98 protein-coding genes, 4 tRNA genes and 2 pseudogenes (1 of these 104 only partly in view) are annotated in these 94,611 nt (G+C 72.1%); 44 read left to right on the top strand and 60 right to left on the bottom strand.

Annotated features, from left to right (window positions below; translation table 11 throughout):
• The 3 genes and pseudogenes from Q7L65_RS23815 to Q7L65_RS23825 all read left to right on the top strand — a co-directional run.
• Positions 1 to 75: the 3' portion of a helix-turn-helix domain-containing protein gene (locus Q7L65_RS23815; RefSeq protein ID WP_304725172.1), read on the top strand. It extends 276 nt beyond the left edge of the window; 75 of the gene's 351 nt are visible here — the last part of the coding sequence; the start codon falls outside the window, past its left edge; its stop codon occupies positions 73 to 75.
• Positions 72 to 686, top strand: coding sequence for an ImmA/IrrE family metallo-endopeptidase (locus Q7L65_RS23820; protein ID WP_304725174.1), 615 nt, complete (start codon positions 72 to 74; stop codon positions 684 to 686). The genes Q7L65_RS23815 and Q7L65_RS23820 overlap by 4 nt, the downstream gene beginning before the upstream one ends.
• A pseudogene (locus Q7L65_RS23825) lies at positions 683 to 1,702 on the top strand (recombinase family protein); the annotation flags it as partial. The gene Q7L65_RS23820 and the pseudogene Q7L65_RS23825, both read left to right, overlap by 4 nt.
• Before the next feature lie 630 nt (positions 1,703 to 2,332).
• Here the strand turns inward: Q7L65_RS23825 and Q7L65_RS23830 are convergent.
• The 4 genes from Q7L65_RS23830 to Q7L65_RS23845 all read right to left on the bottom strand — a co-directional run bounded on the left by Q7L65_RS23830 (position 2,333) and on the right by Q7L65_RS23845 (position 3,811).
• Positions 2,333 to 2,749 (bottom strand): putative toxin-antitoxin system toxin component, PIN family, encoded by a 417-nt coding sequence (locus Q7L65_RS23830; RefSeq protein WP_304725364.1) that lies wholly within the window; start codon positions 2,747 to 2,749, stop codon positions 2,333 to 2,335.
• A 428-nt stretch (positions 2,750 to 3,177) separates the two neighbouring features.
• Positions 3,178 to 3,251 (bottom strand) — tRNA-Pro (locus tag Q7L65_RS23835).
• Positions 3,252 to 3,343: 92 nt separating this feature from the next.
• Positions 3,344 to 3,643 (bottom strand): putative quinol monooxygenase, encoded by a 300-nt coding sequence (locus Q7L65_RS23840; protein ID WP_304725175.1) that lies wholly within the window; start codon positions 3,641 to 3,643, stop codon positions 3,344 to 3,346.
• A 97-nt stretch (positions 3,644 to 3,740) separates the two neighbouring features.
• Positions 3,741 to 3,811: transfer RNA gene (locus Q7L65_RS23845), tRNA-Gly, on the bottom strand.
• 102 nt (positions 3,812 to 3,913) lie between these two features.
• Here Q7L65_RS23845 and Q7L65_RS23850 point away from each other — a divergent pair.
• Positions 3,914 to 4,546 (top strand): hypothetical protein, encoded by a 633-nt coding sequence (locus Q7L65_RS23850; protein WP_304725177.1) that lies wholly within the window; start codon positions 3,914 to 3,916, stop codon positions 4,544 to 4,546.
• A 67-nt stretch (positions 4,547 to 4,613) separates the two neighbouring features.
• Here the strand turns inward: Q7L65_RS23850 and Q7L65_RS23855 are convergent, their stop codons facing one another.
• The 3 genes from Q7L65_RS23855 to Q7L65_RS23865 all read right to left on the bottom strand — a co-directional run bounded on the left by Q7L65_RS23855 (position 4,614) and on the right by Q7L65_RS23865 (position 6,436).
• Positions 4,614 to 5,456 (bottom strand): SDR family NAD(P)-dependent oxidoreductase, encoded by an 843-nt coding sequence (locus Q7L65_RS23855; protein WP_304725179.1) that lies wholly within the window; start codon positions 5,454 to 5,456, stop codon positions 4,614 to 4,616.
• A gap of 123 nt (positions 5,457 to 5,579) precedes the next feature.
• A complete protein-coding gene (locus Q7L65_RS23860; protein WP_304725181.1) occupies positions 5,580 to 5,921 on the bottom strand; it encodes an MmcQ/YjbR family DNA-binding protein in 342 nt (113 codons plus the stop codon).
• Positions 5,921 to 6,436: a pyridoxamine 5'-phosphate oxidase family protein gene (locus Q7L65_RS23865; protein ID WP_304725183.1), complete on the bottom strand. Its 516-nt coding sequence runs from the start codon at positions 6,434 to 6,436 to the stop codon at positions 5,921 to 5,923. The genes Q7L65_RS23860 and Q7L65_RS23865 overlap by 1 nt, the downstream gene beginning before the upstream one ends.
• 489 nt (positions 6,437 to 6,925) lie before the next feature.
• On the opposite strand from Q7L65_RS23865, the gene Q7L65_RS23870 reads away from it, so the two are divergent.
• The gene (locus Q7L65_RS23870) at positions 6,926 to 7,396 is read left to right on the top strand and encodes a GNAT family N-acetyltransferase (protein WP_304725186.1); all 471 of its coding nucleotides are present in this window, start codon (positions 6,926 to 6,928) and stop codon (positions 7,394 to 7,396) included.
• A 3-nt stretch (positions 7,397 to 7,399) separates the two neighbouring features.
• Here the strand turns inward: Q7L65_RS23870 and Q7L65_RS23875 are convergent, their stop codons facing one another.
• Genes Q7L65_RS23875 through Q7L65_RS23885 form a run of 3 tightly spaced genes read right to left on the bottom strand, consistent with a single transcriptional unit; the run spans position 7,400 to position 10,799 of the window.
• The gene (locus Q7L65_RS23875) at positions 7,400 to 8,380 is read right to left on the bottom strand and encodes an aldo/keto reductase (protein ID WP_304725189.1); all 981 of its coding nucleotides are present in this window, start codon (positions 8,378 to 8,380) and stop codon (positions 7,400 to 7,402) included.
• A gap of 21 nt (positions 8,381 to 8,401) precedes the next feature.
• Entirely contained in the window at positions 8,402 to 9,070 is a 669-nt protein-coding gene (locus tag Q7L65_RS23880) for an MBL fold metallo-hydrolase (protein ID WP_304725192.1), read from the bottom strand.
• A complete protein-coding gene (locus Q7L65_RS23885; RefSeq protein WP_304725193.1) occupies positions 9,060 to 10,799 on the bottom strand; it encodes an MFS transporter in 1,740 nt (579 codons plus the stop codon). Before Q7L65_RS23885 ends, Q7L65_RS23880 begins: the two co-directional genes overlap by 11 nt.
• A 91-nt stretch (positions 10,800 to 10,890) precedes the next feature.
• On the opposite strand from Q7L65_RS23885, the gene Q7L65_RS23890 reads away from it, so the two are divergent.
• Positions 10,891 to 11,316 carry a MarR family winged helix-turn-helix transcriptional regulator gene (locus Q7L65_RS23890; RefSeq protein ID WP_304725195.1) on the top strand — a complete coding sequence of 142 codons (426 nt, stop codon included), beginning with the start codon at positions 10,891 to 10,893 and terminating at the stop codon, positions 11,314 to 11,316.
• Between the two features lie 60 nt (positions 11,317 to 11,376).
• Here Q7L65_RS23890 and Q7L65_RS23895 read toward each other — a convergent pair whose 3' ends face one another.
• A complete protein-coding gene (locus Q7L65_RS23895) occupies positions 11,377 to 12,465 on the bottom strand; it encodes a metallophosphoesterase (RefSeq protein ID WP_304725197.1) in 1,089 nt (362 codons plus the stop codon).
• A 185-nt stretch (positions 12,466 to 12,650) separates the two neighbouring features.
• Between Q7L65_RS23895 and Q7L65_RS23900 the strand changes: the two genes are divergently transcribed.
• Positions 12,651 to 12,893: a helix-turn-helix domain-containing protein gene (locus Q7L65_RS23900; protein WP_304725199.1), complete on the top strand. Its 243-nt coding sequence runs from the start codon at positions 12,651 to 12,653 to the stop codon at positions 12,891 to 12,893.
• Positions 12,894 to 12,930: 37 nt separating this feature from the next.
• A complete protein-coding gene (locus tag Q7L65_RS23905) occupies positions 12,931 to 13,158 on the top strand; it encodes a hypothetical protein (RefSeq protein WP_304725200.1) in 228 nt (75 codons plus the stop codon).
• Positions 13,159 to 13,234: 76 nt separating this feature from the next.
• Here the strand turns inward: Q7L65_RS23905 and Q7L65_RS23910 are convergent, their stop codons facing one another.
• The gene (locus Q7L65_RS23910; protein WP_304725202.1) at positions 13,235 to 14,089 is read right to left on the bottom strand and encodes a hypothetical protein; all 855 of its coding nucleotides are present in this window, start codon (positions 14,087 to 14,089) and stop codon (positions 13,235 to 13,237) included.
• Between the two features lie 74 nt (positions 14,090 to 14,163).
• A complete protein-coding gene (locus Q7L65_RS23915; RefSeq protein WP_304725203.1) occupies positions 14,164 to 14,538 on the bottom strand; it encodes an NYN domain-containing protein in 375 nt (124 codons plus the stop codon).
• A 269-nt stretch (positions 14,539 to 14,807) separates the two neighbouring features.
• On the opposite strand from Q7L65_RS23915, the gene Q7L65_RS23920 reads away from it, so the two are divergent.
• The 3 genes from Q7L65_RS23920 (at position 14,808) to Q7L65_RS23930 (ending at position 17,974) form a co-directional block, all read left to right on the top strand.
• Positions 14,808 to 15,722: a glycosyl hydrolase gene (locus tag Q7L65_RS23920; protein ID WP_304725206.1), complete on the top strand. Its 915-nt coding sequence runs from the start codon at positions 14,808 to 14,810 to the stop codon at positions 15,720 to 15,722.
• A 10-nt stretch (positions 15,723 to 15,732) separates the two neighbouring features.
• Complete coding sequence (locus Q7L65_RS23925; RefSeq protein ID WP_304725207.1) at positions 15,733 to 16,851, top strand: YwqG family protein; 1,119 nt, start codon at positions 15,733 to 15,735, stop codon at positions 16,849 to 16,851.
• A gap of 127 nt (positions 16,852 to 16,978) precedes the next feature.
• Positions 16,979 to 17,974 carry a cupin domain-containing protein gene (locus tag Q7L65_RS23930; protein ID WP_304725209.1) on the top strand — a complete coding sequence of 332 codons (996 nt, stop codon included), beginning with the start codon at positions 16,979 to 16,981 and terminating at the stop codon, positions 17,972 to 17,974.
• A gap of 58 nt (positions 17,975 to 18,032) precedes the next feature.
• On the opposite strand, the gene Q7L65_RS23935 is transcribed toward Q7L65_RS23930, so the two are convergent.
• Positions 18,033 to 18,734 (bottom strand): sulfotransferase family protein, encoded by a 702-nt coding sequence (locus tag Q7L65_RS23935; RefSeq protein ID WP_304725211.1) that lies wholly within the window; start codon positions 18,732 to 18,734, stop codon positions 18,033 to 18,035.
• A gap of 125 nt (positions 18,735 to 18,859) precedes the next feature.
• Between Q7L65_RS23935 and Q7L65_RS23940 the strand changes: the two genes are divergently transcribed.
• The 4 genes from Q7L65_RS23940 to Q7L65_RS23955 all read left to right on the top strand — a co-directional run bounded on the left by Q7L65_RS23940 (position 18,860) and on the right by Q7L65_RS23955 (position 22,166).
• Positions 18,860 to 19,441, top strand: a complete 582-nt coding sequence (locus Q7L65_RS23940) for a hypothetical protein (protein WP_304725214.1) — start codon at positions 18,860 to 18,862, stop codon at positions 19,439 to 19,441.
• A 92-nt stretch (positions 19,442 to 19,533) separates the two neighbouring features.
• Positions 19,534 to 20,874: a S1C family serine protease gene (locus tag Q7L65_RS23945; RefSeq protein WP_304725218.1), complete on the top strand. Its 1,341-nt coding sequence runs from the start codon at positions 19,534 to 19,536 to the stop codon at positions 20,872 to 20,874.
• A gap of 208 nt (positions 20,875 to 21,082) precedes the next feature.
• Positions 21,083 to 21,397 (top strand): co-chaperone GroES, encoded by a 315-nt coding sequence (locus tag Q7L65_RS23950; protein ID WP_304725221.1) that lies wholly within the window; start codon positions 21,083 to 21,085, stop codon positions 21,395 to 21,397.
• 7 nt (positions 21,398 to 21,404) lie between these two features.
• Positions 21,405 to 22,166, top strand: coding sequence for a sulfite exporter TauE/SafE family protein (locus Q7L65_RS23955; RefSeq protein ID WP_304725223.1), 762 nt, complete (start codon positions 21,405 to 21,407; stop codon positions 22,164 to 22,166).
• A 36-nt stretch (positions 22,167 to 22,202) separates the two neighbouring features.
• On the opposite strand, the gene Q7L65_RS23960 is transcribed toward Q7L65_RS23955, so the two are convergent.
• From Q7L65_RS23960 to Q7L65_RS23985, 6 genes are all read right to left on the bottom strand, one after another.
• Entirely contained in the window at positions 22,203 to 22,490 is a 288-nt protein-coding gene (locus tag Q7L65_RS23960) for a HesB/YadR/YfhF-family protein (RefSeq protein WP_304725224.1), read from the bottom strand.
• A gap of 82 nt (positions 22,491 to 22,572) precedes the next feature.
• The gene (ptsP, locus tag Q7L65_RS23965; RefSeq protein WP_304725226.1) at positions 22,573 to 25,245 is read right to left on the bottom strand and encodes a phosphoenolpyruvate--protein phosphotransferase; all 2,673 of its coding nucleotides are present in this window, start codon (positions 25,243 to 25,245) and stop codon (positions 22,573 to 22,575) included.
• Between the two features lie 21 nt (positions 25,246 to 25,266).
• Positions 25,267 to 26,769, bottom strand: a complete 1,503-nt coding sequence (gene glpK / locus Q7L65_RS23970) for a glycerol kinase GlpK (RefSeq protein WP_304725229.1) — start codon at positions 26,767 to 26,769, stop codon at positions 25,267 to 25,269.
• Positions 26,770 to 26,781: 12 nt separating this feature from the next.
• A complete protein-coding gene (dhaL, locus tag Q7L65_RS23975; protein WP_304725231.1) occupies positions 26,782 to 27,417 on the bottom strand; it encodes a dihydroxyacetone kinase subunit DhaL in 636 nt (211 codons plus the stop codon).
• Entirely contained in the window at positions 27,418 to 28,419 is a 1,002-nt protein-coding gene (gene dhaK, locus Q7L65_RS23980) for a dihydroxyacetone kinase subunit DhaK (protein ID WP_304725232.1), read from the bottom strand. It lies immediately after the preceding gene.
• Complete coding sequence (locus Q7L65_RS23985; protein WP_304725234.1) at positions 28,416 to 29,450, bottom strand: MIP/aquaporin family protein; 1,035 nt, start codon at positions 29,448 to 29,450, stop codon at positions 28,416 to 28,418. Before Q7L65_RS23985 ends, dhaK begins: the two co-directional genes overlap by 4 nt.
• A gap of 80 nt (positions 29,451 to 29,530) precedes the next feature.
• On the opposite strand from Q7L65_RS23985, the gene glpD reads away from it, so the two are divergent.
• A complete protein-coding gene (glpD, locus tag Q7L65_RS23990; protein WP_304725236.1) occupies positions 29,531 to 31,156 on the top strand; it encodes a glycerol-3-phosphate dehydrogenase in 1,626 nt (541 codons plus the stop codon).
• 25 nt (positions 31,157 to 31,181) lie between these two features.
• On the opposite strand, the gene Q7L65_RS23995 is transcribed toward glpD, so the two are convergent.
• Positions 31,182 to 31,373, bottom strand: coding sequence for a hypothetical protein (locus Q7L65_RS23995; protein ID WP_304725238.1), 192 nt, complete (start codon positions 31,371 to 31,373; stop codon positions 31,182 to 31,184).
• 67 nt (positions 31,374 to 31,440) lie between these two features.
• Entirely contained in the window at positions 31,441 to 32,007 is a 567-nt protein-coding gene (locus tag Q7L65_RS24000; RefSeq protein ID WP_304725240.1) for a DoxX family protein, read from the bottom strand.
• Positions 32,008 to 32,098: 91 nt separating this feature from the next.
• Between Q7L65_RS24000 and Q7L65_RS24005 the strand changes: the two genes are divergently transcribed.
• From Q7L65_RS24005 to Q7L65_RS24020, 4 genes are all read left to right on the top strand, one after another.
• A complete protein-coding gene (locus Q7L65_RS24005; RefSeq protein ID WP_304725242.1) occupies positions 32,099 to 33,043 on the top strand; it encodes a TIGR03560 family F420-dependent LLM class oxidoreductase in 945 nt (314 codons plus the stop codon).
• Positions 33,044 to 33,105: 62 nt separating this feature from the next.
• Positions 33,106 to 33,672, top strand: coding sequence for a hypothetical protein (locus Q7L65_RS24010; protein WP_304725244.1), 567 nt, complete (start codon positions 33,106 to 33,108; stop codon positions 33,670 to 33,672).
• 65 nt (positions 33,673 to 33,737) lie between these two features.
• Positions 33,738 to 34,757, top strand: coding sequence for a hypothetical protein (locus Q7L65_RS24015; RefSeq protein ID WP_304725245.1), 1,020 nt, complete (start codon positions 33,738 to 33,740; stop codon positions 34,755 to 34,757).
• A gap of 13 nt (positions 34,758 to 34,770) precedes the next feature.
• Positions 34,771 to 36,435 (top strand): ATP-dependent DNA helicase RecQ, encoded by a 1,665-nt coding sequence (locus Q7L65_RS24020; protein WP_304725246.1) that lies wholly within the window; start codon positions 34,771 to 34,773, stop codon positions 36,433 to 36,435.
• Between the two features lie 51 nt (positions 36,436 to 36,486).
• Here the strand turns inward: Q7L65_RS24020 and Q7L65_RS24025 are convergent, their stop codons facing one another.
• The gene (locus Q7L65_RS24025) at positions 36,487 to 37,437 is read right to left on the bottom strand and encodes an SDR family NAD(P)-dependent oxidoreductase (RefSeq protein ID WP_304725248.1); all 951 of its coding nucleotides are present in this window, start codon (positions 37,435 to 37,437) and stop codon (positions 36,487 to 36,489) included.
• Positions 37,438 to 37,608: 171 nt separating this feature from the next.
• Here Q7L65_RS24025 and Q7L65_RS24030 point away from each other — a divergent pair, with 171 nt between their 5' ends.
• Positions 37,609 to 38,484, top strand: a complete 876-nt coding sequence (locus tag Q7L65_RS24030) for a helix-turn-helix domain-containing protein (protein ID WP_304725250.1) — start codon at positions 37,609 to 37,611, stop codon at positions 38,482 to 38,484.
• A 59-nt stretch (positions 38,485 to 38,543) separates the two neighbouring features.
• Here Q7L65_RS24030 and Q7L65_RS24035 read toward each other — a convergent pair whose 3' ends face one another.
• The 3 genes from Q7L65_RS24035 to Q7L65_RS24045 form a co-directional block, all read right to left on the bottom strand.
• Positions 38,544 to 39,188: a response regulator transcription factor gene (locus Q7L65_RS24035; RefSeq protein ID WP_304725251.1), complete on the bottom strand. Its 645-nt coding sequence runs from the start codon at positions 39,186 to 39,188 to the stop codon at positions 38,544 to 38,546.
• 19 nt (positions 39,189 to 39,207) lie between these two features.
• Complete coding sequence (locus tag Q7L65_RS24040; protein WP_304725252.1) at positions 39,208 to 40,479, bottom strand: sensor histidine kinase; 1,272 nt, start codon at positions 40,477 to 40,479, stop codon at positions 39,208 to 39,210.
• 199 nt (positions 40,480 to 40,678) lie between these two features.
• Positions 40,679 to 40,762, bottom strand: a tRNA-Leu gene (locus tag Q7L65_RS24045).
• Between the two features lie 110 nt (positions 40,763 to 40,872).
• On the opposite strand from Q7L65_RS24045, the gene Q7L65_RS24050 reads away from it, so the two are divergent.
• A tRNA-Glu gene (locus Q7L65_RS24050) sits at positions 40,873 to 40,945 on the top strand.
• A gap of 184 nt (positions 40,946 to 41,129) precedes the next feature.
• The gene (locus tag Q7L65_RS24055) at positions 41,130 to 41,465 is read left to right on the top strand and encodes a helix-turn-helix domain-containing protein (protein WP_304725254.1); all 336 of its coding nucleotides are present in this window, start codon (positions 41,130 to 41,132) and stop codon (positions 41,463 to 41,465) included.
• Positions 41,466 to 41,764: 299 nt separating this feature from the next.
• Here Q7L65_RS24055 and Q7L65_RS24060 read toward each other — a convergent pair whose 3' ends face one another.
• Positions 41,765 to 41,944, bottom strand: a complete 180-nt coding sequence (locus Q7L65_RS24060) for a hypothetical protein (RefSeq protein WP_304725255.1) — start codon at positions 41,942 to 41,944, stop codon at positions 41,765 to 41,767.
• Between the two features lie 108 nt (positions 41,945 to 42,052).
• On the opposite strand from Q7L65_RS24060, the gene Q7L65_RS24065 reads away from it, so the two are divergent.
• From Q7L65_RS24065 to Q7L65_RS24105, 9 genes are all read left to right on the top strand, one after another.
• Complete coding sequence (locus Q7L65_RS24065; protein ID WP_304725258.1) at positions 42,053 to 42,418, top strand: hypothetical protein; 366 nt, start codon at positions 42,053 to 42,055, stop codon at positions 42,416 to 42,418.
• Positions 42,415 to 42,612 carry a hypothetical protein gene (locus tag Q7L65_RS24070; protein WP_304725260.1) on the top strand — a complete coding sequence of 66 codons (198 nt, stop codon included), beginning with the start codon at positions 42,415 to 42,417 and terminating at the stop codon, positions 42,610 to 42,612. Before Q7L65_RS24065 ends, Q7L65_RS24070 begins: the two co-directional genes overlap by 4 nt.
• The gene (locus tag Q7L65_RS24075) at positions 42,609 to 43,202 is read left to right on the top strand and encodes a hypothetical protein (RefSeq protein ID WP_304725262.1); all 594 of its coding nucleotides are present in this window, start codon (positions 42,609 to 42,611) and stop codon (positions 43,200 to 43,202) included. The genes Q7L65_RS24070 and Q7L65_RS24075 overlap by 4 nt, the downstream gene beginning before the upstream one ends.
• 9 nt (positions 43,203 to 43,211) lie before the next feature.
• Positions 43,212 to 43,505: a hypothetical protein gene (locus tag Q7L65_RS24080; protein ID WP_304725264.1), complete on the top strand. Its 294-nt coding sequence runs from the start codon at positions 43,212 to 43,214 to the stop codon at positions 43,503 to 43,505.
• 43 nt (positions 43,506 to 43,548) lie between these two features.
• On the top strand, positions 43,549 to 43,929 hold the full coding sequence (locus tag Q7L65_RS24085) for a hypothetical protein (RefSeq protein ID WP_304725266.1): 381 nt from the start codon (positions 43,549 to 43,551) through the stop codon (positions 43,927 to 43,929).
• Positions 43,930 to 44,221: 292 nt separating this feature from the next.
• On the top strand, positions 44,222 to 44,524 hold the full coding sequence (locus Q7L65_RS24090) for a hypothetical protein (protein WP_304725268.1): 303 nt from the start codon (positions 44,222 to 44,224) through the stop codon (positions 44,522 to 44,524).
• Complete coding sequence (locus Q7L65_RS24095; protein ID WP_304725270.1) at positions 44,521 to 44,919, top strand: hypothetical protein; 399 nt, start codon at positions 44,521 to 44,523, stop codon at positions 44,917 to 44,919. Before Q7L65_RS24090 ends, Q7L65_RS24095 begins: the two co-directional genes overlap by 4 nt.
• Before the next feature lie 13 nt (positions 44,920 to 44,932).
• The gene (locus tag Q7L65_RS24100; RefSeq protein WP_304725272.1) at positions 44,933 to 45,244 is read left to right on the top strand and encodes a hypothetical protein; all 312 of its coding nucleotides are present in this window, start codon (positions 44,933 to 44,935) and stop codon (positions 45,242 to 45,244) included.
• Positions 45,245 to 45,385: 141 nt separating this feature from the next.
• A complete protein-coding gene (locus Q7L65_RS24105; RefSeq protein WP_304725274.1) occupies positions 45,386 to 45,766 on the top strand; it encodes a hypothetical protein in 381 nt (126 codons plus the stop codon).
• 138 nt (positions 45,767 to 45,904) lie between these two features.
• On the opposite strand, the gene Q7L65_RS24110 is transcribed toward Q7L65_RS24105, so the two are convergent.
• Together Q7L65_RS24110 and Q7L65_RS24115 are read right to left on the bottom strand one after the other, a co-directional pair.
• Positions 45,905 to 46,342 carry a hypothetical protein gene (locus Q7L65_RS24110; RefSeq protein WP_304725276.1) on the bottom strand — a complete coding sequence of 146 codons (438 nt, stop codon included), beginning with the start codon at positions 46,340 to 46,342 and terminating at the stop codon, positions 45,905 to 45,907.
• Between the two features lie 160 nt (positions 46,343 to 46,502).
• On the bottom strand, positions 46,503 to 47,108 hold the full coding sequence (locus tag Q7L65_RS24115; protein WP_304725278.1) for a hypothetical protein: 606 nt from the start codon (positions 47,106 to 47,108) through the stop codon (positions 46,503 to 46,505).
• A gap of 107 nt (positions 47,109 to 47,215) precedes the next feature.
• On the opposite strand from Q7L65_RS24115, the gene Q7L65_RS24120 reads away from it, so the two are divergent.
• Positions 47,216 to 47,458: a hypothetical protein gene (locus Q7L65_RS24120; protein WP_304725280.1), complete on the top strand. Its 243-nt coding sequence runs from the start codon at positions 47,216 to 47,218 to the stop codon at positions 47,456 to 47,458.
• 8 nt (positions 47,459 to 47,466) lie between these two features.
• On the opposite strand, the gene Q7L65_RS24125 is transcribed toward Q7L65_RS24120, so the two are convergent.
• Together Q7L65_RS24125 and Q7L65_RS24130 are read right to left on the bottom strand one after the other, a co-directional pair.
• On the bottom strand, positions 47,467 to 47,916 hold the full coding sequence (locus tag Q7L65_RS24125; RefSeq protein ID WP_304725282.1) for a hypothetical protein: 450 nt from the start codon (positions 47,914 to 47,916) through the stop codon (positions 47,467 to 47,469).
• Positions 47,913 to 48,440 (bottom strand): hypothetical protein, encoded by a 528-nt coding sequence (locus Q7L65_RS24130; RefSeq protein WP_304725285.1) that lies wholly within the window; start codon positions 48,438 to 48,440, stop codon positions 47,913 to 47,915. The genes Q7L65_RS24125 and Q7L65_RS24130 overlap by 4 nt, the downstream gene beginning before the upstream one ends.
• A gap of 1,003 nt (positions 48,441 to 49,443) precedes the next feature.
• Here Q7L65_RS24130 and Q7L65_RS24135 point away from each other — a divergent pair.
• From Q7L65_RS24135 to Q7L65_RS24150, 4 genes are all read left to right on the top strand, one after another.
• On the top strand, positions 49,444 to 49,686 hold the full coding sequence (locus Q7L65_RS24135; protein ID WP_304725287.1) for a hypothetical protein: 243 nt from the start codon (positions 49,444 to 49,446) through the stop codon (positions 49,684 to 49,686).
• 187 nt (positions 49,687 to 49,873) lie between these two features.
• Complete coding sequence (locus Q7L65_RS24140; protein WP_304725288.1) at positions 49,874 to 50,911, top strand: site-specific integrase; 1,038 nt, start codon at positions 49,874 to 49,876, stop codon at positions 50,909 to 50,911.
• Between the two features lie 227 nt (positions 50,912 to 51,138).
• Positions 51,139 to 51,486, top strand: coding sequence for a nucleotidyltransferase domain-containing protein (locus tag Q7L65_RS24145; RefSeq protein WP_304725290.1), 348 nt, complete (start codon positions 51,139 to 51,141; stop codon positions 51,484 to 51,486).
• Positions 51,473 to 51,865 (top strand): HEPN domain-containing protein, encoded by a 393-nt coding sequence (locus Q7L65_RS24150; protein WP_304725291.1) that lies wholly within the window; start codon positions 51,473 to 51,475, stop codon positions 51,863 to 51,865. The genes Q7L65_RS24145 and Q7L65_RS24150 overlap by 14 nt, the downstream gene beginning before the upstream one ends.
• Before the next feature lie 651 nt (positions 51,866 to 52,516).
• Here the strand turns inward: Q7L65_RS24150 and Q7L65_RS24155 are convergent.
• Positions 52,517 to 52,813 carry a hypothetical protein gene (locus tag Q7L65_RS24155; RefSeq protein WP_304725293.1) on the bottom strand — a complete coding sequence of 99 codons (297 nt, stop codon included), beginning with the start codon at positions 52,811 to 52,813 and terminating at the stop codon, positions 52,517 to 52,519.
• Positions 52,810 to 54,435, bottom strand: a complete 1,626-nt coding sequence (locus Q7L65_RS24160) for a PKD domain-containing protein (protein ID WP_304725296.1) — start codon at positions 54,433 to 54,435, stop codon at positions 52,810 to 52,812. The genes Q7L65_RS24155 and Q7L65_RS24160 overlap by 4 nt, the downstream gene beginning before the upstream one ends.
• 138 nt (positions 54,436 to 54,573) lie before the next feature.
• Between Q7L65_RS24160 and Q7L65_RS24165 the strand changes: the two genes are divergently transcribed.
• Positions 54,574 to 55,281, top strand: coding sequence for a LuxR C-terminal-related transcriptional regulator (locus Q7L65_RS24165; protein WP_304725298.1), 708 nt, complete (start codon positions 54,574 to 54,576; stop codon positions 55,279 to 55,281).
• 93 nt (positions 55,282 to 55,374) lie between these two features.
• Here the strand turns inward: Q7L65_RS24165 and Q7L65_RS24170 are convergent, their stop codons facing one another.
• From Q7L65_RS24170 to Q7L65_RS24235, 14 genes are all read right to left on the bottom strand, one after another.
• Positions 55,375 to 57,105: a GMC family oxidoreductase gene (locus Q7L65_RS24170; RefSeq protein ID WP_304725300.1), complete on the bottom strand. Its 1,731-nt coding sequence runs from the start codon at positions 57,103 to 57,105 to the stop codon at positions 55,375 to 55,377.
• The gene (locus Q7L65_RS24175; protein WP_304725303.1) at positions 57,102 to 57,704 is read right to left on the bottom strand and encodes a gluconate 2-dehydrogenase subunit 3 family protein; all 603 of its coding nucleotides are present in this window, start codon (positions 57,702 to 57,704) and stop codon (positions 57,102 to 57,104) included. The genes Q7L65_RS24170 and Q7L65_RS24175 overlap by 4 nt, the downstream gene beginning before the upstream one ends.
• On the bottom strand, positions 57,704 to 59,287 hold the full coding sequence (locus Q7L65_RS24180; RefSeq protein WP_304725304.1) for a GMC family oxidoreductase: 1,584 nt from the start codon (positions 59,285 to 59,287) through the stop codon (positions 57,704 to 57,706). The genes Q7L65_RS24175 and Q7L65_RS24180 overlap by 1 nt, the downstream gene beginning before the upstream one ends.
• Positions 59,288 to 59,328: 41 nt before the next feature.
• Positions 59,329 to 60,426: an alanine racemase gene (locus Q7L65_RS24185; protein ID WP_304725307.1), complete on the bottom strand. Its 1,098-nt coding sequence runs from the start codon at positions 60,424 to 60,426 to the stop codon at positions 59,329 to 59,331.
• Positions 60,427 to 60,430: 4 nt separating this feature from the next.
• A complete protein-coding gene (locus tag Q7L65_RS24190; RefSeq protein WP_304725309.1) occupies positions 60,431 to 61,639 on the bottom strand; it encodes a Xaa-Pro peptidase family protein in 1,209 nt (402 codons plus the stop codon).
• Positions 61,640 to 62,365 (bottom strand): FadR/GntR family transcriptional regulator, encoded by a 726-nt coding sequence (locus Q7L65_RS24195; RefSeq protein WP_304725311.1) that lies wholly within the window; start codon positions 62,363 to 62,365, stop codon positions 61,640 to 61,642. It abuts the gene before it with no gap.
• A 48-nt stretch (positions 62,366 to 62,413) separates the two neighbouring features.
• The gene (locus Q7L65_RS24200) at positions 62,414 to 63,280 is read right to left on the bottom strand and encodes an NAD(P)-dependent oxidoreductase (RefSeq protein ID WP_304725313.1); all 867 of its coding nucleotides are present in this window, start codon (positions 63,278 to 63,280) and stop codon (positions 62,414 to 62,416) included.
• 42 nt (positions 63,281 to 63,322) lie between these two features.
• The gene (locus Q7L65_RS24205) at positions 63,323 to 64,402 is read right to left on the bottom strand and encodes an alanine racemase (RefSeq protein ID WP_304725315.1); all 1,080 of its coding nucleotides are present in this window, start codon (positions 64,400 to 64,402) and stop codon (positions 63,323 to 63,325) included.
• A complete protein-coding gene (locus tag Q7L65_RS24210; protein ID WP_304725318.1) occupies positions 64,399 to 65,985 on the bottom strand; it encodes an amidohydrolase family protein in 1,587 nt (528 codons plus the stop codon). Before Q7L65_RS24210 ends, Q7L65_RS24205 begins: the two co-directional genes overlap by 4 nt.
• Positions 65,975 to 67,960: an FAD-dependent oxidoreductase gene (locus Q7L65_RS24215; protein ID WP_304725320.1), complete on the bottom strand. Its 1,986-nt coding sequence runs from the start codon at positions 67,958 to 67,960 to the stop codon at positions 65,975 to 65,977. The genes Q7L65_RS24210 and Q7L65_RS24215 overlap by 11 nt, the downstream gene beginning before the upstream one ends.
• Before the next feature lie 28 nt (positions 67,961 to 67,988).
• On the bottom strand, positions 67,989 to 69,563 hold the full coding sequence (locus Q7L65_RS24220; RefSeq protein ID WP_304725322.1) for a sugar ABC transporter ATP-binding protein: 1,575 nt from the start codon (positions 69,561 to 69,563) through the stop codon (positions 67,989 to 67,991).
• Entirely contained in the window at positions 69,560 to 70,582 is a 1,023-nt protein-coding gene (locus tag Q7L65_RS24225; protein ID WP_304725324.1) for an ABC transporter permease, read from the bottom strand. The genes Q7L65_RS24220 and Q7L65_RS24225 overlap by 4 nt, the downstream gene beginning before the upstream one ends.
• Positions 70,583 to 70,602: 20 nt before the next feature.
• Positions 70,603 to 71,700: a substrate-binding domain-containing protein gene (locus Q7L65_RS24230; protein WP_304725326.1), complete on the bottom strand. Its 1,098-nt coding sequence runs from the start codon at positions 71,698 to 71,700 to the stop codon at positions 70,603 to 70,605.
• 337 nt (positions 71,701 to 72,037) lie between these two features.
• Positions 72,038 to 72,913 (bottom strand): phosphoenolpyruvate hydrolase family protein, encoded by an 876-nt coding sequence (locus Q7L65_RS24235; protein WP_304725327.1) that lies wholly within the window; start codon positions 72,911 to 72,913, stop codon positions 72,038 to 72,040.
• A 210-nt stretch (positions 72,914 to 73,123) separates the two neighbouring features.
• Here Q7L65_RS24235 and Q7L65_RS24240 point away from each other — a divergent pair, with 210 nt between their 5' ends.
• Together Q7L65_RS24240 and Q7L65_RS24245 are read left to right on the top strand one after the other, a co-directional pair.
• Positions 73,124 to 74,326, top strand: a complete 1,203-nt coding sequence (locus tag Q7L65_RS24240) for a Tm-1-like ATP-binding domain-containing protein (RefSeq protein ID WP_304725328.1) — start codon at positions 73,124 to 73,126, stop codon at positions 74,324 to 74,326.
• Positions 74,323 to 74,724: a RidA family protein gene (locus tag Q7L65_RS24245; protein ID WP_304725331.1), complete on the top strand. Its 402-nt coding sequence runs from the start codon at positions 74,323 to 74,325 to the stop codon at positions 74,722 to 74,724. Before Q7L65_RS24240 ends, Q7L65_RS24245 begins: the two co-directional genes overlap by 4 nt.
• Positions 74,725 to 74,808: 84 nt before the next feature.
• Here the strand turns inward: Q7L65_RS24245 and Q7L65_RS24250 are convergent, their stop codons facing one another.
• The 4 genes from Q7L65_RS24250 to Q7L65_RS24265 all read right to left on the bottom strand — a co-directional run bounded on the left by Q7L65_RS24250 (position 74,809) and on the right by Q7L65_RS24265 (position 81,288).
• Positions 74,809 to 77,379, bottom strand: a complete 2,571-nt coding sequence (locus tag Q7L65_RS24250) for a cation-translocating P-type ATPase (RefSeq protein WP_304725335.1) — start codon at positions 77,377 to 77,379, stop codon at positions 74,809 to 74,811.
• Positions 77,380 to 77,596: 217 nt separating this feature from the next.
• Entirely contained in the window at positions 77,597 to 78,643 is a 1,047-nt protein-coding gene (locus tag Q7L65_RS24255) for a twin-arginine translocation signal domain-containing protein (RefSeq protein WP_304725337.1), read from the bottom strand.
• A gap of 8 nt (positions 78,644 to 78,651) precedes the next feature.
• Positions 78,652 to 80,190: an aldehyde dehydrogenase family protein gene (locus Q7L65_RS24260; RefSeq protein WP_304725338.1), complete on the bottom strand. Its 1,539-nt coding sequence runs from the start codon at positions 80,188 to 80,190 to the stop codon at positions 78,652 to 78,654.
• Between the two features lie 33 nt (positions 80,191 to 80,223).
• Positions 80,224 to 81,288, bottom strand: a complete 1,065-nt coding sequence (locus Q7L65_RS24265) for a zinc-dependent alcohol dehydrogenase (RefSeq protein WP_304725339.1) — start codon at positions 81,286 to 81,288, stop codon at positions 80,224 to 80,226.
• Positions 81,289 to 81,481: 193 nt separating this feature from the next.
• On the opposite strand from Q7L65_RS24265, the gene Q7L65_RS24270 reads away from it, so the two are divergent.
• Positions 81,482 to 82,645: a cation:proton antiporter gene (locus tag Q7L65_RS24270; protein ID WP_304725341.1), complete on the top strand. Its 1,164-nt coding sequence runs from the start codon at positions 81,482 to 81,484 to the stop codon at positions 82,643 to 82,645.
• On the opposite strand, the pseudogene Q7L65_RS27730 reads toward Q7L65_RS24270, so the two are convergent.
• A pseudogene (locus Q7L65_RS27730) lies at positions 82,594 to 82,707 on the bottom strand (glyceraldehyde 3-phosphate dehydrogenase NAD-binding domain-containing protein); the annotation flags it as partial. The gene Q7L65_RS24270 and the pseudogene Q7L65_RS27730 sit on opposite strands and share 52 nt — an antisense overlap.
• Entirely contained in the window at positions 82,704 to 83,633 is a 930-nt protein-coding gene (locus Q7L65_RS24280) for a universal stress protein (protein WP_304725342.1), read from the bottom strand. The pseudogene Q7L65_RS27730 and the gene Q7L65_RS24280, both read right to left, overlap by 4 nt.
• Before the next feature lie 197 nt (positions 83,634 to 83,830).
• Here Q7L65_RS24280 and Q7L65_RS24285 point away from each other — a divergent pair, with 197 nt between their 5' ends.
• The gene (locus Q7L65_RS24285; protein ID WP_304725344.1) at positions 83,831 to 84,394 is read left to right on the top strand and encodes a flavodoxin domain-containing protein; all 564 of its coding nucleotides are present in this window, start codon (positions 83,831 to 83,833) and stop codon (positions 84,392 to 84,394) included.
• Between the two features lie 76 nt (positions 84,395 to 84,470).
• Positions 84,471 to 87,233, top strand: coding sequence for a GNAT family N-acetyltransferase (locus tag Q7L65_RS24290; RefSeq protein WP_304725345.1), 2,763 nt, complete (start codon positions 84,471 to 84,473; stop codon positions 87,231 to 87,233).
• A 63-nt stretch (positions 87,234 to 87,296) separates the two neighbouring features.
• On the opposite strand, the gene Q7L65_RS24295 is transcribed toward Q7L65_RS24290, so the two are convergent.
• Positions 87,297 to 87,959 (bottom strand): response regulator transcription factor, encoded by a 663-nt coding sequence (locus tag Q7L65_RS24295; protein ID WP_304725346.1) that lies wholly within the window; start codon positions 87,957 to 87,959, stop codon positions 87,297 to 87,299.
• Positions 87,960 to 88,118: 159 nt separating this feature from the next.
• On the opposite strand from Q7L65_RS24295, the gene Q7L65_RS24300 reads away from it, so the two are divergent.
• Positions 88,119 to 89,297 carry an FAD-dependent oxidoreductase gene (locus tag Q7L65_RS24300; RefSeq protein ID WP_304725348.1) on the top strand — a complete coding sequence of 393 codons (1,179 nt, stop codon included), beginning with the start codon at positions 88,119 to 88,121 and terminating at the stop codon, positions 89,295 to 89,297.
• Here Q7L65_RS24300 and Q7L65_RS24305 read toward each other — a convergent pair.
• From Q7L65_RS24305 to Q7L65_RS24330, 6 genes are all read right to left on the bottom strand, one after another.
• Positions 89,237 to 90,232 (bottom strand): 1-phosphofructokinase family hexose kinase, encoded by a 996-nt coding sequence (locus tag Q7L65_RS24305; protein ID WP_304725350.1) that lies wholly within the window; start codon positions 90,230 to 90,232, stop codon positions 89,237 to 89,239. The two genes, Q7L65_RS24300 and Q7L65_RS24305, sit on opposite strands and share 61 nt — an antisense overlap.
• Before the next feature lie 16 nt (positions 90,233 to 90,248).
• Positions 90,249 to 90,428, bottom strand: a complete 180-nt coding sequence (locus tag Q7L65_RS24310; RefSeq protein ID WP_304725352.1) for a hypothetical protein — start codon at positions 90,426 to 90,428, stop codon at positions 90,249 to 90,251.
• Entirely contained in the window at positions 90,428 to 92,377 is a 1,950-nt protein-coding gene (gene ftsH / locus Q7L65_RS24315; protein ID WP_304725354.1) for an ATP-dependent zinc metalloprotease FtsH, read from the bottom strand. Before ftsH ends, Q7L65_RS24310 begins: the two co-directional genes overlap by 1 nt.
• On the bottom strand, positions 92,374 to 93,300 hold the full coding sequence (locus tag Q7L65_RS24320; protein ID WP_304725356.1) for a universal stress protein: 927 nt from the start codon (positions 93,298 to 93,300) through the stop codon (positions 92,374 to 92,376). The genes ftsH and Q7L65_RS24320 overlap by 4 nt, the downstream gene beginning before the upstream one ends.
• A 35-nt stretch (positions 93,301 to 93,335) precedes the next feature.
• Positions 93,336 to 93,470: a hypothetical protein gene (locus Q7L65_RS24325; RefSeq protein ID WP_304725358.1), complete on the bottom strand. Its 135-nt coding sequence runs from the start codon at positions 93,468 to 93,470 to the stop codon at positions 93,336 to 93,338.
• Positions 93,471 to 93,553: 83 nt separating this feature from the next.
• Positions 93,554 to 94,611, bottom strand: a 1,058-nt coding sequence (locus Q7L65_RS24330; protein ID WP_304725361.1) for a GAF domain-containing sensor histidine kinase, incomplete at its 5' end; no start/stop codon positions are given.

Genomic DNA, 94,611 nt, shown 5'->3' on the forward strand with positions numbered 1-94,611 from the left:
TACGACCTGACACCGGGGCAGATCGAACGGGTCGAGGCCTACGTCCGGCGCTTGCAACGAAAGGACGCGGCATGAGCCGGTTAGACGCACCGCTGGCGCTCGTACCGGACAGCGATGTCATTGCAGAGCTGCGCGCCCTGCTGCCAGATCGGCCGATCACCTGGGCAGAAGCGCACTCCGTCGCCGAACGGCAGGCGGCCCGGCTGCTCAAGCTGCTGCACGTCGGCGAACCGGCCGTGCCGCAGTTCGTCATCTCATCCCTGCCCGGCATCGTGGTCGACCGCCGGCGCGACTGGCCGACCTCCGGGATGTCGGTGCGAGCTGCCTCCCACTGGCGGATCGTGCTCAAGTCCAACGAATCCCGGCAGCGGCAGCGCTTCTCGCTCGCGCACGAGTTCACGCACGTCTTGGACGACCCGGCGATAGAGCGGCTGCATGCGAACGTCGCACCGGCCCGGCGACACGACCGCGCCGAGCGTATCTGCAACTACTTCGCCGCCTGCCTGCTGATGCCCCGCGCCTGGGTCAAACACGACTGGGGCACCGGCATCCAGAGCACCCGTGCTCTCGCCTGGCGCTACTACGTCTCGGAGCAAGCGATGACGACGCGGCTCTCCGAACTGGGTCTGTCCGGCAGCCGCACCCCAATCCTGATGCCCAGTCGCGGCCGAGGAGACCGCTCATGAAACGGGCGGTCTTGTACCTCCGCGTGTCGTCGCGCAGCCAGCTGACCGACTACGGCGACGACGGTCTGTCGATCGACGGCCAACGCGAACAGTGCGGTCGCAAGGCGGCCGAGTTGGACGCTGATGTCGTCGGCGAATACATCGAGCGTGCCGAGTCGGCCAAGACCAACGACCGTCCGGCGCTCGGAGAGATGCTGACCCGCATCCGGCAGGAACGCGATGTCGACTACGTGATTCTGTGGAAAGTCGATCGCTTCGCCCGCAATCGCCGCGACGACGCGAACATGCTGTTCGAGATCGAGACGAGCGGTGCCCGGTTGATCAGCGCCACTGAGAACATCGACCAGACGCCCGCCGGCCGCCTTATGCACGGCATGCTGGCCAGCTTCGCCGAGTACTACAGCCGCAACCTCGCGGCGGAGGTGGTCAAGGGCGCAACGCAGAAAGCCAAGCGCGGCGGCACTCCGACGATCGCACCCCTTGGCTACCTGAACGTGATCGAGCGCGTCGACGGCCGCGACATCCGCACCGTCGACGTTGACCCGGAACGGGCCGCCCTCATCCGTTGGGCGTTCGAGACGTATGCCACCGGCTACTACTCGCTGTCCGACCTCATGCAGTTGCTCGAAGCCAGAGGCCTGCGGACACGCGGCAACCGCCGCTACGGCCCGCGTCCGCTGCGCCAAGCTGCTGTCCATCGCTTCCTGACCAACCCGTACTACATGGGCATGGTGACCTACCGGGGCAAGCAGTATCCCGGCCGGCACGAGCCACTGGTCAACCGGACGTTGTTCGACAAGGTGCAAGACGTACTCCACGCCCACAACCGCAGCGGCGAACGTGATCGCGTCCACAGCCACTACCTGAAAGGCAGCCTCTACTGCGGCGAGTGCGGCTGCCGTCTCACGTATTCCCAGAACACCGGCAACGGCGGAACGTACGAGTACTTCCTCTGCTGCGAACGGCAACACAGACGCTGCAGCCAGCGTTTCAAGCGGGCCGATCACGTCGCCGACCTGATCGAGCAGCTCTACGCGAGAACGTACGTCGATGAAAGGGGCCAGGCGCGCGTTCGAGAGGCCGTCCGCACCGAGACGGGACATCTCGCCGCCGCCAGCGAGCGTGAACGGCGCCGCTGTAACAGCGTCCTTGCAGAACTGAGGACCCAAGAGAAGAAGCTGCTGGACGCCCACTACACCGACCGCATCTCTGGCGAGCTTTTCAAGGAGGAGTCGGCTCGCATCGCACGAGAACGGGAGCAGACCGAAGCGATCGCAGCGCGACTGGAAATCGAGTTTGGCGAGGTCGAGCGCACCCTTGACCTTGCACTGATGCTGGTGGGCGATGTCTCTCGGGCTTACCGGCTTGCCCCGCCACATGTCAGGCGGCTGTTGAACCAGGCGATCTTCTCCCGCATCGAGCTGCGAGACCACCAAGACGCCGTTGGACGGATGAAAGAGCCGTTCTCGACCATCCACGACATCGCCACCGCCCGGTCAGAGAGCGGACACGCCGACGAGCCCAAGAACGACGTAGGCCCCGATCCGTGGGGATCGGGGCCTACTGCCCTTGGTTTGATTAGGGCTCAAGTGGTCGGGGAGACAGGATTTGAACCTGCGACCGCCCGGCCCCCCAGCCGGGTGCGCCTAGATCCCCAGCAACTCGCATGCGGCCCGAGCGTTGATCGCCGGCGGCCGCAGCCCGGCATGATCGAGCAGGTCCCGGTCACTCGTGACGATCGCGTCCACGCCCGTCGCGATGGCGAGCGCGACGAGGAAGTCGTCGGTCGGATCGCGCAGCACGCTCGTCGGCGAGACCGGATCCGGCGCGACGACCGCGAGCAATCCGAGCGCATCGAGCAGCTCCACCGCTTCCGACTCCCTCACCCGCGCGCTGAAGTACGGCTTGGAGAGGCCGCGCCGCAACTCCTCGAAGATCAACGGGCAGGCGGCGATCTCGAACGCACCCGCACGCGCTGCCGCAAGCAGCCGTCCGGGCGGGCTCGTCGGTGCGCCGACGAACGCCGAGAGCAGGACGCTGGTGTCGAGGACCAGCCGTCTCAACGGCGCTCCGCGCGCATCTCGCGCACGGCGCGAAGAGCGAGGTCGTCAGCCTCGTCCTCGCTGAGGGCATTGCGACGCTGCACTTCGCCGAGCGTTTCGAAGCCGAGCTCGATCCGCGCCAGCTCTTCGAGCAGCGTGCGGTCGTCCTTGCCGGGCCGACGCGCCCGCAGCTTCGCGAGCAGCTCACTGTCGAAGTCGATCCTCGTCGTCGTGGCCATGAGGGACAGGGTAGTCCAAGCCACGATGCAGCTCCAGCCGCTCGTTCTCCCGGCTCACGCGGCGATGGCGTCCGCGCGGAACGCGGCGAGGACCGATCTGACAGCGCAGTCAGCCTGACGGTTCGTCGCCACAGCTCACGATCGAGACGGGCGCCTGGCGATCTCGCCGATCGCGACGAGAGCCCCGCTTTCGCGGGCCTCTCGTGTGAGTCGGGGAGACAGGATTTGAACCTGCGACCGCCCGGCCCCCAGCCGGGTGCGCTACCAGACTGCGCCACTCCCCGTGGCACTGCGTGTTGGGGGCGCGCTTGCGCGCGTTGGTCGCATGATACCCCTGCGAGCCTCGGGCCGGCGGCTCCCGGCGCGGCGGGGTGGGTCAGGGGAGCTTGCTGGCCAGCACGTCGAGCTTCTCGATCCCCGGCGCCTCGGCGAAGAGGTCGCTCGCGCGCTCGCCCAGCGCGGCGGCGACACGGCCGCTGAGATGCTCGTCGCGGCCGGTGTCGTCGGCGAAGACGTCGAAGATCCCGAACGTCGTCGGGCCGAGCTTGATCGCGAACCAGGCGGTCGTCTTCGGCTCGGCGTCGACGATGTCCTGCGCGTCGGTGAGGAAGGCGGCCACGTCGTCCTCGCGACCGGGCTTCGCCTCCAGTCGCACCCACAGGCCTACGGTCACCATCGGAACTCCTTTCGACGCAAGGCAGTCCGAGAAGCTTGCCCGCACGCGGCCCGGCGCAAGCGGGTCGGCGCGAACGTCGCGTCGGCGGCGACCGGAGAGCGGGCGACGGGAATCGAACCCGCCCTAAGAGCTTGGAAGGCTCCTGTGCAACCACAACACTTCGCCCGCGCAGACGTGCCGGACGATGATACCGGCGCGGACCGCATCGCCGCGGCCCTCCGTGCGTTGGAACGCGAAGACGCCACACCACCAACGGAGGTCGCACACCGTATGCACCGTCTCAAGAGCCTCAAGCGCCTGCCCTCGCCCGCCATGATCGTGTCGCTCGTCGCACTCTTCGCCGCGCTCGGCGGCACCTCGTACGCGGCGTTGAGCGCCAACTCGGTCAACTCGCGCACGATCCAGAACGGCACGATCAGAAACGAGGACTTCAAGGACGGCACGCTGCGCGGGGCCGAGTTCAAGAGAGACTCGCTCGGCGGCGGCGCGATCAAGGAAGAGGCGCTCGACGCCACCAAGATCGCCAACGTCAGAACGGCGACGAGAGCGACGACGGCCGACAGCGCGGCCGCTGCCGACAGAGCGACCGTCGCCGCCGGTCTCACACGCCAGCTCGCCGTCGCGGCCGACGGCACCAGAAGCCTCGACCGCGGCGGCGTCGTCTCGGTCACGAAGACCGCGCCCGGCTCCTACCAGGTGATCTTCGACGCCGACGTGAGAGCGTGCATCCCGACCGCGACGCTGCAGATCACGCCGGCTCCCGCCGACAGACCCGCCACACCGGTCACCGGTGAGATCGCCGTCGCGCCGCTCGCCGGCAACGTCAACGGCGTCCAGGTCGCGACGGCCGACAGCGCCGGTCTCAGCGCCGACCGCGCGTTCAACCTGACGGTCTCCTGCTGAGCGAGCGCTGAACAGACCGGCACCGCGCGCGGCCGGCCCGGTGCCGCGCGCGGCGGCCCGCCGCGCCCTATCTCGTCGCCGCCGCTCTGCGCTCCTCGGTCGGCACCTCGCCGCCGTCGTCGGTCAGCGTCGGCGGCGGCCAGGGGCCGAACCAGTTGTCGCGCGCACCATCCAACGTGACGACGGATCCGCTCAACGCGCGGCCCAGCTCCGAGGCCAGCAATCCCACCAGCCAGGCGTGCTCGCGCGGCTGCCCGAGCCGTTGCAACGGGACCGTCCGTGCGACGCCCGCCCGCACCGGGTCCGGGTACTTGTCGAGCGCATCCGTCTGGAAGTGACCGGCGGCGACGGCGATCACGGCGATCCCGTCGGGCGCCCACCGCGCCGCCCACGCGCGCGTCAGCGACTCGACGGCGGCCCGCGCGGCGCTGGAGTGGGTCATCCCGGCGAGGCCGTGATGCGGCGACAGCGTCACGTTGACGATCGTCCCGCGCCCCGCCGGCCGCATCGCCCGCTCGACGGCCAGCTCGCTCATCCGCGTCGTGCCGCCGACGTTGAGCCGCATCACCGCCTGCCAGCCTCTCAGCGCGATCGCCTCCGCTGGGACGAAGTACTGCCCGCCGGCGTTGTTGACGAGCACGTCGAGGCGGTCGTGGCGCTGCAGCACCGTGTCGACGATCCGTCGCGCGTCGTCGTCGCTGCGGATGTCGCCGGCGACGGTCGAGGCGGCCGAACCGAGTCTCGCGGCGGTCGCGTCGAGCACCTCGGCGCGGCGGCCCGCGAGCACGACACGCGCACCGCAGGCGATCAGCTCCTGCGCGGCCGCCCGCCCGAGACCGGTCCCGCCGCCGGTGATCAGCGCGACCTGACCGTCGAGCAGCCCGGGGGCGAAGATCTCCGACGCGCTCACGCGGCGGATCCTATGCGGCGCCGGGGCGGCGCCGCGCAGGTGCGTCGTCCCGAGGAGCGCACGATCGGAGCCCGCGGGGACGTCAACCTTGCGTTCCTCCACGGCTTGCGGGCGGACTGGCGCTCAGCGCGCCGCGTCGTACTCCGCGACGAGTCTCGACGGCGCGCGCCAGCGCCACGCGTCGATCACCAGCTCACGCAGCTCGACCGGGTCGGCGTGCTCGAGCTGCACGACCGTCCAGCCCTGCCGTCCCCACGCTCCGGCCGCCGGCGCGAACGTCTGCGGCGCGGTCGCGACGACTGCGGCCTGGTCGCCCTGCTCCAGCCGCAGCCCCATCTGACCGGGCTTCGGCAGCGTCGCGAAGATTCTGTCGCGGACGCGGAAGTCGGCGTGGCCCATGTGCGACTTCTCCGTCGCCTCCGGCAGTTCGAGCGCGAGGGCGCGTGCGTCGTCTTCGGTCACCATCAGGCGTCGCCAAACCGATATCTGGTCTGCCCGTGCGGCTCTTTGGCGAAGGCGAAGACCTTCGCGGGCTCGACGCGGAAGACGGCGGCGACGTCGCCTTGGCCGGTGAAGCCTCCTTCGGTGACGTCGAAGTGCCAGGCGCTTCCGTACTTGACCTCGTAGGTGTCGGCGAGGCGCTGGAGCGCGGCGGGGTCGGTGATGCGGGTCGCGGTGCCCTCGACGACGACGTCGAGGCCTCTGTCCCACGCGTTGTTGCCGGTCGTCAGCGCGACGTGGGCGTTGTGGTCGAGGTTGCGCGCCTTCTGCTCGCGAAGGCCGGTGCAGAAGTGGACCGCGCCGTCGGAGACGACGCCGACCAGCGGCGTCACGTGGGGGCGGCCGTCGGCGCGGACGCTCGTCAGCCAGTACAGCTGCGCGCGCTCCAGCGTCCGCGCGGTCTCGTCCCACGGCGTCGGGGTCGCCGACGGGTCGCTGAAGCGGCTGTCGATCTCGCCTGCCGGTGCGTGCTGCGTCATCGCGAGGCTCCTCCGTTGGAAGTCGTCACGATCTCTTGACCGCGCCGGCGCCGTGGACTCATCGGTCCGTGGCGCCGAGGCGTCAGCGCGTGAACCGCCGTAGCCGAGGTCGCCGGCGGGCGGGGTTGGCGGGGTTGGCCGCTTGCGCGATCGGTGCGGCGTCCGCCTCGATCGAACGGCAGTTGGCATGTGAACGTCATCGTATCTGCCGTCTGTCACGCGTCGTGGCGATTCATCGGCGCGCGCGTTGCGTGAGCCTCGGCACACAGCACGTCCGAAATCTGGCGCGAAACCTTCGCCATTCGGAGGGTCACCTGCGCCGCCGCGTGGCCCATCATGGACATCGTTCTAAATCTCTCCTCCTTAGAACGTTGAGCCGGTCGTGGGTGTCTCTCTCCGGGGGACACACCTGCGGCCGGCTCTCCTTTTTGACCGGCTGCCTCGTCACCGCGATACTCGGACCGTGCCGCTGATCGGTCGTGACGGGTCATGAACTCAGCTGACGCCGCAGTACGCCGCGCCGGCCGCGACGACGCCGACGCGATCGGCCGCCTGCTGCACGCCTTCAACCGCGAGTTCGACGAGCCGACCCCCGAACCGGAGATCCTCGCCGTGCGCATGCGCGAGCTGCTCGCCGGCGACGACTTCGCGGTCCTGCTCGCAGGCGCCGATCCCGCCGGCCTCGTCGTCCTGCGCTTCCGTCCCGCGATCTGGAGCGCGGGTATGGAGTGCTATCTCGCCGAGCTCTACGTCGTCCCGCAGCAACGCGGCCGCGGCCTCGGCCGCGCGCTGATGCACGCGGCGATCGACCTGGCCCGCGACCGCGGAGCCGACACGATCGACCTCGGCACGAGCGACGACGACCACGCCGCTCGGTCCCTCTACGAGAGCCTCGGCTTCGTCAACCGCGAAGCTCCGCCCGACGGCCCGATCACCTACTTCTACGAGCTGGAGCTGTAGCCGTTACTCAAACCCCTCCGGCGCGTGCGGAACGTAGTGCTGCTCCAGGCGCTGCAGCTCGTCCGCGCTCAGCTCCACCTCGACGGTCGCGAGCGCGTCGGTGAGGTGGGACTCCTTCGTCACGCCGACGATCGGGGCCGTGACGGCGGGCTGGTGCAGGAGCCAGGCGAGTGCGATCTGCGCGCGGGGGAGGCCGCGTTCGGTGGCGATCGCGGCGACGGCGTCGACGATCTGGCGGTCGGACTGCTCGGACTGGCGGTAGAGGGTCGCGCCGAAGCGGTCGGACTCGGTGCGTCTCGTCGAGTCGTCCCAGGCGCGCGTCAGGCGCCCGCGCGCGAGCGGGCTCCACGGCAGCACGCCGACGCCGGTGTCGAGGCAGAACGGGAGCATCTCGCGCTCCTCCTCGCGCATCAGCAGGTTGTACTGATCCTGCATCGCGACGAAGCGGGTCCAGCCGTTCATGTCGGCGACGTGCTGGGCCTGGGCGAACTGCCAGGTCCACATCGACGACGCGCCGATGTAGCGGACCTTGCCGGCGCGCACGAGGTCGTGCAGCGCCTCCATCGTCTCCTCGATCGGCACCGCGGGGTCGTAGCGGTGGATCTGGTAGAGGTCGATGTAGTCGGTGCCGAGTCGGCGCAGGCTCTCGTCGGCCTGCGCGAGGATCGCCCCGCGCGAGAGGCCGGCGCCCTTCGGCCCCGGTCCCATCCGGCTGAAGACCTTCGTCGCGATCACGACCTCGTCGCGCTTGGCGAATTCGCCCAGCAGCTCGCCGACGATCTCCTCGCTGGAGCCGTCGGAGTAGATGTTGGCCGTGTCGAACGTCGTGATCCCGGCCTCGATCGCCTGGCGGATCAGCGGACGCGTGGCGTCGAGGTCGAGCGACCAGTCGTGCGCGCCGCGGCCGGGGTCGCCGAAGCTCATGCAGCCGAGCACGATCTTCGAGACCTCGAGCCCCGAGCTTCCCAAGCGCGTGTATTCCATCGGTGTCGGTCTCCTGGTCGATCAGGGAGCGGCGGGCACCACGACGAGCGGGCCGTCGCCGCCGGGCAGCGCGTCCAACTCGAACGTACTCCCCGACAGCCGCTCGACGCGTTGCGACCGCTCCACGAACCCGTCGACCGGGTCGAGGAAGCTGATCCGCTCCGTGCGGTAGTGCATCGGCACGATCACGCGCGCGCCCGTCAGCGCCGCGATCCGGGTCGCCGTCTCGGCGCCGATCGTCGGACCGCCGCCGACCGGCACGAACAGCAGGTCGACGGTCCCCAGCGCCCTCGCCTGCTCGGGCCGCAGCGCACGCTGGCCGAGGTCGCCGAGGTGCGCCACGCGCACGCCCCCGAGCGTGAACGCGACGAGCGTGTTGGCGCCGCGCTCGGTCCCGGCCGCGTCGTCGTGCTCGGACGCGATCGCGACCACCTCGCCGATCGGCGTCTCGTGCCGCCCCGGGGTCGAGCGGACCGTGACGGGATCGCCGCTGATCCCCTCGACGCCGGTGTGGTCGCTGTGCTCGTGGGTGACGATCAGGACGTCGGCGCCGACGCCGGAGATCGGCGGGTACTCCCAGCGGATCCCGCGCGCGGCGGCGGCCGACATGTCGCCGAACGGGTCGACGAAGACGGTCGTGTCGCCCTCGCTCAGACGGAAGGCCGACTGGCCGTGCCACTCAACCTGCATGTTGCTCCTCGAGTTCTGCCGTGCGCAGACGGCGTGGTGTGGGCGCGACCTCGGCCGCGTCCTCTTCTTCTTGGATCGTGTGACCGCCGCGCATCAGCGACGCGGCCGCGGCGATCAGGCACGCGACGATCGCGAACGTGAACGCGGTGTGCAGCCCGTCGCGGAACGGGCCGGAGATCAGCGTCGGGAAGAACGAGTTGCCGGTCAGGGCCGCCTGGTCGTGCGCCGACAAGCCGGCGAGCACGTGCGGGCCGAGCAGATGCTGGACCGGGTTGTAGCCGAGGAACGCCGCGAACAGGATCGACACCGGCGGCAGCGCGCCGACGTCGGTCGCCGTGCTCGCGGGAACGCCGTGCGCCTGCAATCCCGCCGCCATCGTGTGCGGCAGCGTCGCGGCGAGGCCGACGATCATCAGCGTGAAGAAGATCCCGATCGACATCACCTGCGCGGAGTTCTGGAACGTCTGGTTCATCGCGCCGCCGGCGCCGCGCGCAGCCCGCGGCAGGCTGTTCATCACCGCCGCGCGGTTGGGCGAGGCGAACAACCCCATCGCGATCCCGATCAGCAGCAGGATCGCGCCGAACGCGAGATAGGAGAAGTCGGTCGGCAGCAGCATCAGCAGGCCGAAGCCGACGGCCGACAGCAGCATCCCGGCGGTCGCGAACGGGCGCGCACCGTAGCGGTCCGACAGATAGCCGGAGACCGGCCCGGCGACGAGCAGCCCGACCGTCAGCGGCAGCATGTAGATGCCCGCCCACAGCGGCGTCTCGGTGAAGCTGTAGCCGTGCTGGGGCAGCCAGATCCCCTGCAGCCAGATGATCAACATGAACATCAGGCCGCCGCGCGCGACCGACGACAGGAACGTCGACAGCGTGCCGAACGTGAACGCGCGGATGCGGAACAGCGCGAGGTTGAACATCGGGTCCTTCGAGCGCTTCTCGACGACGACGAATCCGACGAGGCAGACGACCGCCGCGCTCAGCAGCGCCAGCACGCGCGGGCTGCCCCAGCCGATCGCGGAGTCGCCGTATGGGCGGATGCCGTAGGTGACGGCGACCATGATCAGGATCAGGCCGAGCGCGAAGGTGATGTTGCCGGCCCAGTCGATCCGCGCTCTGCCGGTCGTGTTCAGCTCTCTCAATTGCATGTACGCCCAGACCGTGCCGAAGATCCCGACGGGAACGGAGATCAGGAAGACGAGGCGCCAGTCGATCGGCGCGAGGATCCCGCCGAGCACGAGGCCGATGAACGTGCCGCTGACGCCGACGATGTTGTTGATCCCGAGCGCCATGCCGCGCTGGTGGGCGGGGAACGCGTCGGTGATGATCGCCGCCGCATTGGCCAGCAGACAGGCGCCGCCGACGCCCTGCAGCAGGCGGAAGACGATCAGGTAGGTGGCGCCGCTGCGGCCGTCGAGCCAGTCGATCGCCAACAGCAGCGAGGCGACCGTGTAGATCACGAAGCCGAGGTTGTAGATCCTCACGCGCCCGACCATGTCGCCGAGGCGGCCGAGGCTGACGATCAGCACGCTCGTCACGACGAGGTAGCCGAGGATCATCCACAGCAGGTAGAAGGAGTTGGATGGGACGAGCGGGTCGAGGTGGATGCCGCGGAAGATGTCGGGCATCGCGATGATCGTGATGGAGCCGTCAAGCGTCGCGAGCAGGACCGCGAGCGTGGCGTTCGAGAGCGCGATCCACTTGTAGCGGTCGGCTTGCTTGGAATGCATAGGCACCTAATAGTACAGGGCACCTGTACAGTTTGCCTGTCTATATCTCGGGTATGATGGCGCGGTGAAATCTCAGGCAGAGGCTGAGCGGATGACGAAAGAGCTGACGACGGACGAGCTGGCGCACGAGCTGCGCCTGGCGCTCGGGCGCCTCGTGCGGCGGCTGCGCGCCGAGCCGGGCCCGCCGACCGCGCAGATGACCGTGCTCGGGCGGCTCGACCGCGAGGGGCCCGCGAGCGTCAGCGATCTCGCCGCGGCGGAGCGGATGCGGCCGCAGTCGATGGCCCAGACCGTCCGCGACCTCGAGAGCGGCGGCCTCGTCTCGCGCACCCCGGACCCGTACGACGGGCGCCGTGCGATCGTCGCGCTGACGCCGGCCGGGACCGAGCTGCTGCACGCCACGCGCGCGCGGCGCGAGGGACGGTTCGCCGAGGTGCTCGACAGCGAGCTGGACGCGCGCGAGCGCGAGGTGCTGCGCGAGGCGATCGGGCTGCTGGGGCGGATCGCGGACGCGTGAGGGCGGCGCGCCGCCGGCACCAGCGGGCGGCGTGCCGCCCGCCGGAGGCGCCGCCGCCGCTCAGTCCAGCGTCAGCAGCGAGATCTCGGGCGGGGCGCCGAGGCGGAGCTTCGGTGCCGCGCCGCGCTCGACGCCGACGCCGCGGCTGACGTAGATCCGCCTGCCGTCGAGCGTGTGCAGGCCGCCGGCGGCGATCTCGCGCGGGACCGGCGAGGCGGTCGTGAGCGGACCGATGAACGGCAGTTGGAGCTGGCCGCCGTGGGTGTGGCCGGCGACGATCAGGTCGACGCGTCGGTTCGGTGCGGCACGCAGGATCGGGGTCGGGTGGTGGACCAGCAGCAGGCGCACGTCGTCCGTGCCCGGGCGATCGTCCAGCGCCTGCGCGACCGCGACCGCTCTGGCGCTGCCGTCCCACTGCTCGACGCCGCCGACCGTGAAGCGGCGGTCGCCGACGCGGGTCGTCGCGATCTCGTTGTCGAGCACGCGCACGTCGGTGCCGGCGAAGATCCGCCGGGTTCTCGCCATCGTCTGCTCCTGGTCGCCCTCGACCGCGAAGACGCCGCCGGGCGCGTGCAGTCTCGCGAACAGCGCGCGGATCGCCGGCAGCTCCCGCTCGAACACGGCCGGCGAGCCCTGCTGGTAGTCGCCCGGCAGCAGGATCACGTCCGGTCTCAGCGCCATCACCCGCGCGACCGCCTCGCGCTCGTGCTCGCCGACGTGCTCGAACTGGATGTCGGCGAGCACGGCGACGTCGACCGGGGCCGTGCCGGCGCGGGCGGGGGAGAGCGGCACCGGCGTGCGCTCGACGACGAGGCGGTTGGGCTCGACGAAGCTGGCGTAGACGCCGACGGGCGCCATCAGCAGCCCGAGCACGACGAGCGCGCGCAGGGCCCAACCGCCGCCGCTCCAGCCCAGCAGCGCCAGCAGGACCGCGGCGAGCGGCACGACGACGACCGCGTCGAGCCACAGCACGTGCAGGACGCCGAACTGGCGGTCGAGCCCGAGCGCGACCATCGCCGCCAGCTTGACGCCGAGCACCCCCGCGACGAGCCCGACTCCGGCCAGCAGCCCTAACGGGCTGGGTCGGAAGCGCACCATCCAGGCGACCAGCGCGCACACGACGACGACGTCGATCGCCGCGGAAACCACGAAAGCTGTGTTTCCGGCAGGCACTCGGGGGCACGCTGTCAGCGGCTCCTGAAGGTGCGGTAAAGCGCCTGGCGCGTTCGAGAGCGCCCAGAACCCCGGTATGACGGGGAAGATTCCGGCTGGATATGGCGAAATTCCGCCTTTAGCGGGTGGAGTGCGGCGGTCGTCTGTTCGACAGTTCGCTGGTGCCGAGACTGACGCCCACTGAACGACGCGCGCTGGCCGATGCGGTCCACACGCTGCGCGCGCGGGAGCGGCTGTCACAGCAGGAGGTCGCCGACAGAGCCGGTCTCGGCCGCAACTTCGTCTCGGACCTCGAGGCCGGCCGCCGCCGGCCGAGCTTCGACGGCGTCGTGCTCGTCGCGCGCGGGATCGGCGTCCCGCTGGGCGAGCTGATCGCGCTCTACGAGATCCTCGCCGAGCGGTAGGGAGCCCGTTCGACTCCGCGCCGGGTAGGTTGAACGGATGGAGCTGAACGACGAGCAGGTACGGATCCTTCGCGCCGCGCGCGACGGACGCATCCACTCGACCGGCCATTGGATCATCGACGGCGAGTCCCGTCCCGAGCGCCGCGCCCTCGACGCGCTCCTCGCCGAGGGCATGCTGACCGACGCGATCGCCGGTGGCAGCTGGCGCTACGAGCTGTCGCCGAGCGGGCGAGCGGCACTGGAGGCGGCGGAGGCGGGCGGGTAGGCATCGCCGCAGCTCGTCATGGCGACGAGCGCGTGGGCGAGCACCCGCGCACGCCGTCGCGCTCGAACGACGCCGCTCAGCGCGTCGAGGCGGCTCGCGGCCGGGCGCCGAGGCGGGCGAGCAGCTCGTCCCAGGCAGCGGCGCGGCGAGCGACGTCCTCGCGGATCTGCGAGGGGACGCCGGGCGGGAGCGGGAGCGGCGCCGGAAGGATCTGCACGCCGCCGGGCGCATCGGCGGCGGCTGGGACCTGCGCGAGCAGTTCGGCGGCGGTTGCGAGCAACGGCGCGGGATCGGTCACGCCGCCTCTCGGCGCCGCGACCGCGAAGGCCAGCACGCCGCGCGAGGCGAGCAGCGCCGCCGCGAGCGCGACGGCGACGGCCGCCTCTTCGCCGGCGGTCGCGTCGAGCACGACGGCGGCGGTGGACGCGGCGGTGGACGCGTCAGGCGCGCTGGCGCCGGCCGACGCCGTCGTGGCCGCGCCGGCCGGTCCATTGGCGCCAGCCGCAGCCGTCGTCTCCGCGCCGGCCGGTCCGTGAGCGTCCGCCGCCGGCAGATAGAGCGTCGCGGCGAGGCCCTCGCGCCAGCGGCGCACGCGGACGCCGTCGCCGAGCAGTCTGCGCGTGAAGGTGCGGGTGGCCGTGCGGCCGTCGGCGGCCTCGACGCGCAGATCCAGCGCGACGGGGCGCAGCGACTGCAGCGCCGCGACGTCGCCCGCGCTGCTCTTGGCCGGCGCCCATGCCGAGACCAGTTGCTGCGGCCACGGAGCGACGGCGCGCCAGACGCGGCCGTCGTCGTCGCGCACTCGCGCCCGCCACAGCACGCCGTTCGTGATCCCGCCGAGCCCGCGCGCCTGCAGCTCCAGCGGATCGTCCAGCAGCCCGAGCGCCGGCCCGCGGATCTCCAGCGCGCCCGCGCTCGCTTCGTCAGCCATCGGTCAAGCGTCGCAGGTGTGCGCGGAGTCCGCGTGACGGCGTGGCGCGACGACGCTCGCGGCGAGCCCGCCCCTCAGTCGTCTTCGAGCAGCGCGCGGAAGCCCGCGGCCGGCTGGACGGCCGCGCCGAGCGCGTGGGCCTGGTCGCTGAGCCACAGGTCGGAGGTGACGACCCAGGTGGCGGCGGGGTTCTCGGCGGCCTTCAGGCGGCGGACGATCTCGTCGTCGGCGGAGTTCGCGCGGGCTCTGGGGGCGTGCGCGACCTCGATCACGGTCGAGCGGATCGGCGGCTTCGGCGGGTGCTCGAAGACGACCGTGACGTCCTCGCCGGTCGCGGCGGACCACGACTCCAGCAGGCCGACGAGGCGCACCATCGCGCCATGGCGGTCGCGCCACCAGGCGTCGGGACGGGTCCCGATCACGTTCATGCCGTCGACGAGGTAGTGCATCGGACCGCAGGTCTAGCACGCTCGCGGACAAGCCCGCGCGACGACAGAGCGATCAAAAGGAAACGGCCCGCCGAAGCGAGCCGTTTCCAGGAGGAGAGAGATGTGTCTATGTGGTGATGCTGTGATCGGTGGAGGAAGATTGGTGCTGCTTGGCCCCGGTCTTGCGGGCTTCACCGTCGTCCAGCGATATGAATGATGGGACCGCGGCCCCTTCTTGTGTGTGAGCTAGGTCACGCCCCGTCGGCGACGGTCGCTAGGGTCCTGACGCGATGCCGACCATGCGCCCGTTTCTCGCCGCCGCGCTCGCGCTGCTCGTCGCCCTGAGCTGCTGCGGCGCGACCGCCCACGCCGCCGCTCCGAAGCTCTCCGTCGGGATCGGCGACGAGGACGCCTCGATGTTCACCGATCCGCTGCTGGCGCCGCTGAGAATGAGACGCGCGCGCTTCGTCGCCGGCTGGGACGCCGCGCTCTCGGCCGGCTCCGAGCGCGACTCCGCCGACCAGTTCCTCGGCGCCGCGCGCACCGCCGGCTACGACGTGCTCGTCTCGTTCGCCCACTCCGACAACCCCGGCAGAACGACGACGCTGCCGTCCTCGAGCGCGTACGCGAAGGGCGTCAAGGCGTTCCTGAAGCGCTATCCGTGGGTGCGCACGTACAGCCCGTGGGACGAGGTCAACACCTGCTCGGAGCCGACCTGCCACAACCCGAAGGCGGCGGCCGGCTACTACCGCACGCTGAAGGCGGCGTGCCCACGCTGCACCGTCCTCGCGGCCGAGGTGCTCGACAGCGACTACACGGAGATGCGCAGCTATCTGAGGCAGTACCTCAGATACGTCGGCAAGCCCGTGCCGCAGCTGTGGGGCCTGCACAACTACAGCGACGTCAACCGCTTCCGCACGATCGGCACGAGAACGATGCTCGCGACGGTGCCGGGCACGGTCTGGATCACCGAGGTCGGCGGCCTCTACTCATGGGGCAAGTCGTTCCCGCCGTCCACGAGCCGCCAGGTCAGAGCGACGCAGCAGATGTTCAAGCTCGCGACCAGCAGCAGCCGGATCCAGCGCCTCTACATCTACAGCTGGAACGGCGGCGGCACGTTCGACGCCGGCCTGCTGTGGCCCAACGGCACCCCGCGCCCGGCCTACACGACCGTCGCGGACTGGCTCGAGCGCCCGACCCAATAACCTGCCGTCCGTGGACCGACGCGGGTTCTTCAAGTCGATGCTCGGCAAGGGCCTCTCGCATGGCGCGAGACAGGTCGACGCCGTCGTGATCCCGTTCGAGCGCGCCGCCAGAGCCGCGCGCGACGCGATGCCGCAGGAGCCGGCGCCGGCGACCGACGACGAGCGCGAGCTCGACCTCGGCCTCGACGACGGCGAGGACCTCAGCGTTCCCGCGCTGTCGGCACAGCCGCTGCCGGCTCGCGGCGTCACCAACCCCGTCGCCGACGAGGACCTGATGCGCCTGGCCGCGGACGCCGGGCTGATCCTGCGCGTCGAGGCCGTCATCGCGCTCGCGCGCCGCAGCGTGCGGCTCGTGCCCGGCGAGGAGCCCGCCGCGCCCGGCAGCCGCACCCGCCTCGGCGGCGCGCCGGACCTGCCGGAAGACGTCGAATGGCCGCGCTGGGAGGACGAGCCGCTGACGTTCCTCGCGCAGATCGACCTGTCGCAGGCGTACGCGCTCGGCCTCGAGCCGCTGCTGCCGGCCGACGGCGTGCTGCTGCTCTTCTCCGCGCTGGACCGCACGCCGCCCGGCTCCTCGCCGCTGGACCGCGACAGCACGCGGGTGCTCTACGTCGAGCGCGCGCGGCTGCCGGCGCAGCCGCCGGAGGCGGTCGGGCCGGCGCAGCCGCACACGGCGCTCGCGCTGGAGCTGTCCTGCGAGCTGGTGCTGCCGCGCGTGTGGGCCGCCGACGTGCAGCTGCTGGAGCTGGAGGAACCGGAGCAGCAGGCGTGGGAGCAGGTTCGCCGCGAGCTGGCCGAGCTGCAGGGCGTCGAGGCGTGGGACGCGGGCGAGCCGCTGGACTCGCGCCACCACCTGCTCGGCTTCGCCGACGAGTCGCGCGCCGACATGCCGATCGCCTGCGAGCTGGCCGCGCAGGGGATCGACGTCGGCTACGGCGCGCCGTGGTCTCATCCCGAGGCCAAGCGCGTCGAGCGCGCCGCCAGACGGTGGCGGCTGCTGCTGCAGTTGACGGTCGACGACGAGGCCGGCTGGACATTCGGCCGCGGCCGCGAGCGGCTCTACGTGTGGGCGCCGCAGGACGATCTCACGGGCGCGCAGCTGGCGCACGTGCACGCGCTCGCGCGCTGATCCGCGCCGCCTCTCAAACGGTTGTCCGGCGCTGCCCGCGTTGGGGTAGACATGCCGTCAAGGCGCCAGGAGCGGTGCCGATCATCGGGGGGAGCAGCCGTCCCGAGACTTTGACTGCGAGAGAGAGATGGATTTTCGCAACCGCACGCATGAGGAGATCCGCCGTTCCGGCGGGGTGGGGAACCTCAACGAGGGGATCGAGATCTCGCTCCATGGGCTCGCGACCCGTCTGATCGCGTGGCCCGGCAACGGCTTCCAGACGCAGAGCGTCCACGTCGTCACGCACCGGCCGGGGGAGGAGAGCGAGCGCTACGCCTACCCGCTCGGGGAGGAGGCAGTGCTCTGCCTGCAGGGGGAGGGCGAGGTCTGGCTGCACGAGCGCTGGGTCGCGGTCGGCGCCGGCGACGTCGCCTTCTGGCCGCCCGGCGTCGCGCACGCGACCCGCAACGCGCTCGGCGCCGAGCGCGACTTCGTGCTCGTGACGCAGCTGACGCCGCCGCCGTTCGACCTCTACGAGCCGGCCGGCTTCTACGACCGCGTCGCCGGGGCGATGCGCTTCGGCGTGATCGAGCATGCGCGCCGCGCCGCGCTGCCTGGCTCGCTCGCCCTGCGCAGCGAGCTGCGGTTGCGCGACAGCGAGCCGGACGTGCGCGCGTGGAACCTCGAGCTGGACGACGTGCGGACGCGCGGGGCGCTCTTCAACGTCTACCGCGGCGCGCAGACCGGCAGCGTCGGCAGCGCGACGCTGATGGTGCTGTGGCCCGGGCACGGCGTGCGCAGCTCCGGCTTGAACTTCGGCCCGATCGAGCCGGGCGCGCCGGCCCCGCGGCACACGCATCCGATCTCGGACGAGTGCGTCGTCTTCCTCGACGGCGAGCCCGGCGACCTGGAGCTGCGTGGCGGGCGCGTGCGCGTGCAGATGCACGACGTGCTGCTGGTGCCCTGCGGCGTCGAGCACGGCGGCGGACCGATGCGCGACCAGGGTCGCCTATGGGTCGCGGGCATCGCCTCGCCGCCGCAGCCCGACCTGCTGCTGAAGTCCGGCTACTACGACGGCGTCGCGGTCACGACGCCGCCGTTCGGCGAGCTGAGAGTGCCCGGCTGGCGCGCGCCGCGCGCGTGAGCGGCGCGGCGCGGCGCCGCGCACGCTGAGGCGCGCGGCGCTCGGCCCGTGCTGCGGCTCAGGCAGCCGCGCTCTGCTTCGCCCAGTAGGCGTTGACGGCCTCGATCGCGCCGCCGGTGATCGACGACTTGAAGATCTCGGTGTCGAACGCGTGCGGCAGCGGCTCGCTCGGCACGGGCACGCCGACGGCCTCGGCCAGCGGCTCCCAGCCGTCCTTCGGCTCCCACACGATCAGGCGGTCGGCCGGGACGGTCGACTTGACCTCGTCGTTCCAGCGGTTCATCGCCTTCACGAGCGGCTCGCGCTCGCCGAACGTGTTCGCCAGCGTGCCGCGCGGACCCTTCCAGAACGTGTCGATGTTGAGGTCGACCCAGGCCGCCCAGTCCGGGTCGATCCGGTAGCGCGCCTGGCACATGCTGCGCATGAAGGAGTCGCCGAAGTAGATCTGGACGATCGTGTCGTTCATCGACTTCGCCCACGCGTCCCCGTCGCGCACGCTGAGCAGAACCTTCGCGTCCGGGTACTTGTCCATCAGCTCGCGCCAGTGATACGCCGCGGGCCAGTCGACCGTCGCCTCGAAGCCGTCGAAGACCTCGTCCCACGGCTCCTCGCCGTTGTAGGCGCGTCGCCACACGTCGACGCCCTTTCTGAGGTCCTCCATCATGTCCTTCATGTGGTAGGTCGGCAGCCCGAGCATTCTCAGCGCCAGCCACTGCGTCGTCGTCGCGGTCCGGGGAAGTCCAGCGCCGATGATCTTCATCCAGGCTCCTATCGGGGGGAACGGGGTTACGGTTCGACCACCACAACCGCCTGAGGCGGTCAGGGTTGCGCGCCGGCACGCCCTCGATCTCCGGTGGGCGGCGCCGTTGCACTAACCTGCCGCGCGTGTCGTCGAGCGAGCAGTCAGCGTTCCCGGTCGCCATCCACCGGCCCGAGGCCGAACGGCGTGTGGTGATTCTGCCGGGCGCACGCTACCCGACGCGGGCGCCGTTGCTGTGGTTCGCGCGCGAAGTCGCCGTCGCGAAGGGCTTCGGCGTGCTGGAGGTGCTCGACGAGCCGCCGGCCGGGGAGGACCCGTTCGCGTGGATGCGCGACCGCGCCGCGCGTGCGCTCGCGCACGACCCGGCGCCGACGACGCTGGTGATCGGCAAGTCGCTCGCCAGCCACGCCGCCGAGCTGGTCGTCGAAGAGGACCTGCCGGCGATCTGGCTGACGCCGCTGCTGGACCGCCCCGAGGTGCGCGGCGCGATCGCGCGCACGACACGTCCCGTGCTGATCGTCGGCAGCAGCGACGACCCGACCTGGCACCCGGACAGCGTCGGCTCCAGCGCGCTGATCCTGCAGATGGAGCTGTCGGGCCACGACCACAGCCTGCAGATCCCCGGCGACCCGACCGCCTCGATCGGCTCGTTGAAGAAGGTCACGAAGCGAATCGAGCGCTTTCTCGGGGGCGGCTGGCTCAGCTGAGCTGGCGCCCTTCAGCTCCTTCTTAGGGAGCTTTCGGGCCGGCTTACCTTTCGCTCAAGTGACGCTCAGGATGTCGGCCCATCCTGACTGGCATGAACACACCCAAGGCCATCGTCACCCTCGCCGCAGCCGCCGTCCTCGGCGCTGCGGGCGGCGCTGCCGTCGTTGGCGTCACCGGAGACGGCGGCGGCTCGACCAAGACCGTGATCGAGCCGGCTGCATCGCAGCCCCAGAAGGTCAGCGTTGCGCAGAACAACGGCGACCAGCTCGACGCCAAGCAGGTCTACGCGGCTGCCAGCCCCTCCGTCGCGTACATCACCTCGAACATCACCGCTCAATCTTCTTCTGCCGACCCGTTCAGCGAGAACCAGGGTCAGGCCGGCGAGGCGACCGGCTCCGGCTTCGTCGTCTCCGCTGACGGTTACATCGTCACCAACGCCCACGTCGTCAACGGCGCCTCGACCGTCACCGTGAAGATCGGCGACGGCAAGACCGAGCCCGCTGAGGTCGTCGGCAAGGACGAGTCGACCGACATCGCGCTCCTGAAGGTCAACGCGAGCAACTTGAGACCGCTGCAGTTCGGCGACTCCGACAAGCTGTCCGTCGGAGACAACGTCTTCGCGATCGGCAACCCGTTCGGGCTCGACCGCACGCTCACGACCGGTGTCGTCTCCGCGCTGCAGCGGCAGATCACCGCCCCCAACGGCTTCACCATCAACGGCGTCGTGCAGACCGACGCCCCGATCAACCCTGGCAACTCCGGTGGCCCGCTGCTGGACGCCGAGGGTGACGTGGTCGGCGTGAATTCGCAGATCCTGACCGGCTCCAGCTCCAGCGAGGGCAACGTCGGCATCGGCTTCGCGGCGCCGTCCAACACCGTCAAGAACGTCGTCGAGCAGCTCGAGCAGAGCGGCACCGTCAAGCACGCCTACCTCGGCGTCCAGATGGGCGACTCCTCCAGCGGCGGCGCGCAGGTCGGCGCGGTCACCGACGGCGGTCCGGCGGCCACCGCGGGTGTCAGAGCGGGCGACACGATCGTCGGCTTCGACGGCAAGAACGTGCTCGACTCGGCCGCGCTGTCCGGCCTCGTCAACGCCAAGCAGGTCGGCGACAAGGTCGAGCTGACGATCCGCCGCGACGGCTCCGACCACACGCTCACCGTCACGCTCGGCGAGCAGCCGGCGGGCGCCGAGCAGGCCAGCGCGAGCGGCTCGCAGACTGACCCGCAGCAGCAGGTGGATCCGAACCAGCAGGTCGACCCGAGCCAGATCGATCCGCAGCAGCAGGTCGACCCCGACCAGCAGGTCGACCCCAGCCAGATCGATCCGCAGCAGCAGGTCGACCCCAACCAGCAGGTCGACCCGAGCCAGGGCACGCAGCAGATCGATCCGCAGCAACTGCTGGAGCAGCTCCAGCAGCAGCTGGTGCCGTAACCCGGCTCAGCAGCCAGCAGCACAAGCTTCCCGCTCCGCACGCTCGCAACCCCCCGTGCCGGACGGAGCGGGACTGGCCCGCCCGACAGCCTCCCCTCTGTCGGGCGGGCCCCCTCTGGGCTCGCTAGTGGCGAGCCCTGGGAGGAGGGAGCAGGACGAGCCCGGCTCGGAACTTCGGTTTCCGAGCCGGGCTCCTATGCTTTCGCGGATGCGCAACCAGCTCCGCCCCCTGTTCGACCGCGTCGTGATCAAGGAGCTCGAGCCCGACCGCGTACGCGAGTCGGGCCTCGTCGTTCCGGCTGGAACGCATGAGCCGCCACCCCAGCACGGGATCGTCCTGGCCGTCGGCCAGGGGCTCGACTGGTGGCAGCACGTCGGCGTCACGATGCCGGTGAAGCCGGGCGACCACGTCGTCTTCCCGGCCGCCGCGGGCGCGTGGGTCGAGGTCGACGAGGAGCGTCTGCTGGTCTGCCGCGTCGGTGAGCTGCTCGGCGTGCTCGAGCTCGTCGCCGTACCGGACTGACCCGCGAGTGTCCCTGCTACAGGCGCTGGTGGTCCTCGTGGCCGGCGTCGCCGCCGGCACGATCAACACCGTGGTCGGCAGCGGCACGCTGATCACGTTCCCCGTCCTGCTCGCGGTCGGCTACCCGCCGTTGACCGCGAACGTCTCCAACTGCGTCGGGCTCGCGACCGGAGCGGTCTCCGGCGTGTACGGCTACCGGCGCGAGCTGGTCGGCCAGCGCGCTCGCATGCTGCGCTGGGGGACCGCGTCGATGCTCGGCGCCTGCACTGGCGCGGGCCTGCTGTTCGTGCTGCCCGACTCGGCATTCGAGAAGATCGTGCCGGGGATGATCGCGCTGGCGCTCGTGATGGTCGCGCTGCAGCCGCGGCTGGCGCGGGCGCAGGCGGCGCGTCGCAAGCCGCAGATCGAGACGCGCGAGGGCGGCCCGGTCGCCTACGGGTTCGGCTACCTGACGGGCGTCTACGGCGGCTACTTCGGCGCCGCGCAGGGGATCGTGCTGATGGCGATCCTCGGCCTCGCGATCGACGAGGACGTGCAGCGCATCAACGCGCTCAAGAACGTGATGGCGATGGTCGTCAACGTCGTCGCGGCGACGATCTTCATCGTCGTCGCGCACATCGAGTGGGAGGCCGTCGGGCTGCTGGCGGTCGGCTCGACGGTCGGCGGGCAGCTCGGCGCCCGCATAGGCCGCCGGCTGCCGCCGAACGTGCTGCGCATCGTGATCGTGGTCGTCGGCGTGGCGGCGATCGTGCAGCTGCTGGCGCGTTGAGCGAGGGGCGCGGCGACCCGTCGCCGCGCGCCCGCGCTAAGGCTGCTCGCCGATGTAGAAGCCGACGCGCTGGCCATCGATCTGCGCGTCGAGCATCTTGTCGTCGAGTATCTGCGCGGCGGTGTCCTCGACGAACACGCGCGCGCCGGCCTCGTCGAGCACGTGGTCGGAGTCGGCGGGGACCTCGGCGACGGTCACCTCGAGCGCTCCCGGCTGCTGCGCGCCCGGCTGGGTCGCGATGCGGATGCCGGCGCCGTCGGGGATCTCGGGCGCGGCGCAGATCCCGCGGATCGCCTCTGCTGCGTTCTCCGTGATGGTGAGCACTGGGTGCTCCTCTCGGTCGGTGGCGTCTTTCTCGGCTGCCCGTTGGGTGTGACGGGGAAACCGAACGGTGTCCGCGTGACGCTCAGGCGAGTGCGACGAGGACGCGGACGGCGTCGGCGGACTCGGCTGCCAGCGCGGCGTGGGCGAGCGCTTCGGCGTCGCCGACGTCGAGCGTGCGGATCGCCGCCTTGACGGCGGGGACCGACGGCGCCGCGACCGACAGCTCGCGCACGCCGAGGCCGACGAGCAGCGGTGCCGCGGCCGGGTCCGCGCCCAACTCGCCGCAGACACCGACCCAGCGGCCGTGCGCGCGGGCGGCGCGGCAGACCTCGTCGACGAGCCGCAGCACGGCGGGGTGGAGGCCGTCGGCGAGCGCTCCGAGCGCGGCGTTGCCGCGCTCGGCGGCCAGCACGTACTGCGTCAGGTCGTTCGTGCCGAGCGAGAAGAAGTCGACCTCGCGCGCGAGCTGCACCGCCGTCAGGGCGGCGGCGGGGACCTCGACCATGATCCCGACCTCGAACCCGTCGAGCGGCTGCGCGCCGGTCTGCGCGAGTGCCGCGTCGAGCAGGCCGCGGGCGGCGCGCAGCTCGTCGATCGTCGCGATCATCGGGAACATCAGCTTGACGTTCGGGAATGCGCCCGCGGTCCGCACGATCGCGCGCAGCTGGGTTCGCAGCAGCTCAGGGCGGGCGAGCCCGAGCCGCACGCCGCGCACGCCGAGGAACGGATTCGCCTCGGCCGCCATCGCGAGGTAGGGGAGCGGCTTGTCGGCGCCGGCGTCGAGCGTGCGGACGATCAGCGGGAGGCCGTTCAACGCGCGCGCCGCCTGCGAGTAGATCGCGACCTGCTCGTCCTCCGACGGCGCGCTCGCGCGGTCGAGGAAGGCGAACTCGGTGCGCAGCAGGCCGACCCCGTCGGCGCCCTCCGCGGCCGCCTCCTCCGCGTCGAACGGGCTGCCCGCGTTGGCGGCGACCTCGATCCGAACGCCGTCGCTCGTGGTGGCCGGATCGTGCGCCGCGGCGCTCGCTTGCTCCGCGGCCGCCGCGGCGAGCGCGCGCCGCTCGCGGTAGTCCTGCTCGGTGGCTGGCATCGGGGCGGGGATCAGCAGGCCGGCGTCGCCGTCGAGGATCGCTCGGGCGCCGTCTCTGAGCTGTGTCAGCCCGTCGCCGATCCCCACCACGGCGGGCACGCCGAGCGCCCGCGCGAGGATCGCGCCGTGCGAGGTGGGGCCGCCCTGCGCCGTGGCGATGCCGGCGACGGTGGCGCGGTCGAGGCCGGCGGCGTCGATGGGGGTGAGGTCGGCGGCGAGGAGGATGGATTGACCGGCGCCCGGATGGCGCGCCGGGTCCTGGCCAGCGACCGCATCGAGGGAGGCGGGGGGTGAGGCTTCGGTGGCGAGCGCTCGCAGGACGCGCTGGCCTACGTCGAGGACGTCGGCGGCGCGTTCGCGTTGGTAGGGGTCGTCGAGGGCGCGGTAGCGGTCCGCGATCGCGTCGACGGCGTCGGACCAGGCGCGCGCGGCGCTGCGGCGGTCGTCGTCGATCGCGTGGCGGGCGGGGCCGAGCAGGGCGTCGTCGTCGAGCACGAGCGCGAGCGCGTCGAGGACCTCGGCCTCGTTCGCTCCCACGTCCCGCGCGAGCCGATCGCGGCCCCGCTCGATCTCGCCGCGAACGAGGTCGCGCGCCGCGCTCAGAGCCGCCCACTCCTGCTCCGGCGGCCCGCTCGGCGCTTGCGCGATCGGCGTCGCCGCCCCGGCACCGCCGCCGATCCACAGCAGCGGCCCGAACGCGATCCCGGGCGAACTGGCGATCCCCGCCAGCGCGCCTTCGGGCGCGCCGGGCGGGAGGGCGCGGGCGGGCGCGGCTGGCGAGATGGCGTCGACGGCGTCGCCGGCGCCGTCCGCGCCGTCCGCGCCGGCCTCGTCCGCGTTGGCGCCCGCGCCGCTCGTACCCGTTCCACCTGCGACCACATCTCCGCCGCCCTCCGTCGCGACTTCGCGCAGCTTCTGCAACGCGGTCCGCGCATCCGGGCCTGTCGCGCGGAGCAGCAACTCGTGGCCCTCACGGACGCCGAGAGTGGCGATCGCGTTGAGGGAGGTCGCCGAGGCGGGGCCGGCGCCGGTGGTGGCGTTGCGCAGCTCGATCTGGGCGTCGAACGCGGTCGCGGTGCGGACGAAGCGGGCCGCCGGTCGGGCGTGGAGGCCCTGGGCGACGGTCACGACGAAGCGGTCCTCGATCGCGCCGGGGGAAGGAGCGGGAGATCGGGGCCCCATGCGGTCCCCGGGCTTCCGGTCCTCTTGCGCAGCGGCGGGAGGAGCGGAAGCCGGCGCCTCCTCACCGAGGTGGGCGAGCTTGCCGGCGAGGCCGCCGCGGGCCTCGGCGGCGACGGCTTCGAGCGAGGCGCCGGACTGGGCGGACACGGCCGCCGCGACCGCGCCCTCGACCAACGGCGCCGCCGCGAGGCGGACACGCTCAGCCAGGTCGGGGTCGAGCAGGTCGAGCGCCGTCTCGGCGCTGAGGACCGCGCTGCCGAGGTCCATCAGCACCAGCACGCCGTCGCCGGAGCCGTCGTCGGCCGCCTCGATCGCCGCCATCACGCGCGCGGCGTCGGTACCGAGCGGCGGCTCCTCGCCGGCGGCGTCCGGCTCCATCCCGCCCGCCGCCTCCAACCGTACGTCCCCGCCCATCTCACGCGCCAGCTCCGCAACCCCCAGCGCGAGCCGGGAGCTGTGCGAGACGAGGACGATGCCTACCACGCGCCGGCTCGGCCGCGCCGCTCAGTCGCCGTCGACCCAGCCCAGCGTCCGCTGGACCGCTTCCTTCCACCTCGCGTAGCGCTTCTCGATCGCCTCGGCGGGCTCGGACGGCTCCCAGCGCTTGTCCTCGCCCCAGTTTCTCGTCACGTCGTCGGTGCCGGACCAGACGCCGACCGCGATGCCCGCCGCGTAGGCGGCGCCGAGCGCGGTCGTCTCGGAGACCTTCGGGCGGATCGTGGGGACGCCGAGGACGTCGGACTGGAACTGCATCAGCAGCTCGTTGGCGACCATGCCGCCGTCGACCTTCAGCTCCTTGAACGGCGCGTCGGAGGCCTCGTTGGCCGCGTCGACGACCTCGCGGCTCTGCCACGCGACCGACTCCAGCACGGCGCGCGTGATGTGGGCCTTGTTCGTGAACGCGGTCATGCCGACGATCACACCGCGAGCGTCGTCGCGCCAATACGGCGCGAACAACCCCGAGAACGCCGGCACGAAGTAGACGTCGCCGGTGTCCTCGACCGACGCCGCCAGGCTCTCGGACTCCTGCGCGGTTCTGATGATCCCGAGCTGGTCGCGCAGCCACTGCACGCCGGCGCCGGTCACCGCGATCGAGCCCTCCAGCGCGTAGACCGCGTCCTGGTCGCCGATCTTGTAGCCGACCGTCGTCAGCAGCTTCTCCGACGGGACCGGCTCGTTGCCGGTGTTGACGAGCAGGAACGAGCCCGTGCCGTACGTGTTCTTCGCCGTCCCCGGCTCGAAGCACGCCTGGCCGAACAACGCCGCCTGCTGATCGCCCAGCACGCCGGAGATCGGCACGCCGTCGAGCGCGGTCCCCTGCACCTCGCCGTAGACCTCCGACGACGAGCGGATCTCGGGCAGGATCGAGCGCGGGAGGCCCATCAGGGAGAGCGCCTCGTCGGACCAGTCGAGCGTTCTGAGGTCCATCAGCATCGTGCGCGAGGCGTTCGTCACGTCGGTGACGTGGACGCCGCCGTTCGGGCCGCCGGTCAGGCACCAGATCGTCCACGTGTCCATCGTCCCGAAGAGGATGTCGCCGGCCTCGGCGCGCTCGCGCACGCCGTCGACGTTGTCGAGGATCCACTTCGCCTTCGGGCCGGAGAAGTACGTCGACAGCGGCAGGCCGCAGATCGGGCGCAGGCGGTCCAGCCCTCTGTCGCCGGCGAGCTCTCTGACGATCGCGGAGGTGCGCGTGTCCTGCCAGACGATCGCGTTGTAGACCGGCTCGCCGGTTCTGCGATCCCACAGCATCGTCGTCTCGCGCTGGTTGGTGATCCCGATCGCCTTGATCTCTCTCGGCCGCACGTCGCTCTTGCCGATCGCGTCGGCGATCACCTCTCTCACGCGCGTGCGGATCTCGTGCGGATCGTGCTCGACCCAGCCCGCTCTGGGGTGGATCTGTCTGTGCTCGCGCTGGCCGACCTGCACGATGTTGCCGTCGGTGTCGAAGATGATGAAGCGCGAGCTCGAGGTCCCCTGGTCGATCGCGCCGACGTACTCAGCCATGTCGTGGTCTCCTCATTGCGACGGTCTCTTCCAGGTCTGCGCGAGCGCATGCAGCAACAGCGCGCTCGACGTCGCACCCGGATCCTGATGTCCGATCGAGCGCTCGCCAAGGTAGCTCGCGCGCCCCTTTCTCGCCAGCAGCGGCACGGTCGCCTCGGCGCCGGCGTCGGCCGCCTCGGCACTTGCGGCAAGCGCGTCTGCGAGCGTGACCGAGTCGCCGACGGCCGCGCGCAGCGCGTCGCGCGCGGGAAACAGCGCGTCGAGCATCGTCTTGTCGCCCGCCTGCGCCTTGCCGCGTCTCTGCACGCCCGCGACCGCCGCGTCGAGCGCGTCCGCCCACGCCGCCGCGTCGACCGCGTCGGCGGAGCGGTCTCTCAACGCGCCCGCGGCGCCGATGAAGAACGAGCCGTAGAGCGGCCCGGCCGCGCCGCCGACCTTCGACAGCAACGTTATCCCGACGCTTCTCATCGCGTCGGCGGGAGCGAGCGCGTCGCCCGCCCCGTTCAGTCTCTCGACGGCGGCGGCGAAGCCACGTGCCATGTTGGCGCCGTGGTCACCGTCGCCGATGTCGGCGTCGAGGCGGTTGAGCCGGTCACGCTCCTGCATCAGCGCCTCGGCGCCGGCGCGCATCCATGCGGGGACGTCCACTCAGACCCCCCAGCGCAGCGCCAGCGTGTCGACGGGGGCGTCCCACAGCCGCACCAGCTCGTCGTCGAGCTTCAACAGCGTGATCGACGTGCCCGCCATCTCCAGCGAGGTGATGTAGTTGCCGATCAGGTTGCGCTCGATCCGCAGGCCGCGCTCGGCGAGCACCTGCGCGACGCGGCGGTAGACGATGTACAGCTCGATCAGCGGGGTGCCGCCCATCCCGTTGACGAACGCGAGCACGCGGTCGCCGGCGACGAACGGCAGGTCGGACAGGATCGGCTCCAGCAGGCGGTCGACGATCCGGTCGGCGGCTTCCAGTCCGACCCGCTCGCGGCCGGGCTCGCCGTGGATCCCGATCCCGATCTCCATCTCGTCCTCGGCGAGGTCGAACGTCGGGGTGCCGACGTGCGGGACGGTGCACGACGTCAGCGCCATGCCCATCGAGCGCGCCTGCGCGTTGACGCGTTCGGCCAGCGCGGCGACGTCCGCCAGCGGCCGTCCCGCCTCGGCGGCGGCGCCGGCGATCTTCTCGACCAGCACCGTCGCGCCGACGCCGCGCCGGCCGGCCGTGTAGGTCGAGTCCTGCACGGCGACGTCGTCGTCGACGAGCACCGAGGCGACCTCGGCGCCCTCCGCGGCCGCCAGTTCGGCGGCCGCCTCGAAGTTCATCACGTCGCCGGTGTAGTTCTTGACGATGTGCAGCACGCCGGCGCCGCCGTCGACCGCCTGCGTCGCGGCCAGCATCTGGTCCGGCGTGGGGGAGGTGAAGACCGCCCCCGGGCAGGCGACGCCGAGCATGCCGCGCCCGACGAAGCCGCCGTGCAGCGGCTCGTGGCCGCTGCCGCCGCCCGACAGGACCCCGACCTTGCCGCTGACGGGCGCGTCGGCGCGCACGATGAACGCGGGGTCGTGTGAGACCCGCAGACGCTCGGGGTAGGCGGCGGCGATCCCTTCGAGCGCTTCGCTGACCACCGCCTCCGGATCGTTGATCAGCTTCTTCATGAGGTGCCTCCGCCCGGCGTGCGGCCCGGAGTTCGTCCGGTCGTGCCGTCGGGCGCGTGCTCGCCGTCGCCGGCGTAGCCGGTCCGGGGTCCGCGGTCCTCGACCTCGATCTCCGTCTCGCCCTCGGATTCGACGCCGGTGTCCGGCTCGACGCCGCGGCCCTTCAGCATGTCGCCGATGAAGAAGTCGTAGAGATACGCCGCGATCGCAGCACCCACCAATGGCGCGGCGATCGGGATCCACATATAGCTGTTGACGTTCCCGTAGTTGCCTGGGACGGCGATCTCCTTCCAGCCGTAGATCCAGGTCACGAGTCGCGGCCCGAGGTCGCGCGCCGGATTGATCGCGTAACCGGAGTTGGCCCCGAACGACAGGCCGATGACGACGACGATGAAGCCGACGATGAGCGGGGCCAGGTTGGACTTCGGCGGCTGGTTGTAGTTGTCGATGAGGGCGAAGATGAGGAACACCAGCAATGCCGTCGCGACGACTTCGTCGATGAACGGTCCCCACCAATTGCCGAAGTAACCGGCGGGGAACGTGGCGAAGATCGAAAACGTCCCGACCGAGTCGGGTGTGCCGCGGACGATGTCTCTGGCCCGTTCGAGCGAGTCGATCGATGCGCCGTAGACCTGGTAGAGCAGCAGGGCGGCGACAAATGCACCGAGTACCTGTGCGGCGACGTACCAGGGAACCTTCGACCAGGCGAATCCGCGTCGCAGCGCAAGCGCGAGCGTGACCGCTGGATTGAGATGGGCACCGGTGATGCCGCCGGCGACGTACACACCGAAGGTGACGCCGAAGCCCCACCCGAACGCGATGATCAACCAGCTTGCGGTGTCGAATGAACCGCGGCCGGACTCCGGGAGCGCCGCGACCGCCATCGCGACGGACCCGACGCCGAACATGATGAGGATGAACGTGCCCGCGAACTCACCGAGCGCGTCGCCTAAATTTGTGCGCCGCCACGCTGCACCGGGGCCGAAGACCGAAGTCCCGCCAGCGTTGGGCGCTGACTTTGTGGGGGGCATGGGTTCGATGTACCCCGAACCCCCCAGCCTGACCCGCTGCCGACGCGCCTGCTATGAAGATTCAAACCATGCGCAACCCTTTGCCTGACACCGCCTTCGAGCGCCCGTTCGACGTGATCGTCGTCGGCGCCGGAATCAACGGTGCCGGCATCGCGCGCGATGCCTCCTTGCGCGGCCTCAGCGTGCTGCTGCTCGACAAGGGCGATCTTGGCGCGGGAACGACCAGCCGATCGACCCGATTGGTGCATGGTGGGCTCCGTTATCTGGAGCATCGGGAGCTGCCGCTGGTGCGCGAATCGCTGCGCGAGCGCGAGGTGCTGCTGCACATCGCGCCCCATCTGGTCCATCCGCTGTCGTTCCTGCTGCCGGTCTACGAGGAGCACAAGCGCGGCACGAAGATGATCCGGATGGGGATGATGGCGTACGACGCGCTGTCGATGGACAAGTCGATGTCGCGTCACCGGATGCTCAACGGCGCCGAGGCGCTGCAGCGCGAGCCCGGATTGCGGCGCGAAGGGCTGCGCGGCGCGGCCGCCTACTACGATGCGCAGGCCGAGTACCCGGAGCGCCTCGCACTGGAGAACGCGCTCGACGCGCGCCGGCTCGGCGCCGTCGTGCTGCCGTACATGCGCGTCGCCGAGCTGCAGCGCGGGCCCGCCGGGCGCGTCACCGGCGTCGCGCTGCACGACGACCTGCACGAGCGCTCCTACGTCGCGCACGGCAGCCTCGTCGTCAACGCCGCCGGACCGTGGGTCGACCGTGTGCTGGGCGGGATCGAGGCACCGGATCAGCGCATGATCGGCGGCACGAAGGGCAGTCACCTCGTCGTCGGGCCGTTTCCCGGTGCGCCGCATGAGGCGGTCTACACCGAGGCGGTCGAGGACGGGCGCCCGTACTTCATCGTGCCGTGGAACGGCCAGTACCTGATCGGCACGACCGACGTCCGCTTCGACGGCGACCTCGACACGGTCGCGGCGACCGACGCCGAGATCGACTACCTGATCTCGGAGACGAACAAGCTGATCCCGGGCGCCGGGCTGACGAGCGAGAACGTCCTCTACACGTACGCGGGCGTGCGGCCGCTGCCGGTCGCGCCCGACGGCGACGAGGGGGCGATCACGCGCAGCCACGTCGTGCACGACCACGCGCCGGGGGTCGAGGGGCTGCTGTCGATCGTCGGCGGCAAGATCACGACGTACCGGCAGCTGGCCGAGGAGGTCGTCGACGCGGCCGTCAAGAAGCTCGATCGCAAGGCCGGCAAGTGCCGCACCCATCAGATCCCGCTGCCGGGCGGGACCGCGTATCCGTTCGAGCGCTTCCGCGAGCGCTTCCACGCCACCAGCGACCTCGATCGCGAGACGGGTGAGCGGCTGCTGCGGATCTACGGCACGCGCGCGGCCGAGTTGCTCGACTACACCGACGGCCACCCCGACCTGCGCGAGCCGTTCGACGAGTTGACGGGCGCGATCGGGGCGGAGGTCGCGTTCTCGCTGCGGACCGAGCTGGCGGAGACGCTGACCGACGTGTTGCAGCGCCGCACGATGGTCGGCTTCGGGCCGCAGGTCGGCCTCAACGCGGTCGACGCCGCGGCCGAGATCGCGGTGCGCCATCTCGGTTGGAGCGACGCCCGCGCGGCCCGCGAAGCCGACGGCTTCCGCGGGCAGGTGGACGTGCTGCGACCGCGCCTGCGTCAAGCGCAGGCGTGATCAGCCGCGGGCGCGTGCGCCGGCGTCAGCCGCAGGCGTAACAGTCGACGAGGTCATCATCGACCGCCTGCAGCGTGAGCGCCGGCGCGGCGTCGTCCTCGCGCGGGCGACCGTGCTCGGTCAGCTCGTGCAGGTACGTCGCGATCACGCCGAGGGCTGCGCGATCGTGGCGGTTGGTGGGAGTCGCGAGGACCTCCGTGATGTACGTAGCGGCCATGGGGCGCCCTCCTTGGTTCGATCAAGTTCGAACATCAAGATAGCAGCACCCTTCGACTTTTCCCGAACTATCTCTCCGCAGCCGGCTGCGGCGAGCCGTCGGGCGCCGAGCCGGGGTTCGGCGGCAGCTCCTCCGCCGGCGCCGCGGCGGCGTTCGCACGGCCGAGCTTGATCGTCAGCGCCGCGCCCGCGAGGCCGGCGCCGAGCTGTGCCAGCGCCCAGCCCGTGCCCCAGCGCTCGCGTCCGCGCGCCGCGTCGAGCGAGAACGCGCCGGGGCCGGCGTCGACGATCGCGAAGACCGCGGCGCCGAGCACCGCGTTGTACTCCCAGCCGCCGTCGGTCACCCACGGACCTCTCGGGGCGTGCACGGTTGCGATCGCCGTCGCCATCGTGCCCGTTATCGCGGCACCGGCCAGCGGCGTCGCCAGCCCGAGCGCCAGCAGCGCGCCGCCGCCCGCTTCGGCGGCACCGGCGGCCAGCGCGTTGCGTCTGCCCGGCACCAGCCCGAGTCTCTCGAAGAACTGGCCGGTGCTGTCAGGGCCGTAGCCGCCGAACCAGCCGAACAGCTTCTGCGTGCCGTGCCCGATCATCAGGCCGCCGACCAGGGCGCGCAGCACTGCCAAACCGAACTTCATGCGATCCGCCTCCAAGCGTGTGAGAACCATTCACTGGATTCGCCGCGGATCGCGCGCGCCAAACCCCCTTCGCGCGGGTAGGGTCTCGCGCATGCTGCTCTCCGTGATGATCGAAGGCCAGGAGGACGTCACCTGGCCGCACTGGCTGGCGTTGGCGCAGACCGCCCAGCGGCTCGGCTACACGGGGCTCTACCGCTCCGATCACTACCTCTCCGTCGTCGACAAGCGCGAGCGCGGGGCGCTCGACGCGTGGGGCACGATCTGCGCGCTCGGGCCCGTCACCGAGCGGATCCGCCTGGGCACGATCGTCAGCCCGACCTCGTTCCGCCACCCGTCGGTGCTCGCGAAGCTCGTCACGACCGCCGACCACACCTCCAGAGGCCGCGCCGAGCTGGGGCTCGGCTCCGGCTGGTGGGAGTCCGAGCACGAGCGCTACGGCTTCCCGTTCCTGCCGCTGAGAGAGCGCTTCGACGTGCTCGAGGAGCAGCTCGAGATCATCACGCGGATGTGGGCCGACGAGCCGTTCTCGTTCGACGGCGCGCACTACACCTACGACGCGCTCGACGCGCAGCCCAAGACGCTCGCGCGTCCGCGGCCGTTGCTGCGCCTCGGCGGCAAGGGCAAGCCGCGCAGCCTCGCGCTCGCCGCCCGCTTCGCCGACGAGTACAACACCGTGCACGAGGCGCCCGCGCGCTGCGCGGAGATCCGCGGCGCGCTCGACGACGCCTGCGTCGCGGCCGGCCGCGACCCGGCCGACGTGCCGCTGACGCTGATGAACGGCTTCGTCGTCGGCCGCGACCGCGACGAGCTGCTCGGCCGCGCCGCGAAGATCTTCGACAACCTCGGCCGCGAGGTCGACGTCGTCGAGGACGGACTCGCGGAGCTGGCGAAGACGTGGCTCGTCGGGACGCCCGACGAGATCGCCGCGCGGCTGGACGAGTACAGGACCGCGGGTGTCACACACGTGATGCTGCAGCACCACCTGTTCGAGGACGATGACGCGCTCGAACTGATCGCTGAACGCTTGATCGCCTGAACGAGCGGCGCGCCGCGGCTGACCGACCACGTGACGGTCACTTCGGCGGCAACTGGGATCCGTTGATCGGCCTGAAGGCCGTCGACGGCGCCAGCTGGATCCGCGCCTATTCGACCGACACCGTCCCTTCGACCGTCTTCGCGGCGACCGAGGACGACGGCATCTACCGCTCGGTCAACAACGGCATCACCTGGTCGGACTTCTCCAGCGGGCTCACGACGCCGGGTCAACGAGTCGTACAAGTTGCCGGCGGCGGCCAGCCCGGCGGCGACGTGCCGAGAAGAGCCGTCGCGGACCACGTCAAGCCGCGCCTGAGCGGTGCGTCGATCACGCGCGGCAGCTTCAAGGCCGGTGCGAAGGGCGTGCAGCTGCGCTTCCGGTTGTCCGAGCGCGCGACGCTGTGGATCGCGGTCGTGAAGCTGGCCAAGCGGCGCGGCACGGCGGGCAAGACGGTCGGCACGCTCGTCGCGAAGGTCGGCACAGCGGGCGCCGGGCACGTCGCCTTCAACGGCCGCATCGGCCGCAGGACGCTCGCGGCGGGCGGCTACAAGCTCGTCGTGACGCCGGTCGACGCGGCCGGCAACCGCGGCAGAGCGGTCACGCTCGCGTTCCGGACCGTGCGCCGATGACGACCGCGCGGCGGCCGTGGGGAACCGTCACGCCGCCGCCGCGCCTCAGGCATGCTGCGCAGACCATGCGCATCGGGGCGATCTGCGAGTGGAAGGTCAACGCTCACTACCGGCATCTGATTCCGCTGGCCGCGCTCAGAGAGCGCGGCCACGAGGTCGTCTACGCGACCGAGGGGATCGACGAGCACGACGCCAGATCGCGGCCCGAGCTGCTGCGCGGCTGCGACGTGATCCTCGGCTACCGCGCGCTGGAGCCGCACGAGGTGAAGGGCGTCGTGACGGCAGTGCAGCGCGGGGCGGCGTTCGTCTGGGACACTGACGACGACCTCAGCACGCTGCCGAGAGAGAGCCCGTACTACAGAAGATCGGGCGGTCTGCACGCGCAGCGGATCTTCGCGCAGACGGTCAAGACCGCGCGCGAGGCGCACGTCGTGACGGCCTCCACTCCGGCGCTCGCGGAGCGCTACCGCAGCGTCGGGATCGCGCGCGTGGAGACGATCGACAACCATCTCGCCAGCGGCGCCGCGAGTGCCCGTCGACGCGGCCACGACGGCGTCGTGATCGGCTGGACCGCCGGCCTCGAGCACGCCTCCGAGCTGCCGCGGATCCCGGTCGTGGAGACGCTGCGGCAGCTGCTCGACGCGCATCCGCAGGTGCGCGTCGAGACGCTCGGCTTGCAGTTGGGCCTGCCGCCGGAGCGCTACGTCCACCGCGCCGAGGTCTCGTTCGGCAAGCTGCAGGAGCACATCGGCGCGTGGGACGTGGGGATCGCGCCGCTCGCCGACATCGCCTTCAACCGCACCCGCTCCAACGTCAAGCTGAAGGAGTACGCGTCCGCGGGCACGCCGTGGCTGGCGTCGCCGATAGGCCCGTACGCGGGGCTCGGCGAGCGCCAGGGCGGCCGCCTGGTCGCCGACGACGGCTGGTTCGACGCGCTCGACGACCTGATCGCCCACCGCTTCGCGCGCGGCCGGCTCGGCCGGCGTGCGCGCGCGTGGGCGAAGACGCAGACGATCGACGGCGCGGTGGCGCGCTGGGAGTCGGTCCTGCAGGAGGCGATCGTGCGGCGGCGCGAGCAGGGGTAGCATCGCTCCCCACATGGCCGCCGACCGGATCGACCGCATCGCCCGCGAGGTCTTCGGCTTCGGCGCGTTGCGGCCGGGGCAGCGGGAGGCGATCGAGCCGCTGCTGGTGGGGCGCGACACGCTCGCCGTGATGGCGTCGGGCGCCGGCAAGTCGGCGATCTACCAGATCGCGGCGCTGCTGCTCGACGGGCCGACGATCGTGATCTCGCCGCTGATCGCGCTGCAGCAGGACCAGGCCGGCTCGATCGACGCGCACCTGCCGGGCGAGGCCGCGCCGCTCAACTCGCGCCTCGGCGAGCGGGCGCGAAGGCGCACGCTGCAGCGGCTGGAGGAGGGATCGGTCGAGTTCCTCTTCCTCGCCCCCGAGCAGCTCGCCAACGCCGAGGTGCGGGAGGAGCTGCAGCGCGTGAGACCGTCGCTGCTGGTGGTCGACGAAGCCCACTGCATCTCGGAGTGGGGCCACGACTTCCGCCCCGACTACCTGCGGATCGGTCCGCTCGTGGAGGAGCTCGGCCACCCCGTCTCGCTCGCGCTGACGGCGACGGCCGCGCCGCCCGTGCGGCACGAGATCGTCGAGCGGCTGCGGCTGCGCGAGCCGCACGTCGTCGTGCGCGGCTTCGACCGGCCGAACATCCGCCTCGCCGTCGAGCGCCACCATGAGGAGAAGCACAAGCAGGCGGCGCTGCTGAAGCGGATCGACGCGCTCGCCAAGCCCGGGATCGTCTACTCCGCGACGCGCAGAGCGGCGGATGCGCTGACGACGGCGCTCGGCACGCGCGGGTGGCGCGCCGCTGCCTACCACGCCGGCCACACGACGCACGAGCGCGACGACGTGCAGCGCCGCTTCGACGACGACGCGCTCGACGTCGTCGTCGCCACGACCGCGTTCGGGATGGGCGTCGACAAGCCGAACGTCCGCTTCGTGGTGCACCAGGCGGTCAGCGAGTCGCTCGACGCCTACTACCAGGAGATCGGCCGCGCCGGGCGCGACGGCGAGCCTGCGACGGCGATCCTTCTGTATCGCCCCGAGGATCTCGGCACGCGTCGCTTCCTGCGCGGCGCCGGCCCGCTCACGCCCGACGATCTCGACCGCGTCGCGCGCGCCGTCGCCGCCGCGCCCGGCCCGCTGGACCCGACGACGCTGCGCGAGCGCCTCGCCTTCTCGCGCTCGAAGCTGACGGCGGCGGTGACGCGGCTGGAGGACGTCGGCGAGGTCGAGGTCCACGCCGACGGCGAGGTCGAGCGCGCGGCCGGCGCGCCGCCGGTCGAGGAGGCCGTCGCGCGCGCCGTCGCCGCCGACGACCAGCGCGAGCTGTTCGCCGAGTCGCGCCTGGCGATGGTGCGCGGCTACGCGGAGACCGACGGCTGCCGCCGCCGCTTCCTGCTCAGCTACTTCGGCGAGGACGCGCCTGAGCGGTGCGGCAACTGCGACGTGTGCGAGCGGTTGGCGGCGCGTGACGCGCGCGCCGACTCACGCGGAGCCCGCGGCGCGGCCGGCGCCCGCGACGCGCCCGAGAAGCGCTTCCCCGCCGGCACCCGCGTGCGCCACCGCAACTGGGGCGAGGGCGAGGTCCAGCGCGTCGACGGGGACCATCTCGTCGTGCTGTTCGACAGCGTCGGCTACAAGACGCTCGCGCGGGAACTGGTGCACGAGCGGCGGTTGTTGGAGTTGCTGTGAGCGCAGCGCCGCCGGCGCACGCCCGTGAGCGGCCGCCGCGCCGCGTGCCCGCTACCCCACCCGCTCCAGCGACAGCTCCCACAGCCGCTCGGCGTTCGCGGGGTCGAGCGCGTAGCGGGCGACGCCGCTGAAGTCCGCGCTGCGTCTGTCCAGCACCGCGGCTTCGTTGCAGTTCTCGAAGTAGCGCCCGCCGATCCCCTCCAGCAGCGGCGAGGTCGCCAGCAGCACCGACGTCGCGGCGCCCTGCTCGGTGTTCTTCTGCCGCTCGGGCGGGGTCAGGAGTCTGTTGCCGACGTGGCGTTGCAGCCGCGTCGCGATCGCGCCCGGGTTGAGCGCGTTGGCGGTGATCCCGTCGGCGGCCCAGCGCCGTGTCGCGCCGACGGCGAACAGCACGTTGGCGGTCTTCGACTGCCCGTAGGCGGCACCGGGGTCGTAGAGGCGGAAGTCGAAGTCGACGTCGTCGAAGACCACCGGCGAGAGCAGGTTCGCGCTGGAGCTGACGGCGACGATGCGCGCGTTGCGAGCGGCGGCGAGCGCGTCGTGCAGGTCGAGCGCGAGCGCGAAGTGGCCGAGGTGGTTGGTCGCGAACTGGTGCTCCCAGCCCTCCGGCGAGCGCTGCTCCGGCGTCGCCATCACGCCGGCGTTGTTGACGAGGATGTCGAGCGGGCCGTCCCAGGTGGCGGCGCAGGCGGCGATCGAGGCGCGGTCGACAAGGTCCAGCGCGAGGACGGTGACGGCTCCGGGAGCGGTCGCGTTCGTGCCTGCGGCGCGGTCGAGGCTCGCGGCGATCTCCGCGGCGACCCGCGCGCCGGCCTCCGCGTCGCGCACGGCGAGCGTGACGGCGGCGCCCGCGCCGGCCAGCGCGCGGGCGGTCTCGACGCCGATCCCCGACGCGCCGCCGGTGACGATCGCGCGCTTGCCGCGGAGGTCGATCCCCGCGGCGACCTCGGCGGCGGTCGAGCGGAATCCGAACGGGGTGGTGATCGGTGTGGTGGAAGGCATGATGCGAGTGTGCGCGCGCCGGGGCCGGGCAGACAGGGCCGTGGCGATCCTGGGGGTGACAGGGCCAGGAACCGGCGCGATCCCGCGGAGGACCGAAGGATTGCTGTCGTAGAGCAGCAGCAATCCTTCGGTGGTGGAAATCGGACGCGGGCGCGGGCTATCGTGAGGTGGATGGAGTCCGGCTCCGCCAACCGCATCGGCGAGTACCTGCGCGCGCGGCGCGAGCTGGTGCGGCCCGAGGACGTCGGCCTGCCCGACCTCGGCCGGCGGCGCGTGCCGGGCCTGCGGCGCGAGGAGCTGGCGCTGCTGGCGGGGATCAGCAGCGACTACTACGTGCGGCTGGAGCAGGGGCGCGATCAGCATCCGTCCGCGCAGGTGCTCGACGCGCTCGCGCGGGCGCTGCAGCTCGACGACGACGCGACGGTCTACCTGCACGGCCTCGCGCATCCGCCGCGGCGCAGACGCCCGGCACCGCGCCGGCCCGAGCGCGTGCGGCCCGGCCTCGTGCAGCTGATCGAAGGCTGGCACGAAACGCCCGCGATCGTGCAGGGCCGGCTGGGGGAGGTGCTCGCCTCCAACGCGCTCGCGCGGGCGCTGTCGCCGATCTACGAGCCGGGCGTCAACGCGCTGCGCGCGGTCTTCCTCGACCCGGCGGTGCGCGACCTCTACGGCGACGACTGGGAGCGAGTGGCGGAGAGCGTCGTCGCGGGGGCGCGCGCGTTGGCCGGTCCCGAGGTCGACGATCCGCAGCTGGCCGAGCTGGTCGGCGAGCTGTCGATACGCAGCGACCACTTCCGCCGGCTGTGGGCGCGTCACGACGTGCGCCCGCGCACCGGCGGCGGCGTGCGACGCCTGCAGCATCCGCAGGTCGGCGCGCTGGAGCTGCACTACGAGAAGCTCGCCGTGACCGGCAGCGACGGCCAGACGATCGTCGTCTACCACGCCGATCCGGGCAGCGCCTCGGCGCAGGGCTTGGCGCTGCTGGCGAGCATCGCGGCGGGGGAGCCGGCGACGGCGCGCGGCGGCAGTACGCCTGGCGCCGGCTGAGCGGCCGGCTCGACGGCTCGCGCTCACCCGCGCGGGCGACGGCTCAGCGCGCGGCGCCTCTAACCCTGCAGGTACGCCAGCACCGCCAGCACGCGACGGTGGTCGGTGTCGGAGACCGGCAGCGAGAGCTTGCCGAAGATGTTCGAGATGTGCTTCTCGACGGCGCCCTCGGTGACGACCAGCTGGCCGGCGATCGCGCCGTTGGAGCGGCCCTCGGCCATCAGCTCCAGCACCTCGCGCTCACGCGGGGTGAGATCGTCGAGCGGGCCGTCGTGGCCGCGGCGGGTGACGAGCTGGGCGACGACCTCTGGATCCATCGCGGTCCCGCCGCCCGCGACCCGCTCGACCGCGTCGACGAACTCGCGCACGTCCGCGATGCGGTCCTTCAGCAGGTAGCCCACGCCGCCCTGCCCGTCGGCCAGCAGCTCGGTCGCGTAGGTCTCCTCGACGTACTGCGAGACGATCAGGATCGCGGTCCCCGGCACGCGTCTGCGCGCCTCCAAAGCGGCGCGCACCCCCTCGTCGCGAAACGACGGCGGCAGCCGCACGTCGCAGACGGCGATGTCAGGCTTGTGCCCTGTGACCGCGCGCACGAGCGCGTCGCCGTCCTCGACCGCGGCGACGACCTCGTGCCCGCTGTCGCGCAGCAGCCGGATCATCCCGTCGCGCAGCAGCGCGAGGTCCTCCGCGATCACGATGCGCATGCCTGGGCCTCGTCGACGCTCATCTCGCGCACGGTACCTCCGCGTGCAGCGTCGTGCCGCTGGAGCGGGGGGAGACGACGTGCAGCTCGCCGTCGAGCGCCTCGACGCGGCGGCGCAGGCCGACGAGGCCGCTGCCGTCGGCGTTGGCGCCGCCGATGCCGTCGTCGGCGACCTCGACCACGAGTCGCCCGCCGTCGAGCCGCAGCCGCACGAGCACCCGCAGCGCGCGCGAGTGCTTGGTCGCGTTCGCGAGCGCCTCGGCGACGACGAAGTAGGCGGCGGCCTCGACCGCGGGCGGCAGCCGGTCGGGCACGTCGGCCTCGATCGTGACGGCGAGCGGGGAGCGGGCGGCGAGTGCCGTGACGGCGGCCTCCAAGCCGCGGTCGGTGAGGATCGGCGGGTGGATCCCGCGCGCGAGGTCGCGCAGTTCGACCAACGCCGTTCTCGCCTCGCCGCGCGCCTCGGCCAGCAGCTCGCGCGCCTGCTCCGGGTCGCTGTCGAACTTGTCGGCCGCCATCCCGAGGTTGAGCGCGAGCGCCACGAGCCGCGCCTGCGCGCCGTCGTGCAGGTCGCGCTCGATCCGCTGCAGCTCGGCCGCCTGCGCGCTGACGGCATTGGCGCGCGTGCTGGTGAGGACCTCGACGCGCTCGGCCAGTTGCTCCTCGCGGCTGGGTCGCAGCAGCGGGCGCATCATCGCCAGCTCGGCCTGCGTCAGCAGGTGCGCGAACCAGCCGCAGACGGGGATCAGGACGATGCCGATGGCGGCGGTCAGCAGCGCCATCGGGAACGTGTCCACCTCGTAGATGCCGATGTTGGCGGTGTCGGGCAGCGCCCAGTACCAAGCGGGCAGGGTGACGAGCCCGAGCACGAGCCCCCACAGGGTCACGGCGACGATCGAGATCGCGAAGCCGAGCGTGCCGCACAGCAGCGTCCAGGCGAAGTCCTTCCAGCTGGCGGGGTCTTTGACGATGAACTTGAGTCGCTCGAACCAGCCGCTGCCCTTCGGCGCGTCGCGGTAGTGCTCGGGGATCGGGAGGTCCTGCACGAGCGCCGCGCGCCGCCGCTCCAGCCGCGCGAACCAGCGGAAGGCGTAGAACGAGCCGAGCGCGACGAACAGGCCGATCAGGAAGATCAGCAGCGAGAGCGTCACCGAGACGGCCGTCACCCACAGCGTGAAGCCGATCGTGCTGGTGACGAGCCCGACGCTGTGGAACACGAAGTCGCGCCACCAGCGCGCGCTCAGCTTGGCCCCGAGCGGGCGCACCGTCATCGTCGGCGGATCGAGCGGCATCGTCGGATTATCTGTCGTAGCGTCGGTCATGGCAGCCTTCCTCGCAGCTGGCGGTCTGATCCGTCATGCAGACAAGGATCGAGCGCCGCGCGCCGCCGCGCCATGGCGCTCACGGGCGTCTGCCGCCTGGGGACAACCCCACCTTCCGCGTCCTCCCGCAACGACGAAGGCCCGCCGGGTGGGCGGGCCTTCGCGTCAGTGCGGCTGAGAGGACTTGAACCTCCACGAGCCGAAGCTCACAGGCACCTGAAGCCTGCGCGTCTACCGATTCCGCCACAGCCGCGTGGCATCGCTCAGCGAAGATACACGGTCGGCGCCCAAAAAGCGCCTCGGCCCCCGCCGCAGGACCGCCCGCCGCGACCCCCGCGCGCTTTGCTACTCTGACCGCCCCCTGCCGCTATCGTCTAGGGGACTAGGACGCCGCCCTCTCACGGCGGAAACCGGGGTTCGAATCCCCGTAGCGGTATCACCGAAGGCCCCGCCACAGCGGGGCTTTCGTCGTTCTTGACGCTTCGTGGGACGGTCTGTGGGACGGCGCGTGCCGAAACGCGACTCGTTCGCCGCGCCGCCCGCCGTTGGTGCGACGCTTCGGCGGCCTCCGATCGAGCGTGCGAATGTAGCGCGCTGGGCGTGCACCGGAGCGCGGCCTGATGGCGCGCGAGCTGGTGCCGGCGAGGGTCGCGCTCGGGCGCGCCGTGGCGGTCGCGCGAGTGCAGCCGAGACTCACGCAGCACGACCTGAGCCGGGCCGCCGGGCTCGGCAAGAACGCGGTCGGCGCGATCGAGAGCGGGCGCGGCGATCCGTCGTGGACGACCCTTCGCGCCGTCGCTGACGCGCTCGGGCTCGACCTGTCCGCGCTGCTGCGGGTCGCTGAGCAGATCGAGCGCGGCGAGCCCATGACCTTCCCCAGACGCGACGAAGGCCGGCGGGCGGCCGGCCTTCGTGCGAATCCTCGACCTGACGGAACGGAGGACGCCGAAGCCTAGCGAGCGCGACGGCCGGTAGCTCCCGGCGACATAGCGACGCGAGCCGCGCTTCGAGCGCGGCCCCGAGCAGGAGGTTCGCGCTACGGAGCGCGGACGGCGGGACGACCATGGCGCTCGTCTTGATGAGCCGCCAGCCGGCCACCCCGGACCTCGTCGAGAGGGCCTAGAGGGGGTCGTCGGTGTGGGTGCCGGAGAGCGTCGCGAACGAGGCAGAGACGGACGACCGGCCCCACAAGAGGGGCGCTCCAGCGTGCGCGCAGCGCGGCCGGAGGCAACGAGAGAACGGAGCAGACGATGGGCTACAAGCAGCGAGAGAGGAAGCGCAGACAGCGGGCGGCGACGGAGGCGCGACGGGTCGCTTCGCGGTCGTCGGGGTCGTCGGCGTCGAAGTGGTGGCTGACGATCGCGGTGCAGGACGGGTGCTGTGCGAGGTGCGCCGGCGTGCTGCGGATCGGGCGCGAGATCGTGTACCGCCACACGCCGCGCGAGACGCTGTGCACGAGCTGCGCGGAGACGGCAGGCGTCCAGGCGCGGCCGTCGCTGCGATGGGAGCGGGCGCGGTCGCGTCGTCGGGGCGGGGGTCGGCGATGACGGCGCGGAGCGAGGTCGGCGGCCGCGCTGGCGGGTTCGTGCGGGTGCTGACGAGCCCGCCGTATTGGCGTCGGTCGAAGGGCGTCGGCAAGGCGCAGCTCGCGCGAGCGATCACCGACGTGGGCAGGCTGCTCGACGCGGCGGTGGAGCACGAGGACGGCGACTCGGCAGTGGTGCTCGCCGGCGCGGCCGCGAGCTTGGGGTGGCGGGCGGTCGAGCTGCACGTCTCGCCGCGCTGCGCGCTGAACGCGCTGGAGCGTGCGGCGCGGGTCGAGCCGGCGCTGGCGGAGCTGCTCGCCGGAGAGCTGCTGACCGAGCTGCGCGACGAGTTCGCGGCGCGCTACGTGGAGCGCGAGCAGTGACCGGCGTCGAGCTGCACGAGCGGCTGCGCGCGGCGGCCGAGACGGGCGACGAGCGGCTGTTGGAGCTGCTCGCCGAGCTGGAAGGCGACGAGCTGGCGGAGGCGGTCGTGGCGCTGTCGCCGGCGGCAGGGTCCGAGCAGGCGCGTCGGCTGCTCGACGACGGCGCCGCCGGCGGGCTCTGGGGGCGGTCGTGAGCGGTCGCCGCAGGCTGCTGGAGGAGCTGCGCGCGGCGGTGGACGCCGGCGCCGGCGAGCTGGCGCGCTTCCTGGCGGGCCTCGACCGCGCGGAGCTGGAGGCGCTTGTGCTGGAGCTGGGGATGCTCGACGGCTCGCTGCGGGCGGCGCGGGTGCTCTCCGTCGCCGACGCGGCGAGTACACCGGAAGACTTCCGTGGTGCTGTCGCGCTGGCGGCGATCGGCTGCGACGACCCGAACCTGCGCGAGTGGGGCGCCGAGTGGCACACGTCGTGGGTCGCCGCCTTCACCGGCTGGCTGCGGGAGCGGCTCGACGACCCGGCGCGGTTGCTCGACGAGCTGGTGGGCGAGGGCGCGATGCCGGCGATCACGGCGCGCGCTCTCGCCGCCGAGCTGGCGGCCGCGATCGAGCGTGGCGAGCTGGCGCCCGAGCCGGTCGCGGAGGCGGTGCGGCGGGTTCGTGCCGCGCTCGGCCAGCAGGCGGCGGGAGAAGGCGCGGACGGCGCCGATCCGGAGGGCTGGGACGGCGAGGCGCGGGCGCTCGCGCTCGTCGCCGTGATCGTGTGGGCTGACGCGCGCAGGGGCCAGTAGCCGGCGGCGATGGCGGGCGCGGCGCGACATGACGACGGCGAGCCCAGCGGCGGCCGGATGCACACGACGACGGTGCGCTTCCCGGCGAGCACGTGGGTCGAGCTGAAGGCCCGCGCCGAGGACGACGGCGTGGCGACCGCGCAGTACATCCGCGAGGCGACGATCGCTCGCCTGGCGCGGGAGCAGGCGGTGCAGCAGGTGCGGCGCGAGATGCGTGCCGAGCTGGGGGCGCTCGACGACGTGCGCCGGCGCCTGGCCGTCGTCGAGCGCACGGTGAAGCTGCTGCTGCTGCGCCGGAGGTAGGCCCGTCGCCGGCGTCGTCGGGCGGTGGGTCTACATTCGCGCCATGCACGAGTTCGAGGTGAAGGTGAGCACCTACGGTGGCGAGCCGGAGTCGTACACCTGGCCGGCCGAGACAGCGCGCGAGGCCGCGATCGGCACGCTCGCGCAGCTCGACGATGTGGACGCGGACTACCTGGCGGTCGCGGTCGAGCCCGGCGATCCGGATGCGCCGCCGATGCCGTCGCTTCCCGGCGGAGGAGACGAGTGGGAGGGCGTCGAGGCGGACGAGGTGGCGGTGAACCCGCAGACGGGCGAGGCCGCGCGCTGGGACCCCAACGTGGTGGCACGCAAGGGCGGCCCGGCGCCGCCGTGGGTGTGGTTGGCGGAGCTGACGCCGTTCGAGGTGTTCGAGCTGCTGTACCTGCGCCGCAGACGCGCGTCGTAGCGGCCGGCGCTGTCCGCACGCGATGTAGCCGAGATCGCCCGCTGTGGCGGGGCTCGTGGTATCGCCGTGCATTGCGTGATGTCCTGTCGTTCGTGACCGATGACGCTCGATCTGCTCGTGACGCCGTGGTGCTCGACCTGCTGGCGAGAGGTGCGCGGCAGGTCCTCGTGGCGCAGGCAGTCGGCGTGTCGGATCGCACGGTGCGCCGGATCGCTCGACGTGCTCGCGACGGCGGCTCGGAAGGGACGTTGAACGTCCTGAGTTGGGGAGCGGATCGCGCACGGAGCGCGGCGTGACCGTGGTGGAGCTGACGCCGGCGCTGCTGCTCGACGAGACGCGCTTCGCACCGCCGGCCGAGGCCGTCGCGCATCAGGCCGTGAACGCGCGGACGCCGGCGGAGCGGACGGCAGCGCTGGAGCGGCTGACGAGCTTGCGCCGGGCGCGCGTCGCAGTCGCGGCGGCGGTCTGCGCGCAGGAGGCGCCGGAGCGCGTCGGCATGGCGTTGTGGCGGGCGTGCGAGTCGATAGGTGACGACGCGCTCCGCGAGCTGGCGGCGCAGTTGTGCGCCGCATCAACCGGAGGGCAGGATCGATGACGACGGTGAACGAGGCCGACGAGGCGCTTCTGCGCACGTTCGTCGGCGACGAGACGGTGGACGCCTGGCAGAAGGCCGGCGCCGGGGCCGCCGGCGCGGTGAGCGAAGGTGCAGGCGAGCACGCGACGCACGTCGACTTCGTGTGGAGAGCGATCGAGGCGGCGGAGGCGCTCGGGCGGACGGTGCCCGAGGACGTGATCGACCGGCTCGTCGGCGAGGCCGAGGAGCGCGATCAGCAGGGTGTGCCGCTGACGGCGGCCGCTGTGCGCGAGAGCGCCGGCGACGACGACGCGGCGAGCGGCGAGTTCGCCTCGCTCGCGGCCGAGCTGGGCATCGTCGAGAGCGCAGACGACGCGCTGTCGATCCATGGCATCACGACGAAGACGGAGGGCTGAGGACGTGGAGGCCATGATCGAGACGGCGTGGGAGCGCGAGGAGCGGCAGGAGCGTGAGCGGCTCGACGCGCAGCACCGCTCCGGCGTCGCTGCGGAGGCGCAGCGCAAGCGCGACCGGCAGACCGCGACGTACCAGTTCGGGCTGCGGCTGGCGGAAGCGAGACGGGTGGCGGAGAGCGCCGCGCTCGCATTCGAGGACGCGGCGGCGAGCTGGGCGATCAACGGCGACGACGAGCTGAAGCTGGAGCGCGCCGAGACGCGCCTCGCACGCGCCGAGCGCGACTTGCGCCGGATGCAGGCGGCGGCCCGCCGGTTGGGGATCTAGCGGCGCGAGGCCGGCACGGTGGCTCCGCCGGTGCTGCACGAGGACGCGGCTCCGCAGGTCGTCCGGCTGCTCCGCGAAGCGCGCGAGCGCGGCCTGTCGTTCGAGGCGGCATGGTCGGAGGTCGTGGAGCGGACCCCGCTGGTGCTCGCGTCCGCGCGCAACCCGCCGCCGGGGGTGGTGCTCTGGCCGTCAGACGGCGATGCGCGGAGAGCTGCGATCGAGGCGCTGCGCGGGACACGCGAGGCGTGGGAACGCGCGTACGTCGGCGCACCGGCCGGCGATGCCGAGCGCGCGCTGCCGGTGCTGCTTGCCGCGCTCGGCGAGGATGGCAAGCTGCATCCGCGAGAGGCGGCGGGCGATGACGCCGAGCAGAGACGCGCGACGGCGCACGCGATGATCCGCCGCCGCTCGCCGATGAAGCTCATCGTGGAGATCACCGACTACCCGGAGCGGTCGGTGTCTCGTCTGCGGAAGGGTCTGCGGGACGACCGCGTGGACGTGGCGCCGCCGGTCGGACGGTGATCCGGCGATCCGGCGGCGCGGAGGCCGGGAGATCGGCCGCGTGGCGCCGTTGCGGCGCGTAGGATGAGCGATGCTGACGTGCGTTATCGTCGGCGAGCGCCGTCCCTGCCACTCATCGGCTCGGGCGGCGTTCGTCGCTCACGGCGTCACGGCGGTGACGGCGGCGAACGACTCGATGTAGCCGCGCAGCGCCGGCGTCGCCTGGCCGCTGACGAGCACGTCGGTCCCGTCGTCGGCCGCCGTGAACGTGATCGTGACGCGCTCCGTCGCGCGTACGGCGATCGAGATGACGATCGCGAGCAGGACCATGATGCCGGCGATCCGACCGGCCGCCACCGGGTCGGTGCCGTCCACGAGCGCGCCGAGCAGGAACACGGCGACCGCGATCCCGAGCGGCACGCGATAGACCGCCGCCGGCACGAAGCGGCGCACGAGCACGAGCCCGGTCGGGCTGTGCGACTCGATCGCGTAGCCCATCTCGCCGAAGTGATCGCTGGCGTGCAGCAGGCGACGGAGGAGCTGCTCGGGCTCCTCGTCAAGGCTGAAGTCGTCGGTGAACGCGTGGCCTGCTGGCACAGGGCCTCCCCGGTCGTCGGCGAGCCCTGTGCTCGCCGCTGGCGCCGCAGGCAATCAGACGGCGGTGCGTTGCCGGTGCAGCAGCGAGGCACGATGCCGTGGACGACGCCGCCGGCGATGGCGCCGAGAGCTTTACGCCTCGTCGGGCGGTGCGCTCTGGCTATCTCGCCTCTTCGAGGGGTTCCCACAATGGAGTCGAGCTTCTTCCTGTCTCGTCCGATTCGAGCAGCCACCAGCCGGCGACGGCGGATACCGGAACGCGCATCACCGCCACGCGGGTGGCTCCAGGCTGGGCAGGAGCCGAGATGCGAGCGTTCTCGATCGTCAGGTGAGTCCGCACGTCGGCGCTGATGATCCGCCGGGCAAGCTCAGCCGGGACCGACGTGATGTCGATGCCGCCCCTTCCACCATGTGGCTCTGCGTCTTGCTCCAGCTCTTCGAGTTGCTCTCGGAAGACGGCCACGCCTGAGGTGATCTGCGTGCTGATGTTGCGGCCCGCTCTGGTCCATTCCTCGTCGGACAGTCCATCGGGCTTCGGCAGCCGCATGTAGACGGTCGTGAGCTGGGCGTCTACTGCGTTCGCCATCGCCTCAGGACGACCGAGCTGTCCCATGATCACCATGCCGTTGACGAGAAGTGCGACACCAAGCCCGAGGCCAATATCGGCCCACAGCAGCAGGTCGTTCAACATGGCGTCAGGCGCGCCGCGCATCTCGATGTGGGCGAGATCTAATGCAGAGGGATGCAGCGGCTGGTCGTCCGACACGCGATTCCTTTCGTACTGGCAAGCGAGAGAGTGAAGTCAGGATGATCGCAGCGCCTCTCCGCCCGCACGCCGGCCGCTCCGGCGGCTGGTAGATAGGCTCAGACTCAATGAGCCGGCGCGCGCTCGATTCCGCGATGGTCATGGTGCTGGAGGCGCACGGCGGCGGCTGGATGGACCGCGACGAGATCGCCGCCGAGATCGCCGAGCGCGACCTGTACCGCAAGCTCAACGGCGAGCATCCGCCGAGCGACCAACTTCGGCTTCGTGCACGGCATTCGCACTACCGGCACCTGTTCGAGTTGAGCGACGACCGCGCTTCGCGGATTCGCCTGCGCCGTCGCGTCGCGTAGGTTCCCGTCTACGTGCCTCTCGGCGCGAGGTGGTGAGCCGTCATCGGTCGAACTGCCTCGCGAAGTGGCCGGGGCGGACCGAAGATCAGAGCCGCGAGCTGGTCGTTCGTTACGTCGTCTGCGCCTGTTGCCCGCCGCGCAGTCTGGAGCGCGTGGAGGAAACGACTGCGGCCGTCAGCCGTTCCCGTGGTCGCGTTGACCTGAAATGCGCGGAACGCCTCGACGACCTCCCCAGGCGCGTGAAGCGCGATTCGGGCTGCTGCGGAGGCATACCGGGCTTGTGCGTCGAGGCCGCCGCCGTTGGCGACTTCGGCGACGGCGCTGACGAGATCGTTCAGCGCGTCCACGAGCAGCCGGTCAGCGTGCGATCGGCGCTCGTTGTGGCGGGACAGCAGCGCACCCAAACCGATACCGCCGAGAGCGACGAGGACGGTCACGATGGCCTGCGCGACGCTCATCGCTCCGGGCGCGCCTCGGAGGAATCAACGCCGTCTGGCTCTGGTTGCAGCGGTGGCGAGCCGGCGCGACTAGTGCGGGCGCCTGTCGGCTTCGGCTCCCCTGCGATGAGCGGCAGGATCACGGCTGCGACGAGCACGACTTGGGCGACGAGTGTCGTGCCGAGCGCGATGCGGCGCAGTTCGTCGAACGCTAACGCCTGGAGGCCGAGAATCTCGGAAACCCCTACGAACAGACCGATGAATGCCACTACCTTCCGATCAAACGGCCCGCCGCGATCGTGCAATCGCAAGAGGAACTTCCGCTCAACTGCCACTGCGATCAACAGCGTCGGGATCACCTGCACGGCCGTTGCAAAGTAGTCGCGTGGCGGAGGATCGGAGGTCGCCGCGAACGCGACTGCCAGCACCAACACCACACCGGTGACGAACGCTGTCTCTCGCCGCATCCATGCTGACGACACCCCACCCGGCGGCGAGACGCCATCGGCGACTCGGCGGACGGCGCTTCGTGAGCGGCTGCGCATTGGGCGAGGCTCGCAGAGACGGCGAACGGACGCGCCGGTCCGGACCGTTCCTGTCGGATCGCGCCCTCAGCCGTGTGCTTCAACTCGTGGAAGTTCCGGTGTACGATCGTCGACACACGAACAAGTTGGCGCCCGCGCTGTTGGTAGCAGCCGGGCGCCTGGCCCACAGGAGAGTGCACTCCGATGGACGCGACCCAACCTAGCGCCGGAACGGCGCTCGTGCCCGCCGACCCGGCGGGCGACTTCCTCACCGCGCCGATCCGCACCGCCGGCGAGGCCTTTCTCGCGATTGCGGTGGACGTGATCGAGGTCCGAACCTGTGCGGGAGAGCGCGATAGTTCAACGCTCAGCACGGCGATAGTTGAGCGCTCGTCGGTAAACGACAGCACATATTTCCGTCCGAGCGGGCCGGTTAGAGTGCCGGGCGTCTCCCCAAAGAAAGCGAGCCGCCACCCCCTGCCAGGGGTGCGGCTCGCGGGGCCGCTTGACGTGAAGGAGCAGCGACGATGGGCAATCTACATCCTCGGCAGGACGCACTTCCCCGGCGCGGTGCAACGCGGCGTCGCGTCGGTCTCGCGCCGAGATCAGCTTGGACGCCGCGCGGTGCGGGATCGCGGCTCGTGCGTGACCGTCCGACCCGGTGCCGTTCCGCCGCATCCGATCGACTCGGCCGCGACCTTCAAGCCGCGCTGGATGACGTGCTCGCCAGACGCACCGAGCGTCGGCGACGTGCGCGCCGTGCTGTCGAGCGTGTACAGCGTCAGTCGCGCGGCATCTGCGAGAAGCTCTGCCGAGGACGGCTCCTTGGGGCCACGAGCACAGGCGTCGCGGGCGCGATGCTGCGGCGCGGCCAGTCGGGCACCAGCGGTGCGCCAGGGCGTACGGGAGGTCGAGCACGTCCACGGGCTCGGCGGTGTTCTCGTTCATCGCGCAGTTCGGCCGGAGGTGACGGCTCCGGCTCTGCCGGCGAAGGATCGCCGCACCACCAGCGCGGGGGTGCGGCATGACGCCGCCGAAGCCCAAGACGGTCGTCCCGATCGCGTACCAGCGGCAGGAGGCGGCGTTCGCGCTCGGCCTGTCGCCCAACCAGTTCGACAAGGTCAGGGACGAGCTGCCGTCGTACCTCGTCGGCGGCACCAAGTTCTTCCCGGTGTGGGGCTTGGACGAGTGGACGCGGAGACAGGTCGCGCGCTCGCCGGCAGCGACGATCCGGCGGAAGCGGAAGGGGCGAGCTGATGGCCCTTAGACGGCGCAGAGAGCAGGGGATCGAGGAGCGACATCCGAAGCGGTGCTCGTGGAACGAGGGCCGGCGCTGCAACTGCGGCGAGCCGAGGTTCCGTGGCCGCGTGTGGGACGCGGAGAAGAGCAAGTGGATTCACGGACCGTGGACGAGCAGCCGCCCTGAGGCGCGGCGGTGGCGGCAGGAGGGGCTCGTGGAGGTCCGGCGTGGCGGTCTGCGAGCGGCGACAGAGGTCACGTTCGAGCAGTACGCCGAGCGGATGATCGCTGGGATCGAGGATGGGAGCTGGCGCACGCGCTCGGGCAGAGCGTACGCGCCGGCGACCGGTCGGAGCTACGTAGGCGACCTGCGCAACTACTGGATTCCGAGCAGGTTGCGGAGCAAGCGGCTGTCGGCGATCAGGCGCCAGCACGTGCAGGCGGTCGTGGACGAGCTGACCGCCGAGTTCGAGCCGAAGTCGGTGCGGAACAAGGTCGCGCCAGTGCAGCGGCTGTTCAAGAAGGCGGTGCGGGACGGGCTGGCGCACGTCAACCCGACCGCCGACTTGGAGCTGCCGGGCGGCGGCGGGCGCCGCGATCGGATCGTGACGCCGGCGGAGGGTTGGGAGCTGGTGAAGGCGCTCCCGGTCGAGGAGCAGGCGTTGTGGGCGGTCACGCTGACAACCGGCCTCCGGCGTGGCGAGCTGCGCGCTCTGCGATGGAGCGATGTGGACGATCTCGCGTCACGAGACGCCCGCGTCCACGTCCGCCGGAGCTGGGACGACGTGACGGGCGCGAAGGCGACGAAGACCGAGAGCGGCAGGCGGTCGGTGCCGTTGATCGGTCCGGTCCGCGTGATGCTCGCGGCGCACAAGCTCCGGACTGGACGCCGAGGCGACGATCTCGTCTTCGGGCGCCAGCCGGAGGCGCCGTTCACGCCTTCGACGGTGCGGAATCGTGCTCTCGCGGCGTGGGAGGCGGAGAACGCCCGCCGGCGCCTGACGGCAGAGGAGGAAGGGCGCGAGCTTCGCCCTGACGAGTTGCTCGTACCGATCGGACTGCACGAGCTGCGGCACTGCGCCGCGAGCTACCTCATCAAGGCCGGGGTCAAGAGCGTCGCGCTCTCGTCGTACATGGGGCACCGGAGCACGCGCACGACCGAGGACGTGTACGGCCACCTGATGCCCGACGACCACATCGAGACGGCGGCGAAGCTCGAAGCGCTGTTCGCCGACGTGGCGAAGGGGTCGTGACCGTGGGACGGTCGTGGGACGGTGGAACGGTGATCGTGTGGGTTCTGATGGGTCGAACCGGGCAACGTGATGCGCGCGCAATCGCCCGTCGCGACGGCGATTCCCTGCTGTGGCGGGATGCCGGCGTCGGCGCGGCCCCGGTTTCGAATCCCCGTAGCGGTATGACGAGAAAGGCCCCGCCTCGGCGGGGCTTTTGTCGTTCTGGAAGTGCTCGGTGGTCGAACCCGGTGGGAGCGCGCTGTACCGTTCTGGTCCTGATGGTTTCGGGTGATGTCATAGAGCTTGCTGGGCGCCGGCTCGCGAACGCGGCCAGATCTCCGGTTCGGGTCGTGCTGTTCGGGTCGCATGCACGGGGCGACGCAGGACCTGACAGCGATCTCGACTTCCTCGTGATCGAGCGGGACGTGCCCGACCGGCACGCGGAGATGGTGCGGCTGGAGCGCGAGGTGCGGTCGTTCGGTGTGCCGATCGACATCGTGGTCGTGAGCGAGGCGTACGCGGCCGAGTGGGCCGGAGTGAAGAACTCGATCGTTCATGCTGCGCTGAGCGAGGGCCGCGAGCTTGCCACCGCGTGACGGTCGGGACCTCGCGCGGGTCCTGCTCGATCGCGCCGACGACGACATCACGCTCGTGCGGCGGGTGGTCGCCGACGCTGAGATCGCTGACGCCATCGTCGGCTTTCACGCGCAGCAGGCTGTTGAGAAGGCGCTCAAGGCAGTCTTGGCAGCGCGCGAGATCCAGTACGCGAAGACGCACGCGCTCGGGTACCTGATTGGGCTTGTCGAGGCACATGCGATCGAGGCTCCTGCCGCTGTTCTCAACGCGGGCGAGTTGAGCCCGTGGGCAGTCGACTTCCGCTACGAAACCGACGATGAGCCTGCGTTGAACCGACAAGCGACCCTCGCGCTCATCGACGAGATTCGCGCTTGGGCGCGAGCTGCGGTCGGCGGCTGAGCAAGCCCCGACGACCTCACCGCCGCGAGATCGACTCGCCCGCCAGCCGCGCGACGGGGTTCGACTTACGACCCGTTGGGAGTACTAGCGAAACCCTCGCTCCGGCGGGGGTTTCGTCGTTCTGGAGGTGCTGGGTGGTCGAACCCGGTGGCTACGAGGTCGGGCCGATGAGCCGCTCGGGCGTGCCGATGCCGCGCGAGAACTCGGCCTCGGTGGGGCACGGGGCTCGTCGCGTCTGATCGGACCGAGACATGCGATGAGCTGCGCGCTCTCGGCGCGACGGGCGGGCGCCTCACGGCGCCATTGCTCGAACGTCATCGGTTGGGGCTTCATGGCTGGTTCTGCGTGCGACGACCTGCCTGCTCCCGGCTCGCCACGATGATGCCGCGCGACGCCATTCCTCGCTGGTCAGCCGTTCCGTTCTCATGAGGTGCCGGCGCCGGCCGGCAGGCGCTGCCGCCGATCCGCTGATCGAGCGTCGCCCGCCCGGCTGCGCGCGGACGACGGCGCGGGCGTGGTCGCGACCGGCCCGCGCCGTCCTATCGCTCGTGCGTCGGGCTCAGCGGCGGACCCGCGCGGGCGTGGCCGGCGCCGCGATTCGCAGCCGCGCGGTGCCGGCGCGGACGGCCGCGTTGCCGCGGTAGACGGCGGTCACCTGCGCCCGGTCTCGCGCATCCTGGCAAGCGGGCCGCGCAGGCGCAGCGTCGTCTTGAAGACGCCGCGTCTGATCGCCGTGCGGGCGCGGGCGGTGCGGGCGCTTCTGCCGCTGCCGAGGCGGTAGGCGATCTCGACGCGCCCGCTCGCGCGCGCGAAGAGGCGGCCGGCGATCGTCACGCGCAGGCCGGAGCGCGTCACGCGCGTGAGTCTCAGCGCCGCGGCGGCGCGGACCTGCGTGCGCGTCTGCGTCTCGCCGCCCGTGCGGCCGCCCGGGCCGCCGGCGGCGCTCACCGCGACGGTCGCGCTGCGGACCGACTGGTTGCCGGCGAGTCGGTCGCGGTCACCTGCACGACGTAGCTGCCGGGTCGCGCGAAGGCTTGGTGCACGGTGGCCGCGCGGGACTCCGAGCCGTCGCCGAACTCCCAGTGCAGCGCGACCGCGTCGCGATCCCCGGCGACCGCCGACAGCGGCACGTCGTCGCCGACCTGCGCCGTGGCGAGGATCGACGCCTGCAGCGTCGGGGGGATCGCGTCGTAGATTGCGGCTGCGATCGTCGGCAGCTCGTTCGGCGGCGCGAGGGCGCCGTTGATCCACGCCAGCGCACCCCCGCCGGGGGAGATCGCGAACCCGCCCTGCAGCACGGCGCCGAGCTGCGCGGCGGCGAGCGGCTCGGCCGCGGAGAGCGCGCCGTCCTCGGCGACCGCGCGCCAGGCGATCTCCGCCGTCAGGCCTACGCGCCCGTACGCGACGAGCTCGCTGCCGTCCGCCGCGCGGCCGAGCGGCGCTGCGCCGAGGAGCGGGCTGCTCACCTGTCCGTCGGCGTCGAGCGGCCGTGCGGCGACGGCGCCGTCGCCTGAGACCCGCGCGAACCAGCGTGCCGCGCCGGAGGGCGCGTCCTCGTCGTCGGACATCGTCATCTGCGCCCACGTGACCGTGATCGTGCCCGTGCGGGAGGCGAGCACGTCCGGGAGCGCCACGGAGCCCTGGAGGTGGTCGACGACCGTCGTCGCCGGCGCGGCGACGGCGCCGGTCGGCAGCAGCCGCGCGACGCGCAGCGCGCTCCCATCGCCCGCGAAGCTGCTCCAGGCGAGCGCCGCGCCCTCGGCGCCGGCGTCGAGCGCGATCTGCGTGTTCGCGCCGCCCGGCAGCGCCGTCGGCCCGGCGTCGACCGTGCCGTCCGACGCGAGCCGCACGACGGCGACGTCGCCGTCGTCCTCGCTCGGGGCCCAGGCGGCGAAGACCGTGCCGTCGGGCGCGGCCGCGAGCGTCGGCGTCGGCGCGTCGGAGTCGTCGTGGAACGAGAGCGCCGGCGCGAGCGGGCCGCTCGGGCCGACGCGGCGCAGCTTGACGGTCGAGCCGCCGTCGTCGTCGACGACGACCCACGCGACCGTCGCGGTGCCGTCGTCGGCGACGGCGAGGGCGAGGCCGGGGGTCGGCAAGCTTCCGTCGCCGCCGGAGGTGGGCTCGCCGTCGAGCGCGACGGTCTGCCGCGCCGAGATCGCACCGTCTGCGCCGATCCAGGCGAGCGCGATCTGGCCGGGTGCCTCACCGGCGCCGGCGAGCGCTCCGGCGACGGTCACACCTCCCGGCGCCGTCACGACCAGCGGCGCGGTGGCCGACCCGACGGGCGAGACCGGGTGCGCCGGCAGCTGCGTGCCGTCGGCGGCGTAGCGCTGCACGAACGCGTCGCCGGCGCCGGTGCTGATGTCGTATGACCACCACGCGACCGGCATCGCACCGGTGCGGTCGGCCGCGACGCTCGGGAAGAGCGACGCCTGGCCGGGCGTTCCGGCCGGCGCCTGCTGCAGCCAGCCGGCCGCGGAAGCGGTCGCGCTGCAGACGAGCAGGCCGAGCAGCGCGACGGCGGCAAGCGGCGCCGCACGGCGCCACACAGCCCCCTGGATGCGATTCATTCGTTCCTCCATCGACGGTGGCATGGGCGACCGTCTCGCTGCGGGACCGCTCCGCGCCCGAGCCTCGCGCAGGCCCCGGGCCCCGCAAGGGACCTGAGTCCCTTCGTCGCGCGCTCGGCTGTGGCAGGGTTGCGGGTGATGGGCGTCTCGTCAGGGTCGATCAGCGCGGCGCACCGCCTCACGCGGCGGCGGTCGCTCGTCGCCGCGCTGGCGTTCGCGCTGACGGCGGCGCTGCTGCTCGGGCTCGTGCTCGTGCCGCTGGTCCTCGCCGGCTTCGCATCCGGGCCGCGCTGGCTGCCGCTGCTGCTGGTCGCCGTCGGCTGGGTCAACCTCGCGGCGGGCGCGCTCGCGTGGCTGCGGCGGCCCAGCAACGGCATCGGGGCGCTGCTGCTCGCGTGCGGGATCGTGTGGCAGACGACGGCGCTGCTGTTCATCACGGTCGCGCCGCTGCGGACGGCCGGGGCGGCGCTCGCGCTGGCGCCGGTGGCGAGCGGCGAGCGCGCTACCGGCTACCTGCTCAAGCAGCGGATCACCGATCTCGACCGCTTCTTCGCCGACTTGCGGCGGATCCTCGCGGGCGGGTCGGTGCTGAACGCCGAGGTCGTGGCGGCGCTGCTGCGCCGGCCGCGCCGCGACGACGCGCTGGCGCAGCTGACCAGCCGACAGCTCGAGGTGCTGGAGCTGATGGCGCAGGGGTGCAGCAACGCTGCGATCGCCGCGCAGCTGACGATCGCCGAGAAGTCGGTCGTGCGCCACGTCTCGCACATCTACGCCGAGCTCGGGCTCGAGCCGAGCGCGACCGCCCACCGCCGCGTGCTGGCTGTCGTCGCCTACCTCGCCAGCTGAGCGGCGCCGCCGGATGAGCCCTTCCCGCCACCGGCCGACGCACGCGCAGCGAACGCGTCCGGGCTCGTCCGGCCCATCGCGCGACCGCCGTGCTCACGACGGGGGCGCCGGACCCCAAGAAGTCGCGCCCTGTGCGATGTGCTCGGCGGTCAGGTACGCGAGCGCCATGATCGTGGTGGTGGGGTTGTAGCTGGGGTTGGTGGGGAACTGGCCGCCGCCGATGGCGAACAGACCGGCACACTCGTGGGTCTCACCGTGGCGGTCGACCACGGACGCCGCCGGGTCCTCGCCCATCCGGTGGGTGCCGACTTCATGGGTGGAGAGGTGCCAGGCCGGGCGCGGGGTCTCGTTCCAGAACTCGGTCATGCCCATCTCCTGACCGATCCGGCGCTTGATCCGCAGGTGGTACTCGACCGAGGCGACGTCGTGGTCAGTCCAGTCGTGGGTGATTCGCAACGCCGGTTGGCCCCACGGGTCCTCGACGTGCGGATCGAGGTCGATCGTCGCGTGCTCGGACGGGAGGCTCGCCGTCTGCGCGTACATCGCGTGCATGCGGCGGAAGTTCTGCCGCGCCCACTCCTTCATGCCTGCACCCCATGTCGGGGCGTGCGGCGGCATCGCGTGCATTCCCTCGATCGGCTGGATGTCTCCCGAGTGGCTGGTGATCGCCGAACCCCACAGCACGCCGAGGTCGTTGTCGGGAATCAGCTCCGCGTTGACGTCGTCGATCACGCTCGCCGCCGTCAACGGCCCCATGAACGAGTTCGTGTACTCGGGCATCAGGCCGGCGAACATGCCGTAGTTGTGGGTCATGAAGTACTTGCCGGTGCAGCCGTTGCCGTCCACGCCGGACACGAGCAGCAGCCGAGTGTTCTCGAGCGAGTAGCAGGCGAGCACCACGCGATCGGCCAACAGCTCGCGGCGGCGGCCGTCCGGGTCGATGTACCGGACGCCTCGCACCCGCCGTCCGTCGTCGCTGCGCAGGACCTCGATCACGCGGTGATGCGGCCGCAGGTCGAGGTTGCCCGTCATCAGGCCCTTCGGCACCGACGTGACGTGCGTGGACGTCTTCGCGTCGACGTGACACGGGTAGCCGTGGCAGAAGCCGCAGTAGGTGCAGCCGGAGCGGCCCTCGGCGAAGTCGTCGGTCGTCACGATCGCGGCCGGCTGGGGGAACGGGTGGTATCCGAGCCGACGAGCCGCCTCCACGAAGCGCTTGTCGCCGGCGCCGTTGCGCAGCGGCGGCATCGGGAAGTCCCGCGCGCGCGGCGATTCGAACGGATTGCCGCCCTCGATCGATCTGCCTCTGACGTTGCCTGCGCGACCTGAGACGCCCTGCTCCCACTCGACGCGGTCGAAGTACGGCTCCAGCTCGTCGTAGGTGATCGGCCAGTCGACCACGTCGGTGCCCTCCGGCAGCGCGCTCCTGCCCCAGCGCGCGACGAGCTCGGTGCGCATGCGGAAGTCTGCCGCCCGCAGCCGCCAGGAGGCGCCGCCCCAGTGGACGGTGCCTCCGCCCGTGCCCAGCGACGGCGGCAGATGCAGCGGCTCGTCGACCGCGAGCGGCCCGACCGCCCACGGCAGCACCGTCGCTCTGGAGCGGGCGTCAGGGCGCCAGGTGATCGGGTCACGGCCCATGTGCGGGACGATCTCCTTGCGGACGTAGTACTTGATCTCGTCGTGCTTGAAGCGCACGTCGTCGCCGTCGTATGCCGGGCCTTTGTCGAACCCGACGACCTTGGCGCCGGCGCTTGCCAGCTCGGCTGCGACGATCGCGCCCGAGGCGCCCATCCCGACCACGATCGCGTCGATCTGCTCGCTCATCGCGCATGCTCCTGCCCGCGCTCGGCATGCTCGCGGCGCAGGTCCGCCAGCGTCTTGACCGGCAGGTCGAGGGCGTCGAACCCGTACGTGCCGTGCTGGCCCTCGCCGTAGCCCCAGTACGCGCCGGGGAAGCCGAGCAGCCGCCAGCCGAGGCCGTCGCGGTTGCCGCCGTAGACCGGGTCGCAGAAGGTCCCCTGGATCACGTGCTCGCGCACGACCGCGAAGAAGTACGCCAGCCGCGCCTGGCGCGCGTCGCCGGTCGCCGCCTGCGGCCGCTGCGCCGCGAGCGGATCGCAGAGCACGGTCAGCAGTTCATCCTGCTGGGTCTCGCTCAGCTTCGCGAACGGCGCGTCGCTGCGCTCGATCGCAAACGCGTCGAGCTCCTCGCAGCCGCGCCGGTAGAGCTCGCGGAGGTTGGCGTAGGCGCCCGTCAGCGCACGGTCGACGTAGACGACCGCACCGGCCTCGCGCGCGCCCGGGTCGTGCTCGTCGCCGGGCAGGATGCGGCCGGCGAGCGCGTCGACCGTCGCCGCCTCACGGTGGTTGAGGCAGGTCAGCACCGTGAGCGCCAGCAGCACGCCCTGCGCATCGACCGCCATCAGGCGCCGGCCCGGTCCGCCGCCGTCGGCGCGAGCGTCCTGCCGAGCGCGAAGTCCGCCGCGCGCTCGCCGATCATCACGATCGTGGCGTTCGGGTTGCCGCGGATCATGTGCGGCAGCACCGAGCCGTCGGCCACGCGCAGCCCCTCGCAGCCGAACACGCGCAGCTCGTCGTCGACGACGCGGCCGATCGCGCACGTCGAGGTGGGATGGAACCAGCCCATCCCTCTGCGCTCGATGTGCTCGAGCAGGTCCTCGTCGCTGTCGGATCTGGGATAGACGAGCCGCTCGGTCTCGTAGTCCTTGATCGGCGCGTGGTCGGCGATCTCCATCGCGATCCGCATCCCGGCGACCTGCACGCGGCGGTCGTGCTCGGTTTGGAAGTGGTTGTGCACGATCCGCGGCTTGGCGAGCGGATTGGACGAGCGCAGCGCGACCGTGCCCGTGCTGGTCGGCCGTGTGACCTCGCTGATGTAGGTGTAGGCCGGCTGGGTCATCGCGCCGACGCCGTCGCCGGCCAGCATCACCGGCGCGACGATGATCTGCACGTCGGGCACCGGCTCCGACGGGGCCGTGCGGAAGAAGCCGCCGGCTTCGACGACGTTGGACGACAGCCGGCCGCCGCCGTCGCGCTCGTAGCGCTCCCAATCCTCGGCGCTGCCGATCCCGAGCAGGCTCTCGCCGGTCACGCCGACGATGAACGGCGTCCCGGGGTGGTCCATCAGGTTGGCGCCGACGGGCAGCTCCTCGCGCAGCTCGATTCCCATCTCGCGCAGGTGGGCGGCCGGGCCGATGCCCGAGAGCATCAGCAGCTGCGGCGTGTTGTACGCGCCGGCGGCGAGGATCACCTCCGTGCCGGCGTGCAGCTGCTGCACCGTCCCGTCCCGGAGCAGCACCTCGACGCCGACCGCGCGACGGCCCTCGAACAGGATCCGCGTCGTCTGGGCGTGGGTCAGCAGCTCGAAGTTGGGGCGCTCCAGCGCCGGGCGCACGTAGGCGTCGGCGGTCGACCAGCGCTTGCCGTCCCGCTGGTTGAGCTGCCAGAAGCCGACGCCCTCGCGCTCGGGGCCGTTGAAGTCGTCGAGGCGGTGGTGGCCGGCGACCTGCGCGGCCTGCACCCATGCCTCGGTCAGCTTGTTGGTCGAGACGCGGTCGGAGACGACGAGCGGACCGGTGCTGCCGTGCACGCCGGACTCGAAGCGGACGTTGCCCTCGGCGCGCTTGTAGTAGGGCAGCACGTCCTCCCACGACCAGCCGCGCAGGCCGGCGGCCGTCCACTCCTCGAAGTCGAGCGGCATGGCGCGCACGTAGAGCATGGCGTTCATCGAGGAGGTGCCGCCGAGCACCTTGCCGCGCGGGTAGGGGAGACGGCGGCCGCCGAGGAAGGGCTCGGGCTCCGACCAATACTCCCAGTCGCCCGGGGTCGCGTACTGCCCGCTCCAGAGCGACGGGATCTTGTACTCGTTGCCCGCGTCCTGTCCGCCGGCCTCGACCAGCAAGACCCGTGCGGACGTCTCCTCGCTCAGGCGCCCGGCGGCTGCGGCGCCGCCCGAACCGGCGCCGACGACGATGTAATCGTGCATCTGACGTGCTCCTCGTGTGGCGGGTGTTGTCTCGTTCTCGATCACGACATGCAGCCCCGGGCGTCGACGGTCCAGCGCTGCACCGTGCGCCCGTCGCGTTGCACGTCGGCCTCCGCGAAGGCGTTGACGACCGGGCACGCATGGTTGGGGATGATCGTGAGCTGCTCGCCGACGGCGATCGGCTCGCCCTCCGCGACCTGCAGCCAGCCGTGCTCCTCCGACAGCGCGACGAGCGTGATCCCAGGCCGCTCGGCGACCACGCCGAAGCCGGTCGTCGTCTGCGTCCCGTGCGCGCCACGGTCGAGCGTCAGCGCCTTGGAGCCGGCGTCGACGATCGCGCGCTGGGGCGTCGGCGTGCTGACGACCGTCGTCAGCACCGAGAGCGCGCAGCGCGCGGCCGGCGCGACGCCGAGAGCGAGTTGGTTGGCGTCGTTGAAGACGTAGTTGCCGGGGCGGACCTCGGTCAGGCCGGGCACGCTCAGCGTGCCGGCGACGCCGGGGGTCGAGCCGGTGCTGACGATCTCGACCGCGTGCCCGTCCGCTCGCAGCGCGCCGGCGACCGCGACGAGCCGCTGCGCCTCGTCGCGCGCGACCGCCGCGCGCTGCTCGGGGTCGGGTACGCCGTAGGTCGCGCCCTCGTGGCTGCAGACGCCGCGCAGTCGCAGCGACGGCAACGTCGCGACAGCGGCTGCGAGCGTGCGTGCGCTCGGTTCGTCCACGCCGACGCGGTGGCTGCCTGCGTCGACCTTGATCAGCACGTCGAGCGGGTCCGGCTCGCCGGCCATCGCTTCGGCCAGCGCTCGCGCCATCGGCTCCGCGTCCACGATCGTCATCACGTGGGCGCGGCGCGTCAGCGCACGCAGTCGCGCCAGCTTCGGCGCACCGATGAGCGGATAGCAGACGAACAGCTCTGTCAGCCCGCGGTCAGCGAGCGCCTCTGCCTCCGACAGCTTGGCCGTCGTCAGCCCGAGCGCGCCCAGCGCGAGCTGGCGGCGGCCGATCTCGGCCATCTTGTGCGTCTTGACGTGCGGACGCAGCCCCAGGCCGGCGTCGCGGGTCCGCTGCGCCATCGCGCTCAGGTTGCGCTCCAGACGGCCGAGGTCGATCTGCAGGCGCGGCGTGTCGGCCAGCTCGGTCAACTGCTCACCACGTCACTTTCGGGCTCGACGTGACCTGCTCGGCACCGTCCTCGGTGACGATCAGCATGTCCTCGATGCAGACCGAGCCGATCTCGGTCGGCACGATCATCGGCTCGATGTAGAACGTCATGCCGGCACGCAGCGGGTCGGCGCCCGCCACGAAGTAGGGATCCTCGGCCAGCTCCAGGCCGCCGCCGTGGCTGGTCGTGAAGTCCCACGCGGCGAAGCCGTGATCGGCGATGACGGCCGACATCGTCTGCAGCACCACGATCGGCTCGACGCCGTCGCGCACGACCGCCAAGCCGGCCTCCTCGGCCGCCAGGCACGCCTCGAACAGCGCGACGTCCTGCGGGCGCGCTCTGCCGGGGATCCCCACGCGCGCCATGTCGGACTGGTAGCCGCGATACTTGGCGGCCATGTCGACGTTGAGGAACTCGCCCGGCTCGACGACCTTGCCGCGCAGCGCGTAGACGTTCTTCATGAAGCTGCGCTGGCCCGAGGAGATGAACGTCTGGCATCTCTCGGCGCCGGCCGCGACGGCGGCGCCGATGATCGCGCCCGCGACCTCGCTCTCGGTCACGCCCGGCTCGATTATCGCGAGGCCTGCGTCCATCGCCGCGGACGTGATGACGCCCAGCTCGCGGATCGCCTCCTGCTCGGCCGCGCTCTTGATCGCGCGCATGCCGCGCAGCAGCTTGGAGCCGTCGACCAGCACCGCGTCGGGCAGCCGCTCGCGCAGCTCAGCGTGGATCCGCATCGGCAGATGGCGCGTGTCGGCGTAGGCGACCCTCCCGCGTGCGAGGCCCCACTCGCCGATCAGGTCGGCGGCGCCCGCCACCACGGTGTGCGGGCGCTTGGTCGACTGCGCGTTGAGCAGCACGCGCACGTCTCTCATCCAGGTCGTCTGGATGTTCGAGTGCATCGGCTCGCCGTGGTAGATCGCATTCGTGATCAGCGTCGGCTCGCCCGCCTGCGGGATCAGCACGACCGTGTCGCCCCAGTAGTTGAAGAACCCGCTCAGATAGCGGACGCTGCATTCGGCGTCGCCGCCGTAGACGACCATCGCGTCGATCTGCTCGTCGGCCAGCAGGCGCTGCAGCCGGTCGATCCGCGCCCGGTACTCGGCGATCTCGAAGTCGAGCTCGAGTATCGGCTCGCGGTCCTCCCATGAGAACGGGACACGAGCATCGATGTCGCTCGCAAATGCACTCATTCAGGTGTCCTCTTTTCGTGACGGGTCCTGCTCGTTGGTGACGATCCAGGCAAAGTCGGAGATGTGCTGGCGCATGCGGGTGCGCGCGAGGTCGGGATCGCGCGCCGCGATCGCCTCGTAGATGCCCTCGAGGTCGGCCAGTCCCTTTGCGCGCGAGCTGGCCGGCACGCGTGAGAGCACGACCTCGAGGCCGCCGAGCACGCCGGCGAAGACGATCGCGGCCGCTCGATTGCCGGATGCCACCGCGACGCGCTGGTGGAAGGCGTGGTCGTCGTAGAACAACGACTCGCTCTCGTGCGCCTGGCGCAACAGCTCCTCGAGCGCCGAGAGATCCTCCGCGGTGGCGCGCTTCGCGGCCCAATACGCGTTGGCGCCTTCCAGCGACTGGCGCAGCTCGGCCAGCTCGAGCACCGAGATGTCGCCGATCTCGACGAGCAGCTCGAGCTGATCTCTGAACTGGCGTCCACCGTCCATGCGACGGACGAACGTGCCGCCGGTGCTGCCTGGCCGGACCTCGACCAACCCGGCGCGCTCGAGCACGCGGATCGCCTCCAGCACGCCGTTGCGGCTGACGCCGAACTGCGTCGCCAGCTCGCGCTGGTTGGGCAGCCGGTCGCCCGGTCTCAGCTTGCCGCTGGAGATCGATTCGCGCACCTGCTCGACGATCGACTCGAATGTTCGCACCGGTGTGATCCGGTTGTAGAGCGTCTCAGTGACCCTCGGCATCATTCCCCTTTGGTTGGCACGAGGACCGTATTGTCGTGAGGCGCTCGGTCACATGACGCGGGCCACCGCATGCAGGCCCTCCCTCCCGTAACCGCGCTCGACGAGGCGTCCGTAGAGCCCCGCCGCGCACGCCGCCAGCGGTGCCGCCGAGCCCGCGCCGGCAGCCGCCTGGGCAGCCGCCTCCAGGTCCTTGAGCGCGAGCGCCGACGTCACGCCGGGGGCGAAGTCGGCCGCCGCGATCCGCGGCCCGAACGCCTCCAGCATCGGCGATCTCGCCGTGCTGCCGATCAGCGCCGCGAGCGTCGCCTGCGGCTCCGCGCCGCAGCGCTCGGCGAGCGCGAGCCCCTCCGCGATCGAAGCGACCCCGACGATCGCGATCACGTTGCCGGCCAGCTTCACCGCCTGCCCGCAACCGTGCGGGCCGACGAGCACCACGTTGGCTCCGAACGCCTCCAGCAGCGGCAACACCCGTTCGAAGAGGTCGCGCGGCCCGCCGGCCATCACCGTCAGCGTCGCCGACTCGGCGCCTTCGCGACGGCCGCTGACGGGCGCCTCCAGGAATTCGATCCCGCGCTCGGCGAGTCGCCGCGCGCATGCGATCGCGTACTCGGGCGTCGTCGTGCTGCAGTCGACCACGACCGCGCCGGGGGCGAGCGTCTCGGCGAGGCCGTCGGGACCGAAGATCACCTGCTCGACCGCTGCGACATCCCACACCATCACGAACGCGACGTCGGCGTCGCGAGCGGCCGCCGCGGGCGTCGGCGCCAGCGTCGCACCAGCCGCGACGACGTCCTGAGCCTTGCGCGGGCTGCGGTTCCAGGCCGCGACCCTGTGGCCCGCAGCGAGCACGTGCGCCGCCATCGGCTCGCCCATCTCACCCAGGCCGCACCAGGCGACGTTGACGGCTTCGTTCATCGTTGCTGCTCCTCGAGCTCTGTTCGGCAGGTCGGCATCGCGTCAGGCTCCGATCGGCAGCGTGCCGTGGTCGTGACCGTCGTCGGTCACGACGACGAAGCGCCGATGCAGGCAGACGGTCGTGTCGGAGTGGCTCGGGACGAGCGCCACCAGATCGCCCGTCCTGAGCGCGTGGGCGCCGCCGGCGACGCGCCCGTGCTCGTCGCCGGCGGGCGTGTAGGCCGCGCCCGGCGGGAATGCGACGGCGGCGGGACCCAGGTCTCCGCTGACCGCTTTGACACCGGCGTCCACGATCAGCGTTGCGTCCGGCCGCACGCCGAGCACGCTGGCGATCACGAACGCCGCCTGCTCATAGCGGTCGACGCCCGCGGCGCGGTAGGAGGCGTCGGCGAGCGCATAGGAGCCGGGCTGCACCTCGGTCGGCAGCGAGTGGTCGAGCGCGGGCTCCAGCGTTCCGGTGCCAGCGCAGGTCACGCGCTGCACCGGGTGGCCGGCCTGCTGCAGCTCGTGCACGCACGCGGCGGCCGCGTCGTAGGCCGCGTGCGCCCGCAGACGCCGCTCGGCGGCGTCGGGCAGCTGCTGCAGGTGCCCCTCGTAGGCCTGCACGCCGACCAGCTCCAGCGCCGGCGACGACGCGATCCCGGCGGCGATCGCGACGAGCTGACCGGGCGCCGCGCCGGCGCGGTCCTGCCCGGCGTCGAGCTCGATCAGCACGCCGACGCGGTTGCGAGATCCCGCGCCGGCGACTGCCAGCGCCTCGACCTGCGCGACGTCGTCGACGACGACCGAGACGGTCGCGACCGCCGCCAGCTCGAACAGCGCGCCGAGCTTTGCCGGCGCCAGCGCCGAGGTGAGATGCAGATCGGTCACGCCGCCGCCGACCATCGTCTGCGCCTCGGCGAGCGTCGCGGCGCAGACGCCGACCGCGCCGTGGCGCAGCTGCGCATGCGCGATCCAGGGGCTCTTGTGCCCCTTCACGTGCGGGCGCAGCGCGCGTCCGGCCGCGGTGCAGGCGGTCTGCATCGTCGCGAGGTTGCGCTCCAGCGCCTCCACGTTGACGACGAGCGCGGGGGTGCGCCCGCGCACGGCGGCGCCGAGCCGGTCGAGGGCCGCCGGTCTCATCTCGCGCGCAGCACCCTTCCCGGCGTGGCGCCCGTCAGCTGCGCGTCGCGCACGACCGGGACGCCGGCGACGAGCACGTCGCGCACGCCGACCGGCGCCAGCAGCGGCTCGTCGAAGGTCGCGCAGTCGGCGATCGTCACGGGGTCGAGCACGACGAGGTCGGCGACGCAGCCGGCCTCGACGCGGCCGCGATCGCTCAGCCCGAAGCGCTCCGCGGGCATGCGCGTCATCTTGTTGATCGCGGTCCCCAGCTCCAGCAGCCCGCGCTCGCGGCTGTAGCGGCCGAGCACGCGCGCGAAGCTGCCGGCCCACCGCGGGTGCGGCTTGCCGGCGAGCGGGATCCCGTCGGAGCCGACCATCGTGAGCGGGTGCGCGAGGACGCGCTCGACGTCGTCTTCGTCGAGCATGTGCAGGACCATCGTCACCTCGGCGCGGGCGTCGGCCAGCACGTCGAGCACGAGCGCGTCGGGCTCGCTTCCGGCGTCGCGCGCGAGCGCGGCGATCGAGCGGCCCTCCAGCTCCGGCGCGGAGCGGCAGCTGGAGATCACGATCCCGTCCCAGCCGGCAGCGCGCGCGTAGTTCTCCCAGCCGGGCGGTCCTTGCACGAATGCGCGCCGGATCCGCTCGCGGGCGCGCGGATCCTCGAGCCGCTGCAGCATCGCGGCGATCCCGCCGGCCTGCGCCCACGGCGGCAGGAGCGTGTACAGCAGCGTGCTCGCGGCCGTGTAGGGGTAGACGTCCAGCGTCACGTCGAGCACGGCGGCGGCGCGATCGATCTGCGCCAGCGTCTCGCGCGTGCGCCCCCAGTTCTCGCGGCCGGCGACCTTGTGGTGGGAGATGTGCAGCGGGCAGCCGCCGCCCCGGGCGATGGCGATCGCCTCCTCGATCGAGCCGGTCACCATGTCCGTCTCGCCGCGCATGTGCGTCGCGTACGGGCGTCCGTAGCGGGCCGAGACGCGCGCCAGCTCGATCAGCTCCTCGACCTGCGCGTAACGGCCGGGCGGGTAGATCAGGCCGGAGGAGAAGCCGACGACGCCCTGCTCCAGCGCCGCGTCGAGCATCCGCAGCATCCGCTCCAGCTCCTCGGCGCTCGCCGGCCGGTCGTCGAAGCCCATCACGCCGGCGCGCAGGCTGCCGTGGCCGATCAGCGGCGCGAGGTTGCCGTGCAGCCTGGCCGCCTCGGCAGCGCTCGCGTAGCCGTCGAAGTCGGTCCAGGGGATCTCGGCCGGGCCGAACAGCGTCTCGGTGTGCCGCCGGAACGAGCCGGCATGCTCGGGCAGATGGGGGAAGGGGCTGAAGCCGCAGTTGCCGCAGACCTCGGTCGTGACGCCTTGGCGCACGTCGGCGGTCGCGAGGTGCTCGCCCTCGGGACCGAAGAAGCAGGTCATGTCGGAATGCGTGTGGGCGTCGATGAAGCCCGGCGCGACCGCGAGGCCGGACGCGTCGATTCGCTGCGCCGCCTCGATCCCGTCCAGCGTGCCGACGGCTTCGATGCGCCCGTCCCGGACGGCCACGTCGGCCGGCTGGGGCCGGCCCGCGCCGTCGAAGACGAGGCCGCCGGTGATCAGCAGGTCAGATGGCACGTGCCGCCCGCTCGCCCTCGTGGATCGCCTCGAGCATCGTGCGGCTGGCGAGTGCGTCGCCGATCCGCTCCAGCTGGCCGACCCTGTCCTTGAGGTCGAAGTAGACGTCGGCGACCGGTGCGTGCCAGCCCGCGAGCACGACCGTCTCGACCCCGTCGAGCGTCTTGCTGGCGCCAGCGCTCGAGACGTGCACCAGACCGGGCTCGACGCCGACCACGTTGGTGAACGGATGCAGCTCGATCTCGCTGGAGAAGAGCCGGGGGAGCAGCTTCTGCTGCGTGAAAGCGCCGAGCTTGGCGCCGACGTAGGGGAGCGTGGTCGCGAGCTTGACGCGGTGACCTCTGCCAGCGAGCTGGAGCGCGACCGAGGCGCTCTTCCAGCTGCCCTCGCCGTCGTCGACGACGAGCACGGAGTCGCCGACCGGCGCGTCGTCCTCGAGCAGGTTCCAGACCGAGATCACGTGCTCGGAGTCGAGTCCCGGGACCTCCCAGATGCCGAACGACTTGTTGCCGATCAGCTCGCGTCTGGGTGCCGAACCGGTGGCGACGACGACCGCGTCGGGCTCCAGCGCGAGCACCGCGTCCGCGTCGGCGTCGACGCCGACGCGGACGTCCACGCCGTGCTGCTCGGCGCTGTGGCGCAGCCAGCGGATCGTCTCGCCCAGCTCCTCGCGCCCGGCGACCGACGCAGCCAGCCGCAACTGCCCGCCGAGCTGGTTGCGGCGCTCCAGCAGCGTCACGTCGAGCCCGCGGCGCGCCGCGACCTCCGCTGCCTTGAGCCCGGCCGGTCCGCCGCCGATCACGACGACGCGCTTGGCGTTGGCGGCGGGCGCGAGCGTCCCGATCCCCAGCTGCCGCTCGTTGCCCGCCGCCGGGTTGTGCACGCAGGTGATCGGCGCCGCCTTGAAGAGCATGTCGATGCAGCCCTGGTTGCACGCGATGCATCCGCGCACGTCCTCGCGGCGGTCGGCGATCAGCTTGTTGACCGTCTCGGGGTCGGAGATGTGCTGGCGCGTCATCGCGACCATGTCGACGTGTCCGCTGCGCAGCGCCTGCTCGGCGATCTCGGGGTCGTTGAGCCGCCCGACCGCGAAGATCGGCATCGCCGGGACAGCCTCCTTGATCGACGTCGCGAGGCCGAGCCAGAGCCCCCGCGGGTGCTGCATGTCGGGGATGTTCTGGCCGTCGGATCCGTACGTGCTGGCCTTCACGACCATGTAGTCGACGGTCTCGCTCGCCGCGATCCGCCGGGCGATCTCCTGCGCCTCGGGCAGCTCGATCCCGCCCGGGCTGTAGTCGTGCCCCTGGACCTGGATGCCGACGACGAAGTCGGGGCCGACCGCCGCGCGGACCGCCTCCAGCGTGCGGTGCAGCAGCCGGGTGCGGTTCTCGAGCGAGCCGCCGTACTCGTCCTCGCGTCTGTTCATGTAGGGCGAGACGAACGACGACAGCAGGTAGCCGCCGTAGCCGGAATGGATCTCGACGCCGTCCATGCCGGCCTGCTTGGCGCGCACCGCCGTCGCCGCGTGCCCCTCGACGATCGCGTCGATGTCCTCCAGCTCCATCGCCTTCGGCATCTCGCCGACGGCCGGGCACGGGATCGCGGACGGTCCCCACACCTCGCGCTTGGTCCAGAGCCCGTTCTGCTGACGACCGGAGTGGCCCAGCTGCATGAACATCTTGGTGCCGTGGCGGTGGACCTCGTCCGCGATCCGGCTCAGGCCCGGAATCACCGCGTCGGTGAAGCCGTCGACCTCGCGGGCGTTGTTGCGCGACGTCTCGTGGACGCCGGGGAAGCCCATCACGATCAGGCCGATGCCGCCCTTGGCGCGGTCGCCGTAGTAGGCGACATGCCGGTCGGAGGCGGTGCCGTCGTCGGCGGCGAAGTTGGTGACGTGCGAGGTCATCATGACCCGGTTGCGGATCGGGACGTTGCCGACCGTGATCGGCGAGAGCAGGTGCTCGTAGGTGCTCATGGCGAGAACTCTCCTTGCGCGGACGGGGTCAGCTGACCGGCTCGGTCGCCGCCACGCCGTAGCAGGCCGACAGGATCCGGTGCTCGTCGGGGTGATCGAGGTCGGCGACCAGCTCGCCCTCACGCATGACCAGCACCCGCTTGCAGAGCGTGATCACCTCTTCGATCTCGGATGAGATCACCAGCAGGCCCTTGCCCTGCTCGGCAAGCTGCTCGATCAGCTTGTAGATGTCCTGCTTGGCGCCGACGTCGACGCCCTGCGTCGGCTCGTCGAGGATCAGCAGTCTCGCGTTCGCGTTGAGCCATTTCGCCAGCAGCACCTTCTGCTGGTTGCCGCCCGACAGGGTCGAGAGCTCGCGCTCCGGGTCGGGCGGGCGCACGTCGAGCTGCTCCAGCAGCTCGCGCGTGCGCTTGCGCTCGCTGCCTCTGCGGACGACCCGCAGCAGCGGGTTGAGCAGGTAGCGCCGCAGGCTCGGCAGCGTCAGGTTCTCGCGCACGCTCATCGTCATCACGCCGCTGAGCGCGCGGCGGTCCTCGGGGAGCAGGCCGATCCCGGACGCGATCGCGTCGCTCGGGCCGCGCAGCCGCATCGCGCGGCCGTCGACCTCGATCGTGCCCGCGTCGGCCCTGTGGTCTGCGAAGATCACGTGCGCAAGCTCGCTGCGGCCGGCGCCGACGAGGCCCGTCAGCCCGACCAGCTCGCCGGCATGCAGCTCGAAGGAGACGTCCTTGACGGCATCTCGCCAGCTGACGCCGTCGAGCTTGAGGACGACTCTCTCGCCCGGCGTGTGCTCCTTGACCTCGTAGACCGCGAGGCTGCGTCCGACGATCGCCTCGACGAGCGCCTGGCGCCCCGCGAAGGCGCCGATCGGCTTCGACGCGACGCGCTCTCCGTCCTTGAGCACGGTGACGTGGTCGGCGATCTCGAAGATCTCGTTGAGCCGGTGCGAGACGTAGACGACCGCGACGCCCTGGGAAGTGACTCTGCGGATGACCTCGTAGAGGTTCTGGATCTCGGTGTCGGTGAACGAGGCGGTCGGCTCGTCGAAGACCATCAGCCGTGCGTCGGCCAGCAGCCCGCGCGCGATCGTCGCCAGGCACTGCTCTGCGATCGACAGCTCGGCGACGTCCCGGCGCAGGTCCACGTCGAGACCGACCTCGGCCGCGACCTCACGGGCGGTGGCGTGCATCGCGCGCCAGTCGACGATGCCGCGCAGCCGTCGTCGGTAGCCGAGGCCGAGCGTGATCACCTCTGCGACCGACAGCGACGGGATCACCTGCGGGTCCTGGTGGATGAACGCCAGACGCGCGTGCGCGCTGTCGCGCGGGTTGCGGATCGCCGCGTGCTCGCCATCGATCAGTATCTCGCCCGCGTCGGGAAGGTAGGCGCCGGCGAGGAGCTTGATCAGCGTGCTCTTGCCGGCGCCGTTCTCGCCCACCAGCGCGTGCACCCTGCCGCCGTGGAAGGCCACGTCCACGTCGTGCAGCGCGCGCACGCCGGGAAACGACTTCGACAATCCGCGGACCTCGACGACCGGGGCGGGGGCGGAAGCGACGTCCGCGCCGGGGCGGTCGCCGTCGCGCTGCTGCAGCGAGTCGCTCATGACCGTCTCAGCAGGCCGGAGGCGGCGACGGCGAGGATCAGCAGCACGCCCTTGACGATCGCCTGCCACTCCATCGGCACGCTCGTGAGCGTCATGCCGTTGGTCAGCAGCGCGAGCGCGAGCACGCCGACGATCGTGCCGGCGATGTTGAAGCGACCCTGGCGGAACGTCGCCGAGCCGAGGAACGCCGCGGTGAACGCGTCGAGCAGCAGCGTGCCCTCCGACTGCAGCGATCCGATGTTGGTGGTCGTCGCGATGACGACGCCGGCGACGCCGCAGCAGGTGCCCGAGACGATGAACGCGATCATCCGCGTGCGCCCGACGTTGACGCCCGACAGGCGCGCCGCGTTCGCGTTGCCGCCGACGGCGTGGATCCAGCGTCCGACGTCGGTGAGGTGGAGTATCGCCGCGAGCAGCGCGAGCACGGCGACGGCGATCAGGATCGTCGCGTTGATGCCCAGGATCTGCGTGTCGCCGAGCGAGTCGAACGACGGCGGCAGACCGGTCGAGATCGTGCCGGTCTCGGTCAGCAGCAGTCCCAGCCCGTTGAGCACGAACAGGCCCATCGCGAGCGTCGCGATGAACGCGTTGACGCGCAGCTTCGTGACGACGATGCCGTTGACGGTGCCGATCACGGAACCGAGCAGGACCGCGAAGACGAAGGAGAGGAAGACCCATCCGTGCGTGACGCCGAGCTTGGCCGCGAGGATGTCGGCGACCATCGCGGTCGCCGCGATCGAGAGGTCGAACTCGCCGACGATCAGCACGACCGTCACGCCGCCGGCGATGATCGCCAGCGTCGCGCTGTTGGTCAGCACGTTGGAGAGGTTGTTGGTGGTCAGGAAGGTCCCCGACGGGGCCCGGATCGCGAAGTACGCGATCAGGGCCGCGAAGAAGACGAGCGTGCCGTACCGCTCGAAGAAGAGCCGCCAGTCCCGGCCCGCCGCACGTGCGGGTCCGTCGGGGCGCCGCGGATCGACGGCAGCGGGCGAGGGTGTGGTGTCAGTCAGCTCGGTCATCGGACGATGGGCACGCGCGGTCAGGCGTTGGGGTCGTAGATCGGGAGGATCGTGCTGGTCGCGTACTGGCCTCTGGGCGGCAGGTTGGCCGCGGTGACGAGCACGCTGGGAACGGTCGTGACCGGGCCCAGCGACTCGCGCGAGGCGCCGTTGAAGAGCTCGTCGAGCGCTCCCACGGCAGCGCGCGACATCAACTCGCAGTCGGCGCCGTTGGTCGCCGCGAAGCCGGGGTTCTCGCGCATCAGGTCGAGCGTCTCGAGGTTGCCGTCGGAGCCCGTGACCCAGACGTCGTCGCGGCCGGACTGGTCGATCGCCTGCAGCGCACCCATCGCCGGCTCGTCCCAGCCGCACAGGACGGCCTTGAGGTCCGGGTACTTGGGCAGCATCGCGGCGACCTTCTGGCGCGCGTCGTCGATCTGGCCCGGAACGCGAACCGGGACCTTCTCGACGATTCTGACGTCGGGCGCGTAGTAGCCCAGGCCGGCCTCCCACATGATCCGGCGCTGCACGCCCGGCGTGTTGTCGTCGAAGTAGAGGACCGCGACGTCGCCCGAGTAGTCGATCCGCTGGAGCACGTACTCGAGCATCGGGCCCATCCCGATCCAGTCGCTCGGGTAGATCACGTGCTCGATCCCGTTGGTCGGCTCGTTCCAGATGCCGACGACCGGGATGCCCTGGTCGGTGGCGGCCTGCAGTCTGTTGCCGAGCGCGGCCGAGGGGCCGTTCAGGATCACCAGGCCGTCGACCTTCTTGGTGATGAAGTCCTGCGCGATCGCACCCATCTTGGTCGTGTCGCCGGCGGCGTCCACGACCTCGAACTTCCAGTCGATCTCGGGACCGATCCGGTGGAACTCCTTGATCCCGCGAGCGAGCGTGCCGACCTCCGAGACGTAGGAGACGACGCCGATCGTCTTGCCTCCTCTGATTCTCGAGAGGTCGATGTCCTTGCCCGACGGCCCGACGGGCGCGTTGTTGGTGCCGCCTCTGGCCTGACCGTCGGAGGTCGTGGTCTTCTGTGCGTCCGCGTTGCCGTCGGAGCCGCACGCGGCGAGCAGGCCGCCGCTGGCGGCGAGCCCGGCCGTGATGCCGGTCGTCGCAAGGAATCGCCGACGGCTCACGCCGGTCCTGGTGATCTCAGACTCTTCCATTACTCACAGTTCCTCTCGTGCATCCCAATGACAAATCGCACTCTCGCTCGATGAGCGAGATCAATCCCCAGCTACATCCAAGCAATGCGGTCTGTGTGAGACCGCCGGTGCGGGGTTAGTCACTGAACTAACAGTTACGGCAGCACGGACGATGACGGACCGTTACCCGTAAGTTCACTAACTGGGGCGCGCCGTCGGCCTGATTCGAACGAGCGTCGCGACCTATGGGTTCATCTCTCCACCGACCCCCTGTGACTAGGGTCAATGGTTCAACCAAGAACGACCCTACCATTCGGCCAAGGTTGCGTCAACCACTTTTTCCGGCGAGCTCCAGACGCTGCGCCTTGAAGCTCGAGATGACCGAGGAGACGGCCTGCTCGATCGGGATCCGCTCGACGCTGGAGGCCCCGACGAAGCCCTGCGCGCCGGTTTCGCGATACAGCGTCTCGACGTTCTCCGGGATGTCGAACGGGCCGCCGTGGGCGAGCACGAGAACGTCGTCGCGTCTGGCGCGCGCGGCTTCGAGCATGCCGTTGACGCCGGCGACGGCGACGTCGAGAGGTGAGACCTCGGTGAAGCCGTCCATCCCGCCGCTGGTGCCGCCGACGTGGGTCACGACGCAGTCGACGCCGGCGTCGGCCATCGCCGCAGCCTCCTCCGGCAGGAACACGTAGGACATCGTGAAAAGCCCGCGTTCACGGGCGATCGAGACCGCATCGAGCTCGCGCTGGAAGCCGAATCCGACGCCCTCGCGCATCTGGCGATTGCGGCTCTCGGGCTCGGCCATCGTGATCGTCGGGAAGTTGATGATCCCGCTGTAGCCAGCCGCCTCGACGCGGTCCAACAGGCGCGGCAACCGCACATAGTGCGGGTCGCACGCCTCGATGCCGCAGATCACGGGAGTGTCGCGGACGACGTTGAGAATCTCGTCGGCCATCCCGAGCGTGGCTTCGTTGGGCATCCCGAAGATCGTCGTCGGCAGGCCGCGCAGGCGCGAGATCCCGGTGCTGTAGACGACGATCAGATCGGCTCCGCCCGCCTCCGCCGACTTCGCCACGAGGCCGCAGCTGCTGCCGGCCGCGACGACCGGTCTGCCGTCCGCGATCGTCGCGCGCAGCCGCGCGTCGACCGTCTCGCGTCTGAAGGTCGGTGCCGGCGTCGACGCCAGCTCGTCAAGAGACATACGGATCCTTTCCGTCGAACGCGCCGGTTGCACATGTGAGCAAACACGTGTTTCGCGGTCAATGGGTTGACTCGCTCCCGGTGCCTTTGCGATGCTTATATCAGTAGCTCGCGCGACAGGAAAGTACAAGTAAATTTGTGCTCCGCGCGCGTCACTCGCTGACTTGTCGACCACGGGAGTGAAATTTTGAGGCCAGGTATCGCGGTCGTGATGGGCACCCTCGACACCAAAGGACAGGAGCTGGATTACGCGCGCACCCGCCTGCAGCAGCTGGGCTTGCAGACGCTGCTGGTCGACGTCGGCGTGATGGGCGAGCCGCTGGTCGCCGCCGACGTGACGCGCGAGGAAGTCGCCGCAGCCGCCGGCATCGAGCTGGCGAGGCTGGTCGCCGAGGGCGACCGTGGAGAGGCGGTGGAGACGATGGCGCGCGGCGCGGCGGAGGTCGCCGCGCGCCTGCACGCCGACGGCCGTCTCGCCGGCATCATGTCGCTCTGCGGCTCGGCCGGCGCGCGGATCGCGGCGACTGCGATGCGTGCGCTGCCGCTGGGCGTCCCGAAGCTGCTCGTCTCCACCGTCGTGGGCGGCGACACGCGCCCCTATATCGGCACTGCCGACATCACGATGATGTACGCCGTGCTCGACGTGTCCGGGATCAACCGGATCTCCTCGCGGATCATCACCAACGCCGCCGGCGCGCTGGCGGGCATGATCACGGTCGAGCCACCGGTCGCTGAGCACGAGGAGCGTCCGATCGTCGCGGCGACGATGTTCGGCGTCACGACGCCGTGCGTGACGCGGGCGCGCGAGCGGCTGGAGCGCGCGGGCTACGAGGTGCTCGTCTTCCACTCGATCGGGATCGGCGGCGACTCGATGGAGGCGCTGGTGCGCGACGGCCTCGTCGACGCGGTGCTCGACGTCACGACCACCGAGCTCGCGGACGAGCTGGCGGGCGGCATCTGCGCCTCGGGCCCGGGCCGCCTCGACCTGTCCGACACCGAGGTGCCGCGCGTCGTCTCGCTCGGCGCGCTGGACATGGTCAACTTCGGCCCGATCGACAGCGTTCCGTCGAGATACGCCGACCGGACCCTCTACCAGCACAACGCCGCGATCACCCTGATGCGCACATCCGCGCAGGAATGCGCCGAGCTGGGCCGGACGATCGCTCGGCGCATCAACGCCGCGAAGGGCCCGCTCGCCGTCGCGATCCCGCGCGGCGGCCTGTCGGCGATCGACGCCGAGGGTCAGCCGTTCCACTCCCCGGAGGCGAACGCGGCGCTGTTCGACGCCCTGCTGGCCGACCTGCGCCCCGACGTCGAGGTGCTCGACCTCTCGTACAACATCAACGACCCCGCTTTCGCCGACGCGATCGCAGACCTGCTGGTGGGCATGGCGAGAGCGCAGGTGCCGTCATGACCGCCCCGGGGCGGGCCGGTGCACGCGCCGCCGTCGCGACCGACGCGGCGCCCCCCGCGATCGGCCCCTACAGCCAGGCCGTGGCGCACGGCGACGTGCTGTACTGCTCCGGCGCTCTGCCGCTGGAGCTCGACGGATCGCTGCGTGCCGGAACGGCCGCCGAGCAGACGACTCGCTGCCTGCAGAACCTCGCCGCGCTCTGCGAGGCCGCCGGCGCCCCTCTCGCCGGCGCGCTGCGCCTGACCGTCTACACGACCGTGTTGGACGAGTTCGCCGACATCAACACCGCGTACGCGAGGTTCTTCGGGCAGGCTCCGCCCGCCCGCGTCACGATCGGGGTCGCCGCCCTGCCCAAGGGCGCGCTCGTGGAGATCGACGCGATCGTGGCGCTGGGCTGACGTGGCCGCCGCGCGGGCGGACGTGCGCGGCGAACTCGTTCGGAACGCCGCGTCGCTACGACGTGCCGCCCTCTTGCGGGCGGGTCATCGGTCTTCCTCGTCGCGCGCAGAGCAGCTGTCGTCGTCGCAGCATGACGCGCTCGTCTGCGCGGACGGGATCGAGGCGGCGGTGGCGCTGCCGGCGATTGGCAGTGCAACGGGCGCGGCCTGGGCGGGCTCGCCGGCCCGCGGCACCTGGACGACGGCGAGCGGGGCGGGAGCGGGCACGGCCGCCGGCGAGGGTGCGGGTGCCTGCGCCGCGCGGCGCGGCGGCGCGGTCAGGATCGGGATGCCTCGCATGCGTCCGCCGGGCGTGCCGATCAGCACGCGCAGGCCCCACAGCACGACGACGAGCGAGGCGCCGACGTCGGTCGCGACCGCGGCCCACAGCGGCAGCAGGCCGAACGCGAGCAGGCCGGCGGCGACGAGCTTGGTCGCGAGCGAGAACGCGATGTTGGCGCGGACGGTCGCGCGGGTCCAGCGCGCGAGGCCGATCAGGCCGGCGACCTTGCGCGGGTCGTCGCCCATCAGCGCGACGTCGGCGACCTCGATCGCGGTGTCGCTGCCGGCGCTGCCCATCGCGATCCCGAGCGTCGCGCTCGCGAGCGCGGGCGCGTCGTTGACGCCGTCGCCGACCATCGCGACGCCGTCGCCCAGTTCGCCGAGCAGCCGCGCCTTGTCCTCGGGCAGCGCGTCGGCGCGGACCTCGCTGATGCCGGCCTGTCGTGCGACGGCGTCTGCGCTGGCGGCGTTGTCGCCGGTGATCAGGACGGTGCGCGTGATCGCCAGGCGGGCGAGCTGCGCGGTCGCCTCGCGCGCTTCCGGGCGGGACGGGTCGGCGAGGCCGAGCACACCGATCGGCACGTCGTCGCGCGTGACGACGATTGCGGTCTGGCCGTCGTCGCGGCGGTCGGCGAGCAGGCGCTCGACGCGGGCGGTCAGGGGCGTGGGGGAGAACATCGCGGGCTTGCCGATCGCGATCTCGCTGCCGTGCACGCGGCCGGTCGCGCCGAACCCGGTGCGCGCCTGGAACTCCTCGACGTCGCCGATCGTCAGTCCGCGCTCACGGGCGGCGGCGACGATCGCGGCGGCCAGCGGGTGCTCGGAGCCGGCTTCGAGTGCGGCCGCGAGCGCCAGCACACGGTCCTCGTCGCCGTCCAGCGCGTCGAGCGCGACGAGCTGTGGGCGGCCGGCGGTGAGCGTGCCGGTCTTGTCGAACGCGACCGTCTGGATCGTCGCGGCGCGCTCAAGCTGCTCGCCGCCCTTGACCAGCACCCCGGCGGCCGACGCGCGGCCGAGCGCGGAGACGATCGTCACGGGCGTCGAGAGCACCAACGCGCAGGGGCAGGCGAGGATCAGCAGCGCGAGCGCGGAGTAGAAGCTGTCGGAGAAGCTCGTGTCGAGCAGCAGCGGCGGCAGCGCGGCGACGAGGACCGCGAGCGCGATCACGATCGGCGTGTAGATGCGCGCGAACGTGTCGACCCAGCGCTCGGACGGCGAGCGCCGGCTCTGCGCCTCGATCACGAGCTTGCCGATGCGCGCGAGCGTCGTGTCGCCCGGCGCCGAGGCGACGGTGACCAGCAGCCGGCCCTGCGCGTTGAGCGTGCCGGCGAAGACGCGGTCGCCGGGCTCCTTGTCGACCGGGACCGACTCGCCGGTGATCGGCGCCTGGTCGATCGCGGAACGTCCCTCCAGCACGGTCCCGTCGGCCGGCAGCCGCTCGCCCGGCCGGATCACGACGACGTCGCCGATCTCCAGCGCCGACGCCGCGACCTCCGTCTCACGGCCGTCGGCCGCGCGGATGCGGGCGCGCTCCGGGGCGAGCGTGACGAGCCCCGCCAGCTCGCTGCGGGCGCGCGCGACCGCGCGCCCCTCCAGCCACTCGCCGATCGAGAACAGCACGACGACGAGCGCGGCTTCCATCCACGCGCCGATCGCGATCGCGCCGATGCTCGCGACGGTCATCAGGAACTTGATCTCCGGCCGGCGCGTCGTCCACAGCGCGACCAGGCCGGAGCGCGCGATCGGACCGATCCCGACCGCGACCGCGGCGCCATAGATCCACGCTGCGGGCAGGCTGGTCGCGAGGTCCACGACCACGGCCAGCAGCAACAGCACGGAGGCGACCGCGGTCAGCACGTCCGCGCCGGCCCAGCGACGCCAGCCGTTTGTCGGTGCCGCTTCGCCCGCCTCGTCCCGGACCCTGTAGCCCAGGCGCTCGACGCGCCGCTCGACGGCAGCGCGGTCGAACCCGACCGGCTCGTGCTCGACCAGCATCTGGCCGGTCGTGAAGCTGACGTCGACGCCGGTCACCGACGGCAGCCGTCCGACGGCGTTGGAGATCGTCCGCGCGCAGTCGGCGCAGTCCATCCCGTCGACCTCGATCCGGGTGTGCACGTAGTGCTCGCAGAGCCCCTCGCGGGCTTCCTCCAACGCTTCGCGCACGCACGCCGTCGAGCAGCGCTCGGGATCGAACCCGACCACGACGCGATCCCCGGCCGACGGCGCGACCGACGCGACGCCGTCATGCCCGGCGATCGTCTCGCACAGGCGATCGGCGCACTCGCCGCACTCCTCCGGCGCCCGCAGCGGAAGCTCGACGGTCGACGTGCTCATGCGCGCCGCCAAGACGGGCTCGTCAGAACGTGCTGCGAACAGACCATGAATCCACCATGGGGCTCATCTGCGCGGATGTCAAGATGACGTGCCGAACGCGCAAAGAGGACTCATTCCCGTGATGCCCCGACGACACGATCGAGGGCGCGGCTCGCGGGCGAGACCATCGCGGCCGCGGCGGTCACAGCGGCCGCAGGCACGACGGCTCGCGCGTGGTTCATGCGATCACCTCCGCCGCCGGCCGGCGTGGGCTGAGCCGGCGTCCGTCGTCGTTGCGCGGATACCCGATGCGGAAGGCGGCCAGCGGCTCGGTCCCCGCGGGGACGAGCGCCTGGATCGCGTCGCCGAAGCGCGGCGCGAGGTCGAGCTGCCGCTCGCGGTCGGCGCGTTCGGTGATCTGGTTCATGTGCTGCAGCGAGAGGCCGTTGGCGGCGGTCCAGAGGTGGATCCGCTGCAGCAGCCGGCCGCCGGTCATGCGCTGGGCGTCGTCGCGCGCGTCGGGGACGGTCACGATGCGCGTGACGGCCGCGGCGGCGGAGACCATCAAAGCGCCGATCCGCCGAAGCTGCGCCGGCGCGCTGAACCACCGCACGCGGGCGTGCGGGAGCCCGTCGGCGAGCGCGCTCATCGCGGCGAGGTCGGCGGCCGGGACCGGCCGCCCGTCGTAGCGGCTGCGGTCGGTGTGGCGGTGCGGGATCGCGCGGTACAGGGCGCCGGCCTGGCGCGGGCCGCCGGACAGCTCGACGCGCGCGGCGTGGACGGGCTCGCCCGCCGTCGGCTGCAGGCGCAGGCGCGCGCCGTAGCCGTGCGCCGGCGCTGCCAGCAGCAGGTTCTCCAGCGCCGCGCCGAGGCCGACCTGCAGCTCGCGGCCGAACGGGTCGAGCGCGCCGGTCGGGCGATTGCGGTCGGCGAACAGGTCGATCTGGTCGTCGCTGACGCGGAACGCCCACGCCTGGCTGTTGTGCGGGTTGGGCGCGAGCACCGCGGCCGCGACGAGTGCCGCCGGCCCCTCGCCGCGCTCCCACTCGCGCCACGCGTCGTAGGCGGTGCCGTCGCCGGTCGAGAAGACGCCGTTGTCGTAGACGCGGTAGCCGACCCCGCCGGCACCGACGACGACCGCGCCCGCGCCCGCCCCGGCCCGACGCAGGAACGTGCGGCGCGAGACACCGGCGGTCGCCGGCGCCTCCTCACGCGCGAGGAGGCGCCGCTCGCGCTCGGCCGCCTCGTGCGGCCCGCCGCCCGTGACCTGTGACGAGCGGTTCATGGCACGGCTCAGAAGAGGCCCTGCGCGTGCTCGTCGTAGCTGACGAGGAGGCACTTGGTCTGCGTGTAGTAGTCGAGCATCATCTTGTGGTTCTCGCGTCCGACGCCGGAGGCCTTGTAGCCGCCGAAGGCGGCGTGGGCGGGGTAGGCGTGGTAGCAATTGGTCCAGACGCGGCCGGCCTTGATCGCGCGGCCGACGCGGAAGGCGCGGCTGCCGTCACGGGTCCAGACGCCGGCGCCGAGGCCGTAGATCGTGTCGTTGGCGATCGCGATCGCCTCCGCCTCGTCCTTGAACGTGGTGACGGCGAGCACGGGGCCGAAGATCTCCTCCTGGAAGACGCGCATGTCGTTGGTGCCCTTCAGCACCGTCGGCTGGTGGAAGTAGCCGCCGGCGAGCTCGCCCTCGAGCTGCGGACGCTCGCCGCCGATCAGCACCTCCGCGCCCTCCTCGCGGCCGATCCGCACGTAGCGCTCGACCGTCTCGCGCTGCGCGGCGGAGACCTGCGGGCCGACCTGCGTGGAGAGGTCGAGCGGGTCGCCCTGGGAGATCGCGCGGATGCGCTCCAGGCAGCGCTCCATGAAGGCGTCGTAGATCGACTCCTGCACGAGCGCGCGCGACGGGCAGGTGCAGACCTCGCCCTTGTTGAACGCGTACAGCACGAGCCCCTCGATCGCCTTGTCGAAGAAGGCGTCGTCGCGGTCCATCACGTCGGCGAAGAAGATGTTCGGCGACTTGCCGCCCAGCTCTGTCGTCGAGGGGATGATCCGCTCGGCGGCGTAATGCATGATCTGGCGCCCGACGTCGGTCGAGCCGGTGAAGGCGATCTTCGCGATCCGCTCGTTGGTCGCGAGCGCCTCGCCGATCTGGCCGCCCGGTCCGTTGACGACGTTCAGCACGCCGGGCGGGACGATCTCGCCGATCACGCGCATCAGCTCGAGGATCGACCACGGCGTCGGGCTCGCCGGCTTCACGACGGTGCAGTTGCCGGCCGCCAGCGCCGGGGCGATCTTCCACGCCGCCATCAGCAGCGGGAAGTTGAACGGGATGATCTGCCCGACGACGCCGAGCGGCTCCTTGAAGTGGTACGCGTACGTGCTCGCGTCGATCTCGGAGATCGCGCCCTCCTCGGCGCGGATCACGCCGGCGAAGTAGCGGAAGTGGTCGATCGCCAACGGCAGGTCGGCGCCGATCGTCTCGCGCACCGGCTTGCCGTTGTCCCACGTCTCCGCGACCGCGAGTCGCTCGAGGTTCGCCTCCATCGCGTCGGCGACGGCGTTGAGGACGGCGGCGCGCTCGGCCGGCGAGCGCAGCGCCCAGGCGTCCTTGGCCGCGTGGGCGGCGTCGAGCGCCAGCTCGATGTCGGCCGGTGTCGAGTCGGCGACCTCGCAGAAGACCTCGCCGGTGACCGGCGTGCGGTTGGCGCGGTAGCGGCCCTCGACGGGCGCGACCCATTCGCCGCCGATGAAGTTGTCGTAGCGCGCCTGCAACTCGACGAGGCTGCCGGGGTTGCCGGGCGCCGCGAACGCGGTCTTTTCGATCGTTGCCATGGTTGATTCCTCCGGAGTGGGTGAGGGCGGGCGTCAGACCGACGCGGTCGCGGTCGCCGTCGTGACCGTCGACACCTGCGGCTGCATGCGGAAGACGAGACGCGGGGATTCGGCGGTGCCGTCGAGCACCTGGGCGATCGCCTCGTTGACGTCTTCGAGGTCGCGCTCGGCGCGCTCGACGCGCGTGAGGCCGCGGGCGTGCAGCGCGAAGACCTCTTCGAGGTCGCGGTGGGTGCCGACGATCGATCCCTTCAGCGTGAGGCCGCCGAGGACGGTCTCGAAGATCGGCAGCTGCATCTCGTTGTGAGCCGGGAGGCCGACGCAGACGAGCGTGCCGCCGCGCGCGAGCGAGCGGTGCGCCTGCTCGAAGGCGGACGGGTTGACGGCGGTCGAGATCGCGACATCGGCGCCGCCGAGGCGCTCGATCGCGGCGACGGGATCTTGCTCGGCGGCGTTCACGAGGTGGGTGGCGCCGACCGCCTGGGCGCTGTGCAGGCGCTGGTTGTTGACGTCGACGGCGACGACCTCCGCGCCGAGGATGCGGGCGTACTGGATCGCGAGGTGGCCGAGGCCGCCGGCGCCGAAGACGGCGACGACGTCGGAGGAGCGCGCGCCGGATACCTTGACGGCCTTGTAGGTCGTGACGCCGGCGCAGGTGAGCGGCGCGGCGTCGAGCGGATCGATCGCCTCGGGGACGCGCACGACGTGGCGGGCGTAGCCGAGCGCGTAGTCGGCGAAGCCGCCGTTGATCGAGTAGCCGGTGTTCTGCTGCTCAGGGCAGAGCGTCTCGCGGCCGCTGTTGCAGTAGCGGCAGCTGCCGCAGGCGTAGCCCAACCACGGGATCGCGACGCGCATGCCGGCTTCGAGGCCGTGCATGTTGCCGGCGCCGAGCTGCTCGATGCGCCCGACGCCCTCGTGGCCGGGGATGAACGGCGGCGCCGGCTTGACCGGCCACTCGCCGCGCGCGGCGTGGATGTCGGTATGGCACAGCCCCGACGCCTCGATCCGCACGAGCACCTGATCGGTGCCGGGTGTGGGCGTGGGGACCTCGTCGATCGACAGCGGCTGATCGAAGGCATGGACGACGGCGGCGCGCATTTCGGGGCTCCTCGGTGGCGGAACGGGTGACATGAGCACCGTCCCACCGCGCCGCGCGGCGGTCATCCGGGGCCGCTGCGCGTCGCGTCTCCGTAGTTGTCCTCAAGGCCCCTGCGGGTCCCCGGCAGGTCGGCGCGGGCGCCATGCCGATCCTTTGACTTCGCCGCAGGCGCGGCCTACGGTCGTCGCTCTGATGGATTTCGGGACGCTGGTGGTGATCGTGCTCGCCGGGCTCGGCGGGCCGCTGCTGGGCGTCGTCGGGCACCGTTTCGTGCCGGTCGTGATCGGCGAGATCCTCGCCGGCGTCCTGGTCGGGCCGTCGTTGCTCGGCGTCGTCGACCCGGCGGACCCGACGGTCGCCTTCCTCGCGCAGGTCGGGTTCGCGATGCTGATGCTGACGGTCGGCATGCACCTGCCCCTGCGCGACCGCCGGCTGCGTGCGTCGCTGCGCGGCGGCGCGCTGCTGGCCGCGATCGTCGGCCTGCTCGCGATCCCCGCCGGGGCGCTCGCGGCGGCGATCGTCGGCGGCGGGCACGCGGCGATCTACGCCGTCCTGCTCGCATCGGGATCGGCCGCGGTGCTGCTGCCGGCGCTGGAGGAGGCGCGCATCGAGAGCGACGAGGCGCTGACCGTGATGGCGCAGGTGACGATCGCCGACGTGATCACGATCCTGTCGGTCCCGATCGTGCTGCAGCCCGACCGGGTCGGGCACGCGGCGCTCGCGAGCGTCCTGATCGTCGGTTGCGCGCTCGTGCTGGTCGCGTGCGCGCGGCTGGTCGCGCGCGGAGCGTGGACGCAGCGCGTGCGGCGCCTGTCGAAGTCGCGCCGCTGGGCGCTCGACCTGCGGCTCTCGCTGCTGGTGCTGTTCCTGCTCGCGTGGATCGCGCAGGAGAGCGGCACGAGCGTGCTGATCGCCGGCTTCGCCGCAGGCGTCCTGGTCGCGGTGCTCGGCGGTCCCAAGCGCCTCTCGACGCAGACCCGCGGCGTTGCCGACGGCTTCTTCGTCCCGCTCTACTTCGTCGTGCTCGGCGCCGGGCTCGACGTCGGCGGCCTCCTGCGCGACCCCGAGCTGCTCGCGCTCGTCGCCGCGCTCGCGGCGCTGACCGTCGCGATCCGGCTGGTCGCCGTGCGCACGGTGCGTGTGCGTCCCGCGGCTGCGCTGGCCAGCAGCGCGCAGCTCGGCGTGCCCGCGGCGATCGCGTCGCTCGGCCTCGCCGAGCATGTCCTCTCCGCGTCGATCGCGACGGCGATCGTCGCCGCGGCGTTGATCAGCCTCGCGGTCGCCACCGTCGGCGTCGAACGTCTCGCGGCGACGTCGTTGACGGCGACGATCTCGAGGTCGGCGCCGCGCTCGTGAGCGGAGCGCAGGAAGGCGCGGCCGATGCGGCCGAAGCCGTTGATCGCGACGCGGGCGGTCATGAGAGCCTCGCGTCGGCGGTGGTCTGGGTCGGGCGCGACATTTCGTCGGCGTCGAGGGCCGCGCCGCGCGGCAGCACGAGCAACGGGCAGGCGGCGTGGCGGATCAGGTGCGTCGAGACCGAGCCCAGCAGGACGCGGCGCAGCGGGCCGTAGGCGCGCGAGCCGAGCACGAGCAGGTCGTACTCGTGCGAGTGCTCGGCGAGGTACTGCGGCGGCAGGCCGCCAGGGGTCTCGACGACCACGTCGACGCCACTGCCGTCGAGCTGCACGACGGCGTCGCGCACGTCGCGGGACTCCGAGTCGTGGACGGCGTCGATGTAGTCCTGGTAGGCGCTCGCGGCCATCGGCGCGGGTATGTAGATGCCCGGATTCGGTCTCAGGACCGAGATCGCGTGGACCGTCGCGCCCGCGGCGCGGCCCAGCTCGACCGCGGCGGCGAGCGCCTCGCGCGACTCGGGTGCGCCGTCGTAACCGACGCCGATCGTGGCGAGCGCGTGGGTCCCGGCGTCCGCGTAGCCCGCCGGCGCGACGGCGATCGCGCACGGCGCGCCGTGCAGCAGCTGCTCAGGCCCGCTGCCGACCAGCACGCGGCCGAGCGCGCCGTGGCTGCTGGAGCCGACGACGATGATCTCGGCGCCGCGCTCCTCGGCGAGCCGGTAGAGCCCCTCCGCGGTCGAGCGGCCGGGCTGCACGACCAGCTCGGGCGCGGGGTCATCGGCGAGCGCGCGCACGTCGGCGAGCTTGCGCTCAGCCTCCTGCGTCAGCACTCGCGCGACCTCCTCGCCGCGCTCGACGGTCGCGGGCGCGATGTAGACGTGCGCGGCGATCAGCTGTGCGCCGCTCGTGCGCGCCAGCAGCGCGCCGAGCGCGAGCGCGTCACGGGCGCGGTCGGAGCCGTCGTAGCCGACGATGATCGTGCGGTCCATGTGAATGCGTCTCCAGGCGTCGATGGCGGTCAGCGGATGCGACTCGTCCATCCTCGACGCGGCGGCGGCGCGCGCCATCCGCCCCGAGCGCGCGACCGTCTCCGTGATCGGAGGCGCTGCTGGATCCGTAGTTGTCCGCAGCGCGCTGGGGAGCCGGGGCGGATGCCGGCGGCGGCTGCCGTTGGGAAGCTGCCTCCATGGCTGACACGAGGAGCATCGAGCCGCTGGAGGAGCAGCTGAACGCCGCGCGCAGCGGCACCGTGCTGGTCGTTCACGCCAGCCGCAACGGCGCCACGCGCGGCGTCGCGCAGCGCATCGCCGAACGCCTGCAGGAGCGCGGCCGGCCGGTCGACCTGCGCGCCGCCGACGAGCTTGCCGACTTCACGCCGTACGACGCCGTCGTGCTGGGCAGCGCGATCTACGATCGCAGCTGGCTGCCGCGCGCCGAGACGCTCGTGCGCCGCAACCTCGGCGCGCTCGCCGGGCGACCCGTCTGGCTCTTCAGCCTCGGCTCGATCCCTGACACGCGACCGCTCGTCGGCCGGCTGGCGAAGCACAGCCCGAAGGGCATCCGCGCGATCGAGGACGCGATCCGCCCGCGCGGCTACCGCGTCTTCGGCGGGGTCATACGACGTGAGCAGTGGCCCTGGTACGGGCGCCTGCTGGTTCGCGCCACCGGCGGGCATGTCGGCGACAACCGCGACTGGGACGAGATCGACGCCTGGGCGGCGGAGATCTCGCGCGCCCTGCGCGCCGCTTGAGGGACAGGCTGATGATCGCTGCGACCAGCGAGCAGCGGCTGCGCGAGCTGTCGGATCGCTGCGGGGTGGCGCGGCGATGAGCACGGTCGCCAACGCGCCCGTCGACATCGCCCTGCGCGACGGCTCGACGCTGCGGCTGCGGCCGGTGCGCGCCGACGACGAGCCCGCGATCCTCGCGCTGCTGCAGGCGCTCGACGCCGACGACCGCGCACTGCGCTTCTTCAGCGCCGGCGCGAACCTCCGCTTCGCGGCGCACTCGGCCGCGGCGGTCGACGAGGCCGGTCGCTGGGGCGTCGTGGCGGTCGCGGCCGACGACACGACGGTGCTCGGGCACGGCTGCGCGATCCGCGTCGCGCCTGGCGCGCCGGCCGCGGAGGTCGCGTTCGTGGTCGCGCGCGAGCTGCGCGGGGAGGGGATCGCGACGGCGATGCTCGCGCTGCTCGCCGAGCACGCGCGGTCCGCCGGCATCGAGTGGCTGACCGCCGTCGTGCTGCCCGAGAACCACGCGATGATCGAGGTCTTCCACGAGAGCGGGCTTCAGCCGGAGGTGCGGGTCGCGGCCGGTGAGCTGCATCTGACGATGCCGGCCGAGCTGGGGGAGAGCGCCCGCGAGCGCTACGACCTGCGCGACGCGGAGGCCGCCGCCGCGGCGGTCGCGCATGTGCTGCGACCGCAGTCCGTCGCCGTCGTGGGGGCATCCGACAGACCGGGATCGGTCGGGGGCGCCGTGCTGCACAACCTCGTCGAGGGCGGCTACAGCGGCCGTCTGCACGCGGTCAACCGGCGTGGCGGCACGGTCGGCGGGCTGCCGGCGGCCCGCTCGCTCGGCGAGATCGGGGAGCCGCTCGACCTCGTCGTGATCGCGATCCCCGCCGTTGGCGTGCTCGACGCGGCGCGCGACTGCGCGGCGCACGGCGCACACGCGCTGGTCGTGCTCTCCGACGGCTTCGGCGAGGCGGGCGAGGAGGGCCGTGCGCGTCAGCGCGAGCTGGTCGAGATCTGCCGCCGCGCCGGAATGCGGCTGGTCGGGCCCAACTGCCTGGGCGTGCTCAACACCGACCCGGCGATACGGCTCGACGCGACCTTCGCGCCGACGCAGCCGCCGCCCGGCCACGTCGCGTTCCTGTCGCAGAGCGGGGCGCTCGGGATCGCCGTGATCGACACCGCGCGCGAGCTGGGCATCGGCCTCTCGTCGTTCGTGTCGGTCGGCGACAAGGCGGACCTGTCGGGCAACGACTTCCTCGCCTTCTGGGAGCGGGATCCGGACACCGACGTCGTGCTGCTCTACCTCGAGTCGTTCGGCAACCCGCGCAAGTTCTCGCGCGTCGCGCGCCGGGTCGCGCGGAGCAAGCCGATCGTCGCCGTCAAGGGCGGGCGCTCCTCTGCCGGCGCGGCTGCGGCCGGCTCCCACACGGGTGCCTTGCTGGCCGGGTCTGACGCGACCGTGCAGGCGCTCTTCCGCCAGGCCGGCGTGATCCCGACCGACACGCTCGGCGAGCTGTTCGACGTCGCCGCGCTGCTGGCCACGCAGCCCGCGCCGCGCGGTCGGCGGGTCGGGATCGTGACCAACGGCGGGGGTCTCGGGATCCTCTGCGCCGACGCCTGCGCGGCCGCCGGGCTCGACGTCGTCGCGCTGTCGCAGCCGCTGCGCCAGCGCCTGGGCGACGGCCTGCGCGCGGGCGCCGCGGTGCGCAATCCGATCGACCTGCTGGCGGCGGCCGCACCCGACGACTTCGAGCGCACGATCGCGCAGCTGGGCGCCAGCGGCGAGGTCGACGCGGTGATCGCGCTCTACGTGCCGCCGATGGTGAGCGAGCCGGCGGAGGTCGCGAGCGCGATCGCGCGCGGCGCCGGCGCGGCCGGCGTCCCCGTCGCGGCGGTGCTGACGATGGCCGCCGCGCCGACCGAGTCGCTCGCGGGTCTGCTGCCGGTCTACCGCTTCCCGGAGAACGCGGTGCGCGCCGTCGCGCGCGCGGCTGGATATGGGGTGTGGCTGGAGCGGGAGAGTGGCGCGGGAGCGGCTTGTCCGCCCGGTGCGAGCCCCGCGTTGGACACGCGCCAGGCGCCGGGCGCCCGCCCCGCGCCGGACGCCGCCTCCGCGCCGGACGCCGGTCGTGCGGCCGCCGCGATCGCGCGCGGGCTCGCGCGTGGTCCGGGCTGGCTTGCGCCGGAGGAGGTGGCGGAGCTGCTCGACGCCTACGGGATCGCGCGGGCGCCGCAGCGGGTCGTCGCGAGCGCGCGGGCGGCGGGCGAGGCGGCGCGCGCACTGGGCGGCACCGTCGCGCTGAAGGCGGTCGCCGACGGGCTCGTGCACCGCACCGACGCCGGCGCGGTCCAGATCGGGCTGCGCTCGCCGACCGCTGTCGTGCGCGCGGCGCGCACGATGCGGCGCCGGCTCGCCGACGCAGGTCTTGACGTACGCGGCTTCGTCGTGCAGGCGATGGCCGAGCCCGGCGTCGAGCTGCTCGCCGGCGTCGTCGCCGACCCGGTCTTCGGTCCGGTCGTGGCATGCGCTGCAGGCGGCACGACCGCCGAGCTGCAGGCGGACAGCGCCGTCCGGCTTACTCCGCTGAGCGCGGACCAGGCCGGCGAGATGCTGCGCGAGCTGCGCTGCTTCGGCCTGCTCGACGGCTACCGCGGCGCGCCGCGCTGCGACGTCGAGTCAGTCGAGCGGCTGCTGGTACGGCTCGGCGCGCTCGCAGACGCGCACCCGGAGATCGCCGAGCTGGAGTGCAACCCGCTGATCGCCGCTCCTGACGGCGCGGTCGTCGTCGACGCGCGTGTGCGCATCGCGCCCGCTCCGGCACGTCTCCCGCAGCCGGCGCTGCGGCGGCCGTAGCACGCGCGGGCCGCGAGCAGCGCGGCGCGGCGGCCGCGCAGGCGTCCGTCGCTTCCGGACGGATCAGCTGCCGTCCGTGTCGATGAGTTTGTGGTTGAGGGCGTAGCGGACGAGTTCGGCGCGGGTGGAGCGGCGGACCTTTTGTTGGATGTGGGCGCGGTGGGATTCGACGGTGCGGACGCTGAGGAAGAGGTGGGTGGCGATTTCGTTGTTGGTGTGGCCGAGGGCGATGAGGCGCAGGACTTCGAGTTCGCGTTCGGTGAGGTCGTCGGGTGGGCCGCTGGGTGGGGGTTCGGCGGCCATGCGGGCGCCGAGTTCGGGGTTGAGGTAGGTGCGGCCTTGGTGGGCGAGGCGGACGGCTTGGACGAGTTCGTCGTCGGCGGCTTCTTTGAGGACGTAGCCGCGGGCGCCGGAGCGCAGTGCTTCGCGTGCGAAGGCGGGGTCTTGTTGCATGGTGAGGACGACGATGGCGGTTTGGGGGAGTTCTTTGACGAAGCGGGGGATCGCTTGGAGGCTGGGTTCGCCGGGCATGTTGAGGTCGAGTACGAGGATGTGGGGGTGGTGGGCGCGGACGGCGCGCATGGCGGCGGGGATGTCGCCGGCTTCGGCGAGGACCTCGATGTCGGGCTCGGCGTCGAGCACCATTCTCAGGCCCGCGCGCACGACGCGGTGGTCGTCTGCAAGCACGACGCGAATCGGCTCGGCGGTTGTATCGGACTCGCTCATCCGCAGGACCATACGCGTGCCGGCACCAACGGTGAAGCGCACACCGCACGGGTGCGAACCCGTGGTTTCCACGGTTGCGGCCCCGCTCAGTAGTTTCCCGCCATACGACTCGCGGCGCACCCCGATGGCAGCCGGCCCGTGCGGTCGTAGCCTCCGACGATGCTCCAGTCCAAGCCACCTTCAGGTCGCCGCGTGCTGATCGCCGGCGGCGGCGTCGCGGCGATCGAGACGGTGCTGGCGCTGCGCGCGGCGTCGGGCGGCGTCGCGTTCGACGTGACCGTGCTCGCGCCCGGCAGAGACCTCGTCTACCGGCCGCTGTCGGTCGGCGAGCCGTTCGGCCGCCCGCTGCTGAAGCGCTACGCGCTCGATGCGATCTGCGCTGATCTCGGCGCAACGCTCGTGCACGACGTCCTCGGCGCCGTCGACGGCTACCGCAAGACGGTCACGACCGGCAGCGGCATCGAGTTGGGCTACGACGCGCTCGTGGTCGCAACCGGCGCACGCGCCACCGAATCGCTGCCGAATGCCTTCACGTTCTTCGCCGACACCGATCCGGAGGACTTCCAGTGGATCGTGCGCGAGGTCGAGGAGGGCGTGACGCGAACGATCGCGTTCGTCGTCCCGCTCACCAGCGGCTGGCCGCTGCCGCTCTACGAGCTGGCGCTGATGACCGCGGAGCGGGCGTGGGCGGTCGGTGCGGGCGACGTCGCCTTCACGCTCGTCACGCCCGAGGACTCGCCGTTGGCGATCTTCCAGGGTGCGGGCAGCCACGCCGTCGCGCGTCTGCTGGGAGTCGCCGGCATCGAGGTCGAGTCGAACACCTACGCCCACGACTACGACGGCCGTGTCGTGCGGCTGTCGCCGGGCGACCGCCGACTCGCCGCCGATCGCGTGGTGGCACTTCCATCCCTGAGCGGCCCGGACATCGCCGGCCTCCCACTCGATGCCAACCGCTTCGTACGCGTCGACGACCACGGTCGCGTGCCCGGCCTCGACGGGGTCTACGCCGTCGGCGACGCGACGACCTTCGCGATCAAGCAGGGCGGCATCGCGGCCCAGCAGGCCGACGCCGTCGCTGCGCTGATCGCGCGCGGCTCCGACGTCGACGCCGCGCGTCAGCCGGCGCCGCGCCCGCACCTGCGCGCGATATTGCTGACTGGCAGAGACCCGCTCTACCTGACCGCGACGATCACCGGCGGGGAGAGCATCACGTCCAACGCGTCGCGCGACTGCCCGTGGTGGCCGCCGCACAAGATCGCGGCGCGCCACCTCGCGCCCTACCTTGCCGACCACGAGCAGCGCGGCGCGGCACCCGTGCTCGACCTCCACCGCGGGTGATCTCCGACGGCCCGGTGCAGTCGCTCGACGGCGGCGCGCGCGGGCGGGGCGGTGCCGGGGGTGCCGACGGCGGCCGCGGCGGCCGCGACACCGTAGCGGCAGGCGGCTTCAAGCGGCCAGCCGCGCGCGAGCGCGAGCAGCAGCGCGCCGGCAAACGCATCGCCGCCGCCGACGGCGCTGACGACGTCGACACGCGGCGGGCGGATCTCGAACTGCGCGTCGGCGCAGGTGACGAGCGCGCCGCGCTCGCCGAGCGTCACGACCACGACCTCGGCTCCGCCGCTGCCGACGATCTCGGCGGCGAGCGCGCGGCGCTCGTCGTCGGTCACCGCGCGGCCGTGGCCGGCGAGCGCGTCGAACTCGCGCCAGTTCGGCTTGATCAGATGGACGCCCGCACGCAGCGCCGCTTCGAGCGCGGGCCCGTTGGTGTCGAGCACGAATCGCGCGCCGGCGCCTCTCACGGCGCGCGCGAGCCGCGCGTAGCCGTCGGCCGGGACACCGGGCGGCAGGCTGCCGCTGGCGAGCACGAGCGCGCCGGGGCTGCCTGCGGCCGCCTCGACGGTCGCCGCGAACGCGCGTCGCCACTCGGCCGGCGACAGCGTCGGGCCGGGCAACACGAAACGGTACTGCTGGCCGCTGGCCTGGTCGTGCACGGCGAAGCTCTCACGCGTCTCGCCTTCGATCGGGATCGCCTGCTGCGGGACCCGCCCGACGTCGAGCAGCCGCTGCAACCGCCGGCCGACGTTGCCGCCGCTGCAGTGGACGGCGAGCGCGTGCCCGCCGAGCGCGGCGATCGTGCGGGCGGCGTTGAGGCCGCCGCCGCCGGGGTCGAGCCGTTCAGGCCCGCACCGCAGCTTGATCGCGGGCACGACGTCGGCCACCGACGTGGTCACGTCGAGCGCGGGATTGAGCGTGAGCGTGACGATCGTCTTCATGGCCGCAGGGCCACCTTCACGACGTCGTCGCGCTGGTTGCCGAACAGGTCGTAGGCCTCGTCGATCGAGTGCCGCAGATCGTCGTCGGCGTCATCTGCACGATCGCGTCGTTGGGCCCGCAGTGGGGCAACGGCCGCTCCTCCAGGACGATCCGCTCGTGGCCTTCGAAGACCGCGGCCTTCATCGTGTCGGACATCAGTCGCTCCTCTCGAGTTGGCGGTCAGTCGCGACCGCGGCGTAGGCGTCGGTCTCGTCGAGCGTCTCGCGCTGCAGCAGCGTTGCGGCGAGCGCGTCGAGCTGGGCGCCGTGGTCGCTCAGCAGGCGCGTGACGCGCTCGTGGACGTCGTCCAGCAGCCGTCGCACCTCTTCGTCGAGCAGCTGCTGCAGGTCGGGCGAGAGCGTCGCGCCGTACGGTTGCTGCTGCCCCTCGGGCGGCAGCGCGACGAGTGGGCCGAAGCGGTCGCTCATGCCCCAGCGGCCGACCATGCTGAGCGCGAGCGCGGTCGCCTGGCGCAGGTCGTCCTCGGCGCCGGTCGTGACCTCGTCGAATCTCAGCTCCTCCGCGACGCGCCCGCCCATCAGGACCGCGAGCTTGCCGGTCAGATACGCGCGGTCGTAGCTGAAGCGGTCGGCCTCGGGCGCGGACAGCGTCACGCCGAGCGCCGCGCCGCGCGGGATGATCGAGATCTTGCGGACGGGATCCGCGCCGGGCGTCAGCATCGCCACGAGCGCGTGCCCCGACTCGTGCACAGCCGTGCGGCGGCGGTCTTCCAGCTCGAGCATGATGCGGCGCTCGCTGCCGAGCAGCAGCTTCTCCAGCGCGTCGCCGAAGTCGCGCTCGGTGACCTCGTCGCGGCCGCGGCGGGCAGCCAGCAGCGCTGCCTCGTTGACGATGTTGGCGAGGTCGGCGCCGACCATCCCGATCGTCGTCGACGCGAGCTGATCGAGGTCGACCTCGGCTGCGAGCGGGACCGAGCGCGTGTGGACGGCGAGGATCTCTCGCCGCCCCGCCGTGTCGGGCGGCTGGATCGCGATGCGGCGGTCGAAGCGCCCCGGCCGCAGCAGCGCCGTGTCGAGGATCTCGGGACGGTTGGTCGCCGCCAGCACGATCACACCGATCGAGGTGTCGAAGCCGTCCATCTCCGTGAGGATCTGGTTCAGGGTCTGCTCGCGCTCGTCGCTGCCGCCGACCCCGCCGGCGCCCGAGCTGCGGGAGCGGCCGATCGCGTCGAGCTCGTCGATGAAGACGATCGCCGGCGCGGCCTGCTTGGCCTTCGCGAACAGGTCGCGCACGCGGGAGGCGCCGACGCCGACGTACAGCTCGACGAACTCCGACGCCGAGATCGAGAAGAAGGGGACCTCCGCCTCGCCCGCCACGGCTCTCGCCAGCAGCGTCTTGCCGGTGCCCGGCAGACCGGTCAGCAGCACGCCGCGCGGGATCCGCCCGCCGAGGCGGCGGTACTTCTGCGGCTGGCGCAGGAAGTCGACGATCTCGACCAGCTCGTCCTTCGCCTCCTCGATGCCGGCGACGTCGGCGAACGTGATTCTCTGCTCGGTCGGCTCCACGCGGCGCGCTCTGGAGCGCCCGAAGCCGGCCGCCCCGCCCGCGCCACCGCGCCGCAGCATGAAGATCAGCACCCCGCCGATCAGCAGCAGCGGGCCGAACGTGAGCAGGGCGCTCAGCAGCGGCGAGGTCGTCTGCTGCGGCGAGGTCGCGTTGACGACGACGGCGTGCTCATCGATCAGATCGGCCAGCGCCTCGGTGTCGGCGAAGGTCGGCACCTCGGTCGAGAACAGCGTCGTCGGTGCGTCTCTGGAGTCGGCGGGGTAGCGCACGGCGGTGCGGAATCTGCCCTCCACGGCTGAGCCCTTCGATGAGATCTCCGCGACGTTGCCGTCGCGCAGCTGGGTCACGAACGTCGGCGTGTAGGGAACCCGCACGCGCTTCATCGGCGTCGAATCGAAGGTCGAGACGAAGACGACGTCGGCGACGATCAGCAAGAGCGCGAGCACGACCACCACGCTGGTGGGCCATCCGCGGCGCTTCGGCGTCTGCGACGGCTGCCCGGGCTGCTGCGGCGTCGGCTGCTGCCGGGGCAGCTGCGGCGCGGGCGTGCGCTGCGCTGGCTGTCGCGGACCGCTCATGCCGTCTGCGTCGCCGTGTCGTTCTCGGGCTCCCCTTCCGCGCCGCCGGGCGGCGTCGCGGTGCGCGGGAGCAGCAGCAGCGGGCAGGCCGCATCGCGGGTGAGCCGGGTCGAGACGGAGCCGAGCATCAGCCGTCTCCACGGGCCGTAGCAGCGGGAGCCGAGCACGAGCAGGTCCAGCTCGTGAGAGCGGGCGGCGAGCACCTCGGCTGCCTCGCCGTCGTCCTGGAGCGCGACGGCTTCGACGTCCTCGAGCGCGGCGACGGCGGCGGCCTGCGTGTCGGCGAGTCGCTGGCGGCCCTCGGCGAGGTACTCGGCGAGCTGCAGCTCGGCCAGCACGCGCGGCGTCAGCTCTGACAGATGGGGGTCGAACGCGGTGATGACGCGCAGCTGCGCGCCGGCCGCACGTGCCAGCTCGGCCGCGGCAGCGAGCGCGGCGTGCGCCTCCCGGCTGCCCTCGAAGCCGACGCCGATCGTCCGCAGCGCGACCGGCTGCGCTCCGTCGGCGTAGCCGCGCGGCGCGATCGCGACCGGGCATGCCGCGCCATGCAACAGCCGCTGCGGCACGTCGCCCGCCAGCACCCGCCCGATCGGGCCCCGGTGGGTGGAGCCGATCACGATCAGGTCCGCGGGAAGCGTGCGCGCGGCATGCTGCAGTCCCTCCGGGACGGAGTGGCCGCGCACCGCGAGCGGCTGCGCGACGGGAGCCGGCGCCAGCTTCTCGACGCCCTCCAGTCGCGCGAGCACCTCCTCCCGCATGTACTGCTCCATCTCCCTGTCGCCGTCGCGGTGGATCGGGTGGAAGACGTAGACCGACGCAGCCGTGAGACGGGCCGAGCAGACCCGCGCGAGCAGCTCGGCGAGCGCAAGTCCGTCACGGGCGCTGGGGCTGCCGTCGAAGCCGGCGACGATGGTGCGGAACATGATCGGTCTGTCTCCTCGAGCGGGCGTCGCGGCCGCTACGGTGCGAGCCGGAAGGGCGGGCGATCGTCGAGCAGCGCCACGTAGACGCCGACGAAGGTCGTCGTGAGGCGGTTCAGCGGGCGGTCGGGGTAGTCGACCGCGAACTGCACCGGACGCGGGTTGGTCGGCATGGGAGCAACGTACGCCCGTCGATCGCGCCGATCATCCGGGGACCTCCGCCGCCCCCGTCAGTAGTCCGCCACGCCCGTCGGGACTACGCGCGGCTGGACGCGGCGGCGACGTCGATCGGCACGGTCGCGCGGATCGCTGTGCCCTGCGCGGTAGCGGACTCGACCGCGAGGATCCCGCCCGCGAGCGTGACGCGCTCGCGCATGCCGATCAGGCCGAATCCGCCGGTCTGGGCGTCGGGATCGAATCCGCAGCCGTCGTCGGTGATGTTGATCTGGACGGTCGCGTCGACGACCTCGACGCAGACGCCGACACGTGTCGCGCCGGCGTGCTTGGAGACGTTCGTGAGCGCCTCCTGCACGAGGCGGTAGACCGCGTCCTCGACCGGCGCGGGCAGCCGCTCCGCGTCGCTGCCGTCGTCGTGCGCGAGCGCGATCTCCAACTCGACCTCGAGCCCTGAGGTCGCCGAGATCCGCTCGGCGAGCCCTTCGAGCGCGGACTTGACGCCGAAGGTGTCCAGCGCGGCGGGGCGCAGGTCGGTGATCAGGCGGCGCAGGCCGGCGATCTCGGTGTCGATCTGCTCGACGGCGGTCTCGAGCGTGGCGTGGACGGCGGCGAGGTCTCTGCTGCGGCGCGCGCCGCCGAGCAGCACCTTGAGCCCGGCGAGCTCCTGCAGCGTTTCGTCGTGCAGCTCGCGCGCCCAGCGTTGGCGCTCTCGCTCGGACGCCTCGATCGAGCGGCGCAGCCCCTCGCTGGCGACGGTCTGGGCGGTCGCGACAGCGGTCGCGGCGCTGGCGGCGAAGCTCTCGAGCAACCGCTCGTCCTCGCGCGTGAACTCGTCGCCGTCGCCGCGGTCGAATGCGCTCAGGATCCCGAGCGCGCGGCCGCGGAAGATCAGCGGGACGAACATGCCGGTCTCGGCATTGACCCGTTCTGCCAGCGTGAAGCGCAATCTCTCCCGCACGTCGGCGAGCCGTTGCACGCGGCCGGTCCGCATCACGTGGCCGCTGATCGTGTCCTCGACAGGGACCCGCACGTCGAGCAGGTCGTCGCCGAACCGCCCGGCGATTGCCGCCACGTGCAGGTCAGCACCGTGGCGCAGCAGGATCAGCACGCCGCGCGCCTCCACCAGTGCGCGTGCGC

Source organism: Conexibacter sp. CPCC 206217, assembly GCF_030646165.1.
Classification (GTDB): Bacteria; Actinomycetota; Thermoleophilia; order Solirubrobacterales; family Solirubrobacteraceae; genus Conexibacter.

What these genes read in the sequence shown, in the direction of transcription:
- Q7L65_RS23930 (WP_304725209.1), top strand. Translation starts at nt 16,979, where the DNA reads ATGGATTTTCGCAACCGCACGCATGAGGAGATCCGCCGTTCCGGCGGG.
- Q7L65_RS24280 (WP_304725342.1), bottom strand. Translation starts at nt 83,633, where the DNA reads ATGGACCGCACGATCATCGTCGGCTACGACGGCTCCGACCGCGCCCGT.
- Q7L65_RS24260 (WP_304725338.1), bottom strand. Translation starts at nt 80,190, where the DNA reads ATGGCAACGATCGAAAAGACCGCGTTCGCGGCGCCCGGCAACCCCGGC.
- Q7L65_RS23905 (WP_304725200.1), top strand. Translation starts at nt 12,931, where the DNA reads ATGGAGCTGAACGACGAGCAGGTACGGATCCTTCGCGCCGCGCGCGAC.
- Q7L65_RS24310 (WP_304725352.1), bottom strand. Translation starts at nt 90,428, where the DNA reads ATGTCCGACACGATGAAGGCCGCGGTCTTCGAAGGCCACGAGCGGATC.
- Q7L65_RS24245 (WP_304725331.1), top strand. Translation starts at nt 74,323, where the DNA reads ATGACCGCCCCGGGGCGGGCCGGTGCACGCGCCGCCGTCGCGACCGAC.
- Q7L65_RS23950 (WP_304725221.1), top strand. Translation starts at nt 21,083, where the DNA reads ATGCGCAACCAGCTCCGCCCCCTGTTCGACCGCGTCGTGATCAAGGAG.
- Q7L65_RS24235 (WP_304725327.1), bottom strand. Translation starts at nt 72,913, where the DNA reads ATGTCTCTTGACGAGCTGGCGTCGACGCCGGCACCGACCTTCAGACGC.
- Q7L65_RS24320 (WP_304725356.1), bottom strand. Translation starts at nt 93,300, where the DNA reads ATGTTCCGCACCATCGTCGCCGGCTTCGACGGCAGCCCCAGCGCCCGT.
- dhaK (WP_304725232.1), bottom strand. Translation starts at nt 28,419, where the DNA reads ATGAAGAAGCTGATCAACGATCCGGAGGCGGTGGTCAGCGAAGCGCTC.
- Q7L65_RS24180 (WP_304725304.1), bottom strand. Translation starts at nt 59,287, where the DNA reads ATGCACGATTACATCGTCGTCGGCGCCGGTTCGGGCGGCGCCGCAGCC.
- Q7L65_RS23985 (WP_304725234.1), bottom strand. Translation starts at nt 29,450, where the DNA reads ATGCCCCCCACAAAGTCAGCGCCCAACGCTGGCGGGACTTCGGTCTTC.
- Q7L65_RS24215 (WP_304725320.1), bottom strand. Translation starts at nt 67,960, where the DNA reads ATGAGCACCTACGAGCACCTGCTCTCGCCGATCACGGTCGGCAACGTC.
- Q7L65_RS24095 (WP_304725270.1), top strand. Translation starts at nt 44,521, where the DNA reads ATGACGACGGTGAACGAGGCCGACGAGGCGCTTCTGCGCACGTTCGTC.
- Q7L65_RS24205 (WP_304725315.1), bottom strand. Translation starts at nt 64,402, where the DNA reads ATGAGACCGGCGGCCCTCGACCGGCTCGGCGCCGCCGTGCGCGGGCGC.
- Q7L65_RS24240 (WP_304725328.1), top strand. Translation starts at nt 73,124, where the DNA reads ATGGGCACCCTCGACACCAAAGGACAGGAGCTGGATTACGCGCGCACC.
- Q7L65_RS24065 (WP_304725258.1), top strand. Translation starts at nt 42,053, where the DNA reads ATGACGGCGCGGAGCGAGGTCGGCGGCCGCGCTGGCGGGTTCGTGCGG.
- Q7L65_RS23910 (WP_304725202.1), bottom strand. Translation starts at nt 14,089, where the DNA reads ATGGCTGACGAAGCGAGCGCGGGCGCGCTGGAGATCCGCGGGCCGGCG.
- Q7L65_RS24125 (WP_304725282.1), bottom strand. Translation starts at nt 47,916, where the DNA reads ATGAGCGTCGCGCAGGCCATCGTGACCGTCCTCGTCGCTCTCGGCGGT.
- Q7L65_RS23915 (WP_304725203.1), bottom strand. Translation starts at nt 14,538, where the DNA reads ATGCACTACCTCGTCGACGGCATGAACGTGATCGGGACCCGTCCCGAC.
- Q7L65_RS24040 (WP_304725252.1), bottom strand. Translation starts at nt 40,479, where the DNA reads ATGCCGCTCGATCCGCCGACGATGACGGTGCGCCCGCTCGGGGCCAAG.
- glpK (WP_304725229.1), bottom strand. Translation starts at nt 26,769, where the DNA reads ATGGCTGAGTACGTCGGCGCGATCGACCAGGGGACCTCGAGCTCGCGC.
- Q7L65_RS24085 (WP_304725266.1), top strand. Translation starts at nt 43,549, where the DNA reads ATGCACGAGTTCGAGGTGAAGGTGAGCACCTACGGTGGCGAGCCGGAG.
- Q7L65_RS23875 (WP_304725189.1), bottom strand. Translation starts at nt 8,380, where the DNA reads ATGGAATACACGCGCTTGGGAAGCTCGGGGCTCGAGGTCTCGAAGATC.
- Q7L65_RS24120 (WP_304725280.1), top strand. Translation starts at nt 47,216, where the DNA reads ATGAGCCGGCGCGCGCTCGATTCCGCGATGGTCATGGTGCTGGAGGCG.
- Q7L65_RS24020 (WP_304725246.1), top strand. Translation starts at nt 34,771, where the DNA reads ATGGCCGCCGACCGGATCGACCGCATCGCCCGCGAGGTCTTCGGCTTC.
- Q7L65_RS23865 (WP_304725183.1), bottom strand. Translation starts at nt 6,436, where the DNA reads ATGACGCAGCACGCACCGGCAGGCGAGATCGACAGCCGCTTCAGCGAC.
- Q7L65_RS24265 (WP_304725339.1), bottom strand. Translation starts at nt 81,288, where the DNA reads ATGCGCGCCGCCGTCGTCCATGCCTTCGATCAGCCGCTGTCGATCGAC.
- Q7L65_RS24165 (WP_304725298.1), top strand. Translation starts at nt 54,574, where the DNA reads ATGGGCGTCTCGTCAGGGTCGATCAGCGCGGCGCACCGCCTCACGCGG.
- Q7L65_RS24015 (WP_304725245.1), top strand. Translation starts at nt 33,738, where the DNA reads ATGCGCATCGGGGCGATCTGCGAGTGGAAGGTCAACGCTCACTACCGG.
- Q7L65_RS24130 (WP_304725285.1), bottom strand. Translation starts at nt 48,440, where the DNA reads ATGCGCAGCCGCTCACGAAGCGCCGTCCGCCGAGTCGCCGATGGCGTC.
- Q7L65_RS24080 (WP_304725264.1), top strand. Translation starts at nt 43,212, where the DNA reads ATGGCGGGCGCGGCGCGACATGACGACGGCGAGCCCAGCGGCGGCCGG.
- ftsH (WP_304725354.1), bottom strand. Translation starts at nt 92,377, where the DNA reads ATGAGCGGTCCGCGACAGCCAGCGCAGCGCACGCCCGCGCCGCAGCTG.
- Q7L65_RS24300 (WP_304725348.1), top strand. Translation starts at nt 88,119, where the DNA reads ATGCTCCAGTCCAAGCCACCTTCAGGTCGCCGCGTGCTGATCGCCGGC.
- Q7L65_RS24025 (WP_304725248.1), bottom strand. Translation starts at nt 37,437, where the DNA reads ATGCCTTCCACCACACCGATCACCACCCCGTTCGGATTCCGCTCGACC.
- Q7L65_RS24225 (WP_304725324.1), bottom strand. Translation starts at nt 70,582, where the DNA reads ATGACCGAGCTGACTGACACCACACCCTCGCCCGCTGCCGTCGATCCG.
- Q7L65_RS23870 (WP_304725186.1), top strand. Translation starts at nt 6,926, where the DNA reads ATGAACTCAGCTGACGCCGCAGTACGCCGCGCCGGCCGCGACGACGCC.
- Q7L65_RS23885 (WP_304725193.1), bottom strand. Translation starts at nt 10,799, where the DNA reads ATGCATTCCAAGCAAGCCGACCGCTACAAGTGGATCGCGCTCTCGAAC.
- Q7L65_RS24295 (WP_304725346.1), bottom strand. Translation starts at nt 87,959, where the DNA reads ATGAGCGAGTCCGATACAACCGCCGAGCCGATTCGCGTCGTGCTTGCA.
- Q7L65_RS24005 (WP_304725242.1), top strand. Translation starts at nt 32,099, where the DNA reads ATGCTGCTCTCCGTGATGATCGAAGGCCAGGAGGACGTCACCTGGCCG.
- Q7L65_RS23935 (WP_304725211.1), bottom strand. Translation starts at nt 18,734, where the DNA reads ATGAAGATCATCGGCGCTGGACTTCCCCGGACCGCGACGACGACGCAG.
- Q7L65_RS24055 (WP_304725254.1), top strand. Translation starts at nt 41,130, where the DNA reads ATGGCGCGCGAGCTGGTGCCGGCGAGGGTCGCGCTCGGGCGCGCCGTG.
- Q7L65_RS24250 (WP_304725335.1), bottom strand. Translation starts at nt 77,379, where the DNA reads ATGAGCACGTCGACCGTCGAGCTTCCGCTGCGGGCGCCGGAGGAGTGC.
- Q7L65_RS24135 (WP_304725287.1), top strand. Translation starts at nt 49,444, where the DNA reads ATGACGCCGCCGAAGCCCAAGACGGTCGTCCCGATCGCGTACCAGCGG.
- Q7L65_RS23860 (WP_304725181.1), bottom strand. Translation starts at nt 5,921, where the DNA reads ATGGTGACCGAAGACGACGCACGCGCCCTCGCGCTCGAACTGCCGGAG.
- Q7L65_RS24170 (WP_304725300.1), bottom strand. Translation starts at nt 57,105, where the DNA reads ATGAGCGAGCAGATCGACGCGATCGTGGTCGGGATGGGCGCCTCGGGC.
- Q7L65_RS23840 (WP_304725175.1), bottom strand. Translation starts at nt 3,643, where the DNA reads ATGGTGACCGTAGGCCTGTGGGTGCGACTGGAGGCGAAGCCCGGTCGC.
- Q7L65_RS23820 (WP_304725174.1), top strand. Translation starts at nt 72, where the DNA reads ATGAGCCGGTTAGACGCACCGCTGGCGCTCGTACCGGACAGCGATGTC.
- Q7L65_RS23945 (WP_304725218.1), top strand. Translation starts at nt 19,534, where the DNA reads ATGAACACACCCAAGGCCATCGTCACCCTCGCCGCAGCCGCCGTCCTC.
- Q7L65_RS24035 (WP_304725251.1), bottom strand. Translation starts at nt 39,188, where the DNA reads ATGCGCATCGTGATCGCGGAGGACCTCGCGCTGCTGCGCGACGGGATG.
- Q7L65_RS23880 (WP_304725192.1), bottom strand. Translation starts at nt 9,070, where the DNA reads ATGCAGGTTGAGTGGCACGGCCAGTCGGCCTTCCGTCTGAGCGAGGGC.
- Q7L65_RS24305 (WP_304725350.1), bottom strand. Translation starts at nt 90,232, where the DNA reads ATGAAGACGATCGTCACGCTCACGCTCAATCCCGCGCTCGACGTGACC.
- Q7L65_RS24100 (WP_304725272.1), top strand. Translation starts at nt 44,933, where the DNA reads ATGATCGAGACGGCGTGGGAGCGCGAGGAGCGGCAGGAGCGTGAGCGG.
- Q7L65_RS23920 (WP_304725206.1), top strand. Translation starts at nt 14,808, where the DNA reads ATGCCGACCATGCGCCCGTTTCTCGCCGCCGCGCTCGCGCTGCTCGTC.
- Q7L65_RS24175 (WP_304725303.1), bottom strand. Translation starts at nt 57,704, where the DNA reads ATGGCGGTCGATGCGCAGGGCGTGCTGCTGGCGCTCACGGTGCTGACC.
- Q7L65_RS24030 (WP_304725250.1), top strand. Translation starts at nt 37,609, where the DNA reads ATGGAGTCCGGCTCCGCCAACCGCATCGGCGAGTACCTGCGCGCGCGG.
- Q7L65_RS23850 (WP_304725177.1), top strand. Translation starts at nt 3,914, where the DNA reads ATGCACCGTCTCAAGAGCCTCAAGCGCCTGCCCTCGCCCGCCATGATC.
- Q7L65_RS24190 (WP_304725309.1), bottom strand. Translation starts at nt 61,639, where the DNA reads ATGAGTGCATTTGCGAGCGACATCGATGCTCGTGTCCCGTTCTCATGG.
- Q7L65_RS23890 (WP_304725195.1), top strand. Translation starts at nt 10,891, where the DNA reads ATGACGAAAGAGCTGACGACGGACGAGCTGGCGCACGAGCTGCGCCTG.
- Q7L65_RS23995 (WP_304725238.1), bottom strand. Translation starts at nt 31,373, where the DNA reads ATGGCCGCTACGTACATCACGGAGGTCCTCGCGACTCCCACCAACCGC.
- Q7L65_RS24255 (WP_304725337.1), bottom strand. Translation starts at nt 78,643, where the DNA reads ATGAACCGCTCGTCACAGGTCACGGGCGGCGGGCCGCACGAGGCGGCC.
- Q7L65_RS24000 (WP_304725240.1), bottom strand. Translation starts at nt 32,007, where the DNA reads ATGAAGTTCGGTTTGGCAGTGCTGCGCGCCCTGGTCGGCGGCCTGATG.
- Q7L65_RS24285 (WP_304725344.1), top strand. Translation starts at nt 83,831, where the DNA reads ATGGCTGACACGAGGAGCATCGAGCCGCTGGAGGAGCAGCTGAACGCC.
- Q7L65_RS24220 (WP_304725322.1), bottom strand. Translation starts at nt 69,563, where the DNA reads ATGAGCGACTCGCTGCAGCAGCGCGACGGCGACCGCCCCGGCGCGGAC.
- Q7L65_RS24195 (WP_304725311.1), bottom strand. Translation starts at nt 62,365, where the DNA reads ATGCCGAGGGTCACTGAGACGCTCTACAACCGGATCACACCGGTGCGA.
- Q7L65_RS24270 (WP_304725341.1), top strand. Translation starts at nt 81,482, where the DNA reads ATGGATTTCGGGACGCTGGTGGTGATCGTGCTCGCCGGGCTCGGCGGG.
- Q7L65_RS24200 (WP_304725313.1), bottom strand. Translation starts at nt 63,280, where the DNA reads ATGAACGAAGCCGTCAACGTCGCCTGGTGCGGCCTGGGTGAGATGGGC.
- Q7L65_RS24325 (WP_304725358.1), bottom strand. Translation starts at nt 93,470, where the DNA reads ATGCCGACCAACCCGCGTCCGGTGCAGTTCGCGGTCGACTACCCCGAC.
- Q7L65_RS24290 (WP_304725345.1), top strand. Translation starts at nt 84,471, where the DNA reads ATGAGCACGGTCGCCAACGCGCCCGTCGACATCGCCCTGCGCGACGGC.
- Q7L65_RS24160 (WP_304725296.1), bottom strand. Translation starts at nt 54,435, where the DNA reads ATGAATCGCATCCAGGGGGCTGTGTGGCGCCGTGCGGCGCCGCTTGCC.